The sequence below is a fragment of the Janthinobacterium sp. CG3 genome (assembly GCF_000344615.1).
Classification (GTDB): Bacteria; Pseudomonadota; Gammaproteobacteria; order Burkholderiales; family Burkholderiaceae_D; genus Janthinobacterium.
In genome coordinates this window covers 449,875-532,774 of record NZ_KB467825.1, presented here as the reverse complement: position 1 = coordinate 532,774, position 82,900 = coordinate 449,875, and the positions used below count along the sequence as shown (strand labels likewise).

Sequence of the window (82,900 nt, the reverse complement as noted above, 5' to 3'; positions counted from 1 at the left end):
CGCCCTGTGGCGCTACCTGGAGCATGGGATCGTCCCCGAAGGGGCGCAGTTGAAACGAGCGGCATAAGGGAGTAAGGCGGCACGTTCAGTACCAGCAGTTGGCATTACGTTGAACTACGCAGCAGCAAGGAGTAGGCAGGCCCGTAACCCGACCTGGTTGCCCATGGCAACCGACCCTAGTAGATGGGGCTTGCACGCATCAAGGTCACTAAGCGCAACGCGCATGCAGAATTAGGCTGGGGTAGCAAAACCAGCGGATAGAAGGTGGTGGGACGTGAAGTCTCACGCAATGATGACCGAGAGCTTCGAACTGGGCTGTACGAACGACGAAAGCAAAGCGCTGGCAATGAACGAAGGCCAAAACGAAACAGGTCGGCATGGCGCCAAGCCGCAATATGCGTCATGGCGCCATGGACCAGCATATTTCGGTATCGGCGGCGTCAAGGGTTCGCTTCGCCGGGCTTCGCCCGCCCTTGACCCCGCCGATACCGAAACAAGGGATAGGATAAATTTGCGAAAAACCAGTTGACTTGGAATTCATCATAGAAGGTCGGGTTAGCCGGAACGGCGTAACCCGACAACGTTGGCCTGGAGCAGCGCGGCTCGCTTCGGCCAACATTGTCGGATTACGCTGCGCTAATCCGACCTACGATTGAGTGTATCGATATTGCTTATCAGGCGGCTTCGCTGAAGATGGCGTCGCAACCGTCCTGGGTCGAATCGGTGTCTTGCAATTCGTCGACCAGGCCCAGGTCGAACAATTCCTCGATCGCGTTCATGAAGCTGTTGTGCTTGGTCGCGCCGATCAGGCGATAGATCTCACCGGCCTCGTTGCGCACGCCGATGATCAGTTTTTCCTGGCGTACCAGGTCCGGTGTGCTGGCGTTGAGCAGCAGGTTGCCGATGATGTGTTTGTCGAAATGTGCCGGCTTTTTGCCTTCGAGCAGTGTCGTTTTCAATCTGTTTCCTTTGCTTGGGTGTGTGGAGGTGCGTGTGGCCTTAGCCGGGGTTGCTGCTGCCCGCGACGATGAGTTCCCTGAGCCCGGACAGGGTCCGCTCCAGGCTCGTGAAATCGGTGTCGCTGAAATGCGCGAACATTTTGGCGCCTTCCGCCGTGACCTGCGGAAAGACGTCGGCGAACACCTGTTCGCCGTTGCCGGTCAGGCGCACGAAGTAGGAGCGCTTGTCGTCGACGCTGCGCTGCCGTTCGACCAAGCCTTTTTGTTCGAGCCGGTCGATGACGCCGGTGAGCGTGCCCTTCGTGATCAGGGTCTTGCGACCGAGTTCCTTGTATGCCATGCCGGGCGTGTTACCCAGCGTGGCAATGATGTCGAACTGGGCATGCGTCAGGCCGAACCGGCGTACGCGTTCGCCCGACAGGCGCTCGAAGCCTTGCATGCATTCGGCCAGCAGCCGGATACTTTTTAAATATCGTTCACCCATAGCCGTGATTATAGCCTGCGCGACCGTTCGCAATTTATTGCGTGCGCGGGTAACATAGCGTTTATCGTTGGCGTTAGACCATCACATTGAGACTCCCCACATGACCCACCAGTTCCGCGGCATCCTGGCTTTGCTCGTCGTCACCTTAGTATGGGGCACGACGTTTCCCGCGATGAAGAGCCTGACCGCCTATTTCTCGCCGATCTGGATCGTTTTCCTGCGCTTCATCCTGGCCAGCGTGCTGATGCTGCCCTTCCTGCGGGGCGCCCGGCTGAAGGACTGTCGCACCGGCGCCGCCGTCGGCGTGGTGCTGTTCTTCTGCTATGTGTTCCAGGTCGAGGGGCTGGCGCTGACCACTTCCAACCGCAACGCCTTCATCACCGGCCTGAACGTGCTGGTGGTGCCGCTGCTGGGCTATTTCGCCGGCAAGAAGCCCGAGCGCCGCATCGTCATCGCCCTGGCGCTGGCGCTGGTGGGCCTGTTCGCCCTGTGCTCCGAGGGCGGCGCCGCCTCGTGGAGCCGCGGCGACACGCTGGCGCTGCTGGCCGCGTTCGCGTTCGGCCTGTACGTCAAGATGATGGAGGGCGCCACCCGCAAAGTCGACAATCTGATGACGCTAACGGCGATGCAGATCGTCACCGTGGCGCTGTGCTCGGCGCTGTGGCTGCTGGCGCGCGAAATCCCGCGCACGCAGATCGACGTCAGCTCCGACATGCTCAACTATTGGACCTACATCGGCAACGGCGTGCGCCTGTACGCCGTCAACTTCCTCTACCTGGGCGTGCTCTGCACGGCCGGCATTATCGCGCTGCAAACCTGGGGCCAGAGCCACAGCACGGCCAACGAAGCGGCCGTGATCTACGCCTTCGAACCGGCCGCGGCGGCGTTTTTCGCCTATTTCTGGTTGGGCGAGCTGATGACCTGGCAAGCCTGGATCGGCGCCGCGCTGCTGATCGCCGGCATGATCGTGAGCCAGTGGAACACCGAGCGCCCGGCCACGGCGCTGGTGCCCGAATAACCGGCCGTTTTGCGCCGATTCGTTCCGAATTTCCATCCGAACACTTGAAAACACCGCCGATGCCGCTCAGTACGCCCGATGTCCTTCGCTAATCTTTCCCGCATCGGACTGGACAAGCCGCTGCGCATCCTGCTGGTCAACGCCGGCGCGGCCGACGCCATCACCTGGGCCGGGCTGGTGCAGCCGCTGCGCCTGTGCGCCGCGGCGCTGGGGCCGGACACCTTGCAGCTCGACGTGCGCGGCCCGGAGCAGGTCGCCGCCGAGGCGGCCGGACATTGGCACGTGGCGCTGCTGGTGGCCGACGAAACCCAGGCCGCGCCGCGCCCGGAGCTGTGCCGCGCGCTGATCGAGCGCTGCCGCGCGGCGCCGTTCTGGGGCGGCGTCGGCGCCGCCGTGCTGTGGCTGGCCGACGCCGGCGTGATGGACGGCGTGCGCATCGCGCTGCCGTGGGCGCTGTACGCCGACGCCGAGGGCCGCGCCGAGCGCGCCGTGCCGACGCCGCACTTGTTCGAACTCGACGGCGCGCACCTGACCTGCTGCGGCGGCGCCGCCAGCATCGACTTCGCGCTGACGCTGATCGACACCCTGTTCGGCGCCGACGCCCAGGCCCACGTCAAGGAGGCGCTGTGCATCGACCACGTGCGCGGCAAGGAGGAGCGCCAGCGCGTGGCGCTGCAGGCGCGCTTCGGCGTGTTGCAGCCGAAGCTGTCGGAGGCGGTCACCTTGATGGAGGCCAATATCGAGGAGCCGCTGTCGACCGACGACATCGCCAACCTGGTCGGCCTGTCGCGGCGCCAGCTGGAACGCCTGTTCAAGCAGTACCTGGGCAGCCTGCCGTCGCGCTACTACCTGGAGCTGCGCTTGCAGCGCGCCCGCCAGTTGCTGCAGGGCACGCACAATTCCATCGTGCAGGTCGGCCTGATGTGCGGCTTCTCGTCCGGCTCGCATTTTTCAACCGCTTTCGGCGCGCTGTTCGGCCACACCCCGCGCGAGGAGCGCCAGCGCAAGCTACAGCCGGGCGGCGCCGGCGGCTAGTTGCGGTCATTGCGTCCGGCGGGCAAAAGTGAAAATCCCTGTCGCAGATTCAAAAGAGTTTTGGCATCCCAGTTTTTATAATGCAGTACACGCACGGCTGCCGTAGCCGTTGAGGTATTTAACATTGAGGAATGCTTATGAACGCCAAGCTTGATTCGTCCGTCACCGATCGTCCTGTCACCAGACAAACCTTCGACGAAGTCCTGGTTCCCACCTACGCGCCAGCGGCCATGGTGCCGGTGCGCGCCGCCGGGCTGGACTTGTGGGATCAAGCCGGTAAGCAATACCTTGATTTCACCTCCGGCATCGCCGTCGCCAGCCTGGGCCATTGCGCGCCGGTACTGGTGGAAGCGCTGACCAAGCAAATCAACACCCTGTGGCACCTGGGCAACGGTTACACCAACGAGCCGGTGCTGCGCCTGGCGCTGGCCCTGACCGAGGCGACCTTCGCCGACCGCGCCTTCTTCTGCAACTCCGGCGCCGAAGCCAACGAGGCGGCCCTGAAACTGGCGCGCAAGCACGCCCACGGCAAGTTCGGCCCGACCAAGTCGCGCATCATTTCCTGCTTCAGCTCCTTCCACGGCCGCACCCTGTTCACCGTCTCGGTCGGCGGCCAGGCCAAGTACACCGAAGGCTTCGAGCCGCTGCCGCAGTCGATCGACCACATCGTCTACAACGACATCGAAGCGGCGCGCGCCGCCATCGGCGACGACGTTTGCGCGGTGATCGTCGAGCCGGTGCAGGGCGAGGGCGGCGTCGTGCCGGCCGACGCGGCCTACCTGAAAGAACTGCGCGCGCTGTGCGACAAGACCGGCGCGCTGCTGATTTTCGACGAAGTCCAATGCGGCATGGGCCGCACCGGCGAGCTGTTCGCCTATATGGGCTACGGCGTCACCCCGGACATCCTGACCTCGGCCAAGGCGCTGGGCAACGGCTATCCGATCGGCGCCATGCTGACCACCAACGAACTGGCCGCCACGCTGAACGTCGGCACCCACGGCACCACCTACGGCGGCAACCCGCTGGCGGCGACGGTGGCCCTGAAGGTGTTGGAAACGATCAACACGCCGGCCTTCCTGGCGCGCGTCAAGCAAGCCAGCGTCAAGCTGGTCGCCATGCTGCAAGGCATGGTCACCGACTACCCGCAGGTGTTCGGCACCGTGCGCGGCAGCGGTTTGCTGCTGGGCCTGGTTGTTACCGACGCCTTCAAGGGCCGCGCCAAGGACATCCAGAAGGCCGCCGAAGCGCAGGGCCTGATGGTGCTGATCGCCGGCATGGACGTGGTGCGTTTTGCGCCGGCGCTGATCGTCTCGGACGAGCAGATCGCCGAAGCCGGCCGTTTGCTGCGCGCCGCCGTCGACGGTATCGTCAAGGCCGCGTAATACCGTAGAGTAGTACCGGCCCGTCGCAACCGCGGCGGGCTTGCAAGCATTTTAGGGAGTTCCCATGTATGTTGTCCGTCCGGTAGAACTTGCGGATATTGCGGCTCTGGAATCGCTGGCTGCAGTGAGCATGCCGGGTGTCCATACCCTGCCGAAAACGCGCGAGAAAATCGCCGCCTCGGTGGAGCGTTCCATCGCCTCCTTCGCCGCCCACGTCGACATCCCAAGCGAGGAGTCGTACCTGTTCGTGCTCGAAGCCGTCGCCGACAAACGCATCGTCGGCACCGCCGCGATTTTCGCCTCGGCCGGCTCGAACGGCACCTATTTTTCATTCCGCAACGACGTTATCCAACAAGTCTCGCGCGACCTGAACATCAGCCACAGCGTGCACGCGCTGACGCTGTGTTCGGAGCTGACCGCGTATTCCCAGCTGTCCGGTTTCTATGTGACCAACATGGAACAGGCCGGCCTGGAGGCGGCGCTGCTGTCGCGCGCCCGCCTGCTGTTCGCGGTGCTGGCGCCGCACCGTTTCGGCGACCGCTTTTTCGTGCCGTTGGCCGGTATCACCGACGCCGACGGCCAGTCGCCGTTCTGGGACGCGCTGGGCCGCAAGTTTTTCCAGATGGACTTCCTCGACGCCGAACGCGTCATCGGCGGCGCCCGCAACCGCACCCTGATCGTCGAGCTGATGCCGCACTATCCGGTCTACGTGCCGCTGCTGCCGGGCGACGCCCAGGCGGCCATGGGGCAGATCCATCCGAGCGGCGAACTGGCCTTCAACCTGCTGACGGAAGAGGGCTTCGAGGCCGACGATTACATCGACATTTTCGACGGCGGCCCGATCCTCCAGGCGCACAAGAATTCGCTGCGCTCCTTCACCGGCTCGGTGACGCGCCGCGTCGCCGAGGGCGCCGCGGCGAGCCGCAGCGGCCAGAAGGTGAATTACGCGATCGCCGCCGGCGTCGAGCAGAACTTCCGCGCCGTCACCTTCTCCTGCGACGCGCTGGAGGCGGCCGACGAGGTCGGCCTGCCGAAAGAGCTGCTGGCGGCGCTGCACGTGCGCGCCGGCGACAACGTGGTCTGCGTCAGAATCTAAAGTGAGAATATTATGCTAGTTGTACGCGCAATCAACGCCTCGGACCTGGACGCCCTGTACGGCCTGGCCAGCCAGGTCGGCACCGGCATGACCACCCTCAAGCCGGACATGAAAATGCTGGGCGACCGCCTGGCGATCGCCTGCGCCTCGTTCGCCGAGACCATTCCGGTCGAGCAGCGCGACTACATGTTCGTCATGGAGGACACCGACAGCGGCCGCCTGGCCGGCGTGTGCGCCATCAAGGGCGCGGTCGGCATGGAAGAGCCGTTCTATAACTACCGCATCGGCACGCTGGTGCATTCCAGCCGCGAACTCGACGTCTTCACCCGCATGGAGACGCTGTACCTGTCGAACGACCTGACCGGCAGCACCGAGCTGTGCTCGCTGTTCCTGCACCCGGACTACCGCCAGGGCACCAACGGCAAGCTGCTGTCGAAGAGCCGCTTCCTGTTCATCGCCCAGTTCCCGCACCTGTTCACCGAAAAACTGATCGCCGAAATGCGCGGCTACCAGGCGCCGGACGGCAGCTCGCCGTTCTACGAGGGCCTGGGCCGGCACTTCTTCAAAATGAATTTCGACCACGTCGACGACTTGACCAGCCTGGGCAAGAAGTCCTTCATCGCCGAGCTGATGCCGCGCCAGCCGCTGTACGTCGCCTACCTGCCGGAAGCGGCGCAGGAAGTGATCGGCAAGGTCCACCTGAGCACCGCGCCGGCGCGCCGGCTGCTGGAGCAGGAGGGCCTGCATTTCGAGGGCTACGTCGACATTTTCGACGCCGGTCCGGTGCTGCAGGCGCGCGTCTCCGAGCTGCGCGCGATGCGCGACAGCGCGCTGGTGGTGATCGACCCGCAAGCCGGCGCCGACGCCTGTGCCAGCGTGGCCGAGACCGAACCATACCTGGTCTCGAACACCGATTTGCAGGATTTCCGCATGATCGTCTCGGCCGCCAACCCGGTCAACGGCAAGATCGCCCTGTCGGACGACGAACAACAACTGCTGCGCTGCGGCGCCGGCGCGCCTGTGCGCACCCTGTCACTCAACTTGAGGAAGAATCCCCATGTCTAACCCATCCAACTTCATCAACGGCGAGTGGCTCGCCGGTAGCGGCGCCGAACTGGTGACGATCGACCCGTCCAACGGCCGCCAGACCTGGTCCAGCAACGAGGCCACCGCGGCCGACGTGGCGCGGGCCTGCGCCGCCGCGCGCGCCAGCTTCGAAGGCTGGGCCATGCGTCCGCTGGCCGAGCGCATCGCCGTGTGCACGCGCTTTCGCGACCTGTTGAAGGAAGACGCCGAAGAGCTGGCGCAGCTGATCTCGGAAGAAGTCGGCAAGCCCTTGTGGGAGTCGCGCACGGAAGTGGCGACGATGGCCAACAAGGTCGACATCTCGGTGCAGTCGTACGGCGCCCGCACCGGCGAAGCGCAAAGCAAAATCGCCGACGGCGACGCGGTCCTGCGGCACCGTCCGCACGGCGTGTTCGGTGTCTTCGGCCCGTACAACTTCCCCGGCCACCTGCCCAACGGCCACATCGTGCCGGCCCTGATCGCCGGTAACACGGTGGTCTTCAAGCCGAGCGAATACGCGCCGCGCAGCGCCGTCAAGACGGTGCAATTGTGGCAGCGCGCCGGCCTGCCGGCCGGCGTCATCAACCTGGTCAACGGCGGCCGCGACACCGGCATCGCGCTGGGCCAAAGCGAACTGCTGGACGGCGTGCTGTTCACCGGCAGCTGCCAGACCGGCATCAGCCTGCACAAGCAGTTCGGCGGCCAGCCCGGCAAGATGCTGGCGCTGGAAATGGGCGGCAACAACGCGCTGGTGGTGTGGGACGTCAAAGACGTCGACGCCGCCGTGCACCACGCGATCTTCTCGGCCTTCGTCTCGGCCGGCCAGCGCTGCACCTGCGCGCGCCGCCTGGTGGTGCAGGACACCCCGGCCGGCGCCGCCTTCGTCGCCCGCCTGGTCGAGGTCGCCTCCAAGCTGGGCATCGGCGCCGCCGACGCCCAGCCGCAGCCGTTCATGGGACCGGTGGTCTCGGCCGCCGTCGCCGCCCGCCTGGTGCAGGCGCAGGCCGACATGGTCGCCAAGGGCGGCAAAACGCTGCTGCAAATGCGCCACCTGGACGCCCGCAGCGGCTTCGTCTCGGCCGGTATCGTCGACGTCACCGACGCCAAGGGCATCCCGGACGAGGAATGGTTCGGTCCCCTGTTGCAGGTGGTCCGCGTGGCCGACTTCGACACCGCCGTGAAAGTGGCCAACGCCACCGAATTCGGCCTGGCCGCCGGCCTGCTGTCGGACGACGCGGCGCTGTGGAACAGCTTCCTGCTGCGCGCCCGCGCCGGCATCGTCAACTGGAACCGCCCGACCACCGGCGCGGCCAGCACCGCGCCGTTCGGCGGCGTCGGCAAATCGGGCAACCACCGTCCTAGCGCGTACTATGCGGCCGATTACTGCGCCTACCCGGTCGCCTCGATCGAAAACAGCGTGCTGGAAATGCCGGCCAAGCTGTCGCCCGGCCTGACCTTCTAAGGAACGCACATGCACACCGCACGCGAATACAACTTCGACGGCCTGGTCGGCCCGTCGCACAACTACGCCGGCCTGTCGTTCGGCAACGTGGCCTCGTTCAGCAACGTCAAGAGCGCCTCGAACCCGAAACAGGCGGCCCTGCAGGGCTTGGCGAAAATGCGCGCGCTGGCCGCGCGCGGCTTCGCCCAGGCGCTGTTGCCGCCGCAGGACCGGCCCAACCTGCGCCTGCTGCGCAGCCTCGGCTTCGGCGGCAGCGACGCCGACGTGCTGGCGCGCGCCTACAAGGAGTCGCCGGTGATCCTGGCCTGCGCCTACTCGGCCTCGTCGATGTGGACCGCCAACGCCGCCACCGTCAGCCCGTCGGCCGACAGCGCCGACGGCCGCGTGCATTTCACCGCCGCCAACCTGAACAACAAGCTGCACCGCTCCTTCGAGCACGCCCAGTCGGCGCGCACGCTGCGCGCGCTGTTCGGCGACGCGCGCCATTTCGCCGTGCACGACGCGCTGCCGGCGACGCCGGCCTTCGGCGACGAGGGCGCCGCCAACCACACCCGCCTGGGCGCCAGCCACGGCGCCGCCTCGGTCGAGATGTTCGTCTACGGCCGCGCCGAGTTCGACGCGCTGGCGCCGGCGCCGACGCGCTACCCGGCGCGCCAGACGCTGGAAGCGTCGCAGGCGGTGGCGCGGCTGCACGGCCTGGGCCCGGCGCGCACCGTCTACGTCCAGCAAAATCCCGACGTGATCGACCAGGGCGTGTTCCACAACGACGTCATCGCGGTGGGTAACGGCAACGTCTTGTTTTACCACGAGCAGGCTTTCGCCGACGAGCTGGCGAGCCTGGACCAGGTGCGCCGCGCCATGGCCGGCGCCGGCGCCGAGCTGACCGCGCTGCGGGTCGACACCGGCCAGGTGGCGGTGGCCGACGCCGTGACCAGCTATTTGTTCAACAGCCAGCTGTTGTCGAAGGACGACGGCAAGATGGCCCTGGTGATTCCGCAGGAATGCCAGGAAAACCAGGCGGTGGCGCGCTACCTCGACGGCCTGGTCGCCAGCGGCGGCCCGGTCGACGAATTGATTCATTTCGACCTGCGCCAGAGTATGCGCAACGGCGGCGGGCCGGCTTGCCTGCGCCTGCGCGTGGCGCTGACCGACGCCGAGGCGGGCGCGATGCACCAGGGCGTGGTGATGACCGAGGCGCTGTACCACAAGTTGGTGGCCTGGGTCGAGAAGCACTACCGCGACCGGCTTGAGCCGAGCGATTTGGCCGATCCGGCGCTGGCGCTGGAAATCCATGTTGCACTTGAAGAATTGACGAGTATCCTGCACCTACCGGGTTTGTACGATTTATAAGAGCGTTTGATTGGCGCGTGGTCGGTCGGATTCGCGCAAACGGCGTCATCCGACCATGCTGGCCGAAGCGAAACGCGCCGGCTCACCCGAGCTACACAACCTGGATAACTTAACGGAATAACGTATTTGGATGGGGTACCCCCTGTCTTTTGACACATTGTTGCCTCGTCGCCACAAGCAAATGCGGCAGCGATGGAATTCACATTACCGCGATGGAGATGCAAGATGAAACAAATGCCACAAGATTTGCGTACTCAAACCCTTGACCTGGTCAACGCCAGCAAGCCGGCCGCCGACAGCAGCCAGGTCGCCGCCTTGATCAGCGCCTGGCTCGGCTCCCTCGACGAGGAAGACTTGTCGGACATCGCGCCCGACAGCCTGGCGCCGGTGCTGTGGAACGGTTTCGCGCAAGCGGCCAAACGCGCCGGCAGCGCCTGCCAGATCGCCACGCTGCGCTACGCCGACGGCCGCGGTGGCATGGCGAGCGCCTTGCTGGTCCTGAACGACGACATGCCCTACCTGGTCGATTCCATCGTCATGGCGATGCGCAAGCAGCACGTCACCGTGCGCGGCGTGATGAACGCGGTGCTGTCGGTACGCCGCGATGCCGACGGCAGCGCCGTCGCGGTCGGCCAGGCCGGCGACGCCGCTGAATCCTATGTACTGTGCCTGCTGGCCGAAGACCTGGAAGCCGGCGACCTCGCCGCCCTGGTCGGCGCGCTGGAAATGGTCGCGCGCGACGCCGCCGTGGTGCGCCGCGACGCCGCCGCCATGGCCGAGCGCATCGGCGGCATCGCCGACGACGCCGCCACCCATGGCGCCGAAGGCCAGGAAGTGGCCGCCTTCCTGGAGTGGGTCAAGCACGACGGTTTTGAATTGTTCGGCTACGCCTACTACAGCGTCAAGCCGGGCGTGCGCGAACTGGAACGCGACATCCCTAGCCGCATCGGCGTGCTGCAAGACACCGGCCATCCGGTCTACGGCACCTGCCTGGCCAACATCCCGGGCGATTTCGACACGCTGGCCAAACGCAGCTCGACGCTGTCGATCGTCAAGGCCGACGTCGCCGGCACGCTGCACCGCGACCAGCACCTCGACTTCATCGGCGTGCGCCACACCGACGCGCAAGGCGCGATCCTCGGCGAGCATTGCTTCGTCGGCCTGTTCACCCGCGCCGCCACCGGCAGCCCGCTGGCCAGCCTGCCGTTCGCCCGCGGCCGCGTGGCCGAGGTGCTGAGCCTGGCCGGCGTGCGGCAGCAGGGCTTCCGCGCCGAGAAGTTCCGCGAAATCCTCGACTCGCTGCCGCGCACCGAAGCGTTGGAGGCCGACCTCGATTGGCTGGCGCAGGTATGCGGCGCGGTGGTGTCGCTGTACAAGCAGCCGCGCACCAAGGTGTTCGCCCGGCGCGACGTCTACGCCCGCCACCTGAACGTGCTGGTCTACCTGCCGCGCGAGCGCTACAGCGCCAGCGTCGCCGCCGCCCTGGCCAAGGCGCTGCAAGCGAGCTCCGGCGCCACCCACGTCAGTTCGCACACCCTGGTGGCCGACGGCCCGCTGGCGCGCCTGTACCTGATCGCCCACGCCGCGCGCTATCCGCTCGACCTGGAAACCGACATCCAGCAGCCGCTGCTGGCGGTTCTGGACGGCTGGCACACCAGCTTCGCCACCCTGGCCGACGCCGTGTTCGACGCGCCGATGCGCGCCAACCTGCGCAAGCTGGGCGCCACCCTGCCGCCTGAATACGTCGCCGCGACGGCGCCGGGCGTGGCCTTCCGCGACCTCGGCACGATCCTGCGCAACGGCGACCCGACCCGGGTTGCCGCGCGCGTCGAAGCCGGCGACGTCACCACCATCCGCCTGTACTCGGTGGACCGGGTGCCGGCGCTGTCGACCATCCTGCCGGCGCTGCACAACGCCGGCGTGGCCATCGACCGCGAACAGGCTTACTCGATCAACGCCGCCGACGGCAAGCGCCACTTCGTCACCAGCCTGACGGTGGACGCCGCCAGCGCCGCCAAACTGGCGCGCCCGGCCGTCGTGCCGGTGGCGCAGGAATTGTTCGCCCAGCTGTTCAACAACGAAGCCGAAGACGGCCGCCTGAACGGGCTGGTCATCGAAGGCGGCCTGAGCACCCGCGAAGTGCAACTGGTGCGCGCCTACATGAGCTACTGGCGCCAGACCGGCAGCCGCTTCTCGGTGCGCTACATCGCCGATTGCCTGCGCAAGCAGCCGGCGCTGGTCAAGCAACTGGTGCAGGCCTTCCTGCAGCGCTTCGACCCGAGCCTGGGCGACGAGCGGCACGCCGCCGCCAAGGAGGCGTTGATCGCGCTGAAGGCCAACCTGGCCGCCGTGAACCACGCCGACACCGAGGAAATCGTCGGCGCGCTGACCGACCTGATGCTGGCGACGCTGCGCACCAACTACTTCCAGAACGGCCAGCAGGGCGACAAGATCATCTTCAAGTTCGACACCAGCACGCTGTCGCTGGTGCCGGAGCCGCGTCCCTACCGCGAAATCTTCGTCTTCTCGCGCCGCTTCGAAGGCCTGCACCTGCGCGGCGGCCCGGTCGCCCGCGGCGGCCTGCGCTGGTCCGACCGCATGGAAGACTACCGCACCGAAGTGCTCGGCCTGGTCAAGGCGCAGATGGTGAAGAACGCCGTCATCGTGCCGGCCGGCGCCAAGGGCGGCTTCGTTTGCAAGATGATGCCGAAGGACGGCGTGCGTGAAACCATCGCCGCCGAGGGCGAAGCGGTCTACCGCCTGTTCATCGCCAGCCTGCTGGAAATGACCGACAACCGCGTGCTGGGCAATATCGTCGCGCCGGCCGACACGGTCTGCTACGACGCCGCCGACCCGTACCTGGTGGTGGCCGCCGACAAGGGCACCGCGACCTTCTCCGACATCGCCAACGGCATCGCCGTCAGCCGCGGCTTCTGGCTGGGCGACGCCTTCGCCTCGGGCGGCTCGAACGGTTACGACCACAAGAAGATGGGCATCACCGCCAAGGGCGCGTTCGAAGCGGTCAAGCGCCACTTCTACGAAATGGACCACGACCTGAACACCACCCCGATCACCATGGTCGGCGTGGGCGACATGTCGGGCGACGTGTTCGGCAACGGCGTGCTGCTGTCGCGCCAACTGAAGGTGCTGGCGGCGTTCGACCACCGCCATATCTTCCTCGACCCGGCGCCGGACGTCGCGGTGTCGTTCGCCGAACGCGAGCGCATGTTCGCGCTGCCGCGCTCGACCTGGGAAGACTACGACAAGGACCTGATCTCGCAGGGCGGCGGCGTGTTCCCGCGCAACGCCCGTTCGATCGAGCTGTCGCCGCAGATCCGCGCCGCGCTCGACATCGAGGAGACCGCGCTGGCGCCGGAAGAGCTGATGCACCGCATCCTGCTGGCGCCGGTCGACCTGTTCTACAACGGCGGCATCGGCACCTACATCAAGGCGTCGACCGAGACCCACGCGCAAGTGAAGGACCGCGCCAACGACAATATCCGCGTCGACGGCAACCAGATGCGCGCCAAGGTCGTGGCCGAGGGCGGCAACCTGGGCGCGACCCAGGCCGGCCGTATTGAATTCGCGCTGTCGGGCGGGCGCATCTTCACCGATGCGATCGACAACTCGGCCGGCGTGGACTGCTCCGACCATGAAGTGAACGCGAAGATGTGGCTGGACGTGGAGATGAACGCCGGCCAGCTGACCGAGGCGGAGCGCAACCGCGTGCTCAACGACATGACCGCCGACATCGAACGTCTGGTCCTGCGCGACAACACGCTGCAAACCCACCTGCTGGTGCGCGAGCTGCAGGCGCAGACGGACAGCGCGGTGCAGGACGGCTACGCCGCCCTGATCGCCAGCCTGGAGGAAGAGGGCGCGCTGTCGCGCGAACTGGAACAACTGCCGACGGTGGCCGAACTGGCGCGCCGCAAGAGCGACGGCCGCGGCCTGACCACGCCGGAACTGGCGGTGGTCATCGCCAACGTCAAGAACCGCTTCAAGCGCATCCTGTCGGCGCTGCCGCTGACCGACGCCGGCTGGGCCGAGCCGATCCTGACACCGTACTTCCCGGCGCTGCTGGTGTCGACCCGCGGCGCGCTCGAGCACCCGCTGGCGAACGCCATCCTGGCCACCGTGCTGGCCAATGAAGCGGTCAACCGCTGCGGTCCGCTGATGCTGCGCGACTTGGCGCTCGAGCACGCGGTGGACGAGTCCGACGTCATCCTGGCGTGGGGCCAGGCCTGGTCGGCGCTGAACCTGGCGCCGGTCTTCGAGGCGCTCGACGCCGACGCCTTGAACGTGGCGCGCGCCGTCTCGATCAAGGTCGACGCGCGCACCCGCGTGCTGCAAAAAGCCATGATCGAGGGCGTGCTGTCGGTGCCCGCCGAGCAGTTGCGCAGCGCCGGCGGCGTGGCCGAGCTGACCCGTCTGTTCAGCCTGCCGGAAACCGTCGAGCGGCTGATGCCGACCGACGGCCAGACCGACGCGGACCTGACGCCGGCGCTGCGTCCGGCCTTCGCGCACGCCTGGAAAGCGGTCGACGCCATCGAGGCGGTGGCGACGTTCGTCTTCTCGGCGCTGTCGGTGACGCGGCCAAGCGACATGGACCTGGCGGCCTTCCTGCAAGTGGGGATGGCGTTGCGCAACCAGGCCGGTATCGACACGCTGGAACGCGGCCTCAAGCTGGTCCCGCAAAGCAAATCGCAGGAACAGTTGCGCAACTACGCGCAGCACACGCTGCGGCGCACCCAACAGCGACTGCTGACCAAGGTGCTGGAGCGCGCGGCCGGCGGCGGCGACGCCGGCGCGGCGGTCGAGGTGGTGACCAACACGCTGGGCCTGTCCGGCTACGCGGTGGCGAGCGACCTCGAACAAGCGATGCTGGACGTCTGGGCCCTGTCGGAAGCGACAACGGCCGTGACGGCGTAAGCATATGACGACAGCCGCAACACTGGCTGCCACCTCCGCCACCGCAGCCGCGGTGTCGGAGGCGGTGCGCGCCTTGGCCGACGCTGATTTCAGCGCCGTGGCCACCTTGTTTTCCGACGCCGGCTTCGCTGTAGCGCTGCCGGCGCCGGGTATTTTGCAAATCAAATCGACAGTCGCGCAGCAGCGCGCCAGCGTGGTGGTCTCGGTCGGCGTGCACGGCGACGAAACCGGGCCGATCGAAGTGCTGGCGCACCTGCTCGACAAGCTCTCGCGCGACGCCCGGGCGCTGGCGGTGGACCTGATGGTCTGCGTCGGCAACCTGGGCGCGATCCAGGCCGGCAAGCGTTTCATCGACGCCGACCTGAACCGCATGTTCCGGGCCGAGCGCGGTTCGCTGGCCGACGCCGTCGAGGCGCAGCGGGCCGACGTGCTGATCGCCGCCACCGACGCCTTCTTCCAGGGCGCCGGGGCGGCGCGCTGGCACCTCGACTTGCACACCGCGATCAGGCCGTCGGTCTACCCGACCTTCGCCATCGTGCCCGACTTGATCGCCGACGACGCCAAGGCGGCGCTGGTGGACTGGCTGGGGCAGGCGGCGATTGGCGCCATCATCATGAATCCGCAGTCGGCCGGCACCTACAGCTACTACTCGGCCGAGCACTGCCGCGCCGCCGCCAGCACGGTCGAACTGGGCCGGGTCGGCACCCTGGGGCAGAACGATCTGAGCCTGTTCGACGACGTCTCGCAGGCGCTCGACGGCCTGCTGCGCGGCGCCGCGCCGGCGCCGGCCAAGGCCGCGCCGCACGTCTTCAAGGTGGCGCAGGAAATCATCAAACTGAGCGACGACTTCCGCATGGCCTTCGACCGCAACACGCAGAACTTCACCTCGCTGCCGGGCGCTACCGTCATCGCCAGCGACGGCGACACCGTCTACACCGTCCGGCACGCCGAAGAACTGGTGGTGTTCCCCAACCCCGACGTGCGGGTCGGCCTGCGCGCCGGCCTGATGGTGGTGCGCGTCGCCTGAATTGGCCCGGTTGGCGGCGGCGTTGCAAGCAAGCGCCTAAGCCCGGGCTCGGGCTGTTTGCCAATAATCGGCGCTGATCCGCCGGCGATCGCGGATAGAATGGCTGCATGAGCGACGATAAACAGATTGAGCAGTGGAACGCGGTGGCTGGCGCCGACATCGAAGTGGTGCGCGCGCGCATGGGCGTGTGCGGCCTGGGCGGCCACTTCCACGACCGCTGGTCGATCGGGCTGATCCTGCGCGGCGCGTGCCGTTTCAACAGCGGCGTGCGGCAATACCGGGTCACGCCGGCCGACCTCTTCATTATTCCGCCGTACGAGGTACACCACTGCGGCGCCGCCAGCGACGACGTGGTGTACCAGGTCATGTATCTGGGCGACGCGACGCTGGCGGCGCTGGCGCCGCACCTGAAGCGTTGCGTCGAGGGTAGCCACCTGCGCACCAGGCAGTTGCCGGCGGCGCTGATCGCCCGCTTGCTGCAAGTGACCGGCGCGGACGGCGACGCGGCGGCGCTGCGCGACAGCCTGCGGCGGGCCGACGCGTTCTTCCGCGGCGCCGCGCTGGCGCATCCGGCGCCAACCCCGCATCCGCTGCAACAGGCGCTGCACCAAAGCTGGGGCGAGGCGATCGACCTCGGCGCCGTCGAGCACAGCACCGTGTATAGCCGCTGGCACGGCGTGCGCACCTTCCAAAAGCAGATCGGGCTGTCGCCGCGGCTGTACCTGCGCCAGTTGCGGGCGTTGAAGGCGCGCTATCTGCTACAGCAGGGCAAGCCGCTGGCCGAGGTGGCGCACGCCTTGCACTTCGCCGACCAGGCGCATTTTTCGCGGGTGTTCAAGGGCGTGTTCGGCGTCTCGCCCGGCAAGTTGCAGCGCGTCATGCGCGGGCGCGCCGACGCGCAGGCGAATGCCTCAAGCGCCGGCTGATGCGCGGCGCCCGGCGCGGCCGTGCAGCGTCCTGAATTGAAGCGGACTCATACCTAGCCTTTCCTTGAACACGGCGCCGAGGTGGGACTGGTGCGCGAAGCCGCAGTCGGCGGCGATGGCGGCGACCGAGTCCGCGCTTGAGCGCAGTTGCGCGCGGGCGCGTTGCAGCCGGCGCTCGGTGATGTAGGCGTGCGGGGTGGCGCCGACGGCGCTGGAGAAGCTGCGCAGGAAGCGCAGCGGCGGCATCTGTGCGACGCGCGCCAGCTGCTCCAGGCCCAGCGGGCCATTCATATCGAGGGCGGCGTCGATGTATTCCAGCACGCGCGCATGCCGCGTGCGCTCCAGCGCATAGGCGCCGGGCGTGCGCCGCGGCAGCTTCAGGCGCGCCACGCCGTGCTCCAGCAGCAGCGCGACGTGTTGTTCGACGAGCAGGGCGCTCGGCTGCGGCGCCAGTAGCATGCGGCGCAGCTGCGCGCCCAGCAGCATGGCCCGCCGCTCGCCATGCAGCACCACGCGCGGCCGCTCCAGCGGGGTCTCCGGCGGCAGGCCGACGGCGTCGCGGGCGACGCGCACGGCCAGGTATTCGCCGCCGTGCGCCGACTCGGAAAAAATCTCCACGTTCGGCGAAGCGTAGGCCAGGTCGCCCGGCCAGGCGTCGAAGTCGCGGCGGCGCTCGCCGTCGATGCCGTGCACGCCCCGTTGCCGCTCGAACGCCAGGCCCAGTACGCACAGCGGCGACTGGTCGCGTACCGAGTACGGCGCCGACGCATACAACTCCACGTTCGCCCAACCGAAGTCCAGCCTCATCGCGCCACGCTCCGCATGAAATTTCTTGATAGCCCGGAAAAACACATCCAATTATAGTGGCCTAAGTGGACGGGTCGTTCCGGTCCCGGAGTGTATTTTTTACGAGGAGAGTATGTTGAAAACCATAGGCCTGATCGGCGGCATGAGCTGGGAATCGACCATTCCGTATTACCGTCAAATCAACCAGACCGTCAAGGAACATCTGGGCGGGCTGCACTCCGCCAAGATCATCTTGTACAGCGTCGATTTCCACGAGGTCGAGCAATTGCAGCGCGCCGGAAATTGGGACGCCGCCGGCGAGGTGATGGCCGCCGCCGCGCGCGCGCTGGCGCTGGCAGGCGCCGACTTCCTGGTGCTGTGTACCAACACCATGCACAAGGTCGCCCCGGCCATCGAGGCCGCCGTTGGCATTCCCTTGTTGCATATTGCCGACCCGACCGCCGCCGCGATCAAGCAAGCCGGGTACTCAACGGTCGGCTTGCTGGGTACGCGCTTTACGATGGAGCAGGATTTTTACCGCGAGAGGTTGCGCCAGCGCCACGGTTTGCAAGTGCTCACTCCCGACCAGGGCGGGCGTGACGTCGTACACCGGATCATTTATGAGGAGCTGTGCCTGGGCCAGGTGGTGCCGGCGTCGCGCGAGGCGTATCGCCGGGTTATGGCCCAGCTCGCCGTGCAGGGGGCGCAGGCGATTATTCTCGGTTGTACGGAAATTTCGCTGCTGCTCGACCAGGGGGACTCGGCGGTGCCTTTGTTCGACAGCACCGCGATCCACGCCCGCGCCGCCGCCGAGTGGGCGCTTACAGCAACAGGCTGAAGACGGACAACAGCAGCAACAGCGCCATGGCCCGGTTGAAGCGCCGGGCCAGGACCGGGTTGTCGAGCCAATTCCTGGCGCTGGCGCCCAGCAGCGCCCAGGCGCCGGTCGAGCCAAAGCAGATCAGCAAGAACAACAGGGTCATGCCGGCCACGCTGGCCTGGTAGGCCGCGCCGGGCACGGTGTAGGTCGACACGCCGGCGGCGGAAACGATCCAGGCCTTCGGGTTGAGCCATTGCGCCAGCGCGCCGTCCCAGAACGAGGGCGGCCGCGCCAGCCGGACGTCGGCGCCGTCGCCCGAGGCCAGGAACAATTTATAGGCCAGGTAGCACAGGAACAGGCTGCCGCCGATTTTGAGTGCGGCGAGTAGCCACGGCGCGGCCCGCAGCAACTCGCCCAAGCCCATGCCGACGGCCAGCATCAGCAAGGAAAAGCCCAGCGCCGCGCCGGTGATTTGCGACAGCGTGCGGCGCATGCCAAAGTTCATGCCGGACGACACCGCGACGATGTTGACCGGCCCCGGCGAGGCCGAGCACACCAGGGCGAAAAGCGCGACCGGCAGCCACATCGCTTGCAGGGTGTCTAGTTCAACGGGGGACAGGCTCATGGTGTTTCCTCAAGATGGGGCGAGACTGCCAGTGTGAGGACGAGCGGCGCCGCCGTCTTGAACGCAGTTGCGCTATTGCGTTTGCTTGACTGTAGTTCCCCTTACGTTAAAGTAGGGAGCAGTGACCGTTAGGCTGCAAAGATCGGTGGAATGCGTTTGTTGGTGGGACGCCGAGGTTTGCACCTTATACGTTACACTCGTCCGCGACGCGTTCAACCAACAGGAGTTTGTCCCATGGCTTTATCGATGTATCAAGCGTCCATTCCGGTGTTTTTGCGTGGCCTGGCCGTGCTGTCGACCTTGCTGGACAAGGCGCAGGCGCATGCCGAAGAGCATGGCGTCCTGCCAGAGGTGTTGCTGGGCGCGCGCTTGGCGCCGGACATGCTGCCGTTGACGGCCCAGGTGCAGCGCGCCAGCGATACGTCGAAATTGTCGGTGCAGCGTTTGAGCGGCGTGGCCGCGCCCAAGTTCGAGGACAGCGAGGTGTCGTTTCAGCAATTGCAGGAGCGTATCGCCAGTACCGTGGCCTACCTGAACGGCGTCGGCGCGGCGCAGCTGGAACTGAGCGAGGAGCGCGCCATTTCGCTGGACTTCGGCTCGTTCCAGCCGACGTTCAAGGGCGACGCGTATTTGCTGACGTACGCGCTACCGAATTTCTTCTTTCACGTCGCGACCGCGCACGGCATCCTGCGCAACAACGAGGTACCGGTCGGCAAACTCGATTATCTGGGCCCTTACGAGTAAGCCCGGTAAGCCGCGGCGATGTAGCCGTTAGCGTTGCGGTTCCGGCTGTTTCTGGATTTGTTTTTGGGCTTCGTTGCCCAGCATGCCGCCGCCGATCACGCCGGCGATCGTCGCCAGGGCCTTGCCGCGTCCACCGCCAACCTGGTTGCCGAGCAAGCCGCCGATGACGGCGCCGGTGCCGATGCCGATGTAATTGGTTTGCGCCGGCGCCGGTTGCTGTTGCGGCTGCTGGTAAGGACGCTGCTCGGCCTGTTGATACGAGCGCTGCTCGTCCTGCTGATACGCACGCTGCTCGTCCCGCTGATACGGACGCTCGTCGTACTGCTGCCTGTGCTGCGGCGCCTGCGCCACGTGAGTGGTGCGGGTGGCGTGGGGGGTGGGGGGGGTGTGGGTGGCGTGGGTGGCGTGGGTGGTGTGGCGCACGCGCGGCTTGTGCGCGACCGGCTCCGGGGCCGGCTCGGCGGCGGCGGGCTTAGGCGCGCTCGCTGCCAGGACCGCCAGCGGCGCCGCGGCCGGGGTCGCCGCCAGGCTGACGTCGCTCTGTTTGGCCTCGCCGTGAGAGTTCGGCAGCAGTCCGGCAATCGCCGCCGCGCCAACCAGGCTGAGGACGGTGATCGAAATCGCGGCGCCGGCCATCAAAGGGTGGATGCGGCCGGTGGTTTGAATGGGTGCGCTGGTCATGGTGGTCTCCTTGAATTCGTTTGCGTAATCGATGTGTTGAGATTAACGCTCTCGCCCCCACAGAGATAGCCGTTGGCTTGTATCAAAAGTAAGCAGGTGTAAGCCGGCCCCCGCCGCGCCGGCCTGCGCCGGCCCGCTTTACACGTCGAGCGCGTCGGGGCCGAAGACTTCGCGGTGCAGGCGCTGCACCGGCACGCCGGCGGCCAGCAGGTCTTGCCATTGCGCGCGCATGAAGCCGACCGGGCCGCACATGTACACATTCGTTTCGCCGCGCGGCCAGGCCGGCAGGCGCGCCACGTCCATCCGGCCCGACGCCGGGTCCGACTCGTAGAAGTTGACCACTTGCAGGTTCGGCATGACGGCCAGGGCCGCGGCGACGTCGGCCTGGTGCGCGTGGTGCGCGGCGTCGCGCGCGGCGTGGGCGAAGACCACCGGGCGGCCCGGGTTCACCTTGGCGATGCGGTTCAGCGCGGCGATCATCGGCGTGATGCCGACGCCGGCCGACAGCAGCACCAGCGGCTCGGACGACTCGGTGTCGGGCGCGAAGTCGCCGAACGGGTGGCTGACCTGCAGCACGCTGCCGACTTCGACGTGCTGGTGCAGCCAATTCGACACTTCGCCGTCCGGACCGGCGTCGTTGGCGCGCTCGCGCTTGACCGAGATGCGCAACGGCGCGCCCGGCGCGTCCGACACGCTGTACTGGCGCAGTTGGCGGCGGCCGTCGCCGAAGGTGACCGCGACGCTGACGTATTGGCCGGCGTGGAAGGCCGGCGCGGGCAGGCCGTCGGCCGGCTCCAGCGTGTAGGCGCGCACGTCGGCGCCCTGCTCGGCGACGGCGAACACGCGCATCGGCCGCAACGCGCCGGGCAGGGTGCCGGAGGCCGCGTACATGGCGCGCTCGGCGTCGATGAACAGTTGCGCCAGCGAGCCGTAGGCCTCCGCCCACGCCGCCAGCAGCGCCGGCGTGGCGGCGTCGCCGAGCACTTCGGCGATGCCGCCCAGCAGATAGCGTCCGACGATCGGGTAGTGCTCCGGCGTGATGCCGAGCGAGACGTGCTTGTGGACGATGCGCTGAATGACCGGCGCCAGCGCCGCCGGGTTGTCGATGTTGGCCGCGTAGGCGAACACCGCCGCCGCCAGCGATTGCTGCTGCGCGCCATTGGCCTGGTTGCCCATGTTGAACAGATTGGTCAGCTCGGGGTGGGCGGCGAACATGTTGCGATAAAAAGCCGTCGTGATGGCCACGCCGTGCTCGCGCAGGACCGGTACGCTGGCATCGATGTAGGGGCGGGACTGGGCTGAGATCATGTTGGGTTCCTAAAATGGTTTGATGGGTGCCTCGCACATTATACCTTAAAGATGTATATATTATGCTTGTTAAAGCACGCATCTGCCAAATTGCTGTGGTTATGCGCGATTTTCCACTGAATATGCAGGCTTATACGTGAACTAATACTGGCATATAGACCATAAGATAGTTCTTTTTATGGCGGCTGGTCCGGCCATGCATAACAAAAATTACTATTTCCTTGGAGAAAAGCATGTCGTTTTACGAAAAACTGAACGCCCTCAATATCGAACTGCCGGTGGTCGCCGCGCCGGTCGCCGCCTTCGTCATGTTCGTACAGAGCGGCAACACGGTGTTCTTGTCGGGCCATCTGGCCAAGCGGGACGGCAAGATCTGGGCGGGCCAGCTGGGCAAGGACGTCAGCGTCGACGAGGGCAAGCTGGCCGCGCGCGGCATCGCCGTCGAGCTGATCGCGACGTTGCAGGCGGCCTGCGGCGGCGACCTGAACCGCGTGAAGCGCATCGTCAAGGTGATGAGCCTGGTAAATTCGACGTCCGACTTCACCGACCAGCACCTGGTCACCAATGGCACCTCGGAACTGCTGGCCGAGGTCTTCGGCGAGCAGGGCAAGCACGCCCGCTCGGCCTTCGGCGTGGCGCAGCTGCCGCTGGGCGCCTGCGTTGAAATCGAACTGATCGCCGAACTGGCCTAAGGCCGCAGAGTCGGCGCTGTGCGGGCGATTAGCGCAGCGGCCACACGATAAGAAGATAGGGAGACATTTCAATGAAAGCGAGTGAACAAGGCCTGCAGCGCGGCCTGGGCGAGCGCCACATCCGCCTGATGGCGCTGGGCGCGGCCATCGGCGTCGGCCTGTTTCTTGGCTCCGGCAACGCCATCAAGATGGCCGGCCCCGGCATCATGCTGTCGTACATCATCGGCGGCGCCGTGATCTTCCTGATCATGCGCGCGCTCGGCGAGATGGCGGTGCACAATCCGGTGGCGGGCTCCTTCAGCCGCTACGCGCAAGACTATATCGGCCCGTTGGCCGGCTACCTGACCGGCTGGAACTACTGGTTCCTGTGGCTGGTCACCTGCGTCGCCGAAATCACGGCGGTGGCGATCTACATGGAAGTCTGGTTCCCCGACATGCCGCGCTGGATCTGGGCGCTGGCCGCGCTGGGGACGATGGGCGCGGTCAACCTGCTGGCCGTGAAAGCCTACGGCGAGTTCGAATTCTGGTTCGCGCTGATCAAGGTTGTCACCATCGTGCTGATGATCATCGGCGGCACCGGCATGATCCTGTTCGGCTTGGGCAACGACGGCGTCGCCATCGGTTTCTCCAACCTGTGGACGCACGGCGGCTTCTTCCCCAACGGCGCCCAGGGCGTGCTGATGTCGCTGCAAATGGTGATGTTCGCCTACCTCGGCGTCGAGATGATCGGCCTGACCGCCGGCGAGGCGGCCAACCCGAAGAAATCGATCCCCGACGCGATCAACTCGGTGTTCTGGCGCATCCTGATTTTCTACGTCGGCGCGCTGCTGGTGATCCTGTCGATCTACCCATGGGACCAGATCGGCACCCAGGGCAGCCCCTTCGTGATGACCTTCGAGCGGCTGGGCATCAAGACCGCGGCCGGCATCATCAACTTCGTCGTGCTGACGGCCGCGCTGTCGTCGTGCAACGGCGGCATCTTCAGCACCGGGCGCATGCTGTACAACCTGGCGCAGCAGGGCCAGGCGCTGCCGATGTTCGGCCGCACCACGCCCGGCGGCGTGCCGCGCAACGCGATTTTGCTGTCGATGCTGGCGCTGCTGTTCGGTGTGCTGCTGAACTACCTGGTGCCGGAAAAGGTGTTCATGTGGGTGACCTCGATTTCGACCTTCGGCGCGGTCTGGACCTGGGGCGTGATCCTGGTCACGCAAATCAAGTTCCGCCGGTCGCTGTCGGCGCCCGAGCGCAAGGCGCTGGCCTTTCGCATGCCGTTCTGGCCGTATGGTTCGTACATCGCGCTGGCCTTCCTGGCGCTGGTGATCGGCCTGATGGCGTACTTCCCCGACACGCGGGTGGCGCTGGTGGTCGGCCCGGCCTGGCTGGTGCTGCTGACGGTGCTGTATTACGCGATGCGCCTGGCGCCGGCGGGCCGCGAGGAGCCGCCGCAGGGCTATGAGGCCGGCCTGGCGAACGGCGCGCAATTGGCGCGCGTGCCGGCGCGCCGCAAGAGGTAGCACGCTGGCGCCGGACCGCGGCAGCGCGGCTCCGGCGCGGCAAAACACCACGGCGCAAGGCGTGTCGTGGGTCGGATCGGGGGCCGCCGAGGCGAACGCGTAATCCGACAATGTTGGCCGAAGCGATCCGCGCCGCTCCAGGCCAGCGTTGTCGGGTTACGCCCGTTGGGCTAACCCGACCTACGAAACCGTATTGCCCGCGTCACTCTTACGCTCCCCGCCCAACAAAGTTCTGCGTGAATAAGCGGTCCGAAGCCCTATAATCGCTCTTTTTTTGAAAACGGCGCTTTTGCGCTGTCATCGAGCCCGTGCGTCGCCTACGCCCGCAGCCGGCGCTATTCAATATCGTTTTAAAGGATTTCCCATGAATCAAACTCTGGGTCAGAAACTGACCCGCACCAAGCCGATCAACCCGGCTGGGCACCATGGGCATGGGCTCAACAGCGGCGCACTGGCGCGCACCGTCGGCCTGTTTTCGCTGACCATGATCGGCGTCGGCGCGACCATCGGCACCGGCATCTTTTTCACCATGGTCGAGGCGGTTCCGAAGGCCGGCCCGTCGGTGATCCTGTCGTTCCTGATGGCGGCCGTGACCGCCGGCCTGACGGCGCTGTGCTACGCCGAACTGTCGTTCCGCATCCCCGCGTCGGGCTCGTCCTATTCGTTTGCCTACGCCACCGTCGGCGAATTCCTCGCCTTCGTCATGGCCGGCTGCCTGCTGCTCGAATACGGCCTGGCGGCCAGCGCCACGGCCATCGGCTGGTCCTCGTACCTGAACAACTTCCTCGGCAACGCGGTCGGTTGGCAGATACCGGAGATGCTGCGCTCGCCGATGATCGTGCCCGGCGCGCACGGCGTCGAATTCCGGCCCGGCCACATCAACCTGCCGCCGGTACTGCTGGTCATCATGTGCGGCCTGCTGCTGCTGCGCGGCACGCGCGAGTCGGCCACCACCAACGCCGTCATGGTCGTCATCAAGCTGGCGATCCTGGTGTTCTTCCTGGTAATCGCCTTCTCCGGTTTCGACTCGGCCAACTTCTTCCCGTTCTTCAACACCGACAACAGCAAGGGCTTCGCCGGCATGACCGGCGTGACCGCCGCCGCCGGCACGGTGTTCTTCTCCTTCATCGGGCTCGACACGGTGGCCACGGCCGGCGACGAGGTCAAAAACCCGCAGCGCAACGTGCCGATTGGCATCCTGGCGGCGCTGGTCATCGTCACCGTGTTCTACCTGCTGGTGGCGGTGGCGGCGCTGGGCGCGCAGCCGGCCGCCAAGTTCGAGGGCCAGGAGGCGGGCCTGTCGGTGATCCTGCAAAACGTCACCGGCCAGGCCTGGCCGGCGCTGGTGTTGTCGGCCGGCGCGGTGATTTCGGTGTTCAGCGTGACGTTGGTGACGATCTACGGCCAGACGCGGATTTTGTTCGCCATCAGCCGCGACGGCCTGATTCCGAAATCGTTCCAGAAGGTCCATCCGCGCACCCAGGCGCCGGTCAGCAACACCGTCATCGTCTGCTGCGTGGTCGGGCTGGTGGCCGGCTGCGTCGACGCGACCTACCTGTGGGACATGGTTAGCATGGGCACCCTGACCGCGTTCATCGTCGTTTCGCTGGCCGTTCCGGTGCTGCGCCGCAAGGAAAAGGGCAAGGGCGTCAAGGGCTTCCGCGTACCGTTCGGCCCCTACGTGGTGCCGGGCCTGAGCATTTTCGCCTGCCTGTACATCATGCGCGACCTGTCGCGCACCACCTTCCTGGTGTTCTTCATCTGGATGACGGTGGCGGTGTTGACGTACTTCCTGTACGGCATCCGCAACTCGCGCCTGAACCAGCCCGCGGCCTAAGGCGCGCGCCGCCGGGCATGGCAGGCGTGTGGCGCTCGCCATGTTTGAAAGCGGCATAGAGATGATTCAGTTGAAGGCCATGGCACCGTTGCTGGCGCTGGCGGGCGCGCTGCTGGCCTGCGCGGGGAGCGCCGCCGCGGTGGCGCCGCTGCGCGAATACCGCAATGTGGCGCTGTCGGGCGTGGGCGAGCGCATCGTCGCGCTGGAGTCGTCCGACCCCGGCGGCTTGCCACTGCGCCCGCACGCCAGCGTGGTGGTGCGCGACGCCGCCAGCGGCGCCGTCTTGCACGAATACGACCCCTGCCCGACCTGCATCTACAACTGTCCGAGCTGGGCGCCGGATGGCAGCCGCGTCGCCTTCATCGGCGTCGACAGCGGCGCCGGCAGCGCCACCTTGTACGTCGCCGCGCAGGGCAAGGCCGAAGCCTTGCTGAGCCTGAAGGGCGTGGCCAGCACGCCGCGCTGGTCGCCCGACGGCGCCACGCTGGCGCTGCTGGCCATGGGGCCGGTCGGCCAATGAGCGATGCGGTGGTTTAACGGCTGCACGGTGCGGGGCCGGTCAACCGCATGCTAGCTTGCTCGCCGGCGCGGACGATAGCGTGCGAGCACGGCAGTGCCTAATCTACCGGAAGTAGAAACTGATTGTGTCTCCCATCGCCTTGCCCCCGCGTTGGACTGGCGCGCCAACCAGCGCCTGCTCCGTCAATAGCGGCCGGAAAACGTCGCGATGGAAAATGAGGTTGATTCAGTCAGTGTGTAATGATGGAGAAGATGGCTGCGCACGTGTAATCGTTGAAGGTAAATCATTAGTTCGACTTTTTGCTTGTCCGGTTGAGGGTAATTGCGATATGTCTTGGTCGATGGCACCTTGATTTAGACGAACCACGCGCCGCGCCATTGCAATCGTCTCGGGCCGGTGCGCGACACAGATACGGGTGATAGCGAGTGCGCTTATCGCTTCGTTGACTTTCCGTTCTCGGTCCACATCGAGATGGCTTGTTGCTTCATCGAGCACCAATACCTTTGGTAATTTGTACAGCGCACGCGCCAGAAAAACCCGTTGCTTCTGGCCACCTGATAGTGTTGTGCCCATATCGCCAGTTAGTGTGTGGTAGCCCATTGGCATCGCAGCAATGTCGTCATGCACCGCCGCAAGCCGTGAACACTCCTCAACACGAATTTGGTTGGCCTGAGGGTCGAAGAAACTGATGTTGTCTGCCATCGAGCCGGCCAGCAGTTGATCATCTTGCATGACAGCTGCAAGAGCCGTGCGATACGCTTGGTTTCCAAGTTGTTTGATTGGCACACCCCCATAGCGAACTTCTCCTTCGGTTGGTTGCCGTAAACCCAGTATTAGCTTGACCAATGTTGTCTTGCCGCAGCCGGAAGGGCCGATGAGGGCCACTGCTTCGCCAGCCTCAATCGTCAAATTCAGATTCCGTATAATCCAGGGCTCGCCATCGGCATAGCGGAAGCCTAGATTAATCAACTCGATTCGCGGGATTAGATTATCTAGCATCATATCGCTCAAGCTGGCGCCCTCCACAGGTTCCAGCACGATATCGGCCAAGCGCTCCGCATGTAGCGACAGCATTCTATATTCGATGAATTTATCGATTAGCGAGGACATCCTGCCACTGAATTGACCTCCATAGGAGGTGAACGCGAACAGCATACCGACTGTGAAGTCGCCATCCATGACCATGTGTGCGCCGAGCCAGAACACCAACAAGTTCTCAAGGCCAAAAACTGATGTGTTCGCGATGCCGAACCACAACATGATTTTTTGCGTACGTACGCCGCGATTGACTGAGTCCACCATCAAGTTAAGCCAGCGTCCCCGACGATCCAACTCGCGGCCAAATAGTTTGATTGCCTGAACTGCACGAATAGTTTCAAGAAAACAGCTTTGCTCCTTGGCCGACAATACCAGACTCTCTTGGCTGGCTTCCCGTAACGGCCGGTACGCGAGCGTGCGTAATAGCGCATACAGCAACACTGCTGCTAGCACCACCATCGACAAAGTAGTGCTATAGAGGATCATCATAGTCAATGTTGCGACTGCCATTAATCCGTCGAGCATTGCGGCAATGAAGCTAGTAGTCAAGGTTCGTTGGATCGCCTCGACCGAACTAAAACGTGACACGACATCGCCGAGGTGACGTTTTTCAAACCATACGATGGGCAAACGCAACAGATGAGTGAATACATTTGCGACCCACTGCAAATTAAGTTGCGTCGTCAAGTACATCATGGTCCATCCTCGCGCCAGGGAAATCAGTGTCTGCGTGACTAGCAACAAAGCGAAACCAATCACCAGTACATTGAGGAGGCCTCGATCGTGCGATGCCAGCGCCTCGTCTACAACCCATTGGTTAAACATTGGGGAGAGCAGCGCAAACGCCTCGAGCGCGAGCGCCATAACGAACACAAGGCCGAACGAACGCAGCAGGCCATCAACCTTGCCAAGCAAACTGAACAATGCAACGCGGCGTTGCTCGTTGGCCGGTTTGAATCCCGACGTGGGAGTCAACTCCAGCGCGACGCCTGTGAAATGCTTGCCTGCATCGGCATAAGTTAAACGACGAACCCCTACAGCCGGATCGTGAACGACTATACCTTTTCTGCTTGCGCTCTTGAGTACAACGAAGTGGTTCAGGTCCCAGTGCAGGATGCACGGCATCTTTAGATCGCCCAATTCCAGTACTTCAAGCCGCAATGCGCGCGCACTTAAATGCAGATCGTCTGCGTAATGGATAATTTGTGCCAAATTGGTTCCTTTCAACGACAAAGCGAAGCGGCCTCGTAAGGTTGGCAAGTCCGTACGAAAACCATGGTAAGACGTGACCATGGCCAGGGCCGCAAGTCCGCATTCGGCCGCCTCGGTCTGGAGTTGCATCGGCAGGCGGTTGGCGCCGAATTCTAGATGAAATGGCTGGTGCATGATCAAATCCTCCGGCTGGAACTAGCGTTTCATAAAGCTGATATCTCTGAACTGGTTTATTATTTTTGATTGCTTTGATATCGCGTGTGCAGCTATGTTGCAAAACCAACTTTTAAATAAAAAATAGATTGTATTTCTGTCGAAAAGTAAAATAAAACTATTTTTTTGTTATAGTAATGCCATGGCTTTCCAAGTTTTTAATGATTCCATCTGACCCCATAAGGTGGGAGGCGCCAACCGCAAAAACATAATTTTTACCAGAATTAATTTCCCGTAAAATTTTTTCGGAAAATTTATTATTTCTTCCAGATATAAAAAATTTATCTAGCTCTTTAACGTTTAATGTGGAGTAGCTATTATTTATCAATAGCTCTAGTCCATTTAAATCTCCATTGTTAATAGATTCAGCCATTTTTTTATAACTAATTTCTTGTAATTTTACACAGTCAGGGCGGGCAACGTATGCGGATATCTCTGCAAGATAACGGGCCCAAAATTTAGTGTTTAGTGGAGGTAGCGATGAAATTTGTTCATCAACAGTTTCTAATGCCATAATTGGTTTGTCTTCACTTGCTGCTAATATTGCAAGCTCCGTTTCCGTAGTGGATAGCTGGACTTCTGCCGCGCATAATGAAAATAATGCTCCGCCGATATTAAACGGATGGTTTTCTTCAAGAAGCTTTCTTGTGTCTGGGCCAAACATCGGTGTAAGCTGATTTTCTAAATAGGTAAATTGATTGCGGGAAATAGCATCGAATATGGTATTTCCTTTTTTGGCTGCATCAAATTTCTTTAAAAAATATTTCGGGTTTGTGATAAATTGAATTATCCCGATTTCGGTGAATAGACCGTCAGATTTTGAAATGACTTCTGCGACAAGCGTAGACGGTGGCGTGTCTAGTTCTTTCGGCAGTATATGGCTTACTCCGATTAAATGTCCCGAAATCTTATTGTTGTGTTTAATTTCATAAATTATTCCATTTTTTAAAGGTATCTCTTCTGCTAATGAATGGTTGCACATTGTTACGATTAGTAATGTGGGTAAAAATAGAATAATATTCATAGGTGTTTATGTCCAAATTTAATATTTATAAGAAATTGACTTATGTAAATTTGATGCTATAAATTATTTTTTGTTTTTAAATATTTTTGACAGTAATTTTATTAATATTGGTGATAATATTTCTAATCCTATCATTATGACTAAGCTTGGTATGATTTGAGATTTTAATATTGGAGAAAGGGAGTTCCAGTAAATATGTGATCCTGATTCGTAAAATTTATTCAGTAATTGCACTACTGATAACGACATCAGGAAATATGCCCACATTAAAAGAAACATAAATAGCCTGCGCATACAAGAACTCCCTTTTTATTCAGTTCTATAATTCTAAAATTTAATAATAAAAACTGCAGTATTTACTTTTTGCAGCAAGGCGCGCACCGAATGTTCCTCCCAATGGAGCCCCAAATGTTGCGCCTGCCTTGGCACCTTGACTGGCACCAGGCGGGCCGCCGACGAGAAATCCTGCTATCGTCCCTGCGGCTGTTCCAATTGTCGAACCAAAAAATGTACCGCTTGCTGCATAGGATGTTACAGCTCCTCTGCAGTTGGCGGCTGAATAGTCAGAATTTCCCGTGTAGGAATAATTGTCGTGTGGAATATTGCCCGGTGAGGAAAATGATCCTCCGCTTCCACCGTCAGTGTAAACTAAAAATGTTGGGTTTATTCCACCTCCTATCGAAACAAACATTTCCTCATCTTTAATTTCGTACATGTTATTTCTCCTTGGTTTGTTTGCAAATTGAACCATTCTAAAAGAATGGTTTATTTTCCCGTATGTTTTGTTGAAATCATCGCATACGTCCTTTCCAGCCAATTTCTGCCGGTATACTTAATTTAAAAATGCATTGCAGCTATACATAATAGGCGTTATGAGCCTTACGTCCATTTCGGCGCGATATCAAGTTACTCGATGTTATTTTTATGAGGAGGAACAACTGCCGGTGCTAAGGTGATCACTGTTTTGATTGTTAGCTTTCGTAAAAATTTGGCATAATTATTATTTTTAATAAACTATTTCGAGCTTTTCTCTGTGAAAATTTTTCTTTGTTTTATTTATTGTTATCCGTTGATAAAATCTCACCTTTCTAACTGGATTGTGGCTTCGCAGGGGTTTGATATCATTCCGCGTGATTTTTCGCGACGCTTACGATAGGATCGATAATCCATTCGATCAAACGGCGACGTTCTTGGCGGATGTCTGCCTCCAGTGTCATGCCCGCCCTAAACGGCAATTCCTTGCCATGCGCCATCACAGATTGTTGTTTCATTTGGACGATAATTCTGTAGACGGGTTCCTTAAGGGCGCCGCCCGCTGATACACCGGTTTCGCTCGCGTCGTTAATTGGGCTGCGTTCGACTCGCACCACTTTCCCCTTCGTCAGACCGAATTTTTGATAGGGAAACGCAGCCAATCGAAGCGATACATTTTGATTCGCTTCGATGAAACCGATCGAACGTGATGGTGCTAGTAAGTGCGCCTCTAAAGTGCTGCCTTCAGGAATGATGGTAGCTAGAGTGACTCCCGCTGGTACTGATTGCCCAGGATAAAATGCTAGCGCCGTTACTACACCGGCGGCAGGCGCTAAAATTTGATTCCCACTGCGCCCTTGATGCTCCGCCACTTCTTGATCAAGAGTTGCTATATTGCGGGCGGTTTGCGTTTCGTTCAAATGAATTTGAGAATTTGTTTCCCGAGCATCTACTTGCGCCTGAAGTAAGTCACGGTTCGACGCCAAACTAGAGCGTTCAAGGGTTAGGCGTCGCGCTAACTGCTCATTGTGATCGTTTTCTATTTGGCTGAACTGCAATTCGGACACGAATCCTTGCTGACGTAACGTCATGTAGCGCTTCAGTATTTTTTCTGCATTTAAGATATGATTCGTTTGCAATAAAAGTTCTTGTTCAGTCCGTTCCATTTCTGCTGCAATTAAATTTTGTCTAATTTTTAGCGATTTTTCGCGTTGCTTTAGTTGTTGGTCTTGTAAAAACTGTTCCTCTATCAAGAGCGCACGTCGAGATGCTAGTGATACATCGATACGAGATTCAATTCCACCATTTATATTGGAACGTTCTGCCGTCAGATCATACAGAACCTGTCCTTTGATTACAACGTCGCCTTCGTGGACTTTACGTTCATCAATTCGACCGAACTGTGGGCTGACAACTTTGATTGCGCCAGCGGAGGGAACAATTTGGCCGGCTATGACTACCTTGCGCGTATATTCTCCATAAGCTAGATAGAAAGACAGGGCCATCGTCATAATTGCAGCAAGACCTGCGGCAAGGCGCATCGACACTGGGCGAATCAGTAAAATGGCTCCGGCCGATTGCGTGGTTTTGGCAGCTATAACTTCTTTGCGAAAGAGCGGTATCTCCATCGAATTGCCGATAGGTTTGGCATTGTCAGAGTGAGTCTGTTTTTGTTTTTGCATGGCCGTCTTCCTCTGTGGAACACTGATGCGTTAAGTTGTTACCAGTTTGGTCTATTTTTTTGATGTGGTTGTTGATAGTTATCATTAAAATGTTTCCACGTATAAATATTTATTTTTTTGGGCACCGAAATTCATGGCGACTAAGTTATTTCAACGCAGAGTTGTCGGCTGTACATTTCGGCGCCTTGAACTGACGCACGCGCCGGCCTAACGCAAGCTGATGCTCGAAGCTTACGGCTTGCATCCCGACGCCTTCACCTCCAGCGTTGACGAACGCGCCAACTTGCCGCTGGCGTGGTGGCAGGCGCGCTTGGACCCGGTTCCGCTGGCCGGCGAAATGCTGTTTGTCGCCTTCGACGGCGACACCTTACTCGGCGTCGCCGGTCTGGCATTCGACCCGCTAAAAGGCGCGCCACAAGGCCAGCCTGCTCGGCATGTTTGTGCCGGGGAATTTGCGCCAGCACGGCCTCGCCTCCAGTTAGTGCGCGCGGTTCTGGCCAGCGGCGCCGCCTGTCGCGGGGTGAAGCTGGTGCAGTTGACCGTTACGCAAGGCAACTTGGCGGCGCAGGCCCTATACCAGCGCTGCGGCTTCGTGGCGTTCGGGTTGGAGCCGTATGCCGTCGCGGTCGGCGACGCGTATCTCGCCAAAGTCCACATGTGGTTCGAACTGGCCTGAACTGCGGCGGTGATTGCAGTCGGCGGCGCGCTACGGTACAGTGGTATTTGCACCGCCGGGCAATGAATTCGTGGAAAAATGCATGTCCTTGTGCGTCAAATTGATGCTGACGCTGCTTTTCACCGGCTTGGCGGCGGTCTTGATCGGCGGCCTCGCCTATATGCGGGTCTACTACAGGGGCGATTCGCTGCGGCGCAAGCAGGCGGCCTGGCACTTCCACAGCGCCGTCACCAGCTACCTGGGAAAATATGGCAGCTGGCAAGTGGGCCTGGCGACCGAACCGTTCAGCAGCTTCATGCGCGAGCGCAACAAGCCGCTGGCTTCGCGGCCCGGGCGGCGCGCAGCGCCCGGCGAGCCACCGTTCCGTTTCATCCTGACCGACCAGGACTTCACCGTGCTGCTTGGCGCCTGCGTGTACCGCGACGGCCGGCCGCTGCCGGAATCGGCGCGCGCCGACGCGTTGCCGGTGGTGGTGGACGGGCGCACGCTCGGCTACGTGTCGCCGCAAGGGGTGCTCACGCCCAGCAAGCAGGAGCTGGTATACCTGTCGGCCGTGCGCGAGGCCTTGTTGCTGGGCGCGGCCTGCGCGACGGTGCTGGCGCTGGGCCTCGGCCTGCTGCTGGGAAACGGCCTGAGCCGCTCGCTGAGCCGGCTGACCGAGGCCGTGCGCGCAATGCACGGCGGCTCGCTGCGCCAGCGCGTCGAGGTGCAGGGCAGCGACGAGGTGGCGACGCTGGCCACCGCCTTCAACCAGATGAGCGAGCAACTGGCGAAAAGCCACGCGGAATTGCAGGCGTCGCACGCGACGATCCTGGAGCAGGCCGGCCAGTTGCGCGAGCTGAGCGTGCGCGACGCGCTCACCGACCTGTACAACCGGCGCCACTTCGACGAGCAGGCCACCACGCTGTTCAACCAGGCCATGCGCCACGGCCGGCCGCTGAGCGTGGTGATGGGCGACATCGATTTCTTCAAGCGCATCAACGAGCAGTTTTCCCACGCCACCGGCGACGCCGTGCTGCGCCAGGTCAGCGCCATCCTGCGCGGCCACATGCGCCTGACCGACCTGGTGGCGCGCTACGGCGGCGAGGAGTTCGTCATCGCTTTTCCCGAGACCGGTTTGCCGCAGGCGGCGGCGCTGTGCGACAAGTTGCGCGAGCTGATCGAACAGTACCCGTGGCACCAGGTGCATCCGGATTTGAAGGTGACGATGAGCATGGGCGTGTGCGCCGATGTCGGCGCCGGCACCGCCGAGGCGATGCTGAAGCAGGCCGACGTGCTGCTGTACCAGGCCAAGGAGAACGGTCGCAACCGGGTGTGTTTCGCCTAAGACGTCGCGTACGAACCCTCCCGGGCGCGGCGGATTTTACGCGGATTTTTCCATCAGACGCCCGCCCAGCAGCACGCAGACCAGCGCCGCCACCACCATCGCGATACCGGCCCACTGCCAACCGCTGATGACGTCGCCCAGCACCAGCATGCCAGCGCTGATGCCGACCAGCGGCACGCCCAGGCTGAACGGCGCGACGCGGTTGACGGCGTGGCGTTTGAGCAGGCCGGTCCACAGCGCGTAGCCGAGGATGGTCGCCATCCAGCCCAGGTAGGCCAGCGAGGCCCAGGTGCTCCAAGGCGCCGCCAGCCAACGCCAGCGCGTCTCCGGCGCGTCGAACGCCAGCGACAGCAGGATGAAGGGAACAATCGGCAGCAGGCTGCTCCAGACCATGAAGGCGATCACGTCGAATTGCGGCGTGGCGCGCTGGGCCCGCCGCACCACGATGTTGGACGCCGCCCACATGGCAGCCGCCGCCAGGCACAGCGCGAAGCCGCCCGCGCTGGCGCCGGCGCCGGCCTGCGCTCCCAAGTAGTTCATGCCGAAACAGGCCAGTCCCAGCGCCGCCAGCGCCAGGCCGATTTGCAGCGGGCGCCCGACCCGCTCGCCCAGCGTCAGGAAGCCGAACAGCGCGGTGAAGAACACCTGGGTTTGCAGCACCACCGACGCCAGCGCCGCCGTCATGCCCATCTGCAGCGAGATGAAGAGCAGTCCGAACTGGCCGACCCCCTGGAATAGCCCGTACATGACGACCCATTTCCAGTGCAGCTTGGGCGGTTTGACCAGCAGCACCAGCGGCAGGATGGCGAACAGATAGCGACCGGCGCCCAGTTGCAGCGGCGTCAGGTCGCGCAGCGCGATTTTCATCGCGACAAAATTGGTACCCCAGATCAGCACGACAACCAGGGCGGCGAGCAGGTCGCGGCCGCTCATGGGATGTTGCTGTGTTGTGCTCATAAGTGGGATAGGCGGAACGGGTTCGGTTGGCGGCCGCGGGTGTGACTCGGGCTTTCATTATAGTGCCGCCCGCCAATTGCCGCATGGCAGCCGCAGCCGGCCCCGCTACGCCGCTTGGACAATGGCGGCGCTGTGCACGATGATTTTATCAGCGTCCGCCTGCAGCAGGCGGATGCGGCGCTGCACCGGCGGCCAGCCGGACCAGCCGGACCAGCCGGCGTCGTCGGCCCGCGCCAGCGGCGAGCTTCCCGGCGCGGCAGGGGCAGGCGCCGGCGCCGGCGCTGCCGTCGGCGCGGTCGGGGCCGCCAAGGCGGACGATAGCGTCCGGCAAACCGCGCCGTGGCTGCGCGCCAGCATGGCGTTGACGGCTTCCCGCGGCAAGGCCTTGGCGTGGCGCAACAGAATCGAGCGCAGCGCCGCCACGTGGGCCACCAGCAAGTAGTTTTGCACGATGAACAGGTTGATGTCCTCCACCGAGCGGCGCTTGCCGGCCGGCTCGTCGAGCATGCGCACCAGCGCCGAACTGAGCGCCGCCAGGCTGTCCATCAGGCGTTTGCGTTCGATACGGTAGGGGAAGTCGTTGCTGCCCTTGCCTTGCAGCAGCGCGAAGCTCGCCTCCATATAGCGCAGGTTGGCGTCGAGCACCTGGCGGATCAGGCGCGGCAGGCTTTGGTATTCCCAGCTGGCCAGCACGAAGCTGAAGACGGTCGCCACCGCCGCGCCGATGAAGGTGTCGACCAGGCGTTCGGTGATCAGGTTGGTGTTGCTCGGCGCCACCAAGTGCATTTGCAGCAGGATCATGATGCTGACGGCGATGGCGGCGTAGCGGTAGCGCAGGTAGATGAAGGTCGGCGTCGCCACCGTCGCCAGGAACAGGACCGCCAGGATCACCACCGGGGTGTCGAACCATGTGATGACGATCGCCGTCAGCACGCAGCCGACGATGGTGCCGATGATGCGGTCGCCGCGGCGCTGTTTGGTCATGCTGAAGGTCGGGCGCACGATGATGATGATGGTCAACACGATCCAGTAGCTGTGGGCGGCGTAGGGCAGCGCGGCGCCGACCAGCAGGCCGGCCGAGATCGCCATCGCCACGCGCAGCGCGAAGCGGAACACCGGCGAGTCCAGGCGCAGGTTGGCCAGCAGCATGGACAGCTCGTATTTTTGCTGCGACAGGAAGGGCGCCATGTCGGCGCCGCTCCAGAACGGCGTGTCAGCGTAGACCTTTTGGCTGGCCAGGTGCAGCTCGCCGATCTTGGCCAGGATCGCGCGGATCTTGTTGCGCTGCGCGCGCAGCACCGCCAGCGCGTCGCGGGTCGCCTCGCCGGCGGCGCCGCGGCGCTGCAGCTCTTGCAATTGCGATTCGATTATCTGCCACTCGGGCGCGTAGTCGACGCCCGCGTATGAGGCGCGCTTGCGGGTGAGCGCATAGGCCACCGCCTCGATGTCGCGGGCGGCCTTGAAGGCCAGGTTGCGCAGTGCCACCAGCACCTCGAAATCGGCCAGGTGGGCGCGCAACTCGGCGTAGTCGGTGTGGGTCGAGAGCACCATTTCATACAGGTCGAGCATGCACACGTGCACCTGCACGACGATGGCGTCCTTGCGGTTTTGGTGGCTGCGCAGGATCAGGTCGCGCGAGGCTTGCTGGCGGTCGGCCAGCACGCTCTGCTGGCGTACCAGCTTGTTGAACTGCTCGGCCAGGTTGTAGCGGGTGTCGTAAAAGTCGGCCTTGACGTCGAGGTAGGCGGCCAGCTCGAACAGCGCCTCGGCCAGCACCTGCTGCTTGATGCGGTGGCGCAGGAACCACGACACCGCCATCGCGTACGCCAAGTAGACCAGGCCGCCGAGCAGGAACAGGCCGGCGTTGATGAAGGACTGGCGCGGCGTGATGACGTGCTCCATCGACATGGTCATGATGAACAGCGCGGCCAGTTGCAGCGGCATCGATTTTTTGCCGTAGACCACCATCATGCTGGCCAGGAAACTGATCAGCACCAGCATCGTCAGCAGCAGCCAGGGGATCGGCCCGCTCAGGCTGACCAGCAGGGTCACGACGCTGCACAGCAGGATCGAGGCCGTCATTTCGTTGAGCTTGTGGCCCAGCGGGCTGGGCATGTCCATCAGCGCCGTGCACAGCGCGCCTATGCACACCGCCATCGCGGTGGCGCTGTCGCTCAGTTGCAGCGTGACGAGGGTGATGGCGATCAGGCCGACGCCGAAGCGCAGCCCGAGGTGGAAATAGTGGCTATACAAAAACGTGCGCGGATGGAGGGCGTAATGCATAACGGTATACCTTGATGGCGGGCGCGGGATCGCCGCGGCCGGGAAAAGACGCGCCGCGGCCGGTCGGCCGCGGCTGGCGCGTGGTGGCCGGCCTGTCAGACGATGGACAACACCGGGTAGCGGCGCCATTCCGGCTCGGCGAAGCGCTGGCAATGCTCGAAGATGAAATGCAGCACCTTGTCCTGGTCGGCCAGCAGTTCCGGGTGGTCGGCTTTCCACTGGGCGAAGCTGGCCGCCAGCGCCGGCTCGTCGCGCAGCAACTCGGCCGCCAAGTCCTCGAACACGTAGTCGGAAAACGCTTCCTTTTTCTCCAGCACGCTGTTGAAGAAGCCCCAGCGGAAGAAGCTGTCGTGGGCTTGCGGCTCCAGCGTTTCAACGGCGTAGCGGGCGTTCGGCTGGCGCAGCGGAATGTAGTAGTCGCCCGGGCGCAGTTGCACGCTGGCGTGGCGGGTTTCCAGCAGCATATCGTCGTGGAACATGTGGCCTTCGTAGGCTTGCGCGCGCGACGTGACCGATTGGATGTGGTAGTACCGCGCCTCCACCGTCGTGGCCGCCTCTATGCGGCTCATCTCGACGCCGTTCCATTGCAGCCGTTCGATCACCTGGCGCCAGGCCTGCGGCACCACGTAGGCGCTGGGCGCGCGCACCACGACGTCGGCGACGAAGTTGTTGTAGTAGGCGATCGGCCGTTCCCACGGTTCGCTGCGGTCGTAGGACAGGCGGGTGTAGTTGCCCAGCACGCTGGGCGCGTACTTGGCGGCGTAGCCCTTGAACAGGAAGGTCGAGGGATTGCCCTCGTCCATTTTCCAGCTGACCGGCCAGTCGCTGCGTTGCGCCGCCTGCGCGCGCGCGTCGCCGCGCAGGCGGCCGATCTGCGCGCCGTGCGCCACCGTGAAGGCCAGCGTCACCTCGACCAGCGCGCGCATCGACGCGTAGCGGTCGGCGAAGGGCTTCAGCATGTGGGTTTCCGGCATGAAGCCGATCACATGGTGCAGCGCCGCGAAGCCGGTCGAAAAGCGCGGCGTTTCCAGGAATTCGGCGATGCCATGGTCCGGGCTGTCCTTGACCGGGTTGACGTAGGGGCAGGTCGGCCAGCCGCTGCGCTCCATCTGGCTAAAGATGTGCGGCAGCATGGTGTGGCGCAGGAAATCGCCCAGCGCGCCGCCCAGCTTGTCGGCCTGGGTGTGGATCAAGGTCATCGTGTACGGGTAGTCGGCGCCGTTGGAGGTGTGGGTGTCGACCATCACGTCCGGGTCCCAGCTGGCGATGAGCTGGTTGAACACCTTCGCGTTCAGGCTGTCGCACTTGACAAAGTCGCGGTTCAGGTCGAGGTGGCGGCTGTTGCCGCGGAAGCCGAACTGCTCCGGGCCGTCCTGGTTCACGCGCGAGGTGTCGGCGCGGTTCAGGCAGCCGTCGACGTTGTAGATCGGGATAAACAGCAGCACCGTGCGGCCCAGCGCGGCCAGGCGCGCCGGCTCGACGCACAGGTCGCGCACCAGCGCCATGCAGGCGTCGACGCCCTCCGGCTCGCCCGGGTGGATGCCGTTGTTGTTGAAAAAAACAGGGCGGCCTTCGCGCTTGATCTGCTCGCGCTGGAACACGCCGTCGGCGCTGACCACGCCGGCGTGGATCGGCACGCCCGAGTCGGACACGCCGATCTGTTCGAAGCGCAGCACCTGCGGAAAGCGGGTCGCCAGCTCCTTGTAAAAATTGATGCATTCCAGCCAGGTCGTGGTCTGGTTCTTGTTACCGAGTTCGTAGGTCGTGCGGATGTCTGCGTGCATAGCTGTCTGGGGTGAGAGTGCTAGGACGGCGCGCTGGATAAGGGGCCGTCGAGGAGGCAATTGTAGCATCGACCTTGACGCGCTTCATGGGTCCGGCGGGCGGCCCGTGCTATGACTGGCTTGTGGCGAAAATACAGGGGGGACGCAATGAAAAAAGCCCAGATCGTGGACTTGTTTGGCAGGATCTTGTTGGTGGTATTGCTGGTGCTGGCGCTGCTGGCCGTCGACATGGCATTCGCCTGGGCCGCGCCGGCGTACAGGGAGGGGGAGTGCCGCCCAGTTAGCGGGCCGGCAACGCTGAACAGCAAGCAAAGTCAACGAGCCGGCGCCAAGGCGAAAAGGTCGGACCTTCAGGTCCGACCCCAGGGTTAGGCCCTTGGTTTGAATGCAGTCAACGACGATACCGCCTAAGCGAACCGAATTACTCGGCGCCCATTTCCTTGAGCAAATTATCGGCCTTGTCGATGTGCTTCATGTTCCACAACATGTAGCGCAGGTCGACCTGGATCGAGCGGGTGTTGACCTTGTTGTAGTCCCAATCCGAGATGATCGAATCGAGCGTGCCGTCGAAGGCCAGGCCGATGAACTCGCCCTTGGCGTTCAGCGCGGCCGAACCGGAGTTGCCGCCGGTAATGTCCAGCGTCGCCAGGTAGTCGACCGGCACGGTTTTCAGCTTGGCGTCGGTGTACTTGCCGAAGTCCTTGGCCTTGATCGCCGCCAATTGCGCCGCCGGGGCGTTGAACTCGCCGGTGCCGGTGGCTTTCGCGGTGATGCCGTTGACGGTGGTGAAGGCGTTCCAGCTGGTGCCGTCGGCGCCGCGTTCGCGCGCGGCGATACGCCCGAACGTCACGCGCAGCGTGCTGTTGGCGTCGGGGTAGACGGCTTGGCCCTTGCTCTTCATGTAGGCGATTTTCGCTTTCATGTAGTTGGCGTAGGCTTGCTGGATGTTGCCGCCCAGCTCTTCGTCTTCCGCTTCCAGTTTCAGGCTCGCGTCGTACATCGCCACGGCGGCCTGGATGAAGCGGTCCTTGCTGGCCTTGAAGTCTTCCGGCTTGCGTTCCAGCCATGCCGCGCGCTCTTCCTTGTCGTCCAGCTTGCTGCCGGCGTACAAGGCGTCGACGGCGGCGCTCAGTTCGGCCGGCGTCATGCCGTCCTTGACGCCGATGGCGGCGTCGAAGTGGGCGCGGCGCTGGCCGGCGGGCAGCGCCGCGTATTTGCCCAGGCTGTGCATGACCAGGGCCTTGTCGACTTTTTCGTCGTAGCTGCGCTCGACGGCGGCGACGCTGGCTTTCAGGCGCGGCAAATCGCGCACCTGGTAGCCGGCTTTGCGTTCGGCGTCCGGCTTGGTCGATTCATTGGCCAGGCGGTACATCATGCGCGCCGTGCCGAGCAGTTTCGGCTGCGCGTAGTTGAGCACGAAGTCGCGCTTGTTGTCGGCGTCGCGCTCGGCGATCAGCTTCTCGATCCGCTCGATGTCGGCGGCGAATTCCTTCTTGCGCGCCGGCGTGGCGTTGACCCAGGCTTTCAGCTCCTCGTGTTCCTTGGTCTTGCGCGCCAGGAAGTCGCTGCCGGCGTAGGAATCGAGCATGCCCTGGCGGTTCTTGTAGTAATTGTTGATGTTGGCGACCTGGGCCGCGTACTTCAGCGCGCTGTCGGCGTTGTCCTTGGTTTCGCGCGCGATGATCGCCAGGTTTTCGCCGGACGTCTTGACGAAGGCCGGGTAGGCCCAGTCGAAGGTGTACGCCACTTCCGACGGCAGGCGGTGGCGGTTGGTGCGGCCCGGATAGCCCAGCGCCATCACAAAGTCGCCTTCCTTGACGCCTTCCTTGGCCAGCTTCAGCGACAGCTTCGGCAGGTAGGGCACGTTGTCCTTGCTGAAGTCGGCGGCCTTGCCGTCCTTGCTGACGTAGGCGCGGTAGAAGCCGTAGTCGCCGGTGTGGCGCGGCCACATCCAGTTGTCGGTGTCGCCGCCGAACTTGCCCACGCCGGCCGGTGGCGCGTGCACCAGGCGCACGTCGCGAATTTCCAATTGCTTGATCAGGTAGAACTCCAGGCCGCCGTAGTAGGCCGACACGGTGCAGCGGTGGCCCTCGTCTTTTTCACACTCGGCGACAATGCTCTTCTGGTGCTTTTCAATGGCGTCGCTGCGCTGCTTGCCGGTCAGTTTGGCGACGTCGGCGGTAATGACCTTGTCGCTGACGTTGCTGACGTCCTTGGTAACGAAAATCCGGCTGCCCGGGCGCGCCGGCACTTCGTCGGCAAGCGTCTTGGCCAGGAAACCGTTGGCCAGCAAGTCGTTGTCCTTGGTCGAATTGTGCGCCACGCTGTCGTAGACGCAGTGGTGGTTGGTGGCGACCAGGCCTTGCGGCGAGACGAACGAGGCCGAGCAGCCGCCCAGGCTGACGATTGCGCCCATCGGGAATTCGGTCAATTTGGTCAGCGCGGCCGGGTCCAGCTTCAGGCCGGCGGCTTTCAATTGCTTGGCTACTTGTGGCAGCTGTTGCGGCATCCACATGCCTTCGTCGGCATAGGCGGCGTTGCTCAGGATGGCAAGCGTAATGAGTGTCTTTTTCATTCGAGTTTTTATCTTATGAATATGAGGGGCGGATAAGAGGGTTGCGCCCAGTGGTGTGATCAGCGGGCGACCTAGAGTATCCTTGCCGTTCTCGCAATAGTCAATAAAAAAAGAGCGAAAAAAAACGTACAAAAAACACGGGGCCGGACCCTAGGATCCGACCCCGGCATTGGCCTCGCCTGTTTTTCCAGGCAGGCCGACTCCGTCCGGCTGAGACTAGCGTACCTTGCCGCGCTTGAACAGATTGACGATCGCCAGCAGGACGATGGCGCCCAGCAGCGACACGAACAAGGACACCAGGCTGAAGTCGTCGGCGTTAATGGTGCCGGCGCCGAACAGCGGCGACAACAACCAGCCGCCCAGGAATGCGCCGACGATGCCGACCACGATGTTGAGAAATATGCCTTGTTGGGCATCGGTTTTCATAATCATGCTGGCCAGCCAGCCGAGAATGCCGCCAATTACAATCCAAATGATGAAGTTCATACTGTTCCTCCCGGGCGATTGATGGGTTCAACCGGCAGAAGGCCCGCCGGTGAGCAAATTCTAGGGATGGCCGGGCGTCGCGTCAGTGCGGCATCGAACATTTGACGAACCTTAGCATTGATATAGCGCAGAACGGGTTCCGGCGCGGCTATCTTATAACGCAAACAGCCCCTTTTTCCACCGCTTCGGCGGAAAAAGGGGCTGCAAAAACCGGCTGTAACGCGGTTTTAGTCGGCCTTGATGGCCTCGACCTGGATCGCCAGCTTGACTTCCGGCGCGAATGCCGGCGTTCCGTAGTTCAGGCCGAAGTCGGTACGCTTGAACTCGGCCGAGGCGTCGGCGCCGCACACTTCGCGCTTCAGGCGCGGATGCATGATGCAGCGGAACTTGTTGACGCTCAGCGTCACCGGCTTGGTCACGCCCAGCATGGTCAGCTCGCCGTCGACCGACACCAGCTTGTCGCCGTTAAACTTGAGCGCGGTGCTCTTGTAGCTGACGTCGGGGTATTTCTCAACGTTGAACATGTCGGGCGATTTGGCGTGGCTGGTCATTTTGTCGAAGCCGAAATCGATCGAGGCGGCGTCGATGGTGATGTCGAGCGCGCCACCGTTCTTGGCGGCGCGGTCCAGCGTGACCGTGCCCTTGGTCTTGCCGAACTTGCCGCGCCAGACCGACAGGCCCATGTGGTCGGCCTCGAAGCTCGGGTAGGTGTGGGTCGGATCGATGTTGTAGGTGTCGGCGGCGAAGGCCGAGGTGGCGCCGGCGGCCAGCAGTGCTACGACCAAGTGCTGAAGTTTCATGCGGGTCCTTTGTGGGGGGGGCGGTTAGATAATCAAGGTGCTGCGGTAACGTGGAACTTGATGGTCACTTCGTCGGCAACCATGCCGGTGTCTTTCCATTCGCCTTCGCCGATGTTGAAGGCGAGGCGCTTGATCGGCAATGCGCCTTCAAACACTTGCTTGCCGGCTTCGGTTTTGACCGTCAGCGGGAAGGTGACGTCGGCCGTCTTGCCCTTGATGCTCAGCTTGCCGGTGACGTTCAGCTTGCCCGCGCCGGCCGGTTTGATGCCGCTCGAGACGAAGCTGGCCTTGGGGAACTGGGCAGAATTGAACCACTCCTTCTTGGCCACTTCCTTGTTCATGTCCGCTTCGCCCAAGTCGAGGCTGGCGGTGTCGATGTCGACCGTTGCCTTGGCCGCGTCCGGCGTGGCCGGGTTGTAGTCGATGGCGATGTTGAATTTCTTGAACTTCGCTTCGACCGGCACGTTCATCTGCTTGAACACGGCCGAGACGCCGCTTTTGGCCGGGTCGGTTTTCAGCAGCGTGGCGGCGCCGGCGGCCAGGGACAGGCCGAGCAGGGAGGCGAGGAGGAGGCGTTGGGTAATTTTCATGGGGTTCCTGTTAGTGAGTGTTATGGCAGCATGCGCTTCAACACGCCATCCCGGTCGATGAAATGGTGCTTCAAGGCCGCCAACGCGTGGGCCAGTACCGCGGCCGCCATGGTCATGGTCAAAATATAGTGAACTTCTTTTAAGATGGGCTTAAGCTCCGGATTCGGGGCGATCAGCACCGGCAGCTCGACCAGGCCCAGGTAGACCACCGGGAAGCCGGCCGCCAGGGTGTAGAAGTAGCCGGACAGCGGCACCGCGAACATCAGGATGTAGAGCGCCACGTGCATGCCGTCGGCGGCTTTTTTCTGCCACACGGCCATGCTGGCGGGGTGCGGCGGCGGCACGTTGGCGCGGCGCCACAACAGGCGCAGGGCGGCCAGGCCGAGCACGGTTACGCCCAGCCATTTATGCCAGGAGAAGTATTTGAGTTTGGTCGGGGTGATGCCGGGCATGTCCGTCATGATCAGGCCCAGGCCGAAGGCGGCGATGATCAGCAGGGCGATCAGCCAATGCAGGAGCATGGCGGTGTGGGTGTAGCGTTGCATTGGCGGCTTTCTGGAATATAGTACGTATTAGAACTAATACTACCAAAGAAAAGCAATCTGCGCTTGTTGCTGGGAAACTACTGCGGGACTCGGAACGGCGTTCAGTTAGCGCGTCGTGGGCCGGATGCGGGGGCCGCCGAGGCGAACGCGTCATCCGACGATGTAGGCCGAAGCGAGCCGCGCCGCTCCAAGCCAACATTGTCGGGTTACGCCCGATGGGCTAACCCGACCCACGCAAACCGCGCGAGAACGGATTAAATCGCGCGCGCCAGTTGCGCGGCGATGCCGATGTAGTTCGACGGCGTCATCGCCAGCAGCAGGTCTTTGGCTTCCTGCGGAATGGCCAGGCCGTTGACGAACTCTTGCAGCGCGTCCTTCGAGATGCCTTTGCCGCGCGTCAGTTCCTTCAACTGCTCGTACGGGTTGGCGATGCCGTAGCGGCGCATCACCGTTTGCACCGGCTCGGCCAGCACTTCCCAGGTCGCGTCGAGGTCTTGCTGCATGCGCGCGTGGTTCACTTCCAGCTTGTTCAGGCCGCGCAGGCAGCTGTCGTACGCCAGCAAGGTATAACCCAGGCCGACGCCGATGTTGCGCAGCACGGTCGAATCGGTCAGGTCGCGCTGCATGCGCGACACCGGCAGCTTCTCGGACAGGTGCTTGAGCACGGCGTTGGCCAGGCCCAGGTTGCCTTCGGAGTTTTCGAAGTCGATCGGGTTGACCTTGTGCGGCATGGTCGACGAGCCAATTTCTCCGGCCTTGGTTTTTTGCTTGAAGTAGCCCAGCGAGACGTAGCTCCAGATGTCGCGGTTCAAGTCGAGCAGGATGGTGTTGGCGCGGGCGAAGGCGTCGAACAGTTCGGCCATGTAGTCGTGCGGCTCGATCTGGATGGTGTACGGGTTGAAGCTCAGGCCGAGGCGCTGCTCGATCACTTCCTTCGAAAACGCCGGCCAGTCGAAGTCGGGGTAGGCCGACAGGTGGGCGTTGTAGTTGCCGACCGCGCCGTTCATCTTGCCCAGGATTTCCACCTCGGCGATGCGCTTGACGGCGCGTTGCAGGCGGGCGACGACGTTGGCCATTTCCTTGCCCAGCGTGGTCGGGCTGGCGGCCTGGCCGTGGGTGCGCGCCAGCAGCGCGACGTCGGCGTTGGCGTGCGCCAGTTCGGTCAGGCGCGCCACCAGGGCTTGCAGCGCCGGCAGCATGACGCCGTCGCGCGAGGCTTTCAACATCATGCCGTGCGAGGTGTTGTTGATGTCTTCCGAGGTGCAGGCGAAGTGGATGAACTCGGAGGCCGCGACCAGTTCCGGCACGTCCTGGACCTGCTCCTTGAGCCAGTACTCGACCGCCTTGACGTCGTGGTTGGTGACCGCTTCGATGGCCTTGATGCGGGCCGCGTCGGCTTCGCTGAAGTCGGCCGCCATGTTGTCGAGCAGCGCAGTGGCTTCGGCCGAAAACGGCTTGATTTCGGCGAAACCGGCCTGCGACAGCGCCTGCAGCCACGAAATCTCCACTTTCACGCGGTGGTGCATGAAACCCGCTTCGGACAGGATGGGGCGCAGCTGGTCGGTCTTGCTGGCGTAACGGCCATCCAGCGGCGACAGGGCAGACAGCGTGGAGTAGGGAGTAGTAGAGGTCATGGGAGCGGACGCAAGTTAGGTAAAAGGTGGTCGTGTGGACGGCCGGGCCGGGCCCGATGCTGGCGGGGCGGGCGGCGCGGCGGGCCTGCAAAGCAGGATTTTACCATTGGAAAGGGGCGCAAACCCGCATCGGCTCAGGAAGAGACCGCCCCGCCCGTCTGCGTCCGTCTGCGTCCCTATCCCGCGCCGGGGCGCCGGTGCCGATGCTATACTCTTATTCAATCTCCTACTTTAAGCATCTATGAAACTGATCGGTTCCCTCGCCAGCCCTTATGTCCGCAAAGTCCGTATCGTGTTGGCGGAGAAAAAGCTCGACTGCGTGTTCGAGCTGGAAAACGTCTGGGTCCCGGAGACCAAGATCCAGCAGTCCAATCCGCTCGGCAAGGTGCCCTGCCTGATCATGGAAGACGGCAGCGCGATGATCGACTCGCGCGTCATCGTCGAATACCTCGACACGCTCACGCCGGTGTGCAAGCTGTTGCCGCCGCTCGGCAACAGCCGCTCGCGCGCCGACATCAAGTGCTGGGAGGCGCTGGCCGACGGCGTGCTCGACGCCGGCGTGCTGGCGCGCCTGGAGCGCACCCAGCGCCCGCCCGAGCTGCAAAGCGAGGCCTGGGTTGAGCGCCAGATGGGCAAGGTGCACCAGGGCCTGGCGGCGCTGTCGCTGCGCCTCGGCGAGGGCGTCTACTGCGCCGGCATCCACTACTCGCTGGCCGACGTCGCCGTCGGCTGCGCGCTGGGCTGGCTCAGCTTCCGTTTCCCGGAAATCGATTGGCGCGGCGCCCACCCGAACCTGGCCAAGCTGTACGACAAGCTGGCCGAACGCGCCTCCTTCAAGGACACCGTGCCGCAATAAGCGCGGCGCCGGCCTGTGCCTCAACACGACGTCGTGGAAACGCCGCGCCGCCCATCCGAGGCGGCGTTTTGCATCGGGAAGCACGCATGAACCAGACCCCCAACGACAAGGCGCGGCAGCGCCTGCAGATGGCCGACATCGCGCGCCTGGCCGGCGTGTCGACGTCGACCGTGTCGCGCGCGCTCAGCGGCAGCACGCTGGTCAACGACGAGACCCGCACCCGCATCCTCGAACTGGCGCGCTCGCTCAACTATTCAATCAACATCGGCGCGCAAAACCTGCGCATGAAGCAGAACCGCACCGTCGGCGTGGTGGTGCCGTACGACTCGCAGACCCGGCAGCACCTGTCCGACCCCTTCTTCCTGAGCATGCTGGGCAGCCTGGCCGACGCCCTCACCGAGCAGGGCTTCGACATGCTGCTGTCGCGGGTCGACGCCGAAACGCTGGACACGGCGGCGCAGCCGTTCGACAGCGGCCGGGTCATCGGCATCATCCTGATCGGCCAATGGCGCCACCACGAGCAGCTCAACCAGCTGGCGGCGCGGCGGGTGCCGATCGTCGTCTGGGGCGCGCAACTGCCGCGGCAGTTGTACTGCACCATCGGCAGCGACAACGTCGCCGGCGGCCGGCTGGCGACCGACCACCTGGTGGCGCGCGGGCGCCGCCGCATCGCCTTTTTCGGCGACGCGCTGTTGCCCGAGGTGGCGCAGCGCCACCGCGGCTATTGCGAGGCGCTGGCGGCGGCCGGCATCGAGGCCGACCCGCGGTTGCAGGTGCCGGCGTCGTTCCTGCCGCAGGGCGGCGGCGAGGCGGTGGCCGAACTGCTGCGCCGCGGCGCGCCGTTCGACGCGGTGTTCGCCTGCAGCGACTTGCTGGCCATGGCGGCGATCAACGCGCTGCGCCAGCACGGCCTGCGCATTCCCGAGGACGTCGCCGTGGTCGGCTACGACGACATCGAATTGTCGAGCTACTTCCACCCGCCGCTGAGCACCGTGCGCCAGCCCATCCGCGCGGCCGGGCGGGCGCTGGTGGCGGCGCTGCTGGCGCTGGTCGACGGCGCCGCCGGCGAATCGCGCCAGCTCGCCACCGAGCTGGTGGTGCGCGCCACCAGCGCCGCTTAAAGCGCGTCCAGGCGCGCCGGCAGGTCGCGCAGGAACGCCGCCTTGGCGCGCGGCCCGGCCGCGCCGGTTTGCCGCTGTGGGTCCTGCGCCAGCCGGGCGAAGACAATCGTGCGTCCGTCCTTTTTGGCCCAGCCGACAAACCAGCCGTATTGGTGCGCCTCGTCGTCCCTGCCGTCGGGCAGGACCGGCGACGCGGTGCCGGTTTTGCCGTGGACTTCCCAGCCATTTGCCAGGGTATCGGACTGCATGATGCGCAACGTCATGTCGTAGGCTTTCGCCGTCAGCGGCAGCTCGCGGTTCACCACGTTCCTCAGGAAAGCCACCTGTTCGACCGGCGATATTTTGAGGCTGGAACTGACCCATGACAGGGTCAGGCCGTTGTCCTTGCCGGCGTCGCCGGCGACATCGTGGTTGCCATAGTGGAAGTCCTTGACGTAGCGCTGGAAGCGCGCCGCGCCAAGTTGCAACGTGACTTGCTGGGCGTACCACAAGACCGAATTTTTGAGCCAGCTGGTCGGGTCGGTCGCGGCGCGCCATGACGGGTTCCAGTTGACATAGCCTGCGCGGTACGGCAACTTCGGCGTGTGCTCGTCGCGCAGGATGCCGCTGTCGTAGCCCATCAGGCTAACGGGGATATTGAACGTCGACGCCGGGGTGACGCGCTGCTCGCACTGGCCTTCGTGGACCAGCCGCTCGCCGCTGGCGGCGTCAACCAGTTCGGTGCAGCTGATCGTGCCCTGCGGCGTCGCGGGGGTGAACGGCCACAGCGCTTTGTCCAGCGCCGGGCCGGCGGCGGCGACCGGGTCGATACGCCACGCCAGCGCCGGCTGGAAGGCCAGGGTGGCGCCGACAATGCCGGCCAGGCCGGCGAGCGCCGCGCAGCGCCCCCACGGACGCCGCGACGCGGTGCCGGGCTGGCGGATCAAGGCGATTCGCTGCGCCAGGGTGCTGGCGCCGACGCCGCCGAAAGCCAGCGCCGCCGGCGTCGGGCCGCGCTGCATTCTGAGCTGCGCCACCAGCGCCGCCGCATACGCCTTGCGCTGCGCCTGCGGACGGCCGCGCAGCACGTCGCGGTCGCAACCGAGTTCCTGCGCCCACGACAGCTTGGCGCGTAGCAGCCGCATAAAGGGATTGAACCACAGCAGTGTCTGGAGCAAGACGCCGGCGCTCATCCAGTGCAGGTCGCGCCGCCGCAGATGCGTGAGTTCGTGCTCGACGATCATTTGCTGCTGTAGCACGTCGAAGCCGCGCAGGTGGCGCGGCAACAGCAAGCGGGGTCGGAAGAGGCCGAACAGCATCGGCGAAATCGGCGCGTCGACTTCGATAACGGCGGGCGCGCGCGCCAGCGTCGCGGCGAAGCCGTCATGCTGGTTCAGCGCGTCCACGCGGCATCCGGCGGCGCACAAGCCGTTTAATATTCGCCGGGCGTGCAGCAGCCTGGCGCCCGCATAGCCAAGGCCGAGCAGATACACCAGCAGCCAGGCTTGGGCGCCATAGGCAAGCCAGGGGCGCTCGATGGACCCGGCGACCGGCGCGCTGACAGCGGTGCTGGCGGCCGCCCGCGCCGTCGTCCCGCCTGCCGCGACAAGGCGCGCCGCCGTCTCGTCGGCCAGGTCGATCGGCGGTATCACCCGCAGTCGTTCACTGTGCGGCAGCAAGATCACCAGAAAGGTCGCCACCACCGTGATTTGGCTCAGCAGCCACATCGAGCGCTGCAGGGAGAATTCGGCCACGCAGCGGCGGCAAAGCGCCGTCAGCGCCCACACGCCCAGTCCGGCGACCACGCAACCGCAACTGGCCAGCAGAAAGCGCAACAGCCACAGGTCGAACGCGCTCATGCCGGTTCGCCGCGCTCTTCCGGCCAGTCGAGCAGTAATTGCTCCAGCTGCGCCAGTTCGTCCTCGTCGACGAGCCGGCTGCCGGTGAACATCGTGGCCGACAAAGGCGTGTCGATCTCCATTACGCGCTTGCCGAAGTCGTGCGCAAACGCCGCCAGGGTGTCGACCTTTTCAAGCGCCGCTTCATACACTTGCACGCCATGTAGCGTGGATTGGCGCACCGATCGCTTGGCCAGCATGCGCTCGAGCGTTTTGCGGGTCGACGAGTACGACCAGCCAAGTTCGCCTTCAACCTGGTCGTGGATTTCGCGGGCGCTGAGCGGTTGCCGCTTCCACAGTGACTTCAGCACAGTCAGTTCAGATATCGAGGGTATGGCCATGTCGGGACGCTCCGTTTGCGACTATTGCCACCATTGTGCGACGTTTGTCGCTTTGCAGTCAAGACAGCGTCAACAAATCGCGAAAATATTACAGTTGACAGGTGTGCGACGGTTGTCGCAATATGGTGATACTTGTCGCAGTACGGCGGCATCAATCTTTGAAGGAATTACCTATATGCCCCCGAAAACCATGCGTCTTCTGACACTGCTGTCGTCCTGTCTTCTGGCGGCCGCCAGCCATGCCGCCGACAATATGGATCCATCCGAGATCCAGGATACGGTGGACTCCGTGATCAAGCCGCTGCTGAAAAAATCCGCTATTCCGGGCATGGCGGTGGCGCTGACCGTGAATGGCAAAAACTACTTCTACAACTACGGCGTGGCGTCCAAGGAAACCGGGCAAACCGTTAGCAACGCCACCTTGTTCGAGATCGGCTCGGTGAGCAAAACCTTCACGGCAACACTGGCCGCTTACGCGCAGGTCCATGGTTTGTTTTCACTATCGGATAGTGTCAGCCAGCATTTGCCTTACTTGCGTGGCAGCAGCTTTGACAATATCAGCCTGCTTCATTTGGGCACGCATACGGCCGGCAACTTCCCGCTGCAAATCCCGGACGAGGTGAGCAATACCGAGCAATTAATGGAATACTACAAGAACTGGAAACCCGCGCACGCCGCGGGCACGAACCGGACTTACTCCAACCCGGGCATCGGCCTGCTTGGCATCGTCACGGCCAAGAGCATGGGCATGTCGTTTGCGGATGCGATGGAGAAAAGGCTGTTTCCTGAACTAGGAATGACGCACAGCTACGTCAACGTGCCGGCAGCGCAAATGCAGCATTACGCGCAGGGCTACAACAAGGAGGACGCGCCGGTCAGGGTGAACCCCGGCCTGCTGGCCCTCGAATCCTACGGCGTAAAAACCAGTGCGGCGGACTTGATCCGCTATATCGACGCCAACATGGGCCTCGTCAAATTGGATGGCAAGCTGCAGCGCGCGATCACCGACACCCATACCGGCTATTTCAAGTCGGCCGACATGACGCAAGATTTAATGTGGGAGCAATATCCCGGCACGGTGGATTTGTCGCGTTTGTTGGCGGGCAATTCCTACAAAATAATCTATGACACGACCAGTGTCAGCAAGCTCACGCCGCCGTTGCCGCCGCAAACCGATGTGCTGATCAATAAAACCGGTTCAACGGCTGGCTTTGCCGCGTATGCGCTCTATCATCCGGCAAAAAAAATAGGCATCGTCATGCTGGCCAACAGGAATTACCCGATCGACCAGAGAGTGACCGCCGCGTATCAAATATTGACCCGGCTGGGCAGCGTGCCGCGGCCCCCCAAAGCGCTCAAAGAGGGCAATTTGGCGAGCGTAAATACACAGTTTTGACATTCAAGGAAAACGCCCCGGAAAACCTTCAATACTGTCGCAAACCACCGCTTAACTCCGTTGATCGCGCGTTGTTCCCAAGCCGATAGAACCTTATCATGGTGTCTTTGCGGCCTGGGCCAGACAAATGAAGCAAATCATTGAAATCAGAGGATATAAACTCAAACTAGGCTCAGCGGATGCATTCCACCAGGTGATGCAGCAGCGTTCCGTGCCGCTTCTGCTTGCGGCGGGCACCGACGTCGTCGCCGCGCGCTCCTCATTGCATTCACCTGACGACTATCTGCTGATCCGGGCCTATCGGGACGTGTTGCATCGGCGCCGGAGCCAGGAGCGCTTTTATGGCAGTCAAGCGTGGTTGCAAGGTCCTTGTGACGCGGTAATGGCATGCATCGACAGCTACACGGCCGTGATCGAGGCGGATCAAGCCCTCATTGATAGCCTGCGCAGCCTGTCAATTTCAGTATGAACAAGGTGTTCCTTGACGCGCGCCGGCGTCAACGTCGTTGGACAATCACAATAAAGGACAGCGCCATGCTGAAAATGAAACCTAGCTGCGAATGCTGTGACAAAGACCTTCCCGCGGAGCAATCCGGTGCCCGCATCTGTTCATTCGAGTGCACCTTCTGCGAGGCTTGCGCGACGACTTTCGCGGCCAAATGCCCGAACTGTGGCGGTGAACTTGTCGCACGGCCCAGCCGATCGCTTGCCAAGCTCGTCAACAATCCAGCTTCCACCCACCGCGTGCACAATCCGGCTGGCTGTTCCAAGCTTTGAACTTACTGTGAAGGAGGCCAGACTCAATGACGCAACTTCTCTTTTCGTATGGAACGCTCCAGCAGCGTGACGTGCAATTGGCCACCTTTGGGCGCGAGCTTCAAGGTAGCGCCGACCAATTGCCGGGGTTTCATCGATCGATGGTGAAAATCGACGACCCGCAGGTTGTCAAGACAAGTGGCAAGAGCCACCATCCCATCGTTAAACAAACGGGCATAACGACACACCGCGTTGCCGGTACCGTTTTCGAGGTGACGGATGATGAACTCGCGCATGCAGACAAATATGAAGTATCGGACTACCAGCGCGTCTTAGCTCCACTGTCCTCCGGAAGAACGGCGTGGGTTTATGTAGACGCGCGCGCATAGTCAGGTCCGTACATCGAAGCGGACATTTATGCGACCGTATTGAACGACGCGACGACGTCGACAAGCTGCTGCCTGACCCAAATATGGGCAGGGTCGCGGTGGAAACGCTCGTGCCAGATCATAGCTGGCGACAGGGGCGCAAGCTGTAGCGGTAGATCCAGGATAGCGAGCGGGAGCTTTGTCGCAAGTAGGCGCGCCAAACGGCTTGGCAAGGTGAGAATCATGTCACTGTCCGCCACCAACATCGCACCCGCAAGGAAGTGGGGAACGCGCAGTGCGACGTGGCGGGTGAGTCCCAGTGTCGAGAGAGCGACGTCGACCGCACTTTCTCCCACGCCGGAAATGGTCACGGCAGTGTGACGCAAGCTCACATAACGCTGCAGACTGAGTCCGTCCGCCACACCGGGGTGATCGGACCTCGCCACGCACACCAAGCTGTCGGCGTAAAGGCCGCGTCGATGGAAACTGCCGGGCAGTGCCTCGAAAATTCCCAGTGCCAGATCCGCGCCCCCCTGCTCGATAAGCCGCACGTTGTCCCCAGCAGGCTGCGCGATATGCAGACTGAGCGCAGGCGCATGGCGCTCGAAGCGGGCGATCAAACCAGCAAGGACAATCAGGCTCAGGTGATCGTGAGCGGCGATCGTGATGCGCCCCGTTGCAGAGGCGGGATCGAAGACGGCAGGCGAGACGATGCCCCGGGCGTCGTCCAGTAGCTTGGCCACTGGACCTGCCAGCGTTTCGCCGCGGGGTGTCAGTTCCAGACCGAGCTTGCCGCGGACCACCAGGCGATCACCCAGCATCGTGCGCAGTCGCCCCAGCGCGCGGCTGGCGGCCGGTTGGCTCAAGCCCAAGCGGAGGCCAGCCTGGGTCACGCTTCGCTCCCGAACGAGTGCTTCGAACAGCTTTAACAAATTGAGGTCGACCGTCGATAAATCCACTTGGTGCATGGTGACTATGACTTTCATGCCATTTATGTATGTCGAGTAATCATGCACCATCCTGTTTCATCTGAATAGGAGATTTTTATGACTGCTGCCTCCCCCCTTCCTTACGTTGTATTCGGCGTGACCGGCCGTACCGGCGCCGCTGCCGCCGATGCGCTTTTGCGCTCCGGCCATCCCGTGCGCGTCGTGGTACGCGACCCGGCCAAGGGCCGGCCATGGGCCGAACGCGGCGCAGAGATTGCCGTGGCCGACCTGACAGACCTGGCCTCGATGACCAAGGCGCTCAGTCGGGTCCAGGGCGCCTATGTCGTCAGTCCGCAGCACTACGCCCGTGAAGACCTGTTCGAGAGGGCAGGCTTGATCGCCGATACCACGGCGCGCGCTGCGGTTGCGACGCACGTGCCCAGGCTTGTGGCGCTTTCCTCGGTGGGCGCCGACCGTGAAAGCGGAACCGGATGGATCAGGATGAACCGCATTTTCGAACAGCGTTTAGGCGAAACCGGTGTTTCCACCACCTTCCTGCGCGCCGCCTATTTCATGGAGAACTGGATGCCGATGGTCGGACAGGCCATGCGCAGCGGCACTCTGCCGACGTTTCTGGCGCCACCACAGCGCCCCCTCCCGATGGTGGCGACTGTCGATGTCGGTAGCACCGCAGCCGCTTTGCTGCAAGAAAAAACAACGGGGACCCGCATCGTCACTCTCTCGGGGCCCGCAGACTACGCCCCGGATGATGTCGCCGCCATTATTTCGGCCACGCTGCAGAAGCCTGTCGACGTGGCGGTCCTGCCGGAAGCAGAGTGGGCCAAAGCGCTGGCGGATGCCCATTTCTCAAGGGCCGCCCTGGCTGGGTTCGCCGAAATGACCCGTGGCCTCAATTGCTCGCATATCGGCATCAACAGCGATCCCACCGCGGTCGAATGGGCGGGAACGACTACGCTCGAACGAGTCATCGTCCAACTGGCACAGCGTCAGCGATAAAGGCCAGCAGTCCCCCCGCCATGCGGGAACGCAGCCGCGTTTCCGCACATCTCGCGCGTTACTTGGTTATTGCAACCGATTGCATAAATTCCAAATATTTCATTTATTTTTATGCTGCGGCGCAGCAAAGGGCGCGACGCAAATACGGAGGAAGAATCGCACTCTACATAGCTAATCGCCGCGTGAATTCATGAAAAAACAACGGAAATTTCCAGCTCAAATCCTCCATTGCAATCGATTGCAATAATTTCTTATTCGATGAATAATGGCGCACCTGCCCAGCAAACGCAGCGACAAAACGGACGGTTCGGTTTTGCGCGCGTCGGCGAGGGCTCAATCGTCGCCGCCCTTTCGCGGCGACCGACAAACTGGAGGAGACTATGGAAACACGTATCGCCAAACTCGGCTGCATGGCCGCAGCCGTCGCCGTCGCAGTGCTGCATATCGGCGCCGCCCACGCGCAAGAAACACAGGCCGCCGAGCCGGTCGCCGAAACCGCCGCCGAACCCGTCGCGAACACCGCGCAGGTCGCGCCGGCCGCCAAGCCCGCCGCCGAGGGCCTGAACCTGGAACGCGTGGTCGTCACCGGCACCGCCGGCGGCGCCTCGAAGATGAAGTCGAGCGTTTCGGTCAGCACCATGGAGCTGAGCACGATGCTGCAAACGGCGCCGAGCAGCGCCGCCGACGTGCTGCGCGCGGTGCCCGGCCTGCGCGCGGAGTCGTCTGGCGGCGAGGGCAACGCCAACATCACCGTGCGCGGCGTGCCGATTTCGGCCGGCGGCTCGCGCTACGTGCAAATCCAGGAGGACGGCTTGGCGGTGCTGCAGTCGGGCGACTTCAACTTCATCACGCCGGACAGCTACGTCAAAATCGACGGCACGCTGGACCACCTGGAAGTGGTGCGCGGCGGCTCCGCCTCGACGCTGGCGAGCAACTCGCCGGGCGGCATCATCAACTTCATCAGCAAGACCGGCAAGGAAAAGGGCGGCAGCATCGGCATCAGCCGCGGCCTTGGCTACGACCAGACCCGCTACGACTTCGACTACGGCGCGCCGATCTCCGAGCGCACCCGCTTCTTCATCGGCGGCTCCTACCGCAGCGGCGAGGGGGTGCGCAAGACCGGTCTCAACATGGAAGAGGGCGGCCAGATCCGCGGCAACATCACCCATGAACTGGACCAGGGCTTCATCCGCTTGTCGTTCAAGCACCTCGACGACAAGTCGCCGACGGCGCTGCCGGTGCCGGTCCAGGTCAGCAACCAGCGCATTTCGGACATGCCCGGCATCGACCCGCGCACGGTGTCGTTCTACTCGCCGTACTGGGTGCGCGACGTCACGCTCGACAAGAACAACAAGCACGTGTCGAGCGACGTCAACGACGGCCTGCACGTGACCAGCAACTCGCTCGGCCTGGAGGCCTCGTTCAAGCTCGGCGGCGGCTGGACCCTGAGCGAGAACTTGCGCAAGTCGGACAACGGCGGCCGCTTCATCGGCGTCTTCGCCGCCAACAACGGCGCGCTCGGCAACTATACCCTCGCCACCGGTCCGCGCAAGGGCCAGGCCTACAACGGCCGCGGCTTCTCGGCGGTGGTGTTCAACACCTCGATCGACGACGCCGGCAACACCCTCAGCGACACCAAGCTGGCCAAGACCTTCCAGTTCGACGGCGCCAAGCTGACCGCCACCGCCGGCCTGTACAACTCGCTGCAAAAGCTCGGCCTGACCTGGAGCTTCAACGAATACCTGATGCAGGCCAGCGGCGACAAGCCGGCGCTGCTGCAAACGGCCAGCGCCACGCCGGGGCTGGTCGGGCCGGCCTTCAACGCCTGTTGCACGCGCGCCGTCGACGTCGAATACACGCTGCTCTCGCCCTACCTGAACCTGGGCCTCGAACGCGGCGACCTGAACGTCGACGCCAGCGTGCGGCAAGACCGCCAGCGCGCCAGCGGCAGCTACAACAGCGCCGCCGGCGGCGTCCGCTTCGACCCGGCGACGGTGCAAACGGTCGACTATAAAATCAAGCACACCTCGTACTCGGTGGGCGGCAATTACAAGCTGGACCGGAACCTGGCCGTGTTCGCCCGCGCCAGCGACGGCGTCGCCTTCAACGCCGACCGCATCCTGTTCGGCACGCCGCTCGACGGCAGCGCGCCGGTCAACATCAACACCGTCAAGCAGCTCGAAGGCGGCGTCAAATGGCGCAAGGGGCCGTTCAGCGCCTTCGCCACGCTGTTCCAGGCCAAGACTAAGGAGAGCAACTACGAGGCCACCACCCAGGTCAGCACCGCCAACAGCTACGACGCCAAGGGCGTCGAGCTGGAGTCGGCCTACAGCGCCGGCGACTTCCACGTCAACGGCGGCCTGACCTACACCAAGGCGCACATCACCGCGACCGCGCCGGGCGGCGAGGCGACCATCGGCCACACGCCGCGGCGCCAGGCCGCCGTGGTCTACCAGATCGCCCCGACCTACGAGCTGGGCGACGCCCGCTTCGGCGTCAGCGTCATCGGCACGGGAAAATCGTGGGCCGACGACCGGCACAGCATCGTCATGCCGGCCTATCGCGTGGTCAACGCCTTCGTTAACTACCAACTGACGCCGCGGGCCCAGCTGTCGCTGAGCGCCAACAACCTGTTCGACCGCATCGGCTACACCGAAGTCGAAGGAAACGGCAGCGCCGCCCGCGCCATCGGCGGGCGCGCCGTCAAAGCCAGCGTCAAGTACTCGTTCTAAACCCCCCGCCGCGCGGCCGGGCCACCGCCCCGCCGCGCGGCGCACCACATCGGACGCACCACATTGAATATGATCGCCACTTTCCCCCCGCTACAGCGCATGCTGGCGGCGATGCCCGCCCACTTGCACGCCGACGCGGCGCGCCGCTACGCCCGCCACGAGCCGGTGTTGTACCAGCGCCTGGCCAGCCTGTACGGCGAGCGCGCCGATTTCGACGCCTGGTTCGGCGACCTGATGGAGGCGGTCGGGCGGCTGCACGCGGCGCGCCCGCCGGCGCTGCTGGCGCTTGACGCCGAGCGGGCCGAGCGGCCCGACTGGTTCGCCGGCCAGCGGATGCTCGGCTACAGCGCCTACGCGCAGCGCTTCGGCGGCACGCTGCGCGGCGTGGCCACGCGCATACCGCACCTGCGCGAGCTGGGCGTGACCTATCTGCACCTGCTGCCGTTCCTGCGCGCGCGCGCCGGCGAAAGCGACGGCGGCTTCGCGGTGGCCAGCTTCGACGAGGTCGAACCGGCGCTCGGCAGCAACGCCGACCTGGAAGACCTGACCGCGCAACTGCGCGAGAACGGCATCAGCCTGTGCTCGGACATGGTGCTCAACCACGTCGCCGACGACCACCCGTGGGCGCTGGCCGCCATCGCCGGCGCGCCCGGCATGCTCGACTACTTCCACACCTACCCGAACCGCAAAACCCCGCAGCGCTACGAGCGCACGCTGGGCCAGGTGTTCCCCCAGGCCGCGCCGGGCAACTTCAGCTACGTCGCCGCGCTGGGGCGCTGGGTCTGGACCACTTTTTACCCCTACCAGTGGGACTTGAACTACGCCAACCCGGCGGTCTTCGGCGCCATCGCCGAGGCGCTGCTGGGGCTGGCCAACCGCGGCGTCGAAGTGTTCCGGCTCGACTCCACCGCCTTCCTGTGGAAACGCGAGGGCAGCAACTGCATGAACCAGCCGGAGGCGCACAGCCTGCTGCAGGCGATCCGCGCCATCGTCGCCATCGCCGCCCCGGGCGTGCTGCTCAAGGCCGAGGCGATCGTGCCGACGCCGCTGCTGCCGGCCTACTTCGGCAGCGCCGCCGCGCCCGAATGCCACATCGCCTACCACAGCAGCCTGATGGCGGCGGCCTGGGGCGCGCTGGCCGAGCAGGACACCGAGCTGCTGCGCCGGGTGATCGCGGCGACGCCGCCGCTGCCGCCGCACGCCAGCTGGCTCAGCTACGTGCGCTGCCACGACGACATCGGCTGGAACGTGCTGCGCGGCGAGGCCGGCGGCGACGGCGCCGACGCCACCGCGCGGCTGGCGCGCATCTCCAACTTCTTCGCCGGCGCCGACGGCGGCTACCCGGCCGGCGCGCCGTTCCAGACCAGCGGCGCGCACGCCGCACACGGCAGCAATGGCATGGCCGCGTCGCTGGCCGGGCTGGAACGGGCCGACGGCGAGCCGGCGCGCCAGCAGGCCTTGCGCCGCCTGCTGCTGCTGCACGGCCTGGCGCTATGCTTCGGCGCGCTGCCGGTGCTGTACATGGGCGACGAGCTGGGCATGCTGAACGACTACGCCTTCCTGGCCCGGCCGGAACGGGCCATCGACAGCCGCTGGTTGCAGCGGCCCGACTTCGACGACGCCCGGCTGGCGCAACGGCACGACGGCGCCAGCCTGGCGGGCCGGGTCCACGCCGGGTTGCGGCGCATGATCGCGGTGCGCCAGCAGCGCCCGGAGCTGGCCGCCGGCGCGCCGCGCGCGCTGCTCGACACCTGGCAAGCGGCGCTGCTGGCGCTGGCGCGCGGGCCGCGCTTCCTCTTCCTCGGCAATTTCAGCGGCGCCGAAGTGCGCTACCAGCTGGCGGAAGGGCGCTGGACCGACTGCCTCGGCGGCGACGCCCGCTGCGGCCGCATCACGCTGCAGCCCTGGGCCATGCTGTGGCTGGAGCGCAGCGCCTAGTCCGGTAAAAAGCACATCGCCAGCATAATAACGACAACATAACGAGACCGACATGACCCAACACTTGCACAAGGCCGTAGCCACGGCGACCCGGCAGAAACCGCGGTTGACGTTTTGGCAGATCGTCAATATGAACATCGGTTTCTTCGGCATCCAGTTCAGCTTTGGACTGCAGCAAAGCAGCATGAGCCCGATCTACACATACCTCGGCGCCGACGAGGCCAGCCTACCCTACCTGTGGCTGGCCGGGCCGATGACGGGGCTGCTGGTGCAACCGCTGATCGGCGCCATGAGCGACCGCACCGTCACGCGCTGGGGCCGGCGCACGCCGTACTTCCTGATCGGCGCCATCCTGTGCAGCCTCGGGCTGGTCGCCATGCCGTTCAGCCCGACCCTGTGGATGGCCGCCAGCCTGCTGTGGATACTCGACGCCGCCAACAACGTGACGATGGAACCGTACCGCGCCTTCGTCAGCGACAAGCTCGACAAAAGCCAGCACTCGCTCGGCTTCCTGACCCAGAGCGCCTTCACCGGACTGGGGCAGACGCTGGCCTACCTGGCGCCGTCGCTGCTGGTGCTGCTGGGGATGGACAAGGACGCCGTCAACGGCAGCCACATTCCGCACATCGTCATCGCCGCCTTCATGATCGGCGCGGTGTTTTCGATCAGCTCGATTCTGTGGACCCTGAAGACCACGCCGGAGCACCCGTTGAGCGAGTTCGAACTGGCGCAGATCCGCGCCAAGCCGCCGGGCTGGCGCCACACGCTGGGCGACATCGGCGCGGCGCTGCGCGACATGCCGGCGACGATGAAGCAACTGGCCTGGGTCAAACTGTTCACGTGGTACGCCATGTTCTGCTACTGGCAATACATCATGCTGTCGCTGGCGGCGACCATCTACGGCACCGGCGACCCGGCGGCGCAGGGTTTCCGCGACGCCGGCCTGCTGAACGGCCAGATCGGCGCCTTCTACAACTTCGTCGCCTTCCTCGGCGCCTTCGCGCTGGTGCCGTTCACCCGCCGCTACGGTCCGAAAACCATGCACAGCGTCTGCCTGGCGCTGGCCGGCGCCGGCATGCTCGGCATCCCGCTGATCCACAGCCCGGCGCTGCTGCTGGTGCCGATGGTCGGCGTCGGCCTGGCCTGGGCCAGCATCATGGGCAACCCCTACATCATGCTGGCCGGCAGCATTCCGCCGGAGCGCACCGGCGTGTATATGGGTATCTTCAACATGTTCATTGTCATCCCGATGATTATCCAGATTTTCACGCTGCCGCTGTTCTACCGCGCCTGGCTCGGCGGCAACCCGGAAAACGTCATCCGCCTGGCCGGCGCGCTGATGCTGTGCGCGGCGGCGGCCGTGCTGTTCGTCAAAATCAAGCCCGCCCCTTCCGTGTCGTAGGTCGGGTGCGGGGGGCCGCCGAGGCGGAACGCGTCATCCGCGGCCGAGCCGCCGCCGACGCCAGTCGGCTGACGCCCCTTGGGCTAACCCGATCTACGAAACCCGGCCACTTTTGCGACTTGTTGTGCAATTGGTGCAAAAATCGCGTTAGACTGTTCCCCTTGCAATGATTGCCGCAGGCCAAACCGGTGGCCGCGCGCCGCCGTATCGAATTCAAGGAAGTGAGTGCCCGCCCGCGCCATGCCATTTACCAGTTTATCCACCCTCAAGCTTGAAGCGCCGTTGCGCATCCTGCTGATCAACGCCGGCGGCCCGTTTTCGGTGACGCTGGCGGGGTTGGCGCATCCGCTGCGCCTGGCCGCCAAAATCCTCGGGCCGCAACGCCTGCTGGTCGAGGTGGTGGAGGCCGGCGCCGCGCTGGCGGCCGCGGCGGAGCGCCAGCGCGAACGCTGGCACATCGCGTTGCTGGTGGCCGACGAGGACGCCGCCGCGCTGGCGCCCGAGCAGTGCCGCCAGTTGATCGAGCGCGGCGCCCAGGCGCAGTTCTGGGGCGCGGTCGGCGCGCCGGTGCTGTGGCTGGCGCGCGCCGGCGCGCTGGATGGCTTGCGCGTGGCCTTGCCATGGACCTTGTACCCGGACGCCCACGACATCGGCGCGCGGGTGATCCTGACGCCGAACCTGTTCGAAATGGACGGCAAGCGCCTGAGCTGCTGCGGCGGCGCCGTCAGCATCGACTTCGCGCTGACGCTGTTGCAAGCCTGCTACGGCACGCCGCTGCAATCGCAGATCAAGGAGTTGCTGTGCGTCGACCGCATCCGCGGCCACGCCGAGCGCCAGCGTTTCGCGCTGCAGGCGCGCTTCGGCACGCTGCAACCGAAGCTGTCGGAGGCGGTCATGCTGATGGAGGCCAACATCGAGGAGCCGTTGACGACCGACGACGTCGCCAACCTGGTCGGCATTTCGCGGCGCCAGCTCGAGCGCCTGTTCAAACAATACCTCGGCAGCGTGCCGTCGCGCTACTACCTGGAGCTGCGCCTGCAGCGGGCGCGCCAGTTGCTGATGGATTCCAGCCACTCCATCGTCCAGGTGGGCCTGATCTGCGGCTTTTCGTCGGGCTCGCATTTTTCGACCGCCTTCAGCGCGCTGTTCGGCATTTCGCCGCGCGAGGAGCGCCAGCGCAAGCTGCTGCTGTGAGGCCGCGTCCGGCCGCAAAGTGAAAGTCGCCGTCGCGCCGGCGCATGCGCCGGCGCCGGCGTTTTTTTATAATAGACACCCCGGCATTGGAGTTGTCCCATGTATATAGTTCGCCCCGTTGAAATGCGCGATATCGCGGCGCTGGAGTCGCTCGCCGGCGTGGCCACGCCGTGGATGCACACGCTGCCGAAAACCCGCGAGGCGATCGCCCGCTCGGTCGAGCATTCAATCGCCTCGTTCGCCACCCAGGTCGACATTCCCAGCGAAGAGTCGTATATCTTCGTGCTGGAGGACGGCGCCGACGGCAGCATCGCCGGCTCGGCGGCGATATCGGCGATCGCCGGCTCGAACGGCACCTACTTCGCGTTTCGCAACGACGCCGTGCAGCAAGTCTCGCGCGACCTCAACATCAGCCACAGCATCCATGCGCTGACGCTGTGTTCGGAGCTGACCGGGCATTCGCAGCTGTCGAGCTTTGCCGTGCGCGACTGGCGCAGCGTCGGCCCCGGGGCGGCGCTGCTGTCGCGCGCGCGCCTGCTGTTCGCCGCCGCCGCGCCGCAGCGCTTCGGCGACCGCTTCTTCGTCGCGCTGGCCGGCGCCACCGGCGCCAACGGCGCCTCGCCGTTCTGGGACGCGATCGGGCGCAAATTCTTCCAGATGGACTTCATGGAGGCCGAGCGGGTCGTCGAGGGCGCCCGCAACCGCACCCTGATCGTCGAGCTGATGCCGCACTACCAGGTCTACGTGCCGCTGCTGCCGTCCGACGCCCAGGGCGCCATGGGCCGCGTCCATCCCGAGGGCGAGGCGGCCTTGCGCATGCTGGCGCAGGAGGGCTTCGAGCCGGGCCAGCACATCGACATCTTCGACGGCGGCCCGATCCTGCAGGCGCACAAGAACGCGCTGCGCTCGTTCTCGTCGTCGATGCCGCGGCGCGTCGAGGCGGCCGGGCCGGCCGGCGACCAGCCCGGGCGCAACTACGTGGTCGGCAGCGTCGGCGACGGCACCTTCCGCGCCGTCATGCTGGCCTGCCCGGCGCTGGAGCACGGCGACAACGTCGCGCTGCCGCCCGAGGCGATGCGCAGCCTGGGCGTGGCCCCGGGCGCGCGCGTCATCTGCGTGCGCGTATAGCGCGCGGGGAACCCGGGGTTGGGGTCGGACCCTCCGGGTACGCCCTGGTTTTTTTCACCGCACACAGCAAAACCAAGCAAAAGCAAAGGCTGGGGGCCAGACCCCGAGGGGCCGGCCCCGTGCTCGCGCCGGCGTCGCAGCGTCGGCAGTTGTTTTTTGGAACGCAGGGCCGCCGCGCCGGCCGGCGCAACTGGCGGTGCGGGCCGAAAGGCTTTATCATCGCCGTCGATTTGTCTTATGATGGGTTGTCTATACCGGCGCGGCGCCCTGTCTGTGGCTGCGCCGCAACAGACGATCTTTTTTTTCGACGCCGTCGGGCCGCCGCCGCCGGGCGGGGGGGCAAGCGCCTCCCCCGTGCCGTCCGGCGGACCGCCGCCGGTGTCTCATTTTCGTAAGATGAGGTCGCGCCCATGGTTTGAGGACTTCCCGGTAGCTGTTGTAATAGCACCAGTAGTTGCTAATTGCAGGGAACAATCAAAACACAAGAAGTACACTAAAGTGTACTAAACAGCAATTCTTTCAGTAGGGGGGACATATGAAGAGTTTGAAAATTTTGGCAGTCGCTATCGCCAGTCTGGTCGTCGGCGCGTCCGCGCAGGCCCGCACGTATGACGAGATCAAGGCCGACGGCAAGATCATCATCGCCACCGAGGGTGCCTATCCTCCGTTCAACTATTTCCAGGGTTCCAAGCTGACCGGTTTCGAAGTCGAACTGGGCGACGCCATCGCCAAGAAAATGGGCTTGGCCGTCGAATGGAAATCGCTGTCCTTCGACGCCCTGCTGGCCGGCTTGCGCCAGGACCGCTGGGACGTCGTCATCGCCTCGTTCGGCATCACGCCGGACCGCGCCAAGGCCGTCACCTTCACCAGCCCGCACTATTGCAGCGGCGGCGTGATCGTCTCGAAAGACCCGGCCGTGCACAGCGTCGAGACGCTGGCCGGCAAGACCGTGTCGGTGCAGACCGGTTCGACCTACTTTGAAAACGTCAAGAAAGTGGCCGGCGTCAAGGAAGTGAAAAACTTCCCGCAAGATACCGACGCCCGCGCCGCGCTGGTCAACGGCCGCGTCGACGCCTGGGTCAGCGACCGTTTCGTGGTCAAGAACGCGCTGGCGACGAACGCCTCCGGCGGCCTGAAAATGGGCGACTACCTGTTCGTCGAAAAAGTCGCCGCCGCGATCAAAAAGGGCAACGCGCCGCTGGCCGCCGCCTACGACAAGGCGCTGGCCGAATTGATGGCCGACGGCAGCTACAAGGCGCTCTCCGAAAAATATTTGCAAGAAGACATTCGCTGCAAGTAAGCAACAAGTAACGCAGCGTTTATTGTCACCGTCAGGAGAGTCAGTTGAAATCAGCAAGCACATTTTTGCCTGCCGGCTGGTCGCGCGAGCGACGCAGCGCGGTCACCATCGCCCTGGCCATGTTCGCCATGGTCGCCTTCCTGTGGTTGATGGCCATTCCGCTAAGCTGGTTGCCTAGCCCGATCGGCCCGGCCGCGCAGCAGTTCGCCGAAGGCGCCATGGTCACGGTGCAGTTGACCGCGATCGCCGGCCCGCTCGGCATCATCATCGGCATCATCGTCGCGCTGGCCAAGCTGTCGCGGGTGGCGCCGTTGCGCTGGGTCGCCAATTTCTACATTTGGGTGCTGCGCGGCACGCCGCTGCTGGTGCAAGTGTTGTTTGCCTTTAACCTGGAAGTGTTCGGCATCCGCCTGTCGGAGTTCAACGCCGCCGTGCTGGCGCTGTCGCTCAACGTCGGCGCCTACAACGCCGAGGCGATCCGCTCCGGCATCCTGGCCATCCACAAGGGCCAGACCGAGGCGGCCCGTTCGCTGGGGTTGAGCCCGTTCATGACCTTCCGCGACGTGGTGTTCCCGCAGAGCTTCCGCATCGCGCTGCCGCCGCTGGTCAACAACATCGTCTCGCTGCTGAAGGATTCCAGCCTGGCGTATGTGATTGGCGTGGTGGAATTGTCCAACATCGGCAACCGGGTCCAGTCGGCCTCGTTCGAACCGATTCCTGTGTTCCTGACGACCGCCTGCATCTACCTGATCATGACGTCGATCATGACGCAGATTTCCGGCGCGATCGAACGACAACTCGATGTGGAGCGTCACTAAATGAGCGGAGATAAAGACATGAATCTGGCAGACACGGCGCAGTTGCGCCGCGCCCCGCGCAGCGACGGCAAGGAACCGCTGATCGTCGCGCAAAACATCAACAAGCATTTCGGCAAGTTCCACGTGATCAAGGACGTCTCGACCGAGTTCTACCAGGGCGAGGTGGCCGTCATCATCGGCGCCTCCGGCTCCGGCAAGTCGACCTTCCTGCGCATGCTGAACCGGCTCGAAACGCACGACGCCGGCCGCATCGTCATCGACGGCATCGAACTGAACGCCGACTTGAAGCACATCGACGCGGTGCGCCGCGAAGTCGGCATGGTGTTCCAGAGCTTCAATCTGTTCCCGCACCTGACGGTGATGGACAACATTACGCTGGCGCCGCGGCGCCTGCGCAACGTTACCCGGGCCCAGGCCGAGGAGGCCGCGCTGGTCTTGCTGGCCAAGGTCGGCCTGGTCGAGCAGGCGCGCAAGTACCCGCACCAGATCTCCGGCGGCCAGGCGCAGCGCGTGGCCATCGCGCGGGCCCTGGCGATGCAGCCGAAAGTGATGCTGTTCGACGAGCCCACCAGCGCCCTCGATCCGGAAATGATCAAGGAAGTGCTGGACGTGATGAAGGACCTGGCGCGCTCGGGCATGACGATGATCGTCGTCACGCACGAGATGGGTTTCGCGCGCGAAGTGGCGGACCGGGTGGTGTTCTTTGAAAAGGGACAGATCCTGGCCGAGGCGCCGCCGGAAGAGTTCTTCGGCAATTCGCGCAACGAACGCATCCGCGCATTCCTGGGACAGATCGCCAACTAAGCGACCGGCGCGGCCCATAGCAGCAAGCAGCACCACCATAAAATACTAATTCAAGGGGACTTTTAATGAATTTGAAACACACCAGTCTGAGCGCGTCCATCGCGTTGATGTTCGCCGTCGTCGCCGCGCCGTCGCAAGCCCAGTCGGCCAAGGATTTCGCCGACATGCGCGCCGAAATCAAGCGCCTCGGCGACGAGCTGAAGGAACTCAAACAAGCCAAGGCCGCCGCCCCGGCCGCGGCGCCGGCCCCGGCCCCGGCCATTTCGAACGCCGAGCTGGCCGAGCGCGTCGAGCAGGTTGAACTGCGCGTCAAGGACGCCGTCGTCGGCGGCGACATCCCGAATTCCTCGCGCCTGCCCGGTTCGGACACCTCGGTGCGCCTGTACGGCTTCGCCGAGCTGAACATGGTCAAGGAGTTCAAGGGCGACAACGCCAACAACGACTACTCGACCTTCGCGCCGTACGCGCCGTTGAACGATTCCGCCGAAGGCCGCCGCAAGGGTGGCAACTACCTGCACGCGCGCACCTCGCGCTTCGGCATCGAGGCCAGCACGCCGACCCAGTACGGCCCGCTGAGCGTGAAGATCGAAGGCGACTTCAACAACGACCCGCGCACCGGCAACGCCGCCGTCTACGGCGACATCAAGAACATCTACACGCAGCAAGCGACGAATAGCTACAATTTCCGCCTGCGCCACGCTTACGGCCAGTTCGGCGGCCTGCTGGTGGGCCAGACCTGGTCGACCTTCATGGACGTCGACAACTCGCCCGAGACGGTCGACTTCAACGGCACCATCGGCGGCACGTTCATCCGCCAGCCGATGGTGCGCTACACCTACCCGACCAAGGACTACGGCAGCTTTACCGTCGCCGCCGAAAACGCCTCCAGCTATGTGCTGGAAGACGGCGCGGCGACGCCGAAGGGCTTCGCCAAGGTGCCGGACGTGGTCGCCCGTTGGGACAAGGGCTTCGGCTGGGGCGCCGTCAGCGTGCGCGCCGTCACCACCGAACACCGCCTCGACGACGGCGCCGACGTCAACCTGTCGAAGCGCGGCTATGGCTTCGCCGCCAGCAGCCTGTACAAAACCTTCGGCAGCGACTTCCTGACCGTCGGCGTGACCGGCGGCAGCGGCATCGGCCGCTACTTCAACTACATCGAAGGCGCGCTGTACGACGCGGCCAACAAGCGCATCCTGACCGAGAAAGCCCTGGGCCTGGTGCTCGGCTACCAGCACAAGCCGTCGGACACGCTGCGCTTTAACGGCTCGGTCGGCTACCAGCGCAACTATGACAACGCCTACACCGACTACGCCCGCGCCAACGGCCTCGACAGCGGCCAATACGCGGTCAACAGCAAGGTATGGCAGGCGCATCTGGGCTTCATCTGGAACCCGGTCAAGGGTGTCGACTTCGGCGCCGAGTACATCCTGGGCCGGCGCAAGACGCTGGCCGGCGAAGAGGGCGACCTGAGCCGCGTCAACCTGTCGGCCAAGTACAACTTCAACTGATCGCCGGCTTGAACGCGTAAAAAAGGGCTGGTGCGCAGATGCGCACCAGCCCTTTTTAATTGGATCTCCGCTTCGGGGACAGACCACGATTTTCGAGAAATATTTCTCGAAAATCGTGGTCTGTCCCCGGTGGCCGGCTTACTCGGCCATCTGGCTTTGCAGGTAGTTTTGCAGGCCGACCTTGGCGATCAGGTCGATCTGCGTTTCCAGCCAGTCGATGTGTTCCTCGGTGTCGTCGAGGATCATCAGGAACAGGTCGCGCGTGACGTAGTCGCCGGCTTTTTCGCAGGTGGCGATGCCTTCCTTGACGGTGGCGTGGGCGGCGCGTTCCAGCTTCAGGTCGCATTCCAGGATTTCCGGCGTGTTCTCGCCGATCAGCAGCTTGTGCAGCGCCTGCAGGTTCGGCAGGCCGTCGAGCATCAGGATGCGGTCGATCAGTTTGTCGGCGTGTTTCATTTCGCCGATCGATTCCTCGTATTCCTTCTTGCCCAATTTTTCCAGGCCCCAGTGGCGGTACATGCGCGCATGCAGGAAGTATTGGTTGATGGCGGACAGTTCGTTGGTGAGCTGTGCGTTGAGTAGACGGATGACTTCTTTATCGCCCTTCATGATGGCTTCCTAAAGTGGTGTTGAAAAGGGGATCGCGCCGTGGGCGCCGCGGGCGGCCGGGCCGCGTTGTCGCAGGGCCCGCAGGCCTCCCCGCATTGCAAGCATGATAGCGCAGATCGCCGCCGTTCCGCCGCCGCGCCGGGTATTTCGCCGCGCCGCGGCGGCGCCACCGTGAGAACACATCCCATTCTCAGGGGTTTAACAACAGAATCCGTGAGAATGTGTGAGTTTTACTTGCCGTGGCGAATGAAAATCATTATCATTCGCGTTTAAGGTGGCCGCATTCCGGTGGCCGGCAGCCGATTCCGTTACCTAATTCCATGGAGAAGTTTTAATGAGCTATATCAAGAGCCGCAAGCATCAGCCGGTCGCGGCGGGCACCGCCTTCGCCGCCTTCGCCACGCTGGCCATGCCGCTGGCGCTGCACGCGCAAACGGCCGGGCAGGCGCAGCAGATGCCTGAAGTGAAAATCACCGGCGGCGCCGAGCGCACCCTGCAGGCGCCGGTGAAATCGGCCTCGAACAAGCTCACCGCGCCGCTGCTGGACACGCCCAAATCGATCACCGTGATCACCGCCGACGTCATTTCGCAGACCGGCGCCGTGTCGCTGACGGACGCGCTGCGCACCGTGCCGGGTATCACCGTCGGCGCCGCCGAGGGCGGCAACCCGGTCGGCGACAACCTCTTCATCCGCGGCTACAACGCGCAGACCGACACCTACATCGACGGCATCCGCGACACCGGTTCGCAGTCGCGCGAAATCTTCGCGCTTGAGCAAATCGAAGTGGTCAAGGGTCCCAACTCGGCCTACGGCGGACGCTCGTCGGCCGGCGGCAGCGTCAACCTGATCAGCAAGACGCCGAAGGCGGACAACTTCATCAACGCCTCGGTCGGCCTGGGCAGCGCGCAATACCGCCGCGCCACCGTCGACGTCAACCGCAGCATCGACGACAACGTCGCGGTGCGCCTGAACGTCATGGGCCACGACGCCCACGTCGCCGGCCGCGATTTCGTCAACGGCAAGCGCTGGGGCGTGGCGCCGTCGGTCAGCTTCGGCATGCAGTCGCCGACCAAGGTCACGCTGAGCTACTACCACATGGAGTCGAGCGAGCTGCCCGACACCGGCCTGCCGTTCAACAACCCGTTCGCCACCGTCGGCACCAACACCGCCAAGCGCGCCGACATCGCCCTGAACGGCAACGGCACCCCGGTTTCCGTGCCGCGTTCGACCTTCTACGGCCTGACCAAGCGCGACTTCCGCGACACCCAGTCCGACATCGGCACCATCGACGTGCGCCACGAGTTCGGCGCCGGCCTGGTGCTGCGCAACGTGACGCGCTACGGCAGCACCGGCAACGACTACGTCTACACCCAGCCCGACGATTCGAAGGGCAACACGGTCAAGTACGGCACCGTCTGGCGCCGCGCCAACTCGCGCAACGTCACCGTCGACGGCCTGGCCAACGCGACCAGCCTGAGCGGCGAATTCAAGGCCGCCGGCGTCAAGCACAGCTTCACCACCGGCGTCGAGCTCAGCCGCGAGGAATCGGACCGCACCAGCTACCTGTTCGCGCCGGGCACCAACAACCCGCTGACCAACAGCTTCACCTGCCCGACCTCGGGCGCGGCCACGCTGTACAACTGCGCGCCGTTGCTGAACCCGAACGCCAACGATCCGTGGGTCTACAGCCGCAGCGAATCGCCGTCCCGCACCAACGTCGTCACCAACACCCGATCGGTGTACGCGTTCGACACCGTCGAGTTCAACCCGCAATGGTTGCTCAACGTCGGCGTGCGCTGGGACGGCTACCGCAGCGCGTTGACGGTGCCGTACTCGGTGGTCGGCACCACCACCACGCAGGCCGGCCGCGCCGACGTCCATTCCAACTTCGCCAGCTACCAGGCCGGCCTGGTCTACAAGCCGGCCGCCAACAGCAGCGTGTACCTGTCCTACGGCACCTCGTCCACCCCGGTCGGCAACGACGGCGGCGACGGCAACGACGCGGTGACGGCGGCGCTGAAAAACCTCAAGCCGCAGGACAGCCGCAACTTCGAGCTGGGCACCAAATGGGAAATCATGGCGCGCCGCCTGTCGGTCAGCGCCGCCTACTTCCGCAGCGAGATGAACAACGCCCGCACCACGGCGCCGGACGGCCAGCAGCAAAACGTCGGCAAGAAGAACGTCAACGGCGTCGAGTTCGGCGTCAGCGGCAGCCTGAGCAACAACTGGCAGGTGTTCGGCGGCTACACGCACCTGAACGCGGTGATCGGCGACAACGGCTACCTGAACACCGGCACCACCGCCGCGCCGGTCTACACCAAGTCGCCGTTCGACGGCAACCGCTTCCCGGGCACGCCGAAAGACAGCGCCTCGCTGTGGACCAGCTACCTGGTGCTGCCGGGCCTGACCGTGGGCGGCGGCGTGAACTACGTCAGCCAAGTGTTCGGCAACATCAACAACAACAAGTCGGTGCCGGGCTACACCCGTGTCGACGCGATGGCCAGCTACGTCGTCAACAAGAACGTGACGATGCGGTTGAACGTGCAGAACCTGGGTGATAAGCTGTACTTCGACAAGGTGTCGTCGCCGCACTACGCCGGCGTCGCCGCCGGCCGCAGCGCCACGCTGACGGCCAACTTGAAGTTCTAAGTGTCCCGACGCGCGGCACGCCGCGCGTTGCAGACCGAAAGGCACCGCCTGCGCCCGCAGCTGGTGCCTTTTCGCATTTCTATTTGAGGGGAATCGAGCATGATGTTGCACATACCCGGCGTGCTGACGCCGGAACAAGTCGCCCAGTTTCGCCAAAAGCTGGCCCGCTCCGACTGGATCGACGGCCGCGCCAGCGTCGGTTCGCAGGGCGCGCAGGTCAAGCGCAACCGGCAGTTGGCGGAGGGCTCGCCGCTGGCGCTGGAACTGGGCCAGGCGGTCAGCCGCGCGCTCGGCGCGCACCCGCTGTTCATCTCCGCCGTGCTGCCGCTGCGCATCCTGCCGCCGTACTTCAACAGCTACGCCGGCGGCGAGCATTACGGCATGCACATCGACGGCGCCATCCGCACCGCGCTGGGCGGCGCGCCGATGCGCGCGGACGTCTCGACGACGCTGTTCCTGAGCCAGCCGGACGAATACGAGGGCGGCGAACTGGTGGTGCTGGACGCCTACGGCAGCCACGAGGTGAAGCTGCCGGCCGGCGACGCCATCGTCTACCCGTCGAGCAGCGTGCACCGCGTGATGCCGGTCACCGGCGGCGAGCGGGTCTGCTCCTTCCTGTGGAGCCAAAGCATGGTGCGCGACGACGCCAGGCGCGCCATGCTGTTCGAGCTCGACCAGAACATCCAGCACCTGCGCGGCGCCCACGGCGACGGCGAGGCGATGGTCGGCCTGGCCGGGCACTACCACAACCTGTTGCGGCTCTGGGCCGAGGTGTAGGCGGCATGGCGCCAACGCGGGTTTCGTACGCGGGTTGGCGGCGCTGAACATCAACCAAAGGCAAGGGCCGCGGTCCGACCCCGGGCTTACGCTGTTGGTGTTGATTTGGACGTAAAAAAATCCGCAGCCCCGGGCGGGGCTGCGGATGCGGGCGGCGCGACGCGCCCGTATTTAGCTCAGCTGGAAGTTCAGCGGCACGATGACGAACACCGGTACCGCCTTGCCGTTTTCGAACAGCGGTTTGAACAGCGCGCGCAGGGCGGCTTTGCGGCCGGCCTCGTCGAGGTTGGCGAAGCCCGACGATTTTTGCACCGTCACCTGTTCCGCCAGGCCGCGTTCGTTGATCAGGATGCGCAGCACCACGGTGCCGCTCTCGCCCAGGCGGCGCGAGATGCTCGGGTAGACCGGTTCCGGCGCCCTCACGTACTCGACGCTGGAGACGGTGCGCGGGGTGGCTGGCGCCGGCGCCGGGGCCGGCGGCGCGGCGACGGCGACCGGCGCGGCCGGGGCGGGCGCCACTTCGGCCGGCGGCTGCGCCACGGTAATGGTTGGCTCCGCCGGCGCCAGCGCCAGTTGCGGCAGCGGCGGCACGATCGCCCGCTGTTGCGGCGCGCTCAGTTGCAGCGTTTTCGGCGGCGCCGGCGGCGCCGGCTTCGGCGGCGGCGGCGGCGCGACGAAGCTGACCATCATGACTTCGGGCAGGGCGGCGTGCACAACCTGGCGCAGCATGCCGTTTTGCAGCGCGTAGAACAGGCCCACGTGCAGCACGATGATCGACGCCAGCGGGGCGAATTTGCGCCCCTTGAGCTTCAGGGTGGCCAACAGGTCCTGGTACCGGCCGCTGTCGGCGCGGGGCGTCATCGTCATCGTGTTCATTGCGATCCTTATGTCGTCATTGCCGGGCGTTGCAACACGCGCTCCTGCAAGGTGGTTTGACTGTTGATATGTTCGTGTAAAACCTCTTTGGCGCAGCTGTGGCATTTGCCGCAGCAGGTCGCCACGCCCAGGTCGCGGCGCAGTTCGGCCATCGTGTTCAGGCCCAAATCAACGGCTTGGCGGATTTCGCGATCAGATATGTTGTTGCAGACACATACAATCATCGGTGCACCTTCTGGCTAGATAAAGTCAAGGGAGAGTCGATGCCGCAGAGGCATTGTTGCTACTGTTTTAATGAGAATCATTATCATTACGTTTTGCATTGTCCCGCAATTGAAAAAATTTTGCAAGCGATTTTGATGCGTGCGGCCGGCGTCGGCGCGGGCCGCGCGTGGCCGCTGTTGTACGGGCGCAGCAGATTGTCCGGCGGGGCGGGCCGGCACCCGGTGCGGCGGTCCGCAAATAGAAACAATTCGCATTACCGTTTATAATAGCCACAGTTCGCTCCAGATGTTCCCGCTTGCCGGTTTTGCCGCGGCAGGCCATGGGTGCGCCCTCTATCCACTTAATGGAAGCTTCGCCCATGACCCTCGCGCCGACCCTGACCACCCTCGATGCCTTAGCGGCCGGCAAGAGCGGCACCGTGATCCACGTCGCGCCGACCGCGCCGGGCCAGCTCGACGACGGCGTCGACCTGGCGCGCCGGCTGATGGAACTGGGCTTCGTGCCGGGCGAGCGCATCCGCATGCTGAAACGCGGCATGCCGGGCGGCGACCCGCTCGCCGTCAAGGTTGGCAACGCCACCTTCGCGCTGCGCCGCTTCGAGGCGGCCTGTATCTCGATTCAACCGGAATAAGCATGGGCGCCATCGACAAAACGCTGCAGGCGGCGGCGCGGATGCCGCTGATCGCGCTGTTGGGCAATCCCAACTGCGGCAAGACCGCGCTGTTCAACCGCCTGACCGGCTCGCGCCAGAAGGTGGCCAACTACGCCGGCGTGACGATCGAGCGCAAGCAGGGTAGTTTCATCTCGCCGGCCGGGCGCGCCTTCAGCGTGCTCGACCTGCCGGGCGCCTACAGCCTGTCGGCCACCACGCCGGACGAGGCCATCACCCGCGACGTCGTCGCCGGCCTGCGCGCCGGCGAGCGCGCGCCCGAGGCGATCGTCTGCGTCGTCGACGCCACCAATTTGCGCCTGAACCTGCGCCTGGTGCTGGAGATCAAGCGGCTTGGCCTGCCGATGCTGCTGGCGCTGAACATGGTCGACGTGGCCAAGAAGCGCGGCATCGTCATCGACGCCGACAAGCTGGCGCAGGAACTCGGCATGACGGTCGTCGAGACCGTGGCGGTGCAGGGCGGCGGCGAGAAGTCGCTGCTGCGCGCGCTCGACGCGATGCTGCCGCTGCCGAACGCGCCCGCCAAGGCGCTGTCGGCGATCGACGCCGTGACGGTCGAGGAAACCCAGCGCGAGGTGCGGCGCATCCTGGCCGTGGTCAGCAACGACACGCGCGACACCGGCAACCTGAGCGAGAAAATCGACGACGTCGTGCTGCACCCGGTGCTGGGGCCGGTCATCCTGGCGCTGCTGATGTTCCTGGTGTTCCAGGCCGTCTTCACGTGGGCGGCGACGCCGATGGAAATGATCACCGCCGGCGTCGAGGGCCTGGGCGCGCAACTGGCCGCGCACATGTCCGAGGGCGTGCTGCGCAGCCTGCTGGTGGAGGGCGTGCTGGGCGGCGTCGGCAGCGTGCTGGTGTTCCTGCCGCAGATTTTGATCCTGTTCTTCTTCATCCTGGTGCTCGAGGATTGCGGCTACCTGCCGCGCGCCGCCTTCCTGCTGGACCGGCTGATGGGCGGGGTCGGCCTGTCCGGGCGCGCCTTCATTCCGCTGCTGTCGAGCTTTGCCTGCGCGATCCCCGGCGTGATGGCCGCGCGCACCATCCAGAACCCGCGCGACCGCCTGGTGACGATCATGATCGCGCCGTTGATGACGTGCTCGGCGCGCCTGCCGGTGTACGCGCTGATCATCGCCGCCTTCATCCCCGAGCGCGAGCTGGCCGGCTTCCTCAGCCTGCAGGGGGTGGTGCTGTTCGCGCTGTACTTCGCCGGCATTGCCGCGGCGATGGCGGTGGCCTGGGTGATGAAGCGCTTCATGGGCGGCGGCCGCCAGCATCCGCTGATGCTGGAGCTGCCCAGCTACCACTGGCCGCACCTGCGCAACCTGGCCGTCGGCCTGTGGGAGCGCGCCAAGATCTTCCTGACGCGGGTCGGCACCATTATCCTGACCTTGATGATACTGCTGTGGTTCCTCAGCAGCTTCCCCGGCGCGCCCGACGGCGCCACCCATCCGCCCATCTATTACAGCCTGGCCGGCCTGCTGGGCCGCGCGCTGGAAGTGGTGTTCGCGCCGATCGGCTTCAACTGGCAGATTTGCATCGCGCTGGTGCCGGGCATGGCCGCGCGCGAAGTGGCCGTCGGCGCCCTCGGCACCGTCTACGCGCTGTCGCAGACCGGCGACGCGCTGGCCACCTCGCTGGAGCCGCTGATCGCCCAGACCTGGTCGATGGCGACCGCGCTGTCGCTGCTGGCCTGGTATGTGTTCGCGCCGCAGTGCCTGTCCACGCTCAGCGTGGTCAAGCGCGAAACCAACAGCTGGCGCTACCCCTTGCTGATGGCCGGCTACATGTTCGCGCTGGCCTACGGCGCCTCGTTCCTGACCTACCGCGCCGCCCTGTTCTTCACCGGAGCCTAATATGTGGCAAGAAGCGATCGTCTGTTGCATCGTCGCGGCCGCCGCGCTGCACGCGGCCGGCAAATACCTGCCGGCCGCCGCGCGCCGGCGCATCGTCCACCTGCTGACGCGCTGCGGCGCCGACCAGGCGCGCATGGCGGCGCTGTTGAAGACCGCCGACAGCTGCGGCGACGGCTGCGCCAGCTGCGGCTCCTGCGGCGACGGCGCCGCGCCGGCGCCGCCGCTGGAAGCGCCGGGCAAGCACCGCGTCATCAAGCTGCGCGCGCAGTCGGGCCGCTGAGCGCCGCCGCCACCCCTCGGCGCCGCCCGCGGTTGACGGCGCTCACACTTGCACCTGAACAAGCGTGCGGCGCGAAATGGTAATATGTTTAGAATTCAATAATCTTCTATCTTTGCAATCGGGCGCTGGGCGCCGCTGCGGGGATGTCGATAATTTGTCGTGACGTTTAATTAAAAGGAAAAACACAATGGTTGACTTCAAGAAGCTTGCACTGATCGCCGCGCTGGGCGCCTCCCTGAGTGCTTGTTATGTCGTGCCCATTAACCAGACTCCGCAGGCGCAGCCGGCGCCAGCCGCCGTCGCCTACGTCCCGGCGCCGGTGCAACTGCCGGTGCTGACCGCGCGCCTGTATCCGACCAACGACCAGGCTTCCTCGATCGGGCGCCTGAGCGGCACCATCAGCCGGCCGGAACGCGGCCACGGCGTGTTCACGCTGATGGCGGGCAACGAAACCTATTCGGGCGAAGCCACCCGGGCGCAGAATTCGGCCAAGGGCAACGCCAACGCCGCCGGCAACCGCGGCGGCTACATCAAGTGCGACTATACGATGAGCAGCGCGACGATGGGCGCGGGCACCTGCGAGTTCTCCAACAAGGCGCGCTTCGACATGCATATCACCGAGTAAGCCGGTTGCCGCCGCCGCCCGTTCCGGCGCGGCCAGGCCCGACCCAGCGCCCGTTGATTCAGTCCGGGCGCTTTTTTTACGTCAGCGGGTGGAACGACTCGGCCTGGGCGATCGGCCAGTACAGGCCGAACACCGGCGGCAACTGCGCCAGCTGGCCGGGGTCGAGCAGCTCGCCCGGCTCCAGGTAGGGCAGCAGGGCCGAGGCCAGCTTGACCTGGTTCGGCGAGATGCGCCGCACCAGGTGGTGCGGCTTGAGCTGCGACGGGTGGCTTAGGCCGGCGGCGGCGATCAGCTCGGCCAGCGCCTTCAGGGTGTTCTGGTGGAAGTGCGCGACGCGGGCGGTCTTGTCGGGCACCACCAGCGCGCGCTGGCGCAGCCGGTCCTGGGTCGCCACGCCGGTCGGGCAGCGGTCGGTGTGGCAGTTCTGCGACTGGATGCAGCCGAGCGCGAACATGAAACCGCGCGCCGAGTTGCACCAGTCCGCCCCCAGCGCCAGCGTGCGGGCGATGTCGAAGGCGGTGATGATCTTGCCGGAGGCGCCGATCTTGATCTTGTCGCGCAGGCCGGCGCCGACCAGGGTGTTGTGCACCAGCAGCAGCGCCTCTTGCAGCGGCGTGCCGACGTGGTCGGTGAATTCGACCGGCGCCGCGCCGGTGCCGCCCTCGCCGCCGTCGACGACGATGAAGTCGGGCACGATGCCGGTCGCCAGCATGGCCTTGACGATGCCGAAAAACTCCCACGGGTGGCCGATGGCCAGCTTGAAGCCGGTCGGCTTGCCGCCGGACAGATTGCGCAGGCGCTCGATGAAGGCCAGCATTTCCAGCGGCGTCGAGAACTCGGCGTGGCGCGCCGGCGAGACGCAGTCGACGCCGGCCATGACGCCGCGGGTGGTGGCGATCTCGATCGTCACCTTGGGGCCGGGCAGCACGCCGCCGTGGCCCGGCTTGGCGCCCTGCGACAGTTTCAGCTCGATCATCTTGACCTGCGCCGTGCAGGCGTTGGCGATGAAGTGGGCCTCGGAAAAACTGCCGTCCGGGTTGCGGCAGCCGAAGTAGCCCGAGCCGATTTCCCATACCAGGTCGCCGCTGTTGCGGCGGTGGTAGGCGCTGATGCTGCCCTCGCCGGTGTCGTGCATGAAGCCGCCGACGCGGGCGCCGCCGTTGAGCGCCAGGATGGCGTTGGCCGACAGCGCGCCAAAGCTCATCGCCGAGATGTTGAAGACGCTGGCCGAGTAAGGCTGGGCGCGCGGGCAGTCGGGGTGCTTGCCGATGTCGACGCGGAAGTTGTGGTCGGCCACGGCGGCCGGCGCGATCGAGTGGTTGATCCATTCGTAGCCGGCCTGGTAGACGTCGAGCTGGGTGCCGAAGGGGCGCTTGTCGGTTTCGACCTTGGCGCGCTGGTAGACGATGCTGCGCTGGTTGCGCGAGAACGGCGTGGCCTCGGTGTCGTCCTCCAGGAAGTACTGGCGGATCTCCGGGCGGATGCTTTCGAACAGGAAGCGGAAATGCGCGAGGATCGGGTAGTTGCGGCGCAGCGCGCGGCGCGTCTGCAACAGATCGGCCAGGCCGAGGGCGGTGAGGGCGCCGCTGAGCAGCACCAGCCAGTAGGCGCCGGACAGGGCCAGCGCCAGCGCGCACACGGCGGCGCTGGTGGCCAGCGCAAGGTAACGGACGGAAAACAGGCGCATAAGCACTCCGGTGGGCGGCGAAACGCCGCAGCCGAGTGTACCGCTGTTTCCGCGTGGAAGCTATGGTGCGCGCCGGCACCGTCGCGCCCGGCGCAAGGCGGCGTCCGGCGACTTCAGCTTGCCTGCTCTATACTCGCAGTGTCGGCGCTGCGCGCCATCCACTCTCACACGGGGAAGTATCCATGATCGTTGTCCATCATCTCAACAATTCGCGCTCGCAGCGCGTGCTCTGGCTGCTTGAGGAACTCGGCCTGGAATACGAGGTCAAGCGCTACGAGCGCGACCCGAAAACCATGCTGGCGCCGGCCTCGCTGCGCGCCGTCCACCCGCTCGGCAAGTCGCCGGTCATCAGCGACGGCGACCTGGTCGTGGCCGAGTCCGGCGCGATCGTCGACTACCTGGTCGAGCGCTACGGCAACGGCCGCCTGCTGCCGGCCGCCGGCACGCCGGAGCGCCTGCGCTGGACCTACTGGCTGCATTTCGCCGAAGGTTCGGCGATGGGGCCGCTGTTGATGAAGCTGGTGTTCGACAAGGTCGAAAGCAGCCCGATGCCGTTCTTCGTCAAGCCGGTGGCCCGCGCCATCGCGCAGAAGGTCAAGAAAGGCTTCATCAATCCGAACATCAAGCAGCAGCTCGACTATATGGAAGCGGAACTGGGCAAGACGACCTGGTTCGCCGGCGCCGAATTTTCGGCCGCCGACATCCAGATGAGCTTTCCGCTCGAGGCGGCCGGCGCGCGCGGCGGCCTGGACGAGAGCCGGCCCAAGCTGATGGCCTACCTGCAGCGCATCCACGCGCGCCCGGCCTACCAGCGCGCGCTGGAGCGCGGCGGCCCGTACGAATTGCTGAAGTAAGCCGGCGGGCGGCGCCGCGGCAGCGGCATACGGTAAAATGCGCGATTCACCACGCCGATCCCCCCACCGTATGGCCAGACTACTCGCTATCGACGGCCTGAACATCGTACGCCGCGTCTACGAAGCCAGCCCCGAGCCGGATTCGGCCGAAAAGGCCGACATCGCCCTGCGCCACGCGCTGTCCTCGTTCAAGAACCTGATCAACGGCCACCTGCCGACCCACGTGCTGCCGGCCTTCGACTTCGGCGGCCCGACCTGGCGCCACGCGCTCTACGCCGGCTACCGCGAAGGCCGCGCGCCGATGCCGGGCGCGCTACGCGCGGCGCTGCCGGCGTTCTACGAGAAGCTGGCCGGCTTCGGCCTGCGCGTCGTCGTCATCCCCGAGGTCGAGGCCGACGACGTCATCGGCACCGCCGTCATGCGTTGGCTGCACGAGGGCAGGGGCGACGCCGTCGTCGCCACCACCGACAAGGATTTGCACGGCCTGATCGCCTACGGCGCGCTGGTGTGGGACCACTTCAAGGGCGAATGGCACGACCACGCCTGGGTCGAGCGCAAGTTCGGCGTGCCGCCCGAGCTGCTGCCGGACCTGCTGGCGCTGATGGGCGACGCCACCGACAGCATCCCCGGCGTGTCCAAGGTCGGCCAGAAGACCGGCGCCCGGCTGCTCCAGGCCTACGGCAACCTGGACGCGGTGATGGCCGGCGCCGGCATTTTGAAGGGGCCGCTGGGAGAAAGACTGCGGAAGGAACGGGATATACTGTATCTTTCTCGCCAATTGGTGCAATTGAAAACCGATGTGCGCCTCGGCGTGACGTGGAACATGCTGGCCTGGGACCGGCACCACCACTGACGGCGCGTCCACACAAAAACGATATTGGGGATTCTTTATGATGTTAAAAGCGGTTCTCATCGACAGCAGCGCCATTTCGCGCGGCCTGCTCAACACGGTCCTGACCGACGGCGGCTACGACGTCTGCGGCCAGGGCCACACCAGCGCGCTGGGCCTGGCCCTGATGGTCAAGCACAACCCGCACTTCGTCTGCATCGCCCGCGAGGTGGTCGAGGACGGCAGCAACGTGGTCGGCGCCATCCGCGCGCAGTGGCCGAAGGCGCTGATCTTCATGGTCTCGGCCGGCATCGACGCCGCCTCGCTGCAGGCGGCCCACGCCAGCGGCGTCAGCGGCTTCATCGTCAAGCCCTTCAACGCCGACACGGTGCTCAAAACCGTGCGCAACACCGTCATCGCGATGGTGCGCAAGCAGCAGGCCGCCAGCGCCGGCTCGAACTAGGCCGGTACGCCGGGGTCAAACCCGAGGGCCCGACCGCGGTCGAGCGCCGCGGTTGTTAGGCCAGGCCGGTGGCGCCGGCGATGATGCCGCCGCCCAGGCAGACGTCGCCGTCGTACAGCACCGCCGACTGGCCCGGCGTGACCGCCCACTGCGGGTCGCTGAAGCGCAGCGCGAACTCGCCGGCGCCGTCGGGCGCGAGCTCGCAGGCGACGTCGGCCTGGCGGTAGCGCGTCTTGGCCGACAGCGCCCGCGGCGCCGGCGCCGCGCCGGCGATCCAGCTGGCCTGGTCGGCCGTCAGCGCCGACGACAGCAGCCACGGATGGTCGTGGCCCTGCACCACGTACAAGGTGTTGTTGGCGATGTCCTTGCGCGCCACGTACCAGGCGTCGCTGCTGCCGTCGGCGTTCTGGTACGACTTGACGCCGCCGATGCCGATGCCCTTGCGCTGGCCCAGCGTGTAAAAGCTCAGGCCGACGTGCTCGCCGACGCTGGTGCCGTCGGCCGTCTTCATCGGCCCCGGCTTATACGACAGGTAGCGGTTGAGGAATTCGCGGAACGGCCGCTCGCCGATGAAGCAGATGCCGGTCGAATCCTTTTTCGCCGCGTTCGGCAGCGCCAGCCTGGCGGCGAGCTGGCGCACCTCGGTTTTCGGGATCTCGCCGAGCGGGAACAGCGTCTTCGACAACTGCGCCTGGTTCAAGCGGTGCAGGAAGTAGCTCTGGTCCTTGCTGGCGTCGACCGCCTTGAGCAGCTCGAAGCGCTCGCCGGCCTGGCGCACGCGCGCGTAGTGGCCGGTGGCGATCAGGTCGGCGCCCAGCAGCATGGCGTGGTCGAGGAAGGCCTTGAACTTGATCTCGGCGTTGCACAGCACGTCCGGGTTGGGCGTGCGGCCGGCCTGGTACTCGCGCAGGAACTCGGCGAACACGCGGTCCTTGTACTCGGCCGAGAAGTTGACCGCCTCGATGTCGACGCCGATCACGTCGGCCACGCTGGCCGCGTCGATCCAGTCCTGGCGCGACGAGCAAAACTCGGAGTCGTCGTCGTCCTCCCAGTTTTTCATGAACAGGCCGATCACCTCATAGCCCTGCTCCTTCAACATCCACGCCGCGACCGAGGAGTCGACCCCGCCTGACATACCGATCACGACTTTTTTCTTGCTCATCTTGCTTATCCAAATAAGTGTTCGTTACCCGTCGTTGAAGACGGAGGCGTGCGTATGCAGCAGCGCCAGCGGCGCGCGCCGCCCCTCCAGGTATTCGTCGACGCATTGCAGCATCAAGGGGCTGCGGTGGCGCTCCTGGCAGGCCGCCATGTCGTCGCGCGACATCCACAGCGTGCGGATGATGCCCTCGTCGAGCGGGCGGTCGTGCAGCTTGCCGACCTCGCCGCAGAAGGTGAAACGCAGGTACGTCACGTCCAGGCCGGTGCGCGCCGACTGGTAGCGCGACATGTACATGCCGACCAGCGCGGTCGGCGTGAAATCGTGCGCCGTTTCCTCCAGCGTTTCGCGGATCACCGCCTGCTCCAGCGATTCAAACGGGTCCAGGTGGCCGGCCGGCTGGTTTAGCCGGATGCCGTCGCTGGTTTCTTCTTCGACCAGTAAAAACAGGCCGTCGCGCTCGATGATGGCGGCGACGGTGACAGAGGGTTTCCAGATTCTCGGCATGATTCCATCCTTGAAAGAGCCGACATTTTATCTTGTTCTGGGCGCACGGTCCGCGCGTCGTGCAAGGGCTTCGCAGCGCGTTTGATTAATGACAATGTTTCAGTTAAAAATCTGTGGTCTATTGCTGGGCGGAAGCTCGGCGGCGCCGGCGCGGCCCGATTGATCGCGCGGATCGGGGAATCGGCCCAAAAAAACCATTTTATGTTGGTTTTTGGTGTCAGCGGCGCCGGGACGGGGCCGTTGCGGCGCTCGGCGGCGTGCGCGGCGCCGGCCGCCGACACCGGTTTGAGGGCGGCCGGCGCGCCCGATCGGCCCTTTTAGGTCGAGGGCGGTGCCGCTGTCAAGTAGTGGCGGCCCCCTAATAGTTGCCGGCTGAAAAAGGTTTTATGAAGCGATTTCCGTGTTAGATTCTAGTCAGTTTATCAATTTTTGGAGGCATTTCATGAGAATAGGCATACCGGCCGAAACGCGGCCCGGTGAAACTCGGGTCGCTGCAACGCCCGAGACGGTCAAGAAGCTCGCGGCCAAACATCAAGTCATCGTCCAGGCGGGAGCCGGCGTGATGGCCTGCGTGATCGACGAAGCCTACCTCGCCGCCGGCGCGCAGATCGGCAGCGCCGCCGACGCCTTCGCTTGCGAGATCGTGCTCAAGGTGCGCGCCCCTAGCGCCGACGAGCGGGCCCTGATGAAATCGGGCGTCGTCGTCATCGGCATGCTCAACCCCTTCGACGCCGACAACACGGCGGCGATGGCGGCGCACGGCCTGTCGGCGTTCGCCCTCGAGGCGGTGCCGCGCATCACCCGCGCCCAGTCGATGGACGTGCTGTCCTCGCAGGCCAACATCGCCGGCTACAAGGCGGTGCTGGTGGCGGCCAACACCTACCAGCGCTTCATGCCGATGCTGATGACGGCGGCCGGCACCGTCAAGGCGGCGCGCGTGCTGATCATGGGCGTCGGCGTGGCCGGCCTGCAGGCGATCGCCACGGCCAAGCGCCTGGGCGCCGTCATCGAGGCCTCCGACGTGCGTCCGCCGGTGAAGGAGCAGGTCGAGTCGCTCGGCGCGAAATTCATCGACGTGCCCTTCCTGACGGACGAGGAGCGCGAGATCGCCAAGGGTTCGGGCGGCTACGCGCGCTCGATGCCGGCCGACTGGATGCGCCGCCAGGCCGAACTGGTGCACGAGCGCGCCAAGCAGGCCGACATCATCATCACCACCGCGCTGATCCCGGGCCGCGCCGCGCCCGTCCTGATCTCCGAGGAGACCGTCAAGGCGATGAAACCGGGCTCGGTCATCGTCGACCTGGCCGTCTCGCAGGGCGGCAACTGCCCGCTCTCGGAGCTGGGCAAGACGGTGGTCAAGCACGGCGTCTACATCGTCGGCGAGCCGGACCTGGCGACGCTGGTGGCGGCCGACGCGTCGGCGCTGTACGCGCGCAACGTGTTCGACTTCATGAAGCTCATTTTCGACAAGGACGACGCGCTGCTGATCGACCGCGAGGACGAGAT

75 protein-coding genes and 1 pseudogene (1 of these 76 cut by a window edge) are annotated in these 82,900 nt (G+C 64.3%); 47 read left to right on the top strand and 29 right to left on the bottom strand.

Annotated elements, in window-relative coordinates; translation table 11 throughout:
* Nucleotides 1-289 precede the first annotated feature (289 nt).
* Nucleotides 290-529, top strand: coding sequence for a hypothetical protein (locus tag JANGC3_RS33080; protein WP_157406410.1), 240 nt, complete (start codon nucleotides 290-292; stop codon nucleotides 527-529).
* A 145-nt stretch (nucleotides 530-674) separates the two neighbouring features.
* On the opposite strand, the gene JANGC3_RS0126975 is transcribed toward JANGC3_RS33080, so the two are convergent.
* Nucleotides 675-959, bottom strand: a complete 285-nt coding sequence (locus JANGC3_RS0126975; protein ID WP_017879614.1) for a hypothetical protein — start codon at nucleotides 957-959, stop codon at nucleotides 675-677.
* 40 nt (nucleotides 960-999) lie between these two features.
* On the bottom strand, nucleotides 1,000-1,398 hold the full coding sequence (locus tag JANGC3_RS0126970) for a MarR family winged helix-turn-helix transcriptional regulator (protein WP_017879613.1): 399 nt from the start codon (nucleotides 1,396-1,398) through the stop codon (nucleotides 1,000-1,002).
* A 145-nt stretch (nucleotides 1,399-1,543) separates the two neighbouring features.
* Between JANGC3_RS0126970 and JANGC3_RS0126965 the strand changes: the two genes are divergently transcribed.
* From JANGC3_RS0126965 to JANGC3_RS0126920, 10 genes are all read left to right on the top strand, one after another.
* Nucleotides 1,544-2,461, top strand: a complete 918-nt coding sequence (locus JANGC3_RS0126965; protein WP_017879612.1) for a DMT family transporter — start codon at nucleotides 1,544-1,546, stop codon at nucleotides 2,459-2,461.
* 78 nt (nucleotides 2,462-2,539) lie between these two features.
* A complete protein-coding gene (locus JANGC3_RS0126960; protein WP_017879611.1) occupies nucleotides 2,540-3,496 on the top strand; it encodes a GlxA family transcriptional regulator in 957 nt (318 codons plus the stop codon).
* Nucleotides 3,497-3,633: 137 nt separating this feature from the next.
* Entirely contained in the window at nucleotides 3,634-4,878 is a 1,245-nt protein-coding gene (gene astC, locus JANGC3_RS0126955; RefSeq protein WP_017879610.1) for an acetylornithine/succinylornithine family transaminase, read from the top strand.
* Between the two features lie 64 nt (nucleotides 4,879-4,942).
* On the top strand, nucleotides 4,943-5,974 hold the full coding sequence (locus tag JANGC3_RS0126950) for an arginine N-succinyltransferase (RefSeq protein ID WP_026133576.1): 1,032 nt from the start codon (nucleotides 4,943-4,945) through the stop codon (nucleotides 5,972-5,974).
* A 12-nt stretch (nucleotides 5,975-5,986) separates the two neighbouring features.
* The gene (gene astA, locus JANGC3_RS0126945) at nucleotides 5,987-7,039 is read left to right on the top strand and encodes an arginine N-succinyltransferase (RefSeq protein WP_017879608.1); all 1,053 of its coding nucleotides are present in this window, start codon (nucleotides 5,987-5,989) and stop codon (nucleotides 7,037-7,039) included.
* On the top strand, nucleotides 7,032-8,501 hold the full coding sequence (astD, locus tag JANGC3_RS0126940) for a succinylglutamate-semialdehyde dehydrogenase (RefSeq protein ID WP_017879607.1): 1,470 nt from the start codon (nucleotides 7,032-7,034) through the stop codon (nucleotides 8,499-8,501). The genes astA and astD overlap by 8 nt, the downstream gene beginning before the upstream one ends.
* Nucleotides 8,502-8,510: 9 nt before the next feature.
* On the top strand, nucleotides 8,511-9,851 hold the full coding sequence (astB, locus tag JANGC3_RS0126935) for an N-succinylarginine dihydrolase (protein ID WP_017879606.1): 1,341 nt from the start codon (nucleotides 8,511-8,513) through the stop codon (nucleotides 9,849-9,851).
* Nucleotides 9,852-10,076: 225 nt separating this feature from the next.
* Nucleotides 10,077-14,783, top strand: coding sequence for an NAD-glutamate dehydrogenase domain-containing protein (locus tag JANGC3_RS0126930; protein ID WP_017879605.1), 4,707 nt, complete (start codon nucleotides 10,077-10,079; stop codon nucleotides 14,781-14,783).
* Nucleotides 14,784-14,787: 4 nt separating this feature from the next.
* Complete coding sequence (locus JANGC3_RS0126925; protein ID WP_051068426.1) at nucleotides 14,788-15,810, top strand: succinylglutamate desuccinylase; 1,023 nt, start codon at nucleotides 14,788-14,790, stop codon at nucleotides 15,808-15,810.
* A 107-nt stretch (nucleotides 15,811-15,917) separates the two neighbouring features.
* Nucleotides 15,918-16,736, top strand: coding sequence for an AraC family transcriptional regulator (locus tag JANGC3_RS0126920; RefSeq protein ID WP_017879603.1), 819 nt, complete (start codon nucleotides 15,918-15,920; stop codon nucleotides 16,734-16,736).
* Here JANGC3_RS0126920 and JANGC3_RS0126915 read toward each other — a convergent pair.
* Nucleotides 16,722-17,543 carry a helix-turn-helix transcriptional regulator gene (locus JANGC3_RS0126915; protein ID WP_017879602.1) on the bottom strand — a complete coding sequence of 274 codons (822 nt, stop codon included), beginning with the start codon at nucleotides 17,541-17,543 and terminating at the stop codon, nucleotides 16,722-16,724. The two genes, JANGC3_RS0126920 and JANGC3_RS0126915, sit on opposite strands and share 15 nt — an antisense overlap.
* Before the next feature lie 115 nt (nucleotides 17,544-17,658).
* On the opposite strand from JANGC3_RS0126915, the gene JANGC3_RS0126910 reads away from it, so the two are divergent.
* Complete coding sequence (locus JANGC3_RS0126910) at nucleotides 17,659-18,360, top strand: aspartate/glutamate racemase family protein (RefSeq protein ID WP_035789198.1); 702 nt, start codon at nucleotides 17,659-17,661, stop codon at nucleotides 18,358-18,360.
* On the opposite strand, the gene JANGC3_RS0126905 is transcribed toward JANGC3_RS0126910, so the two are convergent.
* Nucleotides 18,344-18,967: a LysE family translocator gene (locus JANGC3_RS0126905; protein ID WP_198292114.1), complete on the bottom strand. Its 624-nt coding sequence runs from the start codon at nucleotides 18,965-18,967 to the stop codon at nucleotides 18,344-18,346. The two genes, JANGC3_RS0126910 and JANGC3_RS0126905, sit on opposite strands and share 17 nt — an antisense overlap.
* A gap of 234 nt (nucleotides 18,968-19,201) precedes the next feature.
* Between JANGC3_RS0126905 and JANGC3_RS0126900 the strand changes: the two genes are divergently transcribed.
* Nucleotides 19,202-19,711 carry a DUF1993 domain-containing protein gene (locus tag JANGC3_RS0126900; protein WP_026133574.1) on the top strand — a complete coding sequence of 170 codons (510 nt, stop codon included), beginning with the start codon at nucleotides 19,202-19,204 and terminating at the stop codon, nucleotides 19,709-19,711.
* A 27-nt stretch (nucleotides 19,712-19,738) separates the two neighbouring features.
* On the opposite strand, the gene JANGC3_RS30310 is transcribed toward JANGC3_RS0126900, so the two are convergent.
* Together JANGC3_RS30310 and JANGC3_RS0126890 are read right to left on the bottom strand one after the other, a co-directional pair.
* Nucleotides 19,739-20,392: a glycine zipper 2TM domain-containing protein gene (locus JANGC3_RS30310; protein ID WP_085945334.1), complete on the bottom strand. Its 654-nt coding sequence runs from the start codon at nucleotides 20,390-20,392 to the stop codon at nucleotides 19,739-19,741.
* 138 nt (nucleotides 20,393-20,530) lie between these two features.
* Entirely contained in the window at nucleotides 20,531-21,700 is a 1,170-nt protein-coding gene (locus tag JANGC3_RS0126890) for a globin domain-containing protein (RefSeq protein WP_017879597.1), read from the bottom strand.
* 233 nt (nucleotides 21,701-21,933) lie between these two features.
* Here JANGC3_RS0126890 and JANGC3_RS0126885 point away from each other — a divergent pair, with 233 nt between their 5' ends.
* The 4 genes from JANGC3_RS0126885 (at nucleotide 21,934) to JANGC3_RS0126870 (ending at nucleotide 26,263) form a co-directional block, all read left to right on the top strand.
* Nucleotides 21,934-22,392: a RidA family protein gene (locus tag JANGC3_RS0126885; protein WP_026133573.1), complete on the top strand. Its 459-nt coding sequence runs from the start codon at nucleotides 21,934-21,936 to the stop codon at nucleotides 22,390-22,392.
* Nucleotides 22,393-22,463: 71 nt separating this feature from the next.
* Complete coding sequence (locus JANGC3_RS0126880; protein WP_017879595.1) at nucleotides 22,464-23,906, top strand: amino acid permease; 1,443 nt, start codon at nucleotides 22,464-22,466, stop codon at nucleotides 23,904-23,906.
* Between the two features lie 364 nt (nucleotides 23,907-24,270).
* On the top strand, nucleotides 24,271-25,743 hold the full coding sequence (locus tag JANGC3_RS0126875) for an amino acid permease (RefSeq protein ID WP_017879594.1): 1,473 nt from the start codon (nucleotides 24,271-24,273) through the stop codon (nucleotides 25,741-25,743).
* Nucleotides 25,744-25,783: 40 nt separating this feature from the next.
* Nucleotides 25,784-26,263, top strand: a complete 480-nt coding sequence (locus tag JANGC3_RS0126870; protein WP_017879593.1) for a PD40 domain-containing protein — start codon at nucleotides 25,784-25,786, stop codon at nucleotides 26,261-26,263.
* A 225-nt stretch (nucleotides 26,264-26,488) separates the two neighbouring features.
* Here JANGC3_RS0126870 and JANGC3_RS30305 read toward each other — a convergent pair whose 3' ends face one another.
* The 4 genes from JANGC3_RS30305 to JANGC3_RS31925 form a co-directional block, all read right to left on the bottom strand.
* A complete protein-coding gene (locus tag JANGC3_RS30305; protein WP_035789196.1) occupies nucleotides 26,489-28,687 on the bottom strand; it encodes a peptidase domain-containing ABC transporter in 2,199 nt (732 codons plus the stop codon).
* Nucleotides 28,688-28,844: 157 nt separating this feature from the next.
* Nucleotides 28,845-29,750: a TraB/GumN family protein gene (locus JANGC3_RS31930; protein ID WP_081612045.1), complete on the bottom strand. Its 906-nt coding sequence runs from the start codon at nucleotides 29,748-29,750 to the stop codon at nucleotides 28,845-28,847.
* 334 nt (nucleotides 29,751-30,084) lie between these two features.
* Nucleotides 30,085-30,465 (bottom strand): hypothetical protein, encoded by a 381-nt coding sequence (locus JANGC3_RS33075; RefSeq protein WP_157407048.1) that lies wholly within the window; start codon nucleotides 30,463-30,465, stop codon nucleotides 30,085-30,087.
* Between the two features lie 406 nt (nucleotides 30,466-30,871).
* On the bottom strand, nucleotides 30,872-32,185 hold the full coding sequence (locus JANGC3_RS31925; protein WP_081612044.1) for an HlyD family efflux transporter periplasmic adaptor subunit: 1,314 nt from the start codon (nucleotides 32,183-32,185) through the stop codon (nucleotides 30,872-30,874).
* 220 nt (nucleotides 32,186-32,405) lie between these two features.
* On the opposite strand from JANGC3_RS31925, the gene JANGC3_RS30300 reads away from it, so the two are divergent.
* On the top strand, nucleotides 32,406-32,861 hold the full coding sequence (locus JANGC3_RS30300) for a GNAT family N-acetyltransferase (protein WP_198292113.1): 456 nt from the start codon (nucleotides 32,406-32,408) through the stop codon (nucleotides 32,859-32,861).
* Nucleotides 32,862-32,943: 82 nt separating this feature from the next.
* Nucleotides 32,944-34,188 (top strand): GGDEF domain-containing protein, encoded by a 1,245-nt coding sequence (locus JANGC3_RS0126840; protein ID WP_026133571.1) that lies wholly within the window; start codon nucleotides 32,944-32,946, stop codon nucleotides 34,186-34,188.
* A 36-nt stretch (nucleotides 34,189-34,224) separates the two neighbouring features.
* Here the strand turns inward: JANGC3_RS0126840 and JANGC3_RS0126835 are convergent, their stop codons facing one another.
* The 3 genes from JANGC3_RS0126835 to JANGC3_RS0126825 all read right to left on the bottom strand — a co-directional run bounded on the left by JANGC3_RS0126835 (nucleotide 34,225) and on the right by JANGC3_RS0126825 (nucleotide 39,212).
* Nucleotides 34,225-35,121, bottom strand: coding sequence for an EamA family transporter (locus JANGC3_RS0126835; RefSeq protein WP_017879588.1), 897 nt, complete (start codon nucleotides 35,119-35,121; stop codon nucleotides 34,225-34,227).
* A gap of 129 nt (nucleotides 35,122-35,250) precedes the next feature.
* Entirely contained in the window at nucleotides 35,251-37,428 is a 2,178-nt protein-coding gene (locus JANGC3_RS0126830) for an FUSC family protein (RefSeq protein WP_017879587.1), read from the bottom strand.
* A gap of 95 nt (nucleotides 37,429-37,523) precedes the next feature.
* Nucleotides 37,524-39,212 (bottom strand): M14 family zinc carboxypeptidase, encoded by a 1,689-nt coding sequence (locus JANGC3_RS0126825; RefSeq protein WP_017879586.1) that lies wholly within the window; start codon nucleotides 39,210-39,212, stop codon nucleotides 37,524-37,526.
* A gap of 147 nt (nucleotides 39,213-39,359) precedes the next feature.
* Here JANGC3_RS0126825 and JANGC3_RS0126820 point away from each other — a divergent pair, with 147 nt between their 5' ends.
* A complete protein-coding gene (locus tag JANGC3_RS0126820; RefSeq protein ID WP_017879585.1) occupies nucleotides 39,360-39,584 on the top strand; it encodes a hypothetical protein in 225 nt (74 codons plus the stop codon).
* Between the two features lie 49 nt (nucleotides 39,585-39,633).
* On the opposite strand, the gene JANGC3_RS0126815 is transcribed toward JANGC3_RS0126820, so the two are convergent.
* The 6 genes from JANGC3_RS0126815 to purB form a co-directional block, all read right to left on the bottom strand.
* Nucleotides 39,634-41,787, bottom strand: coding sequence for a S46 family peptidase (locus tag JANGC3_RS0126815; RefSeq protein WP_017879584.1), 2,154 nt, complete (start codon nucleotides 41,785-41,787; stop codon nucleotides 39,634-39,636).
* Nucleotides 41,788-42,003: 216 nt separating this feature from the next.
* A complete protein-coding gene (locus JANGC3_RS0126810) occupies nucleotides 42,004-42,273 on the bottom strand; it encodes a GlsB/YeaQ/YmgE family stress response membrane protein (RefSeq protein ID WP_017879583.1) in 270 nt (89 codons plus the stop codon).
* Nucleotides 42,274-42,500: 227 nt separating this feature from the next.
* Complete coding sequence (locus JANGC3_RS0126805) at nucleotides 42,501-43,073, bottom strand: YceI family protein (RefSeq protein ID WP_017879582.1); 573 nt, start codon at nucleotides 43,071-43,073, stop codon at nucleotides 42,501-42,503.
* A 32-nt stretch (nucleotides 43,074-43,105) separates the two neighbouring features.
* The gene (locus JANGC3_RS0126800) at nucleotides 43,106-43,663 is read right to left on the bottom strand and encodes a YceI family protein (protein WP_017879581.1); all 558 of its coding nucleotides are present in this window, start codon (nucleotides 43,661-43,663) and stop codon (nucleotides 43,106-43,108) included.
* A 20-nt stretch (nucleotides 43,664-43,683) separates the two neighbouring features.
* A complete protein-coding gene (locus JANGC3_RS0126795) occupies nucleotides 43,684-44,208 on the bottom strand; it encodes a cytochrome b (RefSeq protein ID WP_017879580.1) in 525 nt (174 codons plus the stop codon).
* A gap of 254 nt (nucleotides 44,209-44,462) precedes the next feature.
* Nucleotides 44,463-45,842: an adenylosuccinate lyase gene (gene purB / locus JANGC3_RS0126790; RefSeq protein WP_017879579.1), complete on the bottom strand. Its 1,380-nt coding sequence runs from the start codon at nucleotides 45,840-45,842 to the stop codon at nucleotides 44,463-44,465.
* Between the two features lie 241 nt (nucleotides 45,843-46,083).
* Here purB and JANGC3_RS0126785 point away from each other — a divergent pair, with 241 nt between their 5' ends.
* Both JANGC3_RS0126785 and JANGC3_RS0126780 read left to right on the top strand, forming a co-directional pair.
* Entirely contained in the window at nucleotides 46,084-46,698 is a 615-nt protein-coding gene (locus JANGC3_RS0126785; RefSeq protein ID WP_017879578.1) for a glutathione S-transferase N-terminal domain-containing protein, read from the top strand.
* Nucleotides 46,699-46,784: 86 nt separating this feature from the next.
* The gene (locus tag JANGC3_RS0126780; RefSeq protein WP_017879577.1) at nucleotides 46,785-47,819 is read left to right on the top strand and encodes a LacI family DNA-binding transcriptional regulator; all 1,035 of its coding nucleotides are present in this window, start codon (nucleotides 46,785-46,787) and stop codon (nucleotides 47,817-47,819) included.
* Here JANGC3_RS0126780 and blaOXA read toward each other — a convergent pair.
* From blaOXA to JANGC3_RS0126770, 3 genes and pseudogenes are all read right to left on the bottom strand, one after another.
* Complete coding sequence (blaOXA, locus tag JANGC3_RS34385) at nucleotides 47,816-48,598, bottom strand: class D beta-lactamase (protein WP_442789077.1); 783 nt, start codon at nucleotides 48,596-48,598, stop codon at nucleotides 47,816-47,818. The two genes, JANGC3_RS0126780 and blaOXA, sit on opposite strands and share 4 nt — an antisense overlap.
* Before the next feature lie 153 nt (nucleotides 48,599-48,751).
* Nucleotides 48,752-49,657, bottom strand: a pseudogene (locus JANGC3_RS34380) (M56 family metallopeptidase); the annotation flags it as partial.
* Nucleotides 49,654-50,037 carry a BlaI/MecI/CopY family transcriptional regulator gene (locus JANGC3_RS0126770; protein WP_026133569.1) on the bottom strand — a complete coding sequence of 128 codons (384 nt, stop codon included), beginning with the start codon at nucleotides 50,035-50,037 and terminating at the stop codon, nucleotides 49,654-49,656. The gene JANGC3_RS0126770 and the pseudogene JANGC3_RS34380, both read right to left, overlap by 4 nt.
* 175 nt (nucleotides 50,038-50,212) lie before the next feature.
* On the opposite strand from JANGC3_RS0126770, the gene ampC reads away from it, so the two are divergent.
* The 4 genes from ampC (at nucleotide 50,213) to JANGC3_RS0126755 (ending at nucleotide 52,578) form a co-directional block, all read left to right on the top strand.
* Complete coding sequence (gene ampC / locus JANGC3_RS0126765) at nucleotides 50,213-51,433, top strand: class C beta-lactamase (protein ID WP_198292112.1); 1,221 nt, start codon at nucleotides 50,213-50,215, stop codon at nucleotides 51,431-51,433.
* Nucleotides 51,434-51,560: 127 nt separating this feature from the next.
* Nucleotides 51,561-51,902 (top strand): hypothetical protein, encoded by a 342-nt coding sequence (locus JANGC3_RS0126760; protein WP_017879573.1) that lies wholly within the window; start codon nucleotides 51,561-51,563, stop codon nucleotides 51,900-51,902.
* 65 nt (nucleotides 51,903-51,967) lie between these two features.
* Entirely contained in the window at nucleotides 51,968-52,210 is a 243-nt protein-coding gene (locus JANGC3_RS31920; protein ID WP_081612051.1) for a DUF1272 domain-containing protein, read from the top strand.
* Between the two features lie 26 nt (nucleotides 52,211-52,236).
* Nucleotides 52,237-52,578, top strand: coding sequence for a gamma-glutamylcyclotransferase family protein (locus tag JANGC3_RS0126755; protein WP_017879572.1), 342 nt, complete (start codon nucleotides 52,237-52,239; stop codon nucleotides 52,576-52,578).
* A gap of 26 nt (nucleotides 52,579-52,604) precedes the next feature.
* Here JANGC3_RS0126755 and JANGC3_RS0126750 read toward each other — a convergent pair whose 3' ends face one another.
* Complete coding sequence (locus tag JANGC3_RS0126750) at nucleotides 52,605-53,576, bottom strand: LysR family transcriptional regulator (RefSeq protein WP_017879571.1); 972 nt, start codon at nucleotides 53,574-53,576, stop codon at nucleotides 52,605-52,607.
* A 27-nt stretch (nucleotides 53,577-53,603) separates the two neighbouring features.
* Between JANGC3_RS0126750 and JANGC3_RS0126745 the strand changes: the two genes are divergently transcribed.
* From JANGC3_RS0126745 to JANGC3_RS0126700, 10 genes are all read left to right on the top strand, one after another.
* Nucleotides 53,604-54,503 (top strand): NmrA family NAD(P)-binding protein, encoded by a 900-nt coding sequence (locus JANGC3_RS0126745; RefSeq protein WP_017879570.1) that lies wholly within the window; start codon nucleotides 53,604-53,606, stop codon nucleotides 54,501-54,503.
* 380 nt (nucleotides 54,504-54,883) lie between these two features.
* On the top strand, nucleotides 54,884-57,235 hold the full coding sequence (locus JANGC3_RS0126740; protein WP_017879569.1) for a TonB-dependent receptor domain-containing protein: 2,352 nt from the start codon (nucleotides 54,884-54,886) through the stop codon (nucleotides 57,233-57,235).
* A 69-nt stretch (nucleotides 57,236-57,304) separates the two neighbouring features.
* Nucleotides 57,305-59,173 (top strand): alpha-amylase family glycosyl hydrolase, encoded by a 1,869-nt coding sequence (locus JANGC3_RS0126735; RefSeq protein ID WP_232429823.1) that lies wholly within the window; start codon nucleotides 57,305-57,307, stop codon nucleotides 59,171-59,173.
* A 52-nt stretch (nucleotides 59,174-59,225) separates the two neighbouring features.
* Nucleotides 59,226-60,575, top strand: coding sequence for an MFS transporter (locus JANGC3_RS0126730; RefSeq protein ID WP_017879567.1), 1,350 nt, complete (start codon nucleotides 59,226-59,228; stop codon nucleotides 60,573-60,575).
* A 240-nt stretch (nucleotides 60,576-60,815) separates the two neighbouring features.
* Complete coding sequence (locus JANGC3_RS0126725; RefSeq protein WP_026133566.1) at nucleotides 60,816-61,769, top strand: GlxA family transcriptional regulator; 954 nt, start codon at nucleotides 60,816-60,818, stop codon at nucleotides 61,767-61,769.
* Between the two features lie 99 nt (nucleotides 61,770-61,868).
* Nucleotides 61,869-62,897 carry an arginine N-succinyltransferase gene (locus tag JANGC3_RS0126720; RefSeq protein WP_026133565.1) on the top strand — a complete coding sequence of 343 codons (1,029 nt, stop codon included), beginning with the start codon at nucleotides 61,869-61,871 and terminating at the stop codon, nucleotides 62,895-62,897.
* 535 nt (nucleotides 62,898-63,432) lie between these two features.
* Nucleotides 63,433-64,197: an ABC transporter substrate-binding protein gene (locus JANGC3_RS0126715; RefSeq protein ID WP_017879564.1), complete on the top strand. Its 765-nt coding sequence runs from the start codon at nucleotides 63,433-63,435 to the stop codon at nucleotides 64,195-64,197.
* 119 nt (nucleotides 64,198-64,316) lie between these two features.
* Nucleotides 64,317-65,015: an amino acid ABC transporter permease gene (locus JANGC3_RS0126710; RefSeq protein WP_081612050.1), complete on the top strand. Its 699-nt coding sequence runs from the start codon at nucleotides 64,317-64,319 to the stop codon at nucleotides 65,013-65,015.
* An 18-nt stretch (nucleotides 65,016-65,033) separates the two neighbouring features.
* Nucleotides 65,034-65,819, top strand: coding sequence for an amino acid ABC transporter ATP-binding protein (locus tag JANGC3_RS0126705; protein WP_017879562.1), 786 nt, complete (start codon nucleotides 65,034-65,036; stop codon nucleotides 65,817-65,819).
* 65 nt (nucleotides 65,820-65,884) lie between these two features.
* Nucleotides 65,885-67,327 (top strand): DcaP family trimeric outer membrane transporter, encoded by a 1,443-nt coding sequence (locus JANGC3_RS0126700; RefSeq protein WP_017879561.1) that lies wholly within the window; start codon nucleotides 65,885-65,887, stop codon nucleotides 67,325-67,327.
* Nucleotides 67,328-67,465: 138 nt separating this feature from the next.
* On the opposite strand, the gene bfr is transcribed toward JANGC3_RS0126700, so the two are convergent.
* The gene (gene bfr, locus JANGC3_RS0126695; RefSeq protein WP_017879560.1) at nucleotides 67,466-67,936 is read right to left on the bottom strand and encodes a bacterioferritin; all 471 of its coding nucleotides are present in this window, start codon (nucleotides 67,934-67,936) and stop codon (nucleotides 67,466-67,468) included.
* Between the two features lie 334 nt (nucleotides 67,937-68,270).
* On the opposite strand from bfr, the gene JANGC3_RS0126690 reads away from it, so the two are divergent.
* The gene (locus tag JANGC3_RS0126690; protein ID WP_017879559.1) at nucleotides 68,271-70,586 is read left to right on the top strand and encodes a TonB-dependent receptor; all 2,316 of its coding nucleotides are present in this window, start codon (nucleotides 68,271-68,273) and stop codon (nucleotides 70,584-70,586) included.
* A 99-nt stretch (nucleotides 70,587-70,685) separates the two neighbouring features.
* Nucleotides 70,686-71,363 carry a Fe2+-dependent dioxygenase gene (locus JANGC3_RS0126685; protein WP_017879558.1) on the top strand — a complete coding sequence of 226 codons (678 nt, stop codon included), beginning with the start codon at nucleotides 70,686-70,688 and terminating at the stop codon, nucleotides 71,361-71,363.
* A gap of 171 nt (nucleotides 71,364-71,534) precedes the next feature.
* Here the strand turns inward: JANGC3_RS0126685 and JANGC3_RS0126680 are convergent, their stop codons facing one another.
* A complete protein-coding gene (locus JANGC3_RS0126680) occupies nucleotides 71,535-72,239 on the bottom strand; it encodes an energy transducer TonB (RefSeq protein ID WP_017879557.1) in 705 nt (234 codons plus the stop codon).
* Between the two features lie 8 nt (nucleotides 72,240-72,247).
* Nucleotides 72,248-72,406 carry a hypothetical protein gene (locus tag JANGC3_RS0126675; protein WP_017879556.1) on the bottom strand — a complete coding sequence of 53 codons (159 nt, stop codon included), beginning with the start codon at nucleotides 72,404-72,406 and terminating at the stop codon, nucleotides 72,248-72,250.
* Here JANGC3_RS0126675 and JANGC3_RS33995 point away from each other — a divergent pair.
* The 5 genes from JANGC3_RS33995 to JANGC3_RS0126655 all read left to right on the top strand — a co-directional run bounded on the left by JANGC3_RS33995 (nucleotide 72,338) and on the right by JANGC3_RS0126655 (nucleotide 75,895).
* Nucleotides 72,338-72,730 carry a hypothetical protein gene (locus JANGC3_RS33995; RefSeq protein ID WP_232429832.1) on the top strand — a complete coding sequence of 131 codons (393 nt, stop codon included), beginning with the start codon at nucleotides 72,338-72,340 and terminating at the stop codon, nucleotides 72,728-72,730. The two genes, JANGC3_RS0126675 and JANGC3_RS33995, sit on opposite strands and share 69 nt — an antisense overlap.
* Before the next feature lie 92 nt (nucleotides 72,731-72,822).
* Entirely contained in the window at nucleotides 72,823-73,095 is a 273-nt protein-coding gene (locus JANGC3_RS0126670; RefSeq protein WP_017879555.1) for a FeoA family protein, read from the top strand.
* A gap of 2 nt (nucleotides 73,096-73,097) precedes the next feature.
* Nucleotides 73,098-74,990, top strand: a complete 1,893-nt coding sequence (feoB, locus tag JANGC3_RS0126665) for a ferrous iron transporter B (RefSeq protein ID WP_017879554.1) — start codon at nucleotides 73,098-73,100, stop codon at nucleotides 74,988-74,990.
* A 1-nt stretch (nucleotide 74,991) separates the two neighbouring features.
* Nucleotides 74,992-75,270 carry a DUF6587 family protein gene (locus JANGC3_RS0126660; protein WP_017879553.1) on the top strand — a complete coding sequence of 93 codons (279 nt, stop codon included), beginning with the start codon at nucleotides 74,992-74,994 and terminating at the stop codon, nucleotides 75,268-75,270.
* A gap of 187 nt (nucleotides 75,271-75,457) precedes the next feature.
* A complete protein-coding gene (locus JANGC3_RS0126655; RefSeq protein WP_017879552.1) occupies nucleotides 75,458-75,895 on the top strand; it encodes a hypothetical protein in 438 nt (145 codons plus the stop codon).
* Between the two features lie 76 nt (nucleotides 75,896-75,971).
* On the opposite strand, the gene JANGC3_RS0126650 is transcribed toward JANGC3_RS0126655, so the two are convergent.
* A complete protein-coding gene (locus JANGC3_RS0126650) occupies nucleotides 75,972-77,582 on the bottom strand; it encodes an FMN-binding glutamate synthase family protein (protein ID WP_017879551.1) in 1,611 nt (536 codons plus the stop codon).
* 182 nt (nucleotides 77,583-77,764) lie between these two features.
* Here JANGC3_RS0126650 and JANGC3_RS0126645 point away from each other — a divergent pair, with 182 nt between their 5' ends.
* The 3 genes from JANGC3_RS0126645 (at nucleotide 77,765) to JANGC3_RS0126635 (ending at nucleotide 79,728) form a co-directional block, all read left to right on the top strand.
* Nucleotides 77,765-78,436 (top strand): glutathione S-transferase, encoded by a 672-nt coding sequence (locus JANGC3_RS0126645; RefSeq protein ID WP_017879550.1) that lies wholly within the window; start codon nucleotides 77,765-77,767, stop codon nucleotides 78,434-78,436.
* A gap of 70 nt (nucleotides 78,437-78,506) precedes the next feature.
* Complete coding sequence (locus tag JANGC3_RS0126640) at nucleotides 78,507-79,289, top strand: 5'-3' exonuclease (RefSeq protein ID WP_017879549.1); 783 nt, start codon at nucleotides 78,507-78,509, stop codon at nucleotides 79,287-79,289.
* Between the two features lie 40 nt (nucleotides 79,290-79,329).
* Nucleotides 79,330-79,728, top strand: a complete 399-nt coding sequence (locus tag JANGC3_RS0126635) for a response regulator (RefSeq protein WP_017879548.1) — start codon at nucleotides 79,330-79,332, stop codon at nucleotides 79,726-79,728.
* 55 nt (nucleotides 79,729-79,783) lie between these two features.
* Here JANGC3_RS0126635 and mnmA read toward each other — a convergent pair whose 3' ends face one another.
* Nucleotides 79,784-80,890, bottom strand: coding sequence for a tRNA 2-thiouridine(34) synthase MnmA (gene mnmA / locus JANGC3_RS0126630; RefSeq protein ID WP_017879547.1), 1,107 nt, complete (start codon nucleotides 80,888-80,890; stop codon nucleotides 79,784-79,786).
* 24 nt (nucleotides 80,891-80,914) lie between these two features.
* Nucleotides 80,915-81,394: an NUDIX hydrolase gene (locus JANGC3_RS0126625; RefSeq protein WP_017879546.1), complete on the bottom strand. Its 480-nt coding sequence runs from the start codon at nucleotides 81,392-81,394 to the stop codon at nucleotides 80,915-80,917.
* 442 nt (nucleotides 81,395-81,836) lie between these two features.
* Between JANGC3_RS0126625 and JANGC3_RS0126615 the strand changes: the two genes are divergently transcribed.
* Nucleotides 81,837-82,900: the 5' portion of a Re/Si-specific NAD(P)(+) transhydrogenase subunit alpha gene (locus JANGC3_RS0126615; protein WP_026133558.1), read on the top strand. The gene runs 49 nt beyond the window's last position; only the first 1,064 of its 1,113 coding nucleotides appear in the window; the start codon lies at nucleotides 81,837-81,839; the stop codon falls past the right edge of the window.

Bases quoted from the DNA above. Each gene is read 5' to 3' on its own strand.
- JANGC3_RS0126705 (WP_017879562.1), top strand. From the start codon at position 65,034: ATGAATCTGGCAGACACGGCGCAGTTGCGCCGCGCCCCGCGCAGCGAC.
- feoB (WP_017879554.1), top strand. From the start codon at position 73,098: ATGGGCGCCATCGACAAAACGCTGCAGGCGGCGGCGCGGATGCCGCTG.
- JANGC3_RS0126920 (WP_017879603.1), top strand. From the start codon at position 15,918: ATGAGCGACGATAAACAGATTGAGCAGTGGAACGCGGTGGCTGGCGCC.
- JANGC3_RS0126815 (WP_017879584.1), bottom strand. From the start codon at position 41,787: ATGAAAAAGACACTCATTACGCTTGCCATCCTGAGCAACGCCGCCTAT.
- JANGC3_RS0126825 (WP_017879586.1), bottom strand. From the start codon at position 39,212: ATGCACGCAGACATCCGCACGACCTACGAACTCGGTAACAAGAACCAG.
- JANGC3_RS0126800 (WP_017879581.1), bottom strand. From the start codon at position 43,663: ATGAAAATTACCCAACGCCTCCTCCTCGCCTCCCTGCTCGGCCTGTCC.
- JANGC3_RS0126870 (WP_017879593.1), top strand. From the start codon at position 25,784: ATGTTTGAAAGCGGCATAGAGATGATTCAGTTGAAGGCCATGGCACCG.
- JANGC3_RS0126730 (WP_017879567.1), top strand. From the start codon at position 59,226: ATGACCCAACACTTGCACAAGGCCGTAGCCACGGCGACCCGGCAGAAA.
- JANGC3_RS0126650 (WP_017879551.1), bottom strand. From the start codon at position 77,582: ATGCGCCTGTTTTCCGTCCGTTACCTTGCGCTGGCCACCAGCGCCGCC.
- bfr (WP_017879560.1), bottom strand. From the start codon at position 67,936: ATGAAGGGCGATAAAGAAGTCATCCGTCTACTCAACGCACAGCTCACC.
- JANGC3_RS0126685 (WP_017879558.1), top strand. From the start codon at position 70,686: ATGATGTTGCACATACCCGGCGTGCTGACGCCGGAACAAGTCGCCCAG.
- JANGC3_RS30310 (WP_085945334.1), bottom strand. From the start codon at position 20,392: ATGACCAGCGCACCCATTCAAACCACCGGCCGCATCCACCCTTTGATG.
- JANGC3_RS0126670 (WP_017879555.1), top strand. From the start codon at position 72,823: ATGACCCTCGCGCCGACCCTGACCACCCTCGATGCCTTAGCGGCCGGC.
- JANGC3_RS0126900 (WP_026133574.1), top strand. From the start codon at position 19,202: ATGGCTTTATCGATGTATCAAGCGTCCATTCCGGTGTTTTTGCGTGGC.
- astA (WP_017879608.1), top strand. From the start codon at position 5,987: ATGCTAGTTGTACGCGCAATCAACGCCTCGGACCTGGACGCCCTGTAC.
- JANGC3_RS0126950 (WP_026133576.1), top strand. From the start codon at position 4,943: ATGTATGTTGTCCGTCCGGTAGAACTTGCGGATATTGCGGCTCTGGAA.
- JANGC3_RS0126715 (WP_017879564.1), top strand. From the start codon at position 63,433: ATGAAGAGTTTGAAAATTTTGGCAGTCGCTATCGCCAGTCTGGTCGTC.
- JANGC3_RS0126905 (WP_198292114.1), bottom strand. From the start codon at position 18,967: ATGAGCCTGTCCCCCGTTGAACTAGACACCCTGCAAGCGATGTGGCTG.
- JANGC3_RS0126840 (WP_026133571.1), top strand. From the start codon at position 32,944: ATGTCCTTGTGCGTCAAATTGATGCTGACGCTGCTTTTCACCGGCTTG.
- JANGC3_RS0126890 (WP_017879597.1), bottom strand. From the start codon at position 21,700: ATGATCTCAGCCCAGTCCCGCCCCTACATCGATGCCAGCGTACCGGTC.
- JANGC3_RS0126830 (WP_017879587.1), bottom strand. From the start codon at position 37,428: ATGCATTACGCCCTCCATCCGCGCACGTTTTTGTATAGCCACTATTTC.
- JANGC3_RS31930 (WP_081612045.1), bottom strand. From the start codon at position 29,750: ATGAATATTATTCTATTTTTACCCACATTACTAATCGTAACAATGTGC.
- JANGC3_RS0126880 (WP_017879595.1), top strand. From the start codon at position 22,464: ATGAAAGCGAGTGAACAAGGCCTGCAGCGCGGCCTGGGCGAGCGCCAC.
- JANGC3_RS0126835 (WP_017879588.1), bottom strand. From the start codon at position 35,121: ATGAGCGGCCGCGACCTGCTCGCCGCCCTGGTTGTCGTGCTGATCTGG.
- JANGC3_RS0126805 (WP_017879582.1), bottom strand. From the start codon at position 43,073: ATGAAACTTCAGCACTTGGTCGTAGCACTGCTGGCCGCCGGCGCCACC.
- JANGC3_RS0126965 (WP_017879612.1), top strand. From the start codon at position 1,544: ATGACCCACCAGTTCCGCGGCATCCTGGCTTTGCTCGTCGTCACCTTA.
- JANGC3_RS0126915 (WP_017879602.1), bottom strand. From the start codon at position 17,543: ATGAGGCTGGACTTCGGTTGGGCGAACGTGGAGTTGTATGCGTCGGCG.
- JANGC3_RS0126735 (WP_232429823.1), top strand. From the start codon at position 57,305: ATGATCGCCACTTTCCCCCCGCTACAGCGCATGCTGGCGGCGATGCCC.
- astC (WP_017879610.1), top strand. From the start codon at position 3,634: ATGAACGCCAAGCTTGATTCGTCCGTCACCGATCGTCCTGTCACCAGA.
- JANGC3_RS0126795 (WP_017879580.1), bottom strand. From the start codon at position 44,208: ATGCAACGCTACACCCACACCGCCATGCTCCTGCATTGGCTGATCGCC.
- JANGC3_RS0126770 (WP_026133569.1), bottom strand. From the start codon at position 50,037: ATGGCCATACCCTCGATATCTGAACTGACTGTGCTGAAGTCACTGTGG.
- JANGC3_RS0126960 (WP_017879611.1), top strand. From the start codon at position 2,540: ATGTCCTTCGCTAATCTTTCCCGCATCGGACTGGACAAGCCGCTGCGC.
- JANGC3_RS0126810 (WP_017879583.1), bottom strand. From the start codon at position 42,273: ATGAACTTCATCATTTGGATTGTAATTGGCGGCATTCTCGGCTGGCTG.
- JANGC3_RS0126660 (WP_017879553.1), top strand. From the start codon at position 74,992: ATGTGGCAAGAAGCGATCGTCTGTTGCATCGTCGCGGCCGCCGCGCTG.
- JANGC3_RS0126875 (WP_017879594.1), top strand. From the start codon at position 24,271: ATGAATCAAACTCTGGGTCAGAAACTGACCCGCACCAAGCCGATCAAC.
- JANGC3_RS0126720 (WP_026133565.1), top strand. From the start codon at position 61,869: ATGTATATAGTTCGCCCCGTTGAAATGCGCGATATCGCGGCGCTGGAG.
- JANGC3_RS30300 (WP_198292113.1), top strand. From the start codon at position 32,406: ATGCTCGAAGCTTACGGCTTGCATCCCGACGCCTTCACCTCCAGCGTT.
- JANGC3_RS0126930 (WP_017879605.1), top strand. From the start codon at position 10,077: ATGAAACAAATGCCACAAGATTTGCGTACTCAAACCCTTGACCTGGTC.
- JANGC3_RS0126780 (WP_017879577.1), top strand. From the start codon at position 46,785: ATGAACCAGACCCCCAACGACAAGGCGCGGCAGCGCCTGCAGATGGCC.
- JANGC3_RS0126635 (WP_017879548.1), top strand. From the start codon at position 79,330: ATGTTAAAAGCGGTTCTCATCGACAGCAGCGCCATTTCGCGCGGCCTG.
- JANGC3_RS0126785 (WP_017879578.1), top strand. From the start codon at position 46,084: ATGAAACTGATCGGTTCCCTCGCCAGCCCTTATGTCCGCAAAGTCCGT.
- JANGC3_RS0126725 (WP_026133566.1), top strand. From the start codon at position 60,816: ATGCCATTTACCAGTTTATCCACCCTCAAGCTTGAAGCGCCGTTGCGC.
- JANGC3_RS31925 (WP_081612044.1), bottom strand. From the start codon at position 32,185: ATGCAAAAACAAAAACAGACTCACTCTGACAATGCCAAACCTATCGGC.
- mnmA (WP_017879547.1), bottom strand. From the start codon at position 80,890: ATGAGCAAGAAAAAAGTCGTGATCGGTATGTCAGGCGGGGTCGACTCC.
- JANGC3_RS0126690 (WP_017879559.1), top strand. From the start codon at position 68,271: ATGAGCTATATCAAGAGCCGCAAGCATCAGCCGGTCGCGGCGGGCACC.
- JANGC3_RS30305 (WP_035789196.1), bottom strand. From the start codon at position 28,687: ATGCACCAGCCATTTCATCTAGAATTCGGCGCCAACCGCCTGCCGATG.
- JANGC3_RS0126710 (WP_081612050.1), top strand. From the start codon at position 64,317: ATGTTCGCCATGGTCGCCTTCCTGTGGTTGATGGCCATTCCGCTAAGC.
- purB (WP_017879579.1), bottom strand. From the start codon at position 45,842: ATGACCTCTACTACTCCCTACTCCACGCTGTCTGCCCTGTCGCCGCTG.
- JANGC3_RS0126820 (WP_017879585.1), top strand. From the start codon at position 39,360: ATGAAAAAAGCCCAGATCGTGGACTTGTTTGGCAGGATCTTGTTGGTG.
- JANGC3_RS0126740 (WP_017879569.1), top strand. From the start codon at position 54,884: ATGGAAACACGTATCGCCAAACTCGGCTGCATGGCCGCAGCCGTCGCC.
- JANGC3_RS0126925 (WP_051068426.1), top strand. From the start codon at position 14,788: ATGACGACAGCCGCAACACTGGCTGCCACCTCCGCCACCGCAGCCGCG.
- JANGC3_RS0126970 (WP_017879613.1), bottom strand. From the start codon at position 1,398: ATGCAAGGCTTCGAGCGCCTGTCGGGCGAACGCGTACGCCGGTTCGGC.
- astD (WP_017879607.1), top strand. From the start codon at position 7,032: ATGTCTAACCCATCCAACTTCATCAACGGCGAGTGGCTCGCCGGTAGC.
- JANGC3_RS0126625 (WP_017879546.1), bottom strand. From the start codon at position 81,394: ATGCCGAGAATCTGGAAACCCTCTGTCACCGTCGCCGCCATCATCGAG.
- JANGC3_RS0126655 (WP_017879552.1), top strand. From the start codon at position 75,458: ATGGTTGACTTCAAGAAGCTTGCACTGATCGCCGCGCTGGGCGCCTCC.
- JANGC3_RS33080 (WP_157406410.1), top strand. From the start codon at position 290: ATGATGACCGAGAGCTTCGAACTGGGCTGTACGAACGACGAAAGCAAA.
- JANGC3_RS0126645 (WP_017879550.1), top strand. From the start codon at position 77,765: ATGATCGTTGTCCATCATCTCAACAATTCGCGCTCGCAGCGCGTGCTC.
- JANGC3_RS0126885 (WP_026133573.1), top strand. From the start codon at position 21,934: ATGTCGTTTTACGAAAAACTGAACGCCCTCAATATCGAACTGCCGGTG.
- JANGC3_RS0126700 (WP_017879561.1), top strand. From the start codon at position 65,885: ATGAATTTGAAACACACCAGTCTGAGCGCGTCCATCGCGTTGATGTTC.
- ampC (WP_198292112.1), top strand. From the start codon at position 50,213: ATGCCCCCGAAAACCATGCGTCTTCTGACACTGCTGTCGTCCTGTCTT.
- JANGC3_RS33075 (WP_157407048.1), bottom strand. From the start codon at position 30,465: ATGTACGAAATTAAAGATGAGGAAATGTTTGTTTCGATAGGAGGTGGA.
- JANGC3_RS0126640 (WP_017879549.1), top strand. From the start codon at position 78,507: ATGGCCAGACTACTCGCTATCGACGGCCTGAACATCGTACGCCGCGTC.
- JANGC3_RS0126745 (WP_017879570.1), top strand. From the start codon at position 53,604: ATGACTGCTGCCTCCCCCCTTCCTTACGTTGTATTCGGCGTGACCGGC.
- JANGC3_RS0126750 (WP_017879571.1), bottom strand. From the start codon at position 53,576: ATGGTGCATGATTACTCGACATACATAAATGGCATGAAAGTCATAGTC.
- JANGC3_RS0126755 (WP_017879572.1), top strand. From the start codon at position 52,237: ATGACGCAACTTCTCTTTTCGTATGGAACGCTCCAGCAGCGTGACGTG.
- JANGC3_RS0126760 (WP_017879573.1), top strand. From the start codon at position 51,561: ATGAAGCAAATCATTGAAATCAGAGGATATAAACTCAAACTAGGCTCA.
- JANGC3_RS0126680 (WP_017879557.1), bottom strand. From the start codon at position 72,239: ATGAACACGATGACGATGACGCCCCGCGCCGACAGCGGCCGGTACCAG.
- JANGC3_RS31920 (WP_081612051.1), top strand. From the start codon at position 51,968: ATGCTGAAAATGAAACCTAGCTGCGAATGCTGTGACAAAGACCTTCCC.
- astB (WP_017879606.1), top strand. From the start codon at position 8,511: ATGCACACCGCACGCGAATACAACTTCGACGGCCTGGTCGGCCCGTCG.